This is a genomic window from Wolbachia endosymbiont (group B) of Rhopobota naevana (assembly GCF_947250615.1).
Lineage (GTDB): Bacteria > Pseudomonadota > Alphaproteobacteria > Rickettsiales > Anaplasmataceae > Wolbachia.
Genome location: NZ_OX366333.1, coordinates 1,267,770 through 1,383,112, shown reverse-complemented (window position 1 = coordinate 1,383,112; position 115,343 = coordinate 1,267,770). Strand labels below are relative to the sequence as shown.

At 34.6% G+C, this 115,343-nt stretch carries 102 protein-coding genes, 3 tRNA genes and 5 pseudogenes (2 of these 110 cut by a window edge); 60 read left to right on the top strand and 50 right to left on the bottom strand.

The genetic code is table 11. The features are described 5' to 3' along the window. The 4 genes from clpX to OOL01_RS06595 form a co-directional block, all read right to left on the bottom strand. Positions 1-1,254, bottom strand: partial view of an ATP-dependent Clp protease ATP-binding subunit ClpX gene (gene clpX / locus OOL01_RS06610; RefSeq protein WP_264686638.1) — the 5' portion only. It extends 24 nt beyond the left edge of the window; 1,254 of the gene's 1,278 nt are visible here — the first part of the coding sequence; its start codon is at positions 1,252-1,254; its stop codon lies beyond the left edge, outside the window. Continuing rightward, the gene (clpP, locus tag OOL01_RS06605) at positions 1,254-1,880 is read right to left on the bottom strand and encodes an ATP-dependent Clp endopeptidase proteolytic subunit ClpP (protein ID WP_139686893.1); all 627 of its coding nucleotides are present in this window, start codon (positions 1,878-1,880) and stop codon (positions 1,254-1,256) included. The genes clpX and clpP overlap by 1 nt, the downstream gene beginning before the upstream one ends. An 11-nt stretch (positions 1,881-1,891) precedes the next feature. Next, on the bottom strand, positions 1,892-3,235 hold the full coding sequence (gene tig / locus OOL01_RS06600; RefSeq protein ID WP_139686894.1) for a trigger factor: 1,344 nt from the start codon (positions 3,233-3,235) through the stop codon (positions 1,892-1,894). Between the two features lie 155 nt (positions 3,236-3,390). Continuing rightward, positions 3,391-3,472 (bottom strand) — tRNA-Leu (locus OOL01_RS06595). Between the two features lie 256 nt (positions 3,473-3,728). On the opposite strand from OOL01_RS06595, the gene OOL01_RS06590 reads away from it, so the two are divergent. Further along, on the top strand, positions 3,729-4,328 hold the full coding sequence (locus OOL01_RS06590; protein WP_010406846.1) for a BON domain-containing protein: 600 nt from the start codon (positions 3,729-3,731) through the stop codon (positions 4,326-4,328). A gap of 211 nt (positions 4,329-4,539) precedes the next feature. Here the strand turns inward: OOL01_RS06590 and OOL01_RS08560 are convergent. The 3 genes and pseudogenes from OOL01_RS08560 to OOL01_RS06570 form a co-directional block, all read right to left on the bottom strand. Next, positions 4,540-4,963, bottom strand: a pseudogene (locus tag OOL01_RS08560) (transposase); the annotation flags it as partial. Positions 4,964-5,044: 81 nt separating this feature from the next. Then, the gene (prmC, locus tag OOL01_RS06575) at positions 5,045-5,896 is read right to left on the bottom strand and encodes a peptide chain release factor N(5)-glutamine methyltransferase (protein WP_017532120.1); all 852 of its coding nucleotides are present in this window, start codon (positions 5,894-5,896) and stop codon (positions 5,045-5,047) included. A gap of 80 nt (positions 5,897-5,976) precedes the next feature. Then, complete coding sequence (locus OOL01_RS06570; RefSeq protein WP_019078684.1) at positions 5,977-6,099, bottom strand: hypothetical protein; 123 nt, start codon at positions 6,097-6,099, stop codon at positions 5,977-5,979. A gap of 239 nt (positions 6,100-6,338) precedes the next feature. On the opposite strand from OOL01_RS06570, the gene rpsL reads away from it, so the two are divergent. The 12 genes from rpsL (at position 6,339) to OOL01_RS06510 (ending at position 22,246) form a co-directional block, all read left to right on the top strand. Then, positions 6,339-6,713: a 30S ribosomal protein S12 gene (gene rpsL / locus OOL01_RS06565; RefSeq protein WP_010406837.1), complete on the top strand. Its 375-nt coding sequence runs from the start codon at positions 6,339-6,341 to the stop codon at positions 6,711-6,713. A gap of 5 nt (positions 6,714-6,718) precedes the next feature. Continuing rightward, positions 6,719-7,195, top strand: coding sequence for a 30S ribosomal protein S7 (gene rpsG, locus OOL01_RS06560; RefSeq protein WP_006014699.1), 477 nt, complete (start codon positions 6,719-6,721; stop codon positions 7,193-7,195). 21 nt (positions 7,196-7,216) lie between these two features. Further along, the gene (fusA, locus tag OOL01_RS06555) at positions 7,217-9,292 is read left to right on the top strand and encodes an elongation factor G (RefSeq protein WP_264686637.1); all 2,076 of its coding nucleotides are present in this window, start codon (positions 7,217-7,219) and stop codon (positions 9,290-9,292) included. A gap of 12 nt (positions 9,293-9,304) precedes the next feature. Beyond that, positions 9,305-10,477, top strand: coding sequence for an elongation factor Tu (gene tuf / locus OOL01_RS06550; RefSeq protein ID WP_264686636.1), 1,173 nt, complete (start codon positions 9,305-9,307; stop codon positions 10,475-10,477). Between the two features lie 12 nt (positions 10,478-10,489). Next, a tRNA-Trp gene (locus tag OOL01_RS06545) sits at positions 10,490-10,562 on the top strand. Between the two features lie 10 nt (positions 10,563-10,572). Then, entirely contained in the window at positions 10,573-10,782 is a 210-nt protein-coding gene (gene secE / locus OOL01_RS06540) for a preprotein translocase subunit SecE (RefSeq protein ID WP_012481857.1), read from the top strand. Further along, entirely contained in the window at positions 10,772-11,608 is an 837-nt protein-coding gene (gene nusG, locus OOL01_RS06535; RefSeq protein ID WP_010406831.1) for a transcription termination/antitermination protein NusG, read from the top strand. Before secE ends, nusG begins: the two co-directional genes overlap by 11 nt. Before the next feature lie 2 nt (positions 11,609-11,610). After that, a complete protein-coding gene (locus OOL01_RS06530; RefSeq protein WP_010406829.1) occupies positions 11,611-12,051 on the top strand; it encodes a 50S ribosomal protein L11 in 441 nt (146 codons plus the stop codon). Between the two features lie 4 nt (positions 12,052-12,055). Beyond that, positions 12,056-12,709, top strand: a complete 654-nt coding sequence (rplA, locus tag OOL01_RS06525) for a 50S ribosomal protein L1 (protein WP_264686635.1) — start codon at positions 12,056-12,058, stop codon at positions 12,707-12,709. Between the two features lie 12 nt (positions 12,710-12,721). After that, positions 12,722-13,240, top strand: a complete 519-nt coding sequence (gene rplJ / locus OOL01_RS06520; RefSeq protein ID WP_007301987.1) for a 50S ribosomal protein L10 — start codon at positions 12,722-12,724, stop codon at positions 13,238-13,240. A gap of 26 nt (positions 13,241-13,266) precedes the next feature. After that, positions 13,267-13,668: a 50S ribosomal protein L7/L12 gene (gene rplL / locus OOL01_RS06515; RefSeq protein WP_264686634.1), complete on the top strand. Its 402-nt coding sequence runs from the start codon at positions 13,267-13,269 to the stop codon at positions 13,666-13,668. A gap of 58 nt (positions 13,669-13,726) precedes the next feature. After that, on the top strand, positions 13,727-22,246 hold the full coding sequence (locus OOL01_RS06510; protein WP_264686633.1) for a DNA-directed RNA polymerase subunit beta/beta': 8,520 nt from the start codon (positions 13,727-13,729) through the stop codon (positions 22,244-22,246). Between the two features lie 34 nt (positions 22,247-22,280). Here the strand turns inward: OOL01_RS06510 and dusB are convergent, their stop codons facing one another. Both dusB and OOL01_RS06500 read right to left on the bottom strand, forming a co-directional pair. Continuing rightward, entirely contained in the window at positions 22,281-23,231 is a 951-nt protein-coding gene (gene dusB, locus OOL01_RS06505) for a tRNA dihydrouridine synthase DusB (RefSeq protein ID WP_010402373.1), read from the bottom strand. A 12-nt stretch (positions 23,232-23,243) separates the two neighbouring features. After that, positions 23,244-24,731, bottom strand: coding sequence for a hypothetical protein (locus OOL01_RS06500; RefSeq protein WP_264704257.1), 1,488 nt, complete (start codon positions 24,729-24,731; stop codon positions 23,244-23,246). A gap of 127 nt (positions 24,732-24,858) precedes the next feature. Here OOL01_RS06500 and serS point away from each other — a divergent pair, with 127 nt between their 5' ends. The 3 genes and pseudogenes from serS to OOL01_RS08625 all read left to right on the top strand — a co-directional run. Further along, the gene (serS, locus tag OOL01_RS06495; RefSeq protein WP_064085932.1) at positions 24,859-26,139 is read left to right on the top strand and encodes a serine--tRNA ligase; all 1,281 of its coding nucleotides are present in this window, start codon (positions 24,859-24,861) and stop codon (positions 26,137-26,139) included. A 31-nt stretch (positions 26,140-26,170) separates the two neighbouring features. After that, positions 26,171-27,442, top strand: coding sequence for a phosphoribosylamine--glycine ligase (purD, locus tag OOL01_RS06490; RefSeq protein WP_264686631.1), 1,272 nt, complete (start codon positions 26,171-26,173; stop codon positions 27,440-27,442). Positions 27,443-27,625: 183 nt separating this feature from the next. Beyond that, a pseudogene (locus OOL01_RS08625) lies at positions 27,626-27,691 on the top strand (WPE palindromic element domain-containing protein); the annotation flags it as partial. A 74-nt stretch (positions 27,692-27,765) separates the two neighbouring features. Here OOL01_RS08625 and OOL01_RS06485 read toward each other — a convergent pair. Next, the gene (locus OOL01_RS06485; protein ID WP_026097229.1) at positions 27,766-28,257 is read right to left on the bottom strand and encodes an RDD family protein; all 492 of its coding nucleotides are present in this window, start codon (positions 28,255-28,257) and stop codon (positions 27,766-27,768) included. 137 nt (positions 28,258-28,394) lie between these two features. On the opposite strand from OOL01_RS06485, the gene icd reads away from it, so the two are divergent. The 6 genes and pseudogenes from icd to rho all read left to right on the top strand — a co-directional run bounded on the left by icd (position 28,395) and on the right by rho (position 34,574). Then, positions 28,395-29,822: an isocitrate dehydrogenase gene (icd, locus tag OOL01_RS06480; protein WP_264686630.1), complete on the top strand. Its 1,428-nt coding sequence runs from the start codon at positions 28,395-28,397 to the stop codon at positions 29,820-29,822. Positions 29,823-29,888: 66 nt separating this feature from the next. Continuing rightward, entirely contained in the window at positions 29,889-31,190 is a 1,302-nt protein-coding gene (locus tag OOL01_RS06475) for a molecular chaperone DnaJ (protein ID WP_264686629.1), read from the top strand. Positions 31,191-31,211: 21 nt separating this feature from the next. After that, a complete protein-coding gene (nth, locus tag OOL01_RS06470; RefSeq protein ID WP_010402332.1) occupies positions 31,212-31,859 on the top strand; it encodes an endonuclease III in 648 nt (215 codons plus the stop codon). Positions 31,860-32,138: 279 nt separating this feature from the next. Continuing rightward, positions 32,139-32,253 (top strand): annotated as a pseudogene (locus OOL01_RS06465) (IS5/IS1182 family transposase); the annotation flags it as partial. 114 nt (positions 32,254-32,367) lie between these two features. Next, on the top strand, positions 32,368-32,973 hold the full coding sequence (locus OOL01_RS06460; RefSeq protein WP_064086031.1) for a cell cycle transcriptional regulator TrcR: 606 nt from the start codon (positions 32,368-32,370) through the stop codon (positions 32,971-32,973). 194 nt (positions 32,974-33,167) lie between these two features. Continuing rightward, positions 33,168-34,574 (top strand): transcription termination factor Rho, encoded by a 1,407-nt coding sequence (gene rho, locus OOL01_RS06455; protein WP_264378026.1) that lies wholly within the window; start codon positions 33,168-33,170, stop codon positions 34,572-34,574. 272 nt (positions 34,575-34,846) lie between these two features. Here rho and guaB read toward each other — a convergent pair whose 3' ends face one another. Together guaB and rsmA are read right to left on the bottom strand one after the other, a co-directional pair. Next, positions 34,847-36,334: an IMP dehydrogenase gene (guaB, locus tag OOL01_RS06450; RefSeq protein ID WP_264686628.1), complete on the bottom strand. Its 1,488-nt coding sequence runs from the start codon at positions 36,332-36,334 to the stop codon at positions 34,847-34,849. Between the two features lie 123 nt (positions 36,335-36,457). Beyond that, complete coding sequence (gene rsmA / locus OOL01_RS06445; RefSeq protein ID WP_019236635.1) at positions 36,458-37,252, bottom strand: 16S rRNA (adenine(1518)-N(6)/adenine(1519)-N(6))-dimethyltransferase RsmA; 795 nt, start codon at positions 37,250-37,252, stop codon at positions 36,458-36,460. Positions 37,253-37,329: 77 nt separating this feature from the next. On the opposite strand from rsmA, the gene OOL01_RS06440 reads away from it, so the two are divergent. From OOL01_RS06440 to OOL01_RS06420, 5 genes are all read left to right on the top strand, one after another. Next, positions 37,330-37,402 (top strand) — tRNA-Thr (locus OOL01_RS06440). A gap of 24 nt (positions 37,403-37,426) precedes the next feature. After that, the gene (locus OOL01_RS06435; protein ID WP_264686627.1) at positions 37,427-38,137 is read left to right on the top strand and encodes a triosephosphate isomerase; all 711 of its coding nucleotides are present in this window, start codon (positions 37,427-37,429) and stop codon (positions 38,135-38,137) included. 326 nt (positions 38,138-38,463) lie between these two features. Continuing rightward, positions 38,464-38,652, top strand: coding sequence for a hypothetical protein (locus OOL01_RS06430; protein ID WP_264337072.1), 189 nt, complete (start codon positions 38,464-38,466; stop codon positions 38,650-38,652). A gap of 312 nt (positions 38,653-38,964) precedes the next feature. After that, the gene (locus OOL01_RS06425) at positions 38,965-39,864 is read left to right on the top strand and encodes a DMT family transporter (protein WP_149168726.1); all 900 of its coding nucleotides are present in this window, start codon (positions 38,965-38,967) and stop codon (positions 39,862-39,864) included. Between the two features lie 47 nt (positions 39,865-39,911). Then, a complete protein-coding gene (locus OOL01_RS06420; RefSeq protein WP_264686626.1) occupies positions 39,912-41,219 on the top strand; it encodes a UDP-glucose dehydrogenase family protein in 1,308 nt (435 codons plus the stop codon). Positions 41,220-41,236: 17 nt separating this feature from the next. On the opposite strand, the gene OOL01_RS06415 is transcribed toward OOL01_RS06420, so the two are convergent. The 10 genes from OOL01_RS06415 to OOL01_RS06370 all read right to left on the bottom strand — a co-directional run bounded on the left by OOL01_RS06415 (position 41,237) and on the right by OOL01_RS06370 (position 54,024). Continuing rightward, positions 41,237-42,382 carry an MFS transporter gene (locus OOL01_RS06415; protein WP_406718398.1) on the bottom strand — a complete coding sequence of 382 codons (1,146 nt, stop codon included), beginning with the start codon at positions 42,380-42,382 and terminating at the stop codon, positions 41,237-41,239. Positions 42,383-42,522: 140 nt separating this feature from the next. Further along, complete coding sequence (locus OOL01_RS06410; RefSeq protein ID WP_264686624.1) at positions 42,523-43,566, bottom strand: threonine aldolase family protein; 1,044 nt, start codon at positions 43,564-43,566, stop codon at positions 42,523-42,525. Further along, complete coding sequence (locus tag OOL01_RS06405) at positions 43,563-44,612, bottom strand: threonine aldolase family protein (protein WP_264687264.1); 1,050 nt, start codon at positions 44,610-44,612, stop codon at positions 43,563-43,565. The genes OOL01_RS06410 and OOL01_RS06405 overlap by 4 nt, the downstream gene beginning before the upstream one ends. Before the next feature lies 1 nt (position 44,613). Further along, complete coding sequence (locus OOL01_RS06400; protein ID WP_264686623.1) at positions 44,614-46,389, bottom strand: ABC transporter ATP-binding protein; 1,776 nt, start codon at positions 46,387-46,389, stop codon at positions 44,614-44,616. Beyond that, positions 46,390-47,379 carry a phytanoyl-CoA dioxygenase family protein gene (locus tag OOL01_RS06395; RefSeq protein ID WP_264686622.1) on the bottom strand — a complete coding sequence of 330 codons (990 nt, stop codon included), beginning with the start codon at positions 47,377-47,379 and terminating at the stop codon, positions 46,390-46,392. 4 nt (positions 47,380-47,383) lie between these two features. Next, positions 47,384-49,060, bottom strand: coding sequence for a WG repeat-containing protein (locus tag OOL01_RS06390; protein WP_264686621.1), 1,677 nt, complete (start codon positions 49,058-49,060; stop codon positions 47,384-47,386). Beyond that, complete coding sequence (locus OOL01_RS06385) at positions 49,021-51,348, bottom strand: glycosyltransferase (protein ID WP_264686620.1); 2,328 nt, start codon at positions 51,346-51,348, stop codon at positions 49,021-49,023. Before OOL01_RS06385 ends, OOL01_RS06390 begins: the two co-directional genes overlap by 40 nt. After that, positions 51,305-52,258, bottom strand: coding sequence for an NAD-dependent epimerase/dehydratase family protein (locus tag OOL01_RS06380; protein WP_264686619.1), 954 nt, complete (start codon positions 52,256-52,258; stop codon positions 51,305-51,307). The genes OOL01_RS06385 and OOL01_RS06380 overlap by 44 nt, the downstream gene beginning before the upstream one ends. Before the next feature lie 124 nt (positions 52,259-52,382). Further along, positions 52,383-53,123 (bottom strand): NTP transferase domain-containing protein, encoded by a 741-nt coding sequence (locus OOL01_RS06375; protein ID WP_039950631.1) that lies wholly within the window; start codon positions 53,121-53,123, stop codon positions 52,383-52,385. A 121-nt stretch (positions 53,124-53,244) separates the two neighbouring features. Further along, positions 53,245-54,024 (bottom strand): ankyrin repeat domain-containing protein, encoded by a 780-nt coding sequence (locus tag OOL01_RS06370; protein WP_264686618.1) that lies wholly within the window; start codon positions 54,022-54,024, stop codon positions 53,245-53,247. Positions 54,025-54,392: 368 nt separating this feature from the next. On the opposite strand from OOL01_RS06370, the gene OOL01_RS06365 reads away from it, so the two are divergent. Then, positions 54,393-54,533: a hypothetical protein gene (locus tag OOL01_RS06365; protein WP_019078704.1), complete on the top strand. Its 141-nt coding sequence runs from the start codon at positions 54,393-54,395 to the stop codon at positions 54,531-54,533. Between the two features lie 52 nt (positions 54,534-54,585). Continuing rightward, the gene (ltrA, locus tag OOL01_RS06360; protein WP_264686617.1) at positions 54,586-55,830 is read left to right on the top strand and encodes a group II intron reverse transcriptase/maturase; all 1,245 of its coding nucleotides are present in this window, start codon (positions 54,586-54,588) and stop codon (positions 55,828-55,830) included. A gap of 72 nt (positions 55,831-55,902) precedes the next feature. On the opposite strand, the gene OOL01_RS06355 is transcribed toward ltrA (OOL01_RS06360), so the two are convergent. The 4 genes from OOL01_RS06355 to OOL01_RS06340 all read right to left on the bottom strand — a co-directional run bounded on the left by OOL01_RS06355 (position 55,903) and on the right by OOL01_RS06340 (position 66,663). Further along, a complete protein-coding gene (locus OOL01_RS06355; protein ID WP_264686616.1) occupies positions 55,903-62,517 on the bottom strand; it encodes an ankyrin repeat domain-containing protein in 6,615 nt (2,204 codons plus the stop codon). A 371-nt stretch (positions 62,518-62,888) separates the two neighbouring features. After that, the gene (locus tag OOL01_RS06350) at positions 62,889-63,968 is read right to left on the bottom strand and encodes an ankyrin repeat domain-containing protein (protein WP_264686615.1); all 1,080 of its coding nucleotides are present in this window, start codon (positions 63,966-63,968) and stop codon (positions 62,889-62,891) included. A gap of 95 nt (positions 63,969-64,063) precedes the next feature. Next, on the bottom strand, positions 64,064-65,296 hold the full coding sequence (locus tag OOL01_RS06345) for an ankyrin repeat domain-containing protein (RefSeq protein ID WP_264686614.1): 1,233 nt from the start codon (positions 65,294-65,296) through the stop codon (positions 64,064-64,066). Between the two features lie 14 nt (positions 65,297-65,310). Continuing rightward, positions 65,311-66,663: an ankyrin repeat domain-containing protein gene (locus OOL01_RS06340; protein ID WP_264686613.1), complete on the bottom strand. Its 1,353-nt coding sequence runs from the start codon at positions 66,661-66,663 to the stop codon at positions 65,311-65,313. A gap of 516 nt (positions 66,664-67,179) precedes the next feature. Here OOL01_RS06340 and OOL01_RS06335 point away from each other — a divergent pair. After that, positions 67,180-67,332 (top strand): hypothetical protein, encoded by a 153-nt coding sequence (locus OOL01_RS06335; RefSeq protein ID WP_174516912.1) that lies wholly within the window; start codon positions 67,180-67,182, stop codon positions 67,330-67,332. A gap of 201 nt (positions 67,333-67,533) precedes the next feature. Here OOL01_RS06335 and OOL01_RS06330 read toward each other — a convergent pair whose 3' ends face one another. After that, entirely contained in the window at positions 67,534-68,454 is a 921-nt protein-coding gene (locus tag OOL01_RS06330; protein ID WP_264686612.1) for a CBASS cGAMP-activated phospholipase, read from the bottom strand. Next, the gene (locus OOL01_RS06325) at positions 68,451-68,675 is read right to left on the bottom strand and encodes a hypothetical protein (protein WP_264377157.1); all 225 of its coding nucleotides are present in this window, start codon (positions 68,673-68,675) and stop codon (positions 68,451-68,453) included. The genes OOL01_RS06330 and OOL01_RS06325 overlap by 4 nt, the downstream gene beginning before the upstream one ends. A 128-nt stretch (positions 68,676-68,803) precedes the next feature. On the opposite strand from OOL01_RS06325, the gene OOL01_RS06320 reads away from it, so the two are divergent. Continuing rightward, positions 68,804-69,352, top strand: a complete 549-nt coding sequence (locus tag OOL01_RS06320; RefSeq protein WP_264377158.1) for an ankyrin repeat domain-containing protein — start codon at positions 68,804-68,806, stop codon at positions 69,350-69,352. On the opposite strand, the gene OOL01_RS06315 is transcribed toward OOL01_RS06320, so the two are convergent. From OOL01_RS06315 to OOL01_RS06285, 7 genes and pseudogenes are all read right to left on the bottom strand, one after another. Further along, positions 69,289-70,284 carry a phage late control D family protein gene (locus OOL01_RS06315; protein ID WP_264686611.1) on the bottom strand — a complete coding sequence of 332 codons (996 nt, stop codon included), beginning with the start codon at positions 70,282-70,284 and terminating at the stop codon, positions 69,289-69,291. The two genes, OOL01_RS06320 and OOL01_RS06315, sit on opposite strands and share 64 nt — an antisense overlap. A 1-nt stretch (position 70,285) precedes the next feature. Next, positions 70,286-70,492: a tail protein X gene (locus OOL01_RS06310; protein WP_406718390.1), complete on the bottom strand. Its 207-nt coding sequence runs from the start codon at positions 70,490-70,492 to the stop codon at positions 70,286-70,288. After that, a pseudogene (locus tag OOL01_RS06305) lies at positions 70,470-70,886 on the bottom strand (phage tail protein). The gene OOL01_RS06310 and the pseudogene OOL01_RS06305 overlap by 23 nt, the downstream one beginning before the upstream one ends. Positions 70,887-71,111: 225 nt before the next feature. Then, positions 71,112-72,599, bottom strand: a complete 1,488-nt coding sequence (locus OOL01_RS06300) for a phage tail tape measure protein (RefSeq protein ID WP_264686609.1) — start codon at positions 72,597-72,599, stop codon at positions 71,112-71,114. Positions 72,600-72,901: 302 nt separating this feature from the next. Beyond that, the gene (locus tag OOL01_RS06295) at positions 72,902-73,051 is read right to left on the bottom strand and encodes a hypothetical protein (protein ID WP_264686608.1); all 150 of its coding nucleotides are present in this window, start codon (positions 73,049-73,051) and stop codon (positions 72,902-72,904) included. A 112-nt stretch (positions 73,052-73,163) separates the two neighbouring features. Then, positions 73,164-73,415 (bottom strand): phage tail assembly protein, encoded by a 252-nt coding sequence (locus tag OOL01_RS06290; protein WP_262986631.1) that lies wholly within the window; start codon positions 73,413-73,415, stop codon positions 73,164-73,166. 118 nt (positions 73,416-73,533) lie between these two features. Further along, the gene (locus OOL01_RS06285; protein WP_264687263.1) at positions 73,534-74,454 is read right to left on the bottom strand and encodes an Rpn family recombination-promoting nuclease/putative transposase; all 921 of its coding nucleotides are present in this window, start codon (positions 74,452-74,454) and stop codon (positions 73,534-73,536) included. Between the two features lie 456 nt (positions 74,455-74,910). Between OOL01_RS06285 and ltrA (OOL01_RS06280) the strand changes: the two genes are divergently transcribed. Together ltrA (OOL01_RS06280) and OOL01_RS06275 are read left to right on the top strand one after the other, a co-directional pair. Continuing rightward, positions 74,911-76,254, top strand: coding sequence for a group II intron reverse transcriptase/maturase (gene ltrA / locus OOL01_RS06280; RefSeq protein ID WP_007302360.1), 1,344 nt, complete (start codon positions 74,911-74,913; stop codon positions 76,252-76,254). A gap of 77 nt (positions 76,255-76,331) precedes the next feature. Further along, a complete protein-coding gene (locus OOL01_RS06275; protein WP_264686607.1) occupies positions 76,332-76,469 on the top strand; it encodes a hypothetical protein in 138 nt (45 codons plus the stop codon). Positions 76,470-76,531: 62 nt separating this feature from the next. Here the strand turns inward: OOL01_RS06275 and OOL01_RS06270 are convergent, their stop codons facing one another. From OOL01_RS06270 to OOL01_RS06205, 14 genes are all read right to left on the bottom strand, one after another. Further along, positions 76,532-77,038, bottom strand: coding sequence for a phage major tail tube protein (locus OOL01_RS06270; protein WP_264686606.1), 507 nt, complete (start codon positions 77,036-77,038; stop codon positions 76,532-76,534). A gap of 28 nt (positions 77,039-77,066) precedes the next feature. Next, the gene (locus tag OOL01_RS06265) at positions 77,067-78,251 is read right to left on the bottom strand and encodes a phage tail sheath subtilisin-like domain-containing protein (protein ID WP_264686605.1); all 1,185 of its coding nucleotides are present in this window, start codon (positions 78,249-78,251) and stop codon (positions 77,067-77,069) included. After that, positions 78,244-78,744 carry a hypothetical protein gene (locus tag OOL01_RS06260; protein WP_264687241.1) on the bottom strand — a complete coding sequence of 167 codons (501 nt, stop codon included), beginning with the start codon at positions 78,742-78,744 and terminating at the stop codon, positions 78,244-78,246. Before OOL01_RS06260 ends, OOL01_RS06265 begins: the two co-directional genes overlap by 8 nt. A 34-nt stretch (positions 78,745-78,778) precedes the next feature. Continuing rightward, the gene (locus tag OOL01_RS06255) at positions 78,779-80,227 is read right to left on the bottom strand and encodes a hypothetical protein (RefSeq protein WP_264686604.1); all 1,449 of its coding nucleotides are present in this window, start codon (positions 80,225-80,227) and stop codon (positions 78,779-78,781) included. Then, complete coding sequence (locus OOL01_RS06250) at positions 80,224-80,418, bottom strand: hypothetical protein (RefSeq protein WP_264685152.1); 195 nt, start codon at positions 80,416-80,418, stop codon at positions 80,224-80,226. The genes OOL01_RS06255 and OOL01_RS06250 overlap by 4 nt, the downstream gene beginning before the upstream one ends. Positions 80,419-80,422: 4 nt before the next feature. Then, entirely contained in the window at positions 80,423-81,610 is a 1,188-nt protein-coding gene (locus OOL01_RS06245) for a hypothetical protein (protein WP_264685153.1), read from the bottom strand. 14 nt (positions 81,611-81,624) lie between these two features. Next, on the bottom strand, positions 81,625-83,559 hold the full coding sequence (locus OOL01_RS06240; RefSeq protein WP_264686603.1) for a DUF4815 domain-containing protein: 1,935 nt from the start codon (positions 83,557-83,559) through the stop codon (positions 81,625-81,627). 16 nt (positions 83,560-83,575) lie between these two features. After that, positions 83,576-84,259 (bottom strand): hypothetical protein, encoded by a 684-nt coding sequence (locus tag OOL01_RS06235; protein WP_143688743.1) that lies wholly within the window; start codon positions 84,257-84,259, stop codon positions 83,576-83,578. 90 nt (positions 84,260-84,349) lie between these two features. Next, the gene (locus OOL01_RS06230; protein ID WP_264686602.1) at positions 84,350-86,398 is read right to left on the bottom strand and encodes an AAA family ATPase; all 2,049 of its coding nucleotides are present in this window, start codon (positions 86,396-86,398) and stop codon (positions 84,350-84,352) included. Between the two features lie 24 nt (positions 86,399-86,422). Next, a complete protein-coding gene (locus OOL01_RS06225) occupies positions 86,423-87,661 on the bottom strand; it encodes an AAA family ATPase (RefSeq protein ID WP_264686601.1) in 1,239 nt (412 codons plus the stop codon). Next, complete coding sequence (locus tag OOL01_RS06220) at positions 87,658-88,158, bottom strand: hypothetical protein (RefSeq protein WP_182364992.1); 501 nt, start codon at positions 88,156-88,158, stop codon at positions 87,658-87,660. Before OOL01_RS06220 ends, OOL01_RS06225 begins: the two co-directional genes overlap by 4 nt. Before the next feature lie 37 nt (positions 88,159-88,195). Further along, positions 88,196-88,984 (bottom strand): AAA family ATPase, encoded by a 789-nt coding sequence (locus tag OOL01_RS06215; RefSeq protein WP_264686600.1) that lies wholly within the window; start codon positions 88,982-88,984, stop codon positions 88,196-88,198. A gap of 11 nt (positions 88,985-88,995) precedes the next feature. Next, entirely contained in the window at positions 88,996-89,817 is an 822-nt protein-coding gene (locus tag OOL01_RS06210; protein ID WP_213863537.1) for an ATP-binding protein, read from the bottom strand. A 100-nt stretch (positions 89,818-89,917) separates the two neighbouring features. After that, positions 89,918-90,406: a sigma-70 family RNA polymerase sigma factor gene (locus tag OOL01_RS06205; RefSeq protein WP_174515994.1), complete on the bottom strand. Its 489-nt coding sequence runs from the start codon at positions 90,404-90,406 to the stop codon at positions 89,918-89,920. Between the two features lie 590 nt (positions 90,407-90,996). Here OOL01_RS06205 and OOL01_RS06200 point away from each other — a divergent pair. The 27 genes and pseudogenes from OOL01_RS06200 (at position 90,997) to OOL01_RS06070 (ending at position 113,620) form a co-directional block, all read left to right on the top strand. Beyond that, on the top strand, positions 90,997-91,458 hold the full coding sequence (locus OOL01_RS06200) for a crossover junction endodeoxyribonuclease RuvC (RefSeq protein WP_174515997.1): 462 nt from the start codon (positions 90,997-90,999) through the stop codon (positions 91,456-91,458). Between the two features lie 103 nt (positions 91,459-91,561). After that, positions 91,562-92,809, top strand: a complete 1,248-nt coding sequence (locus OOL01_RS06195; RefSeq protein ID WP_264686599.1) for a DNA modification methylase — start codon at positions 91,562-91,564, stop codon at positions 92,807-92,809. Continuing rightward, positions 92,806-93,291: a hypothetical protein gene (locus OOL01_RS06190; protein WP_264686598.1), complete on the top strand. Its 486-nt coding sequence runs from the start codon at positions 92,806-92,808 to the stop codon at positions 93,289-93,291. The genes OOL01_RS06195 and OOL01_RS06190 overlap by 4 nt, the downstream gene beginning before the upstream one ends. A gap of 1 nt (position 93,292) precedes the next feature. Next, positions 93,293-94,777 carry an ankyrin repeat domain-containing protein gene (locus OOL01_RS06185; protein ID WP_264686597.1) on the top strand — a complete coding sequence of 495 codons (1,485 nt, stop codon included), beginning with the start codon at positions 93,293-93,295 and terminating at the stop codon, positions 94,775-94,777. Next, positions 94,774-96,597: a phage terminase large subunit family protein gene (locus tag OOL01_RS06180; protein ID WP_264686596.1), complete on the top strand. Its 1,824-nt coding sequence runs from the start codon at positions 94,774-94,776 to the stop codon at positions 96,595-96,597. The genes OOL01_RS06185 and OOL01_RS06180 overlap by 4 nt, the downstream gene beginning before the upstream one ends. A gap of 3 nt (positions 96,598-96,600) precedes the next feature. Further along, on the top strand, positions 96,601-96,825 hold the full coding sequence (locus tag OOL01_RS06175; protein ID WP_114517459.1) for a gpW family head-tail joining protein: 225 nt from the start codon (positions 96,601-96,603) through the stop codon (positions 96,823-96,825). After that, positions 96,822-97,526, top strand: coding sequence for a glycoside hydrolase family 25 protein (locus tag OOL01_RS06170; RefSeq protein ID WP_264686595.1), 705 nt, complete (start codon positions 96,822-96,824; stop codon positions 97,524-97,526). Before OOL01_RS06175 ends, OOL01_RS06170 begins: the two co-directional genes overlap by 4 nt. Continuing rightward, positions 97,523-98,941 (top strand): phage portal protein, encoded by a 1,419-nt coding sequence (locus OOL01_RS06165; RefSeq protein WP_264686594.1) that lies wholly within the window; start codon positions 97,523-97,525, stop codon positions 98,939-98,941. Before OOL01_RS06170 ends, OOL01_RS06165 begins: the two co-directional genes overlap by 4 nt. Beyond that, a complete protein-coding gene (locus tag OOL01_RS06160; RefSeq protein ID WP_264686593.1) occupies positions 98,938-99,984 on the top strand; it encodes a S49 family peptidase in 1,047 nt (348 codons plus the stop codon). The genes OOL01_RS06165 and OOL01_RS06160 overlap by 4 nt, the downstream gene beginning before the upstream one ends. Positions 99,985-100,061: 77 nt before the next feature. Next, positions 100,062-100,430: a head decoration protein gene (locus OOL01_RS06155; protein ID WP_077188124.1), complete on the top strand. Its 369-nt coding sequence runs from the start codon at positions 100,062-100,064 to the stop codon at positions 100,428-100,430. 25 nt (positions 100,431-100,455) lie between these two features. Continuing rightward, the gene (locus OOL01_RS06150; RefSeq protein WP_264686592.1) at positions 100,456-101,460 is read left to right on the top strand and encodes a major capsid protein; all 1,005 of its coding nucleotides are present in this window, start codon (positions 100,456-100,458) and stop codon (positions 101,458-101,460) included. Then, positions 101,460-101,771, top strand: a complete 312-nt coding sequence (locus OOL01_RS06145) for a head-tail joining protein (protein WP_264686591.1) — start codon at positions 101,460-101,462, stop codon at positions 101,769-101,771. The genes OOL01_RS06150 and OOL01_RS06145 overlap by 1 nt, the downstream gene beginning before the upstream one ends. 19 nt (positions 101,772-101,790) lie before the next feature. Beyond that, positions 101,791-102,276: a phage tail protein gene (locus OOL01_RS06140; RefSeq protein WP_370274078.1), complete on the top strand. Its 486-nt coding sequence runs from the start codon at positions 101,791-101,793 to the stop codon at positions 102,274-102,276. After that, a complete protein-coding gene (locus OOL01_RS06135) occupies positions 102,273-102,746 on the top strand; it encodes a hypothetical protein (RefSeq protein WP_138265010.1) in 474 nt (157 codons plus the stop codon). Before OOL01_RS06140 ends, OOL01_RS06135 begins: the two co-directional genes overlap by 4 nt. Further along, on the top strand, positions 102,733-103,197 hold the full coding sequence (locus OOL01_RS06130; RefSeq protein ID WP_264686590.1) for a phage baseplate assembly protein V: 465 nt from the start codon (positions 102,733-102,735) through the stop codon (positions 103,195-103,197). Before OOL01_RS06135 ends, OOL01_RS06130 begins: the two co-directional genes overlap by 14 nt. After that, entirely contained in the window at positions 103,194-103,448 is a 255-nt protein-coding gene (locus OOL01_RS06125; RefSeq protein WP_038250997.1) for a PAAR domain-containing protein, read from the top strand. The genes OOL01_RS06130 and OOL01_RS06125 overlap by 4 nt, the downstream gene beginning before the upstream one ends. Before the next feature lie 2 nt (positions 103,449-103,450). Further along, positions 103,451-103,786: a GPW/gp25 family protein gene (locus tag OOL01_RS06120; RefSeq protein ID WP_264686589.1), complete on the top strand. Its 336-nt coding sequence runs from the start codon at positions 103,451-103,453 to the stop codon at positions 103,784-103,786. A gap of 2 nt (positions 103,787-103,788) precedes the next feature. Beyond that, positions 103,789-104,589 carry a baseplate assembly protein gene (locus OOL01_RS06115; protein ID WP_264686588.1) on the top strand — a complete coding sequence of 267 codons (801 nt, stop codon included), beginning with the start codon at positions 103,789-103,791 and terminating at the stop codon, positions 104,587-104,589. Positions 104,590-104,859: 270 nt separating this feature from the next. Beyond that, entirely contained in the window at positions 104,860-106,026 is a 1,167-nt protein-coding gene (locus tag OOL01_RS06110; RefSeq protein ID WP_264686587.1) for a phage tail protein, read from the top strand. 168 nt (positions 106,027-106,194) lie between these two features. Beyond that, positions 106,195-106,905: an ankyrin repeat domain-containing protein gene (locus OOL01_RS06105; RefSeq protein WP_264686586.1), complete on the top strand. Its 711-nt coding sequence runs from the start codon at positions 106,195-106,197 to the stop codon at positions 106,903-106,905. A 37-nt stretch (positions 106,906-106,942) separates the two neighbouring features. After that, positions 106,943-107,398 (top strand): annotated as a pseudogene (locus OOL01_RS06100) (ankyrin repeat domain-containing protein); the annotation flags it as partial. Positions 107,399-107,505: 107 nt separating this feature from the next. Then, on the top strand, positions 107,506-107,784 hold the full coding sequence (locus OOL01_RS06095; protein ID WP_458694736.1) for a hypothetical protein: 279 nt from the start codon (positions 107,506-107,508) through the stop codon (positions 107,782-107,784). Next, entirely contained in the window at positions 107,693-109,348 is a 1,656-nt protein-coding gene (locus OOL01_RS06090) for a recombinase family protein (protein WP_264686584.1), read from the top strand. The genes OOL01_RS06095 and OOL01_RS06090 overlap by 92 nt, the downstream gene beginning before the upstream one ends. A 67-nt stretch (positions 109,349-109,415) precedes the next feature. Next, positions 109,416-110,771 (top strand): UDP-N-acetylmuramoyl-L-alanine--D-glutamate ligase, encoded by a 1,356-nt coding sequence (gene murD / locus OOL01_RS06085; RefSeq protein ID WP_264686582.1) that lies wholly within the window; start codon positions 109,416-109,418, stop codon positions 110,769-110,771. Positions 110,772-110,789: 18 nt separating this feature from the next. After that, on the top strand, positions 110,790-111,380 hold the full coding sequence (locus OOL01_RS06080) for a COQ9 family protein (RefSeq protein WP_007301970.1): 591 nt from the start codon (positions 110,790-110,792) through the stop codon (positions 111,378-111,380). 369 nt (positions 111,381-111,749) lie between these two features. Then, positions 111,750-112,169, top strand: coding sequence for a helix-turn-helix domain-containing protein (locus tag OOL01_RS06075; RefSeq protein WP_264686581.1), 420 nt, complete (start codon positions 111,750-111,752; stop codon positions 112,167-112,169). A gap of 110 nt (positions 112,170-112,279) precedes the next feature. Beyond that, a complete protein-coding gene (locus tag OOL01_RS06070) occupies positions 112,280-113,620 on the top strand; it encodes an ankyrin repeat domain-containing protein (RefSeq protein WP_264374963.1) in 1,341 nt (446 codons plus the stop codon). A gap of 932 nt (positions 113,621-114,552) precedes the next feature. On the opposite strand, the gene OOL01_RS06065 is transcribed toward OOL01_RS06070, so the two are convergent. After that, on the bottom strand, positions 114,553-115,343 hold the 3' portion of the coding sequence (locus OOL01_RS06065) for a class I SAM-dependent methyltransferase (RefSeq protein ID WP_264686580.1). The gene runs 238 nt beyond the window's last position; only the last 791 of its 1,029 coding nucleotides appear in the window; its start codon lies off the right edge, out of view — the gene reads right to left on this strand; it ends in the stop codon at positions 114,553-114,555.

Genomic DNA, 115,343 nt, shown 5'->3' with positions numbered 1-115,343 from the left:
ACCCTTATTATTATGATTAATCGTCGCTTTGCCTAATTCTACCATTTTCTTAGTAACCGTTATAGCGCTACCTTCAAAACCTCCATTGCCAGCTGTATACATAACATCAAGCAAAAGTGACTCTAAGATAGCACGTAACATCCTTGCACCTGTTTTATAGCTTATAGCTTTTTTAGCAATAGCTGATATTGCTTCATCTGAAAACTCAAGGTTTACTTTACTAAATGCAAGCAATGCTTTATATTGTTTTACTAGCGCATTTCTTGGCTCTGTCAACACATGTATTAAATCCTCGTGATCCAGCTCATCTAGAACAGCAGTTATTGGAACCCGTCCTACAAATTCGGGTATCAAACCGAATTTGATTAAGTCCTCAGGTTGAGCATCGCGTAAAGCATTTTTTTTCTTTTGTGCTTTAGACTGACTTATATCTGCTCCAAAGCCAACTGATGTTCCCTTTTTTCTTGCCTCAATAATTTTATTTAGGCCTTCAAAAGCTCCTCCACAAATAAATAGTATGTTACTAGTGTCTACTTGTATAAACTCTTGTTGCGGGTGTTTTCGCCCTCCTTGTGGAGGAACATAAGCAACCGTACCTTCCATGATTTTTAGTAGAGCTTGTTGGACCCCTTCACCTGAAACATCACGGGTTATTGAAGCGCTTTCAGACTTTCTTGTGATCTTATCTATTTCATCGATAAACACTATACCATGCTGTGCCTTTGCAACATCATAATTTGCAGCTTGTAATAGACGTGACAACACGCTTTCTACATCATCACCTACATAACCTGCCTCAGTCAAAGTTGTCGCATCGGCCATAGCAAATGGCACATCTGAAACTTTAGCAAGTGTTTTTGCTAGCAAAGTCTTACCAGAACCAGTAGGGCCAATAAGCATTATATTTGACTTCTCAATTTCAATATCACTTATAGAATGAAGTTGCACCATGGATTGACAATGGTTATACATAGCCACAGATAAAACGTGTTGCGCATGTTCCTGACCTACAACATGCTTACTAAGAAAATTTTTTATATCTTCAGGTTTCTTTAGTAATAGCTTCATATCAGATATATGATCTGAATTAAAAGCTCTCTCTTTCTTTTGACTTATTGCTTTATGGGATAACTCTATGCATTCATTACAAATGAACACCTTTAAACCATCTGAAGAGTTAGTAATCAATTTATCTACTTCGTTTTGTGCCTTGTTACAAAAAGAACAGTAGTGTAAATCATTATTGTTATCCATTAAACTACCTTTTGTTTAACTTTAATATTTTCAATCTTCATATCTTTACGCTCAGCTATTACTTTATCAATCAAGCCAAGTTTCATTGCTTCTATAGGATCCAAAAATTTATCTCTTTCCATCATTCCTTCAATCTTCTTGAGTGAATGCCCAGTATGTTTTTCATAAATTTGATTTAGCTTTTTCTTAATTCGCAAAATTTCCTTAGCATGTATTTCTATATCAGTTGCTTGACCTTGATAACCACCAGATGGTTGATGTATCATAATTCTTGAATGAGGTAGAGAGTGGCGCTTACCTTTCGCACCAGCTGCAAGCAACAAAGAACCCATAGATGCAGCTTGACCTATACATAAAGTTGAAACGTCTGGACTTATGTACTGCATTGTATCGTAGATTGATAAACCAGCAGTTACAACACCGCCTGGCGAATTAATATACATATGAATGTCTTTATCAGGATTTTCCGATTCTAAAAATAAAAGCTGTGCTACTATTACGCTGGCCATGTTGTCTTCAATAGGGCCAGTTACGAAAATTATTCTTTCTTTTACTAGCCTTGAATATATGTCATAAGCCCGCTCACCGCGACTAGTTTGTTCAACTACAATTGGTATAAGAGTCATACCTTTTCCTATCAAATATTATCAAATAATTCCTTTAATTCTTTCACAGAAACAATCTGTTCTTCTTTACTAGCTTTTTCTATCATATAATCTGTCACTTTATACTCAAGCGCTTGCCCTCTAACTAATTCCTGAAATTGTCCGTCTGATTTAAAATGTTTAAATACTCTGTCAAATGATACATCTTTACTGACATATTGATTTACAATAACATTCATAATATCACTTTGAGTTAATGATATTTCATGTTCTTTACTGAACTCCATAAATAGCATTGCAAGCTTTACACGTCTTTCAGCTTCTTTACAAGAATCATCTTTAGCATTCAACTCTCTTTCCACTCTCTGCTGTTCCTGTTTTACTACTTCTATAGGCAAATCAAAACTATAACTAGCATCCAAACAATCAAATAGCTCTTTCTTAATTAAGAGATCTCCCATTTCTTTACACTGATTATCAATTACTTCTTTTACGTGATTTATTAGCGAAGAATGATCTTCAAAACCAATTCTCCTAGCTATTTCATTATCACTTTGCAAATCTTCGGCAATCTGAATATCATTAACTCGAACAGAAAAAGCAGCCTCCTGCCCCGCAAGGGAAATTACCTGGTAATCTTCAGGAAATCTCAACTTAAAGCTTTTTGTTTCCCCTTTTTTCATGCCAATTAATTGATCTTCAAAACCATTTATAAATGTTCCAGATCCTAAATTAACAGTAAAATTTTTGCCACTTCCACCTTGAAAGAGCTTATTTCTAATTCGCCCTTCAAAGTCAATTATCAGTTTATCCTCGTTTTTTGCTTGATAAGAAGCATCATCAACAGAGACAAAGTTAGGAAATTTTGTTTTTATAGAATCAATAAATTCTTTTATGTCTCCCTCTTTGATTTTTGCCTTAACTTTCTTCAAATTTATTTTATCAAGATCTATTACTGGCACTTTTGGCATCGATTCAAAAGATAATTTGTACAGAAAGTCGCCTTTTTCATCCTTTTTATCCAGGTTTGGTAATGACATAATATCAACCTTAGGATGGATGTGAGACTTAACTTCGATTTTTTTCATTAAATCACTTGAGCAATAGTCAATCGTATCTTTTATCACATATTCCAAAGCTTCGTTTTTATAATTTGTAACAACAAGATCGTAAGGCATCTTTCCGGATCTAAATCCAGGCAATTTTGCATCCTTCGCTATTTCTTGTAATCTAGAGTTTATCTTTTGTTCTATATAATCACTACTAACTGTGATTTCATACTCATACTTTAGTTTATCTACACTAAGTTCCTTATAGGTATATATATTACTTAATGTATCTGCTTCGACTGCATTTTGAGTTATATTACTAGACATTACAACCTGTTATCAATATTTTATTTATGTTTTAATAAAGCCATTTTACCAGAATTTAAGTTAAATACAATCCTTAAGAACAGGTTCTTATACAAACAAAAGTGTACTTAGTGATTATAAATTTTCTCTTAAAACCTGAGTTACATGACTTTAAGTGCGGATAGAGGGACTTGAACCCCCACGAGCAAGCTCACCAGGACCTAAACCTGGCACGTCTACCAATTTCGCCATATCCGCAAGAACCCTTCATTAACTTATAGATAACCACTTCTTTCATCTTATGCAATTTAAAGATTAGATTTTAGTACCACAGACTGAACTTATAATACTGGTTAACTCCACTATGAATCTAAGCCTGAATTACTTTAACTAACATTATTGAGATAAGTACTGTCTTAGAAATATTCAAGGCTTATTCAATTTATAGTATTTACACAATAAAAAAAGCTTATTAATATTCTTTAATTAAAGCTCTAAACTCTGGAAATTAATAATGAGATTAATAGCAAGCTTCTTACTCGCAATTTTTCTGATTACACAGAGTGGCTGTACGACTCTTGTGAGTGGTATAGTGGTAACAGCAACTGCAGCGGCTACAGCAATAACAATGCAAGATAAATCCTTGGGAAACATTATTGATGATACAACTATAGTAATAAGAATCAATAAGGGACTCTTAAAACACGGACTGTTCTCATCTATAAAAGTTAAAGTGAGTGAAGGAAGAGTATTACTCATTGGAAATGTTGATAATCATGAAAAGCAACTCACAGCAGAGAAAATAGCTTGGCAGCAAAAAGAGATTAAAGAAGTGATAAATGAAATAAGAGTCACACCAATTAAAATGGCTTCTATGCTAGATGTTACTGTAGATGGTATGATAACAGCAGAGATAAGCACGAGGCTTCTGGGAAAAAGAAATATTAAATCAATTAATTATAGCGTTAATACAGTTGATAGAGTCGTTTATTTGATGGGTATAGCTCAAAATAAGGCGGAATTAAAAGCTGTAATAGCAATTGCAAGAAAAGTAAAAGGAGTAAAGCAAGTTGTAAGCTATGTGAGATATAGACATAGCAAATTGCGTCATTGATGAAAATTTACTTGAGTGTTAGTACCATGTAGCTAAGCCATAAAATTCCTTTACAAATTTCGTCAGTTCACTTTTATGGTATGTATAACAATGTTACAAAAAATAATATCATAGAATTCAATAGAATAATTCCTAGAAAATCTCTACATACTAAAAAAAGTAAAATGCTATTTAACACTCCCAAGCTTAAGAATAAATAGCAAACATCTATATCTCGTGCGATATGGCGTTTTATTCCTGAGATTTTTTTACCAGCGTCATAGCCTTTTTCTTCATCAGTGTCTGCGTTCTTTACACTCTGAGTGTCAATTATGCAAAAGCTGATTTTTTCTTTCCAAACATTGTTTTGTCGGACCACACTAACTATTTTTTTTAACATGCACTCCAAAATACTTTTTTTTATTTCCTTTTACTTTTTCACTCCATTTTTGAAATAATCATAACAATTGCGCCATTTTGGAAACTCTTTTGGTAGCATCCTCCACTGATAACCACTTTTTAGGGCGTACAACACTTCGCAAAATATATCATACAAATCAAGTTTTCTTGGTTTTGTTTTTTCCACAAGACTCCAGATCTGGTGAAATAATCTCAAACTTCTCTCGACTTATGTCACTTGGGTATACACTCCTCATATATCCTAATTTATACACTCTATTTCTTACTTTATGCCTTTCTTGAGATTATGAACAGGTTCTTAGAAAGCTAGCGTTCTACTAGTCATGTTCTTTATCTTGCTTTACAACAATGCATCTTTTCATTCCAGCCAAGTCGTATACGTATTCCTGAAAAGCCAGTCCATATAAGGGTATTATTTTGTCAATATTGCTTTGATCTTCGCCTATTTCCAATATCGCAAACCCATCTTTTTTAAGGCACTTTTTCAATATTGGAAAAATACTCAGGTAACAGCTCAATCCATCGATACCGCCATCAAGAGCAATTCTTGGCTCTTTTTGCACTTCAGCTTGCAGATCTTTTAACTTACTTCTTTTAATATATGGAGGATTGCTTATTATGAGATCAAATAAATCTCTGCATTCTATCCACGAATTTGGAAATATTTTAGCTCTGTTGAGAAGATTATGTTTCTTTGTGTTCTGGTAGGTAATTTTGTATGCTTCCAGGCTTTTTTCAAAACCAACTCCAATAGCATATTCATACTCACTAAGTACGGAGATCAACAAACAGCCTGTGCCTGTGCCAAAATCTGCAATTTTTATTTTTTGCTTCTTATTTTGGTAATATTTTAACACTGTTGAAATTACTGTCTCACTATCTGGTCTTGGATCTAGAACATGTTGGTTAACTATAAAATTTTTACTCCAGAATTCACGATTACCTATTATTTGCGATATTGGATATCTTTCTGCTCTTTTTTTTGTTAATTTCCAGAATAGAAGTTCTTTGTTTCTTGGTACCTGATTGATGTGATTCATGATTGTGAATGATCTTTCTACTCCAAGTACGTACTGCATGATGATTTCACAATCCAAATGTGGTGATTCAATTCTATGTGATGATAGTAGCTTTGAACCTTCTTTAATTAAAGCGCTGATTGTTTTCATTATTCTAAAAACGTGTTCCTTGTATGCAAGAACAGCAAAATTGAGTATAGAATTTTGAACTTAGGGTAGCTGCATTAAATCTAAGTGTCAAGAGTAGGATTGTAAAAATCATCCGGCTTTACTGGTAATTCGGTTAGTTCGGTTGGTATTTTTGCATTAATGTTAGAAGCTCTTGGCTCTATTATAAGCATTATTTTCTGCATATTCTTTGATAGCCATCACAGTATATTACTTGTTCCATATCTATATTAATTCGACCACAGCAAGTGATAATTTCTTAATATTAAAACCAATATGCGCTTTAGCATATAATTATCAGTAGCTTTCAAAGCAATTAGGCTGAGATTATTAGAGTAGTAATGTTTATTTTTATATTGACTATTGAGGTTTATTATTTTATAACTAAGACTTAGTTGTTTTTAGAGTTTTAAGTTTACAGTATATGCCTACGATAAATCAATTAATATGTAAAGGTAGATCAGGGTTAACTCGCAAGAAGAAGGTGCCAGCTTTGGGAAAATGCAATCCTCAAAGAAGGGGTGTTTGCACTAAGGTATATACTACAACTCCTAGAAAGCCTAATTCAGCACTACGTAAGGTAGCTAGAGTAAAGATTAGTGGATACGGTGAAGTGACGGCTTATATACCTGGCGAAGGTCATAATTTACAAGAGCATTCTGTTGTTTTAATACGTGGTGGGCGAGTTAAGGATTTGCCGGGTGTACGTTATCACATAATAAGAGGTGCTCTTGATCTACGTGGTGTGCAAAATCGAAAGAAAGCTCGTTCAAAATATGGTGTAAAGAAATCTGGTTAAAATTTATGGCACGTCGTAATAAAGCAAAAAAAAGAACAAGCCCTGACTCTCGTTATGGTAGTGTCTTGCTTATGCGTTTTATTAATATAATTATGAAATGTGGTAAAAAATCTATTGCAGAAAAGATTGCTTATAGTGCTTTGTCCTTAGCTGAAAAGAAAATAGGCAAAGATGCCTTATCAATTTTTGAAACAGCAGTAGAAAATGTTACCCCTTCTATAGAAGTACGCTCTCGGCGTATTGGTGGTGCAACTTATCAAGTCCCTGTTGAAATTCGTCAAGATAGAGCAATTTCTTTGGCATTAAGGTGGATTGCTAGAGCAACTTCTGCTGCTCGAAAAAAGAGCGGTAGAACTACTGTTTATTGTTTGCAGTCTGAAATATTAGATGCTTATAATAAATGTGGTGGTGCATTTAAGATGTGTGAAGAAAAGTATAAAATGGCTGAAGCTAATAAGGCATTTTCTCATCTTCGTTTTTAATATTAGCTGATTGATTGTGGTATGGAAGTTTTAATATCTAGGTATAGAAATATAGGAATAATGGCTCATATAGATGCTGGCAAGACCACCACAACAGAGCGTATTTTATTTTATACTGGCAAACAAAATAGGATTGGTGAAGTGCACGATGGTGCAGCTTCTATGGATTGGATGGAGCAAGAGAAGGAGCGTGGCATTACAATTACCTCTGCTGCAACAACATGTTTTTGGAATGATTATAGGATTAATATAATAGATACTCCTGGTCATGTTGACTTCACTATTGAAGTTGAGAGATCTTTGAGGGTTTTGGATGGTGCGGTTGCTGTATTTGATGGAGTTGCTGGAGTTGAGCCTCAGTCTGAGACAGTTTGGCGTCAAGCTGATAAATATAACGTTCCTCGTATCTGCTTTGTTAATAAAATGGATAGAATCGGGGCAAATTTTTATCGATGTGTCGATATGATAAAAACGAAGCTTGGCGCATCACCTTTAGTTATTCAGTTGCCAATAGGAAGTGAGAAAGATTTTAAAGGCATAATCGATCTTATTTCTATGAAAGCTATTATATGGCAAGAAGAAACATTAGGCGCTAAATTTTCTTATGAAGATATTCCTTCTGATTTGCTTGATAAGGCTCAAGAGTATCGAAATCTTTTATTAGATGCTGCAGCTGAAATGGATGATGAGGCGATAAATACTTACTTTGAATCTAACGATCTGCCAATTGATTTGTTGAAAAAGTGTGTGAGAAGCGGGACCATTAAAGGAAAATTTGTCCCTGTATTATGTGGGTCAGCTTTTAAAAACAAAGGCGTGCAATCACTTTTAGATGGTGTGGTTGATTTTTTACCCTCTCCTATTGATGTTGATGTAATTATTGGAACTGATCCTAAAGATTCAGAAAAGAAAATTGAGATCAAACCTTCAGAAAAAGAGAAATTCGTTGCTCTTGCGTTTAAAGTGATGACGGATAAATTTGTAGGTAGCTTGACGTTTATTCGTATTTATTCCGGTAAGTTAAAATCTAAATCTGCTGTGTTAAATGCTGGAAAGAATGAGACTGAAGGAATTGGTAGAATGTTGCTTATGCATGCAAATAACAGAGAAGATATAAACGAAGCTAAAGTTGGTGATATAGTTGCCTTAGTTGGATTAAAGAAAACAATTACTGGTGATACTTTATGTTCATCTGATTTTCCTATACTATTAGAGCGTATGGAATTTCCTGATCCTGTTATTGAAATTGCTATAGAACCGAAAACCACCTCAGATCAGGAAAAATTAGGTGTTGCTTTGAATAGATTGGTTGCAGAAGATCCTTCTTTAAGGATGTCAGTAAATGCAGAGAGTGGGCAGACTATATTGAAAGGTATGGGTGAGCTGCATCTTGAGATTATTGTTGATAGAATGAAGCGCGAGTTTAATGTTGAAGCTAACGTTGGTGCGCCTCAAGTTGCATATCGTGAAACTATCACTAAATCTGTTGAAATTGATTACACTCATAAAAAACAATCAGGTGGTGCTGGTCAGTTTGCTAAAGTTAAAATAAAATTCGAACCTCTTGAGCCTGGTTTTGGCTTTCAGTTTGAAAGTAAAATTGTAGGCGGTGCTATTCCAAAAGAGTATATACCTGGAGTGCAAAATGGCTTGGAGTTGATAAAAGAAGGTGGTATAATTTCCGGCTTTCCATTGATTGATTTTAAGGCTACTCTTCTTGATGGTGCTTTTCATGATGTTGATTCTAGTCCTTTGGCTTTTGAACTTGCTGCTAAAGGTGCTTTTAAGGAAATGGCAAATAAAGCTGGTCCAAAAATGCTAGAACCTATAATGAAAGTGGAAATCATTACTCCTGAAGAATATATGGGTGATGTTATGGGTGATATAAATAGTAGAAGAGGCAGTGTTGTTGATATGCTGGATTTAGGTAATAATAGCAAAATAATTACTGCTTCGGTTCCTCTTGCAAATATGTTTGGTTATATAAATGTTTTGCGTTCTATATCTCAGGGAAGAGCTCAGTATAGTATGCATTTTTCTTGTTATGAACAAGTGCCACAATATGTGGTTGATGAGTTAAAGTTAAAGTATAATTAAAGGTTAGTAATTATGACAGCGATAGTAGAAGCATTTGGAAAGCCGCATGTAAACGTGGGAACGATAGGACATGTGGATCATGGGAAGACAACGTTAACAGCGGCGATAACAAAGCATTATGGTAATTTTGTAGCATATGATCAAATAGATAAAGCGCCAGAAGAGAGAAAGAGAGGTATAACAATAGCAACAGCGCATGTTGAATATCAAACAGAAAAGAGACACTATGCACACGTTGATTGCCCTGGACATGCTGATTATGTAAAGAATATGATAGTAGGTGCAGCACAGATGGATGCAGCGATATTGGTAGTGTCAGGGGTTGATGGGCCGATGCCACAAACGAGAGAGCATATATTGCTGGCAAAACAGGTGGGTGTTGGATATATCGTGGTATATATAAATAAAGCTGATGTTGCTGATGCTGATATGATAGATTTGGTAGAAATGGAAGTGAGAGAGTTGCTGAGTAAGTATGGATTTCCAGGTGATGAAGTGCCTGTGATAGTTGGGTCTGCGTTAAAAGCATTAGAGGATGATAATAGTGAGTATGGAAAGAAATCAATAGATAAATTGATGGAGAAGTTAGATGAGTATGTGGCAGTACCTCCAAGGCCTGTAGATTTGCCGTTTTTGTTGCCAATAGAAGATGTATTTTCAATATCGGGCCGAGGGACGGTAGTAACAGGAAGAATAGAGAAGGGGGAGATAAAGACAGGGGATGATATAGAGATAATAGGTCTGAAAGCGACGCAAAAGACGACATGTACTGGTGTTGAGATGTTTAAGAAGTTGCTAGATAAGGGAAGTGCAGGACTCAATGTAGGAATACTACTAAGAGGAACAAAGAGAGAAGAAGTGGAGAGAGGGCAAGTATTGGCAAAACCAGGGACAATAACCCCGCATAAGAAATTTAATGCGGAGGTGTATATATTGAAGAAAGAAGAAGGAGGAAGGCATACACCATTTTTTGGAAATTATCAGCCACAGTTTTATTTAAGGACAACGGATGTAACTGGGAGCATAAAATTGCTAGATGGAAAGGAGATGGTAATGCCAGGGGACAATGTAAGTATAGAAGTGGAGTTGCAAGTACCAATAGCAATGGATAAAGGATTACGTTTTGCGATAAGAGAAGGTGGTAGAACTGTTGGTTCTGGCGTTGTTTCGGAAATTTTAGAGTAAACTTTGAATTATAGGAGTGTAGCTCAATTGGTAGAGCGCTGGTCTCCAAAACCAGAGGTTGTAGGTTCAATTCCTATCGCTCCTGCATTAATATTATGGTAGAAATGTTAAAAAACCTGTATGTTTTTTTTTGCGATATAAAGCAAGAAATAAGGAGAATTGCTTGGATAAAAAAACAGCAGGTATTGTCATCTTTGTTTATTGTAATAACTGTTATATTATGCTTTTCGATTTTCTTTTGCTTCGTAGATTTTATGTCTCTTTACGTAATTAAGACTTTATTTGGAATTATTTATGGAATATAAGTATAAATGGTATATCATTAAAGTCGATTACGGGTATGAGAAGGATATATGCGAGTTGGCAACCAATACTGTTTACTTTAAGGAGGTGTTTATTCCTTATCAGACAGTATGTGATGTAAAATCTGATATAAAAGAGTTATGTGAAGTATATATATGTATGCATCTGTGTGATGAAAGCAAAAATATTTTGAATCAAATGACTGGGTTTTGTGGTGATGAGTCTGGTCATTTTGAGATGATTTCAGATGATGAGGTAATTTTAAAACGTAAGGAATTTAATAGATATAAGTGGTACATTTTAAGAGTTGCCTCTAATTATGAAGAGAAAGTGCGCCAATATATATTAGAAAATTCTATGAGATTGAATATTAATAATTATTTTAATAGGGTTTTTATTCCTTGTGAAGAATTAAGTGAGATGGATTTAAAATCTAAAAAAAATGCTAAACGAAGGAAGTCCTTTCCTGGTTATGTCTTTTTATACATGAATTTATGCGATGAGGTATTAAATTTTATTAATAATATACCAAAATCTCTTAAGGTTTATGGATTTTTAAAAAATGGTAATGTTCCAAAGGTGATTGAGGATAATGAGATTCGCTCAATGTGTAGTGCGCTTTACAATGCTCAAGAAACGAAAAAGTTGAGTTATGGTTATGAGAAAGGTGAAAAAGTAAAAATTAATGATGGTCTTTTTCAAAATTTTACTGGTAAGGTAGATATGGTAAATGATGAGAAAAAAATTATTAATATTGAAGTATCAATCTTAGGTAAGCCAACAATAATAGAGCTTGATTTGGCTCAAGTAGAGAAAATAGAGGATTAATTATGAGTAATGTAGTTGCTAAGATTAACTTGCTTATGGAAGCTGGAAAAGCAGTTCCAGGACCGAAAATTGCTTCAGTACTTGGCCCGCGTGGTATACCTGTTCCTAAATTTTGTGAAGCTTTTAATAAAGCTACTAGCGCTGCTAACGCTAGTTATAAAGTAGGTGATTTAGTAACAGTGAGAATTTCCATAAAGGATGATCGCTCTCATGATTTTACTGTCAGCGGTCCGCCTGTGGCTTATTTGCTTAAGCAGGAAGCTAAATTAAGTAAAGGTTCTGGTAATTCTGGTAAAGAATTAGTGGCTAAATTATCTATGTCTGCTATCATTAAAGTGGCAAAGTGTAAGATGGTTGATATGAAAGTGGATAATGAAGATTCAGCAGTGAAGATGGTTATAGGCACTGCAAAATCTATGGGTATAGAAGTTGTGGAAGGTTAGGTAAATGAGTACATATAATGATGATTCTAAGCGGTGTTTGGAGAAGATTGTTGAGTCTGCTTCAGAAAAATTTAATGAATCAGTTGATATCGCAGTCAATTTAGGTGTAGATTCACGTAAATCTGAAGAGCAGGTGCGTGGTACAGTAGTGTTGCCTAAAGGTATCGGGAAGAATATTAAAGTAGCTGTTTTTGCTCAAGATAAACATTTATTAGAAGCTGAAAAAGCTGGTGCTGATATTACAGGAGGAGAAGATTTAATTGAAGAGATAAAAAAAGGTAGAAAGTTGAATGTTGATTGGTGCATCACTACTCCTGATTTCATGGCAAAAATCACTCCTATTGCAAAAGTATTGGGTGCTAAAGGGCTGATGCCTAACCCTAAATTTGGTACTGTGACTTCTAACATTGCGGAAGCTACTAAAACCATTAAGTCTGGTCAAATAAAATTCAGGACGGATAAAAATGGGGTTATTCATGGTAAATTAGGAAGTATTAAATTTGATATTGATGATTTGCTGGAAAATTTAAAAGCCTTTCTTAAAGTAATTAGAGACAATAAACCTGCTTCTGTGAAAGGAGTTTACTTTAAAAGCGTTTTTTTAAATTCAACTATGGGTAAAGCTCATAAAATAAACAAAGTAGAAGATATAATTTAAGGGAGCGAAATTGTGAAGCGTAAAGATAAGGATGAATTTATACAAAACATAATGAATGTGTTTGTAAATAATGATTTCTTAATATTGGTAAATTTCAAGTCTATGAATGTTAGCAATTCATTAATTCTTAGGAATAGTCTAAAATCTGTAATGGGTGGGATGTTAGTAGTTAAAAATACTCTAGCTTGCTTGGCTTTGGAAAGGACTGGTAAATTTTCTTATTTATCAGGTAAATTTTCTGGTTCTGTTGCTATTATATATTCTAGTGCTATAGTAGAAGCTGCAAAGTTAATAGTTGATTTTATTAATGCTAACAAAGAAAAAATGTCTGTGATTTGTGCGGCTCATATAAATGAATTGTTAACAGTGGAAGATGTTAACAAATTGGCTAAGCTTCCCTCTCTGGATGAATTGCGTGTTAAAATTATGCGTTTAATATCTTATGATATTCCTGCTCGGTTAGCATTGTCTATTAATTCATCTTCTATGAGGCTTATGAGAGTTTTGGATTACTATAGTTCTAAAAAATAAATTTGTTGTTAAATAAGGTGGTCAGTATGAATAATATAACAAGTGATTTGGTTGATAAAATATTATCTTTAAATCTATTAGAAGCTTCTGAACTTGTAAAAGTTCTAGAAGAAAAAATAGGGTTGCCTAGTGGTTCTTTTCTTGGTGGAGCTGTTGGTGCTGGGGTGCCTATTAGTGATAATGCTAATGCTCCTGTTGCTCAAGAAAAAGCTGAATATAAAGTTGTAATCAAAGAGATTGATGCAAGCAAAAAAATAGGAGTGATTAAAGCTATTAGAGAAGTTAATTCTACATTGAATTTAAAAGAAGCGAAAGAATTAGTTGAGTCTTTACCAAAAGATTTGACTGCTAATGTTTCTAAAGACGAAGCAGAAAAAATAAAGCAAAAACTTATTGAAGCAGGAGCAACTAAAGTTGAGCTTGAATAAAATGTTAGTATATTAATTTTATGTTGATATAGCTCTTTTAATTAGTGAAGGTATTTTAATGGTTGATTCTTCTTATATGTGTGCTTCTAGTGCTTTTGTTCCTAGAGTTTCTTATTCCAGGTCGATTGATTTAAAAGATTCTTTGTTGGATTTGGTTAAAGTCCAAAAGGGGTCATATAATTCCTTTACTCCTAATAATGAGAGTAATGAAAGACTTGAAGCTATCTTTCATACAATTTTTCCAATATCTGATCCTTTGCATAGGGCTACTATCGAATTTTTGAATTGTAGGGTAGATGATCTTAAGTATAGTGAGTCTGAATGTATAAAACGTGGTATAACTTTTTCTGCTCAGGTTATTGCTTCTATACGTCTTGTTATTATGCAGGATGGTGTTTCTCTTGAAAAATATCAAGAGATTAAAGAAGATGATGATCATTCTAAGCTTGCAACTGTTATAAAATCTGCTGAAGAGCAGGAGGTTCGCTTTTGTGAACTGCCTATGATGACTGATAAAGGTACTTTCATCATCAATGGCGTAGAGAAAGTTATCGTTTCACAAATGCATAGATCTCCAGGAGTCTTTTTTGATAGTGATAAGGGAAAAACTTACAATTCTGGCAAATTGATCTATTCTGCTAGAGTGATTCCTTATAGGGGTTCTTGGCTTGATATTGAGTTTGATGTTAAAGATCATTTGTATTTTCGTATTGATAGAAAGAGAAAGTTGCCAATATCAGTTTTATTAAAGGCTTTGGGCTTATCAAATAATGACATACTTAATAAATTTTATGAAAAAATAGAGTATATAAAACATAAAAGTGGCTGGAGAGTACCTTTTTCCCCTGATAAATTCAAGGGAGTGAGGCTTCCTTTTGATTTAAAGAATGTTGAAGGCAATGTGTTACTTAAAGCTAATGTTCGTATTACTTCAAAATTAGCTAAAAATCTATATGATAACGGATTGAAAGAGTATCTAATTCCTTATGATTCTATATGTGGTTTATTTCTTGCAGAAGATTTAATAGATAGTGCTAGTTCTACAAAAGTCTTATCTGCTGGTGAATCTATAAAATTAGAGGATATAAAAAAGCTTGAATTATTATCTATAGATAAAATATCAGTGTTGAACATAGATAATGTTTCTGTTGGACCTTACATATTAAACACACTTTTCTTAGATGAAAACATGTCTTATGAGAACGCTCTATATGAAATATATAAGGTTTTGCGTCCTGGTGAAGTTCCTGTTTTAAAGATAGTAGAGGAGTTTTTTCGTAATCTTTTCTTCAGTTCGGAATATTGTGATTTGTCTAACATTGGTAGATTAAAACTTAACTCTTGCCTTGGGTTAAATTATGAGGAAAATTTAACTACTTTAACACATGAAGACATTATTGAAATTATAAGAAAAATAGTATTGTTACGTGATGGTCAAGGATCTGTAGATGATATTGATCATTTAGCAAATAGAAGAGTCCGTTCAGTTGGAGAGTTTATAGAAAATCAATTTAGAACTGGATTATTAAAATTGGGACGGGCAGTAGTTGATTCTATGTCTACTTCTAGTTTAGATAAAGTCTCTCCATCTGATTTTATAAATCCAAAAGTGTTAACCAATGTCTTAAGAGATTTTTTCAACTCTTCCCAATTATCTCAATTTATGGATCAGACTAATCCATTATCTGAAATAACACATAAAAGAAGGTTGTCAGCGTTAGGTCCTGGTGGTTTAACAAGAGAGAGGGCGGGATTTGAAGTGCGTGATGTTCATCCAACTCATTACGGAAGAATTTGCCCTATTGAAACTCCTGAGGGGCAGAATATAGGCTTAATTAATAGCTTAGCTATATACGCTCGTATTAATAAATATGGGTTCATTGAAAGTCCTTATAGGAAAGTAGTTAATAAGGTTGTTACTGATCAAATTGAGTATCTGTCTGCTATAGATGAAGGTTTATATTATATAGCCGATACCAGCGCAAAGCTTGATGAGAACAACTGCTTTGTTGATGATATGTTATACTGTAGGTATGCTGGTACCTTTGTAATGGTAAATAGTAATCAAGTAAGTTACATTGATTTATCTCCTAAGCAGGTAATATCGGTTGCTGCTTCTTTAATTCCATTTTTAGAAAATGATGATGCTAATAGAGCGTTAATGGGTTCAAATATGCAGCGTCAAGCTGTACCTTTATTGAAGCCTACTGCTCCTTTGGTTGCTACTGGCATGGAGTCTTTCGTAGCTTCTGGCTCTGGTGCTGTAGTTTTAGCAAAACGTGGTGGCATAGTTGACAGCTCAGATAGTAACTCTATAGTTATACGTGCTTTTGACAAAGGAGGAATTAACTACTTGGATGTGGATATTTATCATCTAAGAAAATTTCAGCGTTCTAACCATAATACTTGTATTAACCAGAAACCACTGGTGCATGTAGGTGATTGTGTTAAGGAAGGTGATGTGATAGCTGATGGTCCTGCTATTAATAACGGTGAATTGGCACTTGGCCAAAATTTGCTAGTCGCTTTTATGTCTTGGCAAGGTTCTAATTTTGAAGACTCAATCATTATTTCTAGTGAAGTTGTTAAAAAAGATCTATTTACTTCTATTCATATAGAAGAATTTGAATGTGTTGTACATGACACTCCTTTAGGGTCGGAAAAAATAACTCGTGCCATACCCGGTGTTAATGAAGAAAATCTTTATCACTTGGATGATAGTGGTATAGTAAAGGTTGGTACAAGAGTTGGTCCAGGTTATATTTTGGTGGGGAAAGTTACACCTAAGCATTCTCTTTCATTGCCTCCTGAGACAAAATTGTTAATGACAATTTTTGGTGAAAAGTCATTTGATTGTGTGGATTCCTCTTTATATACATCTCCAGATATTGAAGGGATAGTGATTGATGTGCAGGTCTTTACACGCAGAGGGGAAGAAGAAAACGAAAGGGCGTTTCTTATTAAGCAAAAAGAGGTAAATGATTTTGAGAAAGAGCGGGACCATATAATCAATGTTATTAATCAATATTTCTATGATGAATTAAGAAAAATTCTTATTAATTCTGGCTCGCAAGATCGAGAAAGTATTAATTTTATTGAACGTGAGGGATGGTGGGATATAGGATTGAAAAACCAATCTATTTCTAAGCAAGTTGAGAGCTTAAAAAAAGATTTTGATGAAAAAGTATCACATGCGATAGCAAACTTTAAGCGAAAAGTAGAAAAATTGCATGAAGGCTATGATCTGCCTCAAGGTGTGTCGATGTCAGTAAAAGTTTTTATTGCTGTAAAACATAGTTTGCAGCCAGGGGATAAAATGGCTGGTAGACATGGAAATAAAGGTGTGATTTCTCGAGTTGTTCCAGTAGAAGATATGCCTTATTTAGAAGATGGTACTCCTATTGATATTATTCTTAACCCTCTTGGCGTTCCTTCGCGAATGAATGTAGGTCAAATATTGGAAACGCATGTAGGTTGGGCTTGTAAAAAATTAGGAGAAAAAGTAGGCAATATTCTTGATGAGATCAATAAAATCAAACGTGCTTTTTGTGAGGCAATTAGATCTCTCAGTGATGATGATTTTGAAAAATTTGCAGCATTATATCTTGATAATAAAAAATTTGAGGATATTAATGATGATGAAATAACGGCTTCTATTTTAGATACGCCTAATAAGGATGAATTAAATAATGAATTGACTACATTAGTAGAGAATTATTTCAACTCTTGTAAAGATGCACACAGTAGTTTACGTCACTTCCTGATTGAGGTTTATAGTTGTGGCAGTAATTTATCTATTTGTAATAACATTCGCGATATTAATGATAATCACCTCATTGAATTTGCGTATAAGTTGCGTGATGGCATTCCTGTTACTGCACCTGTATTTGAAGGTCCAAAAGATGAACAAATAGTAAAGCTATTTGAACTTGCTGGATTGGATAACTCTGGGCAAGTTGTATTATATGATGGTTGCTCGGGTGAGAAGTTTGATCGCAAAGTTACAGTTGGTTACATGTACATGCTTAAGTTGCATCACTTAGTAGATGGTAAAATTCATGCGCGTTCAGTAGGACCTTATAGTTTGGTTACTCAACAACCTCTTGGAGGAAAGTCTCATTTTGGTGGTCAGCGTTTTGGTGAAATGGAATGTTGGGCACTGCAAGCCTACGGTGCTGCTTACACTTTGCAGGAAATGTTAACTGTGAAGTCTGATGACATTAATGGCAGGGTTAAGATTTATGAATCGGTAATAAAAGGTGACAGTAACTTTGAATGTGGAATTCCTGAATCCTTTAATGTCATGATAAAAGAGTTGCGTTCCTTGTGTTTTAATGTGGATTTGAAGCAAAATGACATAGTAATTGAAGATATATCTCACACTAATATCGCACAATCTTTTAATGAGGTTAGCATTTCCATTGCTAGCCCTGAAAGTATTAAACGTATGTCTTATGGAGAGATAACAGATGTTTCAACTGCAAACTACCGTACATTCAAAGTTGAGAAAGGTGGATTATTTTGTCCTAAAATTTTTGGTCCTGTCAATGATGATGAATGTTTATGTGGAAAGTACAAAAAAAGAAGACATAGGGGCCGTATATGCGAAAAATGTGGAGTAGAAGTTACATCTTCTAAAGTAAGAAGAGAAAGAATGGGTCATATAGAGCTTGCATCTCCTGTTGCTCATATATGGTTTTTGAAGTCACTTCCTTCAAGAATTGGAGCATTATTAGATATGTCTCTTAGAGATATCGAAAGTATTTTATATAGTGATAATTATGTTGTAATAGATCCTCTTGTTTCCTCTTTTGAAAAAGGTGAAATTATTAGTGAGAAAGCTTATAATGAAGCTAAAGATAGCTATGGGGTCGATAGCTTTATAGCTATGCAAGGTGTTGAAGCTATAAGAGAATTGCTAATACGCCTTGATTTACATGAAATTAGGAAGAATTTAAGACAGGAGTTAGAGTCTGTTGCTTCTGAAATGAGAAGAAAGAAAATTATAAAGAGATTACGTATTGTTGAAAATTTTATCAAGTCTGGAAACAGACCTGAGTGGATGATACTTACAGCTATACCTATTTTACCACCTGACTTGCGTCCCTTGGTATCGCTTGAAAGTGGTCGACCTGCAGTTTCTGATTTAAATCATCATTATAGAACTATTATTAATAGAAATAATAGATTGAGAAAATTGTTAAGTTTGAATCCTCCTGAGATTATGATTCGTAATGAGAAAAGAATGTTACAAGAGGCAGTTGATTCTCTTTTTGATAATAGTCGTCGTAATGCTCTGGTAAATAAAGCTGGCGCTACTGGATATAAAAAGTCTATTAGCGATATGCTGAAAGGAAAGCAAGGTCGTTTCCGTCAGAATCTTTTAGGAAAAAGGGTAGATTATTCTGGACGTTCTGTAATAGTTGTTGGTCCAACTTTAAAACTAAATCAGTGTGGATTACCGAAAAGAATGGCTCTTGAGTTATTCAAGCCTTTTGTTTACTCAAGGCTTAAAATATATGGAATGGCTCCAACTATTAAATTTGCTAGTAAGTTAATAAGAGCAGAAAAGCCAGAAGTCTGGGATATGCTTGAAGAAGTAATAAAAGAGCATCCTGTTTTGCTAAATAGAGCGCCTACGCTACATAGGCTTGGTATTCAGGCTTTTGAGCCAGTCCTTATTGAAGGTAAAGCAATACAGCTTCATCCACTTGTTTGTACAGCATTTAACGCTGACTTTGATGGTGATCAAATGGCGGTACATGTGCCAATTTCATTGGAAGCTCAACTTGAAGCTAGAGTGTTGATGATGTCAATTAATAACGTTTTAAGTCCTTCTAATGGAAGACCGATTATAGTTCCTAGTAAAGATATAGTGCTTGGTATATACTACCTAACTTTACAGCAACTTAAGGAGGATGATTTACTACTTTTCTGTTCTTTTTGTGAAGTTGAGCATTCCTTAAACAACGGTACTCTACATATTCATTCTCATATAAAGTACAAAATGGAATACATCAATAGCGATGGAAACATTCAGTATAAAACTATTTGTACAACTCCTGGACGTTTAATATTATGGCAGATTTTTCCTAAACATGAGAATCTAAGCTTCGATTTAATAAATCAGGTATTAACAGTTAAGGAAATAACTAGTATTGTTGATTTAGTATATCGTAGCTGCGGTCAAAGTGCTACAGTGGTATTTTCTGATAAATTGATGACACTTGGCTTTGAGTATGCTACATTTTCTGGTACTTCTTTTAGTCGTTGCGATATGGTCATACCTGAAACTAAAGCTACACACGTTGATTATACAAGGGGTGAAATTAAGAAATTTTCTGCACAGTATCAAGACGGACTAATCACTAAAAGTGAGAGGTATAATAAAGTTATAGATGAGTGGTCTAAGTGCACAGATATAATAGCGAATGATATGTTAAAAGCGATATCTGTGTATGATGAAAATAGTAAGTACAATTCAATATATATGATGGTTAGCTCAGGTGCAAGAGGTTCTACTTCCCAGATGAAGCAGTTAGCAGGAATGCGAGGGTTAATGACCAAACCTTCTGGTGAAATTATAGAAACACCTATAATTTCTAATTTTCGCGAAGGATTAAATGTATTTGAATACTTTAATTCTACTCACGGTGCGCGTAAAGGTTTAGCTGATACTGCACTTAAAACTGCAAACTCTGGATACTTAACTCGTCGCTTGGTTGATGTATCTCAAAATTGCATAGTTACAAAACATGACTGTAAAACGAAAAATGGCCTTATTGTAAGAGCTATAGTTGAAGGTAGTACTATAGTTGCATCTCTAGAGAGTGTTGTACTGGGTAGAACAGCTGCAAATGATATATATAACCCAGTAACCAAAGAATTATTATTAAAAGCAGGGGAATTAATTGATGAAGGTAAAGTAAAGCAAATCAACATTGCAGGTCTTGATGCTATAAAAATTAGATCGCCTTTAACTTGTGAAATAAGTCCTGGTGTGTGTTCTTTGTGTTATGGAAGAGACCTTGCAACTGGTAAAATTGTTTCAATAGGTGAAGCAGTTGGTGTTATCGCTGCTCAATCTGTTGGAGAGCCAGGTACTCAGTTAACGATGCGTACTTTCCATATAGGTGGGGTAATGACTAGAGGTATTGAATCCTCAAATATTATAGCTTCTATTAATGCTAGAATAAAACTAAACAATAGTAATATAATTATAGATAAAAACGGAAATAAAATTGTGATAAGCCGTTCCTGTGAAGTCGTTTTAATTGATAGCCTTGGTAGTGAAAAATTGAAGCACAGTGTGCCTTATGGTGCTAAACTTTATGTAAATGAGGGTGAGTTAGTAAAAATTGGTGATAAAGTTGCGGAATGGGATCCGTATACACTACCTATTATTACGGAAAAGAGTGGTACAATATCTTACCAGGATTTAAAAGATGGAATTTCAATCACTGAAGTGATGGATGAATCTACAGGAATATCAAATAGAGTAGTAAAAGATTGGAAATTGCACTCTGGTGTAGCTAATTTACGTCCTCGTATTGCACTGCTTGATGATAATGAAAAAGTAATAACACTTTCAAGTGGTGTGGAAGCATGTTACTTTATACCAGTTGGTGCAGTGCTTAATGTACAGGATGGCCAAAAGGTTCATGCAGGTGATGTTATCACAAGAACGCCGAGAGAGTCAGTTAGAACTCGTGATATTACTGGTGGCTTGCCTAAGGTTATAGAATTATTTGAAGCACGTCGTCCTAAAGAGCATGCTATCGTTAGTGAAATAGATGGCTATGTAACGTTCTCTGAAAAAGACCGTAGAGGAAAACGCAGTGTAGTAATTAAACCTGTAGATGAGCAAGCTTCTCAAGTTGAGTATTTAGTATCAAGAAGTAAGCATGTAATAGTCAATGAAGGTGATTTTGTGCGTAAAGGTGATTTATTGATGGATGGCGATCCTGATCTTCATGATATTCTACGTGTGCTTGGGTTAGAAGCGTTAGCACACTATATGATTTCTGAAATACAGCAAGTTTATAGATTGCAAGGTGTGCGCATAGATAACAAGCATTTAGAAGTGATCTTAAAGCAAATGCTACAAAAAGTAGAAATTACCGATCCTGGTGATACTATGTACTTAATTGGAGAAAATATCGACAGGCTGGAAATTGATAGAGAAAATGATGCTATGAATAACTCTGGAAAACGACCTGCTCATTATCTTCCTATTCTGCAGGGAATTACTAGAGCAAGCCTTGAAACTAATTCCTTTATTTCTGCTGCCTCTTTCCAAGAAACAACAAAAGTACTTACGGAAGCAGCATTTTGCGGAAAGAGTGATCCTTTGAGTGGGTTAAAAGAAAATGTTATAGTAGGAAGGTTAATTCCTGCTGGTACGGGTCTGATTATGAATAAGGTGAAAGCACTTTCGCTTTGTGAAAATATAGATAAATATGAAAAATATTTTGATATTGAGACTTATGACGAAAAATTGCTGAGTGATAATAGTTATCAATTACATTCTGATGAAGAAGAGAGTGTGGTGGCATCGCACTATGATCAGTCAAATTGAATATATCTAATGAGGTAGTATGTTTAATCTGTTTTTAACTAAAAAAATCAATTATATTTTCTTTCACCTCTGTGCTGTCTATTATGTTATTTACTCTTACACGAAATTCAGATGAGTTTTGAAGCCCGCTACTGTACCATCCTATATGTTTGCGGGCCATCTTTATTCCTGTATCGCTTCCATAGTACTCAAGAATACTGTCATAATGCTTGAGTATTATGCTTAATCTCTCTGAGGCTGTTGGCTCAGAAACTTTATTTCCACTCAAAAAGTTTATTGCTTGATTAATCAGCCAAGGTTTGCCGTAAGCACCACGACCTATCATTACTCCATCTGCCCCAGATTCTTTAAGTGCACTTTGAACATCATTCAAACTCTTAATATCTCCATTTACTATAACTGGAATTTTTACCTGCTCTTTAACATTTCTAACGAATTTCCAATCTGCTTGACCATTATAAAGCTGTGCCCTTGTCCTTCCATGTACAGTAATCATCTTTGCTCCCAAATCTTCTGCAATTTTTGCCAAGCGCGGAGCATTACGATTTTCGTCATTCCATCCAGTACGCATTTTTACTGTAACTGGCACACTCACTGCCTTGACTACAGCTTCTATTATCTCAGCAGCCTTTTTTTCATCACGCATAAGTGCTGACCCTGCGTAACCGTTTACAACTTTTTTAACTGGACAACCAAAATTTATATCTATGATTTTTGCACCCATGCCCTCATTTAACTTTGCAGCTTCCGCCATAACATCAGGCTCACAACCAGCAAGTTGTACAGCGGTTAGTTCATCGACTTTTGCTTTTTGCATGCTCTGGCGAGTTTGCATGATCATAGCTCTGCTTGCAATCATTTCTGAGACTAGCAAACTTGCACCAAGTTTCTTTACAATACTCCTAAATGGATAGTCAGTCACTCCAGACATTGGCGCTAAAATAACTGGAGAATCAATCGTCAAACTTCCTATTTGTAGGGACATAGATTTTATAGATTAATTACTTAAGCCCAAACGTCTTGCACACGTTGTAGTAACATTTTGAATAATCGAACTTATGGTAGATTGTGCCTCCTCTTTCTTACTATCTTCAAGACTAAGCTGCTGTAGAGCATCATGTAAAATTCCACCTTCAGCAATGGATTCTTTCCACTCTTCATCCTCCATAAGTGCTTTTGCGAACTCTCTTCTTTTTTCTTGCAATTCTTCTGGCTTAGGCTTGTACTTTGATAACTCTCTGTCAATTTCATCAAATGATTTATCCTCGTTGAGCATTTCCGTAATCCTATGAGCATTTTCTAAAGCAAATACTCCACAATTACAGCCATCTTTTTGCTGATCAACCGCAGAACTCTTTATGCTATCATTTCCTATCTCTAAGGTTTCCTGCAATATGCCCACTATATAACTAGTATCAATTGGCTTACTAACTAACTTATTTCTATCTTCTCTTGCATGACCTAATGTTTTTTCAACATCATCTTTTTTCTCTTTAAGGCTAGCATTATCTGGATTATTTTCTCTTTCCCGTATTAAACTTCCCACCTCATTACTTAAGGGTACTAGACACTTCTCAGCAATCTCATTAGCAAGACTTATATCGTCTTTTACCTTTCCTTCAACCTCATTTGGTAATTTATTACCAAATGAGTCACAATAATAAGCTCTAAATTGTCTGTTACCATTACATGTGACTATCAGTGTTACCCAGTGATTTCCTCCTAAATTAATAATCGAGGCAAAGATTTTTTTTGTGTTCCCTTGTTCTATTTTATACTCTTTCAGTTTTGAGTTTAAAGTACTCACATCACCAGGAATACAAAAAACTACATTGCCACTTGAATTTTCTGAATAGTTATATACAGCTCTTGCAATATGAGAAATATCATGTTCTTGTAGCCAGTAATAGTAATTTTCTCTATTTGTCTGATGCATAAGAGTTTGTAAATTTTCATGAAACTCTTTGCCACCCAAACCACTATCTCCTGAAGCATTAGAATTTCTACGACTATTGTTACTTGAGGCAGGTTCACTTCCTGGTACAATACCACTATCTGTAGATGGAGAATAGGAATTTCTACGTACCCTCTTATCCGAATCATTTGTTTGTCTTGATATAGTATCTAGTCCACTATCCAGTGATTTACTTCTTGTGAATTTTTGCTCTTTTGGACTCTTTTCTTCCTTTACAGTTCCTTTTTCATCAACATAACCTTTTACCAAGTAAAATAAAGGTTCAATAACCATCTTGTATGTCGCTGCAAGCACTATTCCCATTAAGATCCAAGCTATAGGGTTGGAGATGAGCATAGCAAGTGGTAAGGTTAAGAGGAAAGATCCCATTATTAATCCCAAACAGCCAATGGTAAATGTAGTCGCCAAATATATACAAAAAGCGTAGACAGCAAATCTTCCACTAGCCTTAAGTTTAGTGAAGTGAGTACTCTCTTTAGATTTATTGTATCTTTCTATGATGGCTAACATATTATATTTCACGTTTATCAATTCTAGCAAATTATGAAGGTAAAATCAATATTAGCATTTATATGTAAAAATATTGAGCATTCAAAGCTTTTGAAGTAGAGTAATGATGTTAGTAATAGCACAACATATGCATGATATAGAACATATACGCAAAAACCCTAAAGGATTTGAAAAAGCAATAAAAAGCAGAGGGGTGAAAGAATTTACTACAGAAGAAATATTAGAGATTGACCATAAAAAAAGATCACTGACTACTAAATTGCAAGCTTTAAATAAGCAACGAAACGAGGTCACGGAAGAAATAAAGAGGCTTAAAATGAACAAAAGCCCATGTGAAGAACAAGTAAAGTTATCAAAAAGCATCACAAGTGAGATAGAGACAATCAGCCTCAAGGAGCAAACAGAAAAAAATAAGTTAGTGGATATTTTATCTAACTTACCAAATATTTCTGCACAAAATGTACCAATAGGTGAAGATGAGAGCTCCAACGTAGAAATCAGAAAATATGGAGAAAAAAGGCAATTTAGTTTTATGCCAAAATTTCATTATGAACTCGGAGAAAGGTTAGGCTTGATGGATTTTGAACAAGCAGCAAAAATTTCTGGATCAAGGTTTACAATACTAAAAGGACAGTTAGCTAAGCTTGGACGAGCATTAATAAATTTTATGCTGGAAACACATGTTAATGAATTTGGTTATACTGAAGTGCATCATCCAGTTTTAGTAAAGGATAGGGCGATGTATAATGTTGGTCAACTACCAAAATTTTTTGATGATTCATATTTAACTACCGATAAATTAAGATTAATTCCCACAAGTGAAGTAGTTTTAACAAATTTAGTTGCTGACAAAATAATAGAAGAAAAAGAACTGCCTATTCGTTTTACTGCATATTCAGAATGTTTTCGTAAAGAAGCTGGTAGCGCAGGACGAGATACAAGAGGTATGATAAGGCAACACCAATTTGGTAAAGTGGAGTTGGTAAGCATCACAACTGAAGACCAGTCAAATGATGAGCTTGAACGCATGACAAATGCTGCTGAGGAAATATTAAAAAAATTAGAACTACCGTATAGAATAATGCTGCTTTGTAGTGGTGATATGGGCTTTGCTGCACAAAAGACTTATGATATAGAGGTATGGTTACCTGAGCAAAATAAGTACAGAGAAATATCAAGCTGCTCAAATTGCGGTACGTTCCAGGCAAGAAGAATGAACACTAAATACTTCTTAGAAACTGACAGAAAAACAAAAAAATACGTTCACACTTTAAACGGCTCAGCTTTAGCCATAGGAAGAACAATTGTTGCCATAATGGAGAACTATCAAAATTCCGATGGGTCAGTTACAATACCAAACGTGTTGCAAAGATACATGAGTAATGATACTGTTATAAGCAAACAATAATTTTGACATATAGAAAAGCGAGGAAATAAAGATGAAGGTTCTGGTTATAGGTTCTGGTGGGCGTGAGCATGCTTTACTTTGGGCTTTAAAGAAGTCTCCTACCTTGACTAAGTTATATGTTACTCCTGGTCGCCCGGCCATGGAAAATTTTGGAGTTCTTGTGAATCTAAATATTCAAGATTCAGTGGATGTTATACAATTTTGCAAGAAAGAAAATATAGAGCTAGTAATTATTGGTCCAGAGCAACCGATAATTAATGGACTTGCTGATGATTTAGCTGCAGAGGGAATAAATGTTTTTGCTCCAAGTCAAGCAGCTGCAAAACTTGAGGCATCAAAGTCTTTTACGAAGGAACTATGTAAACAGTATGGTATACCAACTGCAAAGTATGAGCGTTTTATTGATGAAAGGTTAGCTAAAAATTTTATCCGTAGTAATAAAATAAAATTTCCGCTTGTAATTAAAGCAAATGGAATTGCAGCAGGGAAAGGCGTCATAATATGCCACACAGAAAATGAAGCTTTTTCAGCAATAGATTCAATGCTAGTGGAGAAAAATCTTGGTGAGTCAGGTGAAGAAATAATCATAGAAGAGTTTTTAATTGGAGAGGAAGTAAGTTTTTTTGCTCTTATTGATGGGTTGAAGGTAGTAACCCTTGGGTGTGCAAAAGATTACAAGAGAGTTGGTGAAAATAACGAGGGACAAAATACTGGAGGCATGGGGTCATACTCATCACCTTCGATTATAAGTAAGGAGATGGAGCAAAAAATTATCCAAAAAATAATATATCCTACAATTCAAGCACTGACTAACATGGGAACATCCTATAAAGGCGTACTCTTTGCTGGTTTAATGATTTGCAAAGATAGTCCAAAGCTTCTTGAGTATAATGTTAGGTTTGGGGATCCGGAAATACAATCTATTTTACCTAGACTTGATCCAAATTGTGATTTGTTAAAGTTGATGTTGTCAGTTGCAGAAGGCAAGTTAAATACAAAAATGGTGGAGTTTAATCACAAAACTACAGTTTGTGTAGTTGTTGCAAGTAAAGGCTATCCTGGTGATTATCAAAAAGGAGAGGTAATTAAAGGATTGGATAAAATTGAAAACATTCCTGGTGTGCTAGTTTTTCATGCTGGTACTAAGTTGGATGAAAGTGGTAATTGGATTTCCGATGGCGGAAGGGTGCTAAATATAGTAGGAGAAGGAAATACTGTGGAAGAAGCTAAAAGTAAAGTGTACTCAGCGTTAAATTTTCTAGAATGGTCAGGTGGGTTCTTCAGGTATGATATTGGTAGTTAATTTAGCTCATGCAGAAACAAAAAAAGTCACTTTGTAAGCAGTAAACTAAAGAAAAACATGATATCTGTTCAGATTCATGTGAAACCAGTGCTTCTTTTCTTGTCATGAAAGTAGCTGACACTGGGATCCAGGTTGATGAAAGCACACTAGCATAGAAAGTGGTTACAACGTTTTCGATGAGATTATATGGAAAACTGGATTCCAGTGTCAAGCACTGGAATGACACCGTCTATTATGCAAATTACCTGCTAATTGCAATGTTCGTACAGATGTGGGTCACGCGCTGGAATAACACCCTTGGTGATAACAACTAAAGAAAAACATCAACTAGGTTTATAGTCTATCACTACTGTTTTTGCAATTTTGTCATTAAGGAACTGTTTATGCTTATCAAATGTTGCAAACAATATGATAATAATTGGTAAAATTATAAATAGACTAGAAATACTCAATATTGTATAAAAAATTATAAAATATAACACTCCAAAAGTTCCTGTTCTGATTATTGTTTGTGTTATAGTGATTTTTTCAAGTGTATTTTTGTCTTTTATATGCATACGAAGCAATAATTGTCCCGGAGTTCCGCCGAATTCTATTATCGTAAATGCATAAAATGCTAATGCCAATATTAGTGCTGTTACATTAAGAATTGTTGCGTTGTCTGAAATTATTTTAACCGCATTGGGTGTTAAAGAACCTAAGGTACATCCAACGTTAAATCCAATAAAATACTTTATCGCCGTTAATAAAATATGATCAAACGCAAATGCAAAAATGCGTCTCGTAACTCTTGCATAGCTTATTTTAGTATCCATACAACCCCACCCGCATTACTAACTGACATAAGAACATGTTATTAAATAACTGTAAATATGTCAACTTGTACAGTACTAGCTGCTTGTGCCACTATATTATTTGAATTAACATTAAATCATTTACAGTTAAGGAAGTTATGTCAACATCAGTCACAGTTGCGTATGGTGATGGTATCGGACCAGAAATTATGGAAGCGGTGCTGTCGATATTGCGTGAAGCGAAAGCAAAGATTTCAGTAGATATTATTGAAATAGGAGAGTGTGTTTATAGTAAAGAATGGTCTCACGGCATTTCTCCAAGTGGTTGGGAATCTATTGAAAGGACAAAGATATTACTAAAATCTCCGACGACAACTCCTCAAGGCAAAGGGCACAAAAGCCTAAATGTGGCGCTCAGAAAGAACCTAGGGTTATATGCAAATATCAGATCATGCATTTCATATCATCCTGTTATAGAAAATAAATTCGGTAAGTTTGATATCGTAGTAATACGCGAAAATGAAGAAGATGTTTACACCGGAATAGAGCATAGGCTCACTGGTGACTCGTACCAATGCACTAAAATTATTACTAGATCTGGCTCAGAAAAAATATGCAGGTACGCTTTTGAATATGCGAAAAAACATAACAGAAAGAAAGTAACTTGCCTGACTAAAGACAACATAATGAAAATGACTGACGGCGCTTTTCATGCAGCGTTTGATCGTATTGCAAAAGAATATCCGGATATAAAGGCGGAACATTATATAGTTGATATTGGAATGGCACGTGTTGCCACAGAACCCGAGAATTTCGATGTTATAGTAACTGAAAATCTATATGGCGACATATTATCAGATATAGTGGCACAAACCTCAGGTTCTGTAGGGCTTGCAGGAAGTAGCAATATAGGTAATGAATATGCAATGTTTGAAGCGGTTCACGGCTCTGCTCCTGATATTGCAGGAAAAAACATAGCTAATCCTTCTGGTCTTTTAAATGCTGCAGTGCATATGTTGGTCTATATCGGTCAAGTGAGTACTGCAAAGCTAATTTACAATGCATGGTTAAAAACCTTAGAAGATGGAATACACACTGCTGATTTATATAAGGAGAAAAAGAGCAAGCAGAAAGTTGGGACAAAAGAATTTGCACAAGCTGTTATAGATAATCTAGGAAAGAAACCTGCAACATTACCTGAGATTATAATTAGCAGTGATTTGGATAGTAAAATAAATAAAGTACAAGACCATTACGAACAAGATTACAAAGTTAAAAAGCTAGTGGGTAGTGATATAGCGCTTGCTTGGGACAAATCCAACAATTTTGATCAAATAGTAAGATTATTTGAATCGAGTAATCTGAAAATGATAGCAATATACTCAAAAGGACTTGCAATTTGGCCAGGAGGCTCAAAATCTTCAAGTGACCAAATAACCTGCAGGTTTATCGCAAATAATGAAAAGCAAGCTATTACAAATATTGATGTGAATAACTTGCTAATCAAACTTGAAGAAAATAGCTTTGACGTGGTGAGAATGGATAAATTGTATTTATATGATGGAAAAGAGGGTTTTTTCTCCTGATTATTGCTTAATGTTTTTGTGTTTGCGTAAAACACTAAATATGATATATTTATGTGAGGAATAGTAATGAGTCAACATTTTAAGTTAACTAATCAGGAGTTTCGTGATAATGCTAATCTGTTCGACATATTAGAAATAGAAGCTAAGCAAGTTGTAGACAAGAATTATGAAGAGCTTAGCGCAATTTTGAAGAAGCAGCATAAGAAGTTAATTCTTGTAAACCATCCTGACAAAGGTGGAGACAAAAATAGATTTGATCAGATTTATAAAGCTTATCAAGAGCTAAAAAAGTACATTGAACCTTTGGAGTCAGGAAATCCTTGTGTTAAAGTCAGTGTTGGTGCTGAAAGTAATGGACGTTTAACGGCAAGAGAGTTTCACTATAGGAGAAAGTTGTTTAACGAGCTAAAAATCAGTGAGGAAGAAGCTGTAGGTAAAGATTTTGATGGGTTGATTGCTATACTAAAAAGAAATGATTGTTCGTTTGGAGAAGACCTAAAAAGCTATAATGAACTTCAGGCTCAAATAGAGAGGATTTTGCTAAATCCAAATTTAGATAATTTTCAGAAGAGTGTACAAAGTGCAAAGTTAATGCAAGAGTTATATCAATATATAGCAAAGCCAAGCATACAATTATTCAATTATATTACTCCTCTAAAAGAAAAGAGAAGCCTAATTGAAGAAGATAAAAAGACATTAGCATTGAAATTTATAGAGCGCAAAAATGCTCTAATGTTAGTACCAAAAATAAGTTTTCGGCCTTTAGCTATATTAACTATAATTACTATAGGTTGCTATTTTTCATGGTGGATCATAGCACTTAATATCATTATTGATAACGCCTCTCGTTTATTAGTAGGTCATTATATGAAAAAGCATGCCAATTCAGAAATTTCTACTGATGAATTCATAAGTAAGATGAGCTATATCGAGCTAAGCAGTAAACTTCTTATCAACTATCCTTTAGCTGCTTTTTCTGTTTATTTAGTTACAATAAATTTCATTGCTAATGGATTAACTGTTGGTGGAGCTGTACTTGGTCCACTATTGTTATTGGCAGTATTAATTGAAGCATTAGCTCCTATTTTCTCAAAAGGCTGTGAAATATATGCTGACAAGCACACAAAAGATTTACTAGAAGAGGATCCAAGAGATAGAGTGCAAAAGGAGACTGATCTGTTAGGACGGTATGATCCACGAAAACTGTTAATGCCAATTATCATGCCTCTTGTTAGAAAATGTTTTGCAGAAGTGGCAAGCGAGTTTGCTGAAAGGAATTTTGATGAGGTAAAAACTGATATGTCTGATGTTAATACTGAAGGACTACCTCATCCTCGAGCAATTGAATTTGCACAGCAAACAGTATAGTATAAGCTTTTAGCTCTATGCATGGACTCAAAAAAAGTAGAATTAATATTTGAAAAATTTCAACAGTCAAATCCTGCGCCAAAAATAGAGCTAAATTATACCAATCATTTTACGTTATTAGTTGCAATAGTTCTGTCAGCGCGGACGACCGATATAAGTGTTAATAAAATTACAAAGGAGCTATTTAGTATCGCTGATACGCCAGAAAAAATGTTGAATCTTGGGCAAAGTGAGCTGAGAAAATGCATAAGCAGTATTGGTTTATATAATTCCAAAGCAAAAAATATAATCGGGCTCAGTAAAATATTGATTGAGAGGTACAATAGCAAAGTGCCTACTAATTTCGATGATTTGGTATCTTTACCAGGGGTTGGGAGAAAGAGCGCTAATGTGTTCTTAAATTCAGGGCTTGGTATTCCAACATTGGCAGTTGATACTCACGTTTTTAGAGTGAGCAATAGAGTTGGGCTTGTGAAAGAAAAAGATGTACTTAAAACAGAGCAGTCTCTTTTGAATGTAGTGCCAAAAAAATACCTACTTTATGCTCATCATTGGCTAGTTTTGCATGGTAGATATGTTTGCAAAGCGCAAAAACCTTCGTGTGAAACATGCATAATTCATGATTTATGTGAGTTTGAATGCAAGAGGTTAGTATCTCTTCTTTTTTAATTCAAGTAGCTCACAGAGGTGAAAAAGATTACTTTACACATTTTTCCATTTTCCTTATCATAAGACTGAAGGTATTTTATTATCTTCAATCTGTGCAGATTAAACGACAAAAGTATTATACAGTTGGCGTCTTATTTTTAATTTTTTGCACTATGTGCACCTTATGTCTTCACAATATTTCTAGGTTTTTACCTACATAAGCTGAAACGAGCTTATAAAACGTTTAAGACAGTATAGAACGCCAATTTTCAGGATTAGAGAGTAACAACTAGCTAACGTAAGAGATCTTTTGCCTGGTTGGAAAAATGTAGGCGACTTTGGAAAAATTGCGAGCGTAAACTTAATACTAGCCTACAAATTTGCTTTTACTTCTTTCCTCCTCAAAAGATTATGAACAGGTTCTAAGAGATAAGAAATATAAACCAAAAAGCCATTGGATGACAAAGTTAATGCTTTTTTAGTTTTAATGGTTTATATTTTATTTCTATAACAGTAAAGGAATATTAAAATGGGAGATGTTTTTTCGATGTCAATGGAATCTTCTAAAGACAATAAAGATAGAAATGAACAATTTCTCATGCAAGTAGCTGCTTGGTTGGTTGATAACACTAGCTTAACTTTTGATCAAATAGCACAATGTTGCAAGTTATCCCTTGAAAAAGTACAAGACATAGCTGATGAGGAAATAGAAGTTGAAAAGTATGACCCTATTATTTCTGAAATAATTACTGAAAAAGAAATCGATAATTGCAAAAAAAATCCAAATCGTGTACCAAATTTGATTATAAAAAATATGAAAAAAAGGGCAAAGACGATTAGCTTTCTTGCCTTTGCTTCCACAGCAAGGCGTAGAGATAAACCTAATGCGATTTATTATTTGGTAAAAAAATTTCCTATCTTGAACAATAATGTGATAGCTAAGCTAGTTAGTACAACAAATTACACAGTTGAGCAGGTAAGAGATGGATCTCATCATAACATACTCAATATCAAACCTCAAGATCCTGTACTACTTGGTTTATGTAGCCAGGAAAATTTAGAAGCGGAAGTAGAAAAAGCGAAAGTAGAAGAAGAGAAGAAACAAAGATTAAAAAATATAAATAATAGCTATTGATGATTCTCAAATTCTTGTACTTTGTTAATATTAAATTGACTTGACTTGTTAGTTTTTATCAGTATAATGTAAGTAAAGTATCTAGTTTAATAATAATTAAGTCTAAATACGCACTAAAAACTAGCTCAGCCTAATTTATTGTTTTATACTCACATTTTAGGTTAGTAAGCATCAATTAAAATTTTTGGAGGATTATGACAACAATCAATGAAGATGTCTTAGCAAAAGGAGAGGTTGTAGGTCAACCTGAAAAAAGCGAACAAATTCATAATGCTGACGCAGTAAAACAAATGACCAGTGAAGGTGCTGAAAAAAACAAGAAAACGTTGGACCTGAGCGAATTGAAAGAGAAAACAGCAGAAGAATTGTTAGAGCTAGCTGAAGAAAGAAAAATTTCAACTAGTGGTAAAGGCAATGGCAGGATGCTAAAACAGGAAATGATATTCAGTTTAATGAAGAAAATGAGTGAAGAAGGAGGCATAACCACAGGAAGTGGAGTAGTGGAAATATTGCCTGATGGTTTTGGTTTCTTACGTTCATCAAGTGCAAATTATGCTCCAAGTACCGATGATGTTTATATTTCCAATGGCCAAATAAAGAAGTTTAATTTACGTACAGGAGATATGGCATGTGGAGAAATAAGGCCACCTGGTGATAAGGAAAGATATTTTACTTTAACTAAGGTTCACAGTATAAACTCTACTGAAATCAGTGAATTAAGAAAGTACGTACATTTTGATAATTTGCTTCCACTTTATCCTGAAAAAAGCCTCATCCTTGAAAACAACAGTAGCGGAGATAATAAAAAAGATATAAACATGCGTGCTGTAGATATAGTTACACCTCTTGGAAAAGGACAAAGAGCATTGATAGTTGCTCCACCTCGTACAGGAAAAACGATATTGCTTCAGCAAATGGCTCACTCTATAGCTACAAATCATCCTGAAATAGAACTAATAGTATTACTTATAGATGAAAGACCCGAAGAGGTAACAGATATGATACGCTCTGTAAAGGGTGAAGTGGTAAGCTCTACATTTGATGAACCTGCCTACCGTCATGTCCAACTTGCTGAAATAGTAATAGAAAAAGCTAAAAGAATGGTTGAACACAAAAAAGATGTAGTGATTTTGCTTGATTCTATAACTCGCCTTGCACGTGCTTATAATGCAGTCATTCCTTCGTCTGGAAAGGTTCTAACCGGTGGTGTAGATTCAAATGCGCTGCAAAGACCAAAACGCTTTTTTGGAGCAGCTCGTAATATTGAAAATGGTGGTTCTTTGACAATCATCGCTACAGCCCTTATAGAAACTGGTTCAAAAATGGATGATGTTATTTTTGAAGAGTTTAAAGGCACAGGTAATGCTGAAATTATACTAGATAGAAAACTTGCTGATAAACGTATATTCCCTGCTATTGATATTACAAAATCCGGAACAAGGAAGGAAGAGCTATTAGTTGATAAGGCCATACTAAATAAAATATGGGTATTGCGTAGGATACTTAACCCTATGGGATCTGTTGAAGCAATGGAGTTTTTACGTGACAAATTACTTTTAACAAAGAGCAATGCTGACTTTTTTAACTCCATGAATCACTAAAAGTAAGCCAATTCTGATGGAGCAAAAAAGCAAAGCTCTCTTATAGCTAAAATAATTTGGATTTATCAAAATATATTAAGCTGGCAATCTACCTTAAGTTGCTATTCCAACTTATAGCACTGATTTTGATCAAAAATTTTATGTAGTCAGTTTATTTACAATCGATTTTCCAGTGTCAGCCACTTAGATGACATCTTTTTGACTCTTAATATTAATATGTTTATACAATTGTGTACCAGTGTTGAAATGACCCACTCAAAAGGGGATTGTATTTACTCTGAATCAGATGATAAATTAGATGCTTGGTAAGCGTAATTTGGAGCTTCCTGTGTAATGATTATATCATGAGCATGACTTTCTCTTAACCCTGATGAAGTAATAGTGACAAATTTGCAGTTTTTTTTCATCTCTTCTATATTACGGTTGCCAGTGTAACCCATTGCAGCTTGCAACCCACCAATTAACTGACAGATCACTCCTGAAGCTGGACCTTTAAAAGGAACTCTTGCTTCTACTCCTTGTGGGACTAAATCAAGTTTTGAATCTTGAAAATAACGGCTATCTGACCCTCGTTTCATTGCACTAATAGATCCCATTCCTCGATATTCCTTATATGCTCTACCCTTATACATGATAATCTCACCTGGGCTTTCCTCAGTACCAGCAAAGATTGAACCTATCATCACAGTATCAGCACCAGCTGCAATAGCTTTTGCAACATCTCCCGAATATTTTATTCCACCATCAGCAATTAGTCTGACGTTTTTTGCTCTACACACCTCTGCAACATTCTTGATTGCAGAGAATTGCGGCATACCAACACCTGTAACTATTCTGGTAGTACAAATTGATCCGGGCCCTATTCCAACCTTTACTGCATCAACACCAGCATCAATTAACGCTTCAGCAGCCTCCTTTGTTGTAATATTTCCGCCGATTAATTGCGTATTCGGATACATCTTTTTTATTTCCTTAATGGTGCTGATAACGTTCTCGGAATGACCGTGAGCGGTATCTACAATAACCACATCGACTTCCTCTCCGATCAAAGCTTCACATCTTTCTATACCATCTTTTTTACCAGTACCAATTGCAGCGGCAACTCTGAGTCGACCTTTACTGTCTTTACATGAATTTGGATATCTATTGTATTTTTCGATGTCTTTAACTGTGATTAGACCTATGCAACAAGAATTTTCATCAACAACCAAAAGCTTCTCTATTCTATTTGCATGCAACAATTTCATTGCTGAGGCGCTGTTTACTGCCTGCTCTCGAACTGTTACTAACTTATCTTTTGTCATTACCTCGGAAACTTTTATATTCATGTTCTGGTCTTCAATAAACCTCACATCTCGATTAGTTAAAATTCCCACTAACTTGCGTTGATCAACTACAGGAATGCCGGAATAATTATACTCTCTCATTAATGAAACTGCTTCTGCAACCGTTTTATCTGGGGAAATTGTAATTGGGTTATACACGATCCAGCTTTCATATTTTTTCACCCTTCTTACTTCTAACACTTGTTCATCTATTGATAAATTCTTATGTATGCAACCTATTCCACCATGTTGGGCAATAGCTATTGCAAAGCCTGATTCAGTGACAGTGTCCATTGCAGAGGATATGAGAGGGATATTTAGTTCTATATTATTTGTTAGATAAGTTCTTGTGTCTGCATCACGAGGCAATACATCAGAATAGGCCGGTAAGAGAAGTACATCGTCAAACGAATAACAAGCTTCCATTTTTTTCATATGCTTTATTTAAAGCTTATACGCCAATTAATGAAATTGCAATAGAGCTTTTGCAAAATTAGCCTGGCTCCAGCTATTTTTAGATCAAAATAGGATAGAAGAGGTATGTAGCTCCTAATATATTTATCGCATAATTATATTATTTGCTAGCAAACAGAACTGCTCAATAGTTAAGCTTTCTGGACGTTCGTCTCCACTCAGTTTAGCATTCTCAAGAGTAGTTGAGACATCACTAGTTATACTTTGCAAGCTATTTCTCAGCATCTTTCTTCTTTGAGCGAACACAGCACGTGTTAGCTTTGTTAAGGTTTCTAAATTTACTGCAAATCTTGGAGTGGGTAAAGGTTTTACTGTAATTACTGAAGAATATACTTTTGGTCTTGGAAAAAATTCCTTAGGTTCAATATCAAATTCCTTTTTTATGTCGCATAGTAACTGGCTTAGCACTGATAGGGAACCATAATCTTTAGAATTAGGTTCTGCTGTAATACGCTCTGCTACCTCCTTTTGGAACATTAACGTCAAATTCGTAAAAAATTTTATATTATTTAACCACTTTAAAAATAACGCTACTGAGATATTGTAAGGCAAGTTAGCAATGACTTTGACTGGACATTCTACCAGCTCTTTTTCTACAACATTAAGTGCATCTGCTTCTATAATTCTATATTTTCCCTGATGCTCATTTAGCAATTGTTCGTGATGTTTCACTAAACTACTATCTTTTTCTATAGAAAGTAGAAACTTTGGATTATATGCCAATATTTCTCTTGTTAACGCACCATACCCAGGACCAATTTCAATAACATTAAAATCTTTCAGGCTACCAGCTAAGGCAACTATTCTTTTTATTATCTCATTCGATAAAATAAAATTTTGCCCTAGACTCTTTTTTGGCTTCAGTAAAAATTTTTTCATATGATCTTAGTATGCAGTATTTTAAAAATTAGTTGACGAAAATTCATCAATAATTGTATATTGTCAGTGTATTTAATGCCGGCTTAGCTCAATTGGTAGAGCAACTGACTTGTAATCAGTAGGTTGTCAGTTCAAGTCCGACAGCCGGCACTCTCATTCATATAAGAAAAATTGATGTCTTTTTTAATAGTAGCAAATTGGAAAATGAATGGAACACGTTCTTCATTTGTTGACTTTATAGGCAAACTTAACAACAAGAGCAACGAAATTACCTCTAAATTAGTAATTTGCCCTCCTTTTACATCATTTCCAAGCAATATAGAGTTGAATAACAATATTAAAATAGGAGGACAGAATTGCCATCATAAAGAGTTCGGTTCTTACACAGGTGAAATTAGTGCAGGAATGTTGAAGGAACTAGGATGTAGTTACGTAATACTTGGACATTCTGAAAGGGCTCATGAAAAAGATAGTGAAATAAAACTTAAATCGAAAACAGCAATAGAATCAGGATTACACCCAATCATCTGTGTAGGTGAAAACTCAGAAGATTATAAAAATAAAAAAACAAAAGAAGTAATAGAATATCAATGCAAAAACCGTTTGCCAACACAAGGTGAATATACCATAGCATACGAACCGATATGGGCAATAGGAACAGGAAATGTGCCAAATAATGACGCAATTGCTGAGGTGATAGAGATAATAAAATTGTGTACTGGTAAAAAACACATTATATATGGTGGCTCAGTCAGCTCAGAAAATATAGGAAACTTGCTCAGTATTCCAAATCTATTGGGAGTTTTAATTGGTAGTGCAAGCTTAGATTTTGATCACTTTTATCAAATTATACAACAAGTCAAGAAAAAATTTTCTCTTAATTAATTCTAAAGGATAAATACTCTTATTGTCATGATATGTATAACAATGTTACAAAAAATAATATCATAGAATTCAATAGGATAATTCCTAGAAAACCTCTACATACTAAAAAAAGCAAAATGCTGTTAAAATGAGCTTAAGAATAATAAGAATAAATAGCAAACATCTAACATAACAATTCTATTTGTAAATCAGATGAGACTTATCCTATAGAAAGCTTTCGAACTACGCAAGCGTATCTTTTGCCTTTAGTATTTCTTTAAACCTGCTGCAAAAGAGTGGGAATGGTTATAAAATAGGGAGGTATAGCAAGAGAATAGAGAGGGAAGATGAGCTTAAACTACCATAATCTAAAAGAACATCCGAGAAATTTTCGAGATGTAACAGGTTTGAAAATAGAAGAATTCGAAAAGATTGTAGAAAAGTGCGCCCAGAGTGGGAAAAAGTTCAAGAACAGAAGAAATGCCATGGAAGAACGTCAAGATTGCCTGTATTGGAAGATAAAATACTCTGTATAATTCTATAGACCTGCTGCAAAAGAGGAGATATTTAAAGAGAGATGTAGCAAGAGGGAATGAGCTTAAATTATCAAATCAACGTTATTCTACTTTACCTCACTAGCATTTTCCTTACCTTGAGCCTTACTATTACTCACAAATATAAACGTTCGTTACATAGCTCTTAATATGTCTAAAGAGACGAAATTTCCCGAATTATTTATAATGAACCCTTACGATCACATTCTGGGGACGTACATCAGAAAACTTTTATATTATTAGTTTTGTAGTAAAATTATATGAGTACATCGTATCTATTAAATCAGAAGCTTTATGGATTACAGATTGAGAGCTTATTTGTTTGGGGTTATCTGGTTTATACTTAGCTTACTTAGTAGTGTAGCTAATGATACTATATCAAAATATCTAAGTTTACATCTTCAGAGTTTTGAAATAATTTTTTTCCGCTTTCTGTTTACCACTATTACCCTTGTACCTTTTATGTTTTACTATGGAATAGAAACTTTTAAAACAAGTCAAATATCTACTCAAATAACCAGGGGTGGTTTGTTGTTTTGTGGAATGACCTTATGGACTTACGGGTTGACTGTTTTCCCCATAGTAACTGCAACGATTATAAGTTTTTCTATACCATTATTTGTTATACTTCTTGCAATCCCTTTGCTAAACGAAAATATAATTTGGCAAAGATGGATAGTAACTGTTATTGGCTTTGTTGGTATTGCTATTACTACCAAAGCTCATAGTGAAGATTTTAATCCTAAAATTCTTATTTTTATTGTATCTGCATTAATCTTTGCTATATTAGACATACTTAATAAGAAACTTGTAATAAAAGAGTCAGTAATAAGTATGTTATTTTATTCAGCTCTAACGACAACTATTTTTTCTACTCCACCTTTGTTATTTTATTGGCATATGCCTTCCTTGTTGGAGTTAGTATTACTGCTGATTTTAGGAATAAGTTCAAACCTAATTCTGTTCTTCATGTTAAAAGCTTTTGCTCTTACTGATGCTACTGCACTTGCACCGTATAGATACATAGAGCTAATAATTTCTGCAATAGTAACATACGTTATATTTAATGAATTACCTGATAAAAGTGCTTTATATGGTACTTTGATATTAATACCATCAACCTTATTTATAGCTTATTCGGAAGGTAAGGCAATTAAGAAAAATAATCTAACAACAAAAGTTTATAATTGTTAATGGTATTTATTTTAGATGCTAAGCTATATTTTTAAGGTGATAATAAAATGCACATAACTATTATAGGAGTAGGGTATGTAGGATTAGTATCTGGTACAATGTTATCGGAGCAGGGCCATAAAGTTGATTGCATTGACATAAATACTGAGAAGATTGAACTTTTGAAATCAGGGAAAATTCCTCTATATGAACCTGGATTAGCAGATTATTTAGAGAATAATATAAAGTCACAAAGGATAAGATTTTTCGATTCGTATTTTCAAATAAATCCCAATACAGAAGTAGTATTTATAACTGTAGATACTCCATCAGACTCCCTAGGAAATGCAAATTTACAGAATGTATATAATGCAGTAAGTGAAGTTTCTGAGAAAGTTAATCAAGATTGCTTAATAGTGATAAAGTCAACTGTTCCTCCTGGTACTGCAGAAAATATACATAATTATTTATCTAATAAGGGCTATAATTTTGATTTAGGAGTTAATCCAGAGTTTCTCAAGCAAGGCTCTGCAGTATCAGATTTTTTATACCCAGATAGGATAATAATAGGAGTAAAAACTAAGCTAGCTAGAGCAAAACTAGAAGTTATATATAAATCATTTATAGATAAGAATATTCCGTTAATGGTCACTGATACAGTTACTGCTGAAATGATTAAATATGCTTCTAATGCTTTTCTAGCAACAAAGGTTGCTTTTATCAATGAGATGGCAGGTTTATGTGAGCTATTAGGAGCAGACATTGACCTTTTATCTAACAGTATGGGAATGGACCATAGAATAGGTAAGGAGTTTCTCAAAGCTGGTCCAGGATTTGGAGGATCATGTTTTCCTAAAGATTTGTCAGCTTTAATAAGGCTTGCTGAAGATCACAATGTCAAGCTACAAATTTTAAATTCAGTTAAGGAATCTAACTATAATCATATAACAAACATTGCTAAAAAGGTAGAATATGTATTAAATGGAGTCCAAAATAAAAAAATAGCAATATGGGGGCTAACTTTTAAGTCTGATACTGATGATGTAAGAAATAGCCCAGCTATAGATATTGCAAAATTGTTAGTGAATAACAAGGCTAAAATTACTGCATATGACCCAGTAGGGATGGATAATGCTAGGCAAATTCTAAAGGATATAGAGTACGCGGACAGCGCTATAGGAGCTGCAAGAGACGCGGAAGCCTTATTATTATTAACGGAGTGGAAAGAATTTAAAAATCAAGATTTTGCAAGTTTAAAGAGTATTATGGCTGCACCTAATGTTTTTGATTTCCGTAATTTATTAGATAGCGAGCTATTACTAAGATATGGTTACCATGTTTATTCCTTGGGTAAAAAATCTATCTACAAAGTTTAACTGTTGAGAAATTTTTTTTACACCGCTTTACTTAGTTTTTTTAGATCTTTGCTTGATAGTATGGAAAAGCAAACGAGTGCAACAACAGAGCAAATGGAAAAAAATGAAAACATAATACTGTTACCACAGTGCTTAACAAGTACTCCTAAGAGCACGCATGAAAATATTGAACTTGCAATATACCCAAATAATCCTGTTAAGCTTACAATTGCACATACATTATTTTGTGGAGCAATTTCTACAGCTATAACACCTGTCAGTACTTGCACTCCAAATATAAAGAATCCTGATAAGATTGCACCAAGGTTCATAAGAATTATGTTTTGACCAAAGTTCATTGCAATAAAAGTGAGTGCTATACCCAACATGTAAAGTAATGCCAGCAAGCTTCTATTTTGAAAGAAGTACATATCACTAATTCTTCCTGTGATTAAAGTTCCAAGGATTCCACCTAAATCATATACGCCCGTTATTAGTGAGGATTGTACAAGAGAAATTTGTAATTTATCCCTTAAAATTATAGGAAACCAAAAGAAGATTCCCATTTTTATAATATAAGCACAAAAAGTAGCACAACATAGAAACCATATGGAACTTGTTACCTTGATACCTATTTGAGATTTCTGCACCTTATAATAGGTAGTAAAGTTGGCACTTTCTTTGTAATATGCCTTTAATATTATATAAATTCCAAAAAGTAAGCATAAGAAACCAGAGTACAAAAATGCACTTTTTGCATTATATATTTTAATTATACTTGGTAATACAATTAAAGTAATACAAGAACCAAGTTGCTGAGATGCGCTCATAACTCCCCATGATGATGCAATTGAAGAGATGCTAGAGTTTGTAACCATAAACTTGGTAATAGCTGGCCAACCTAACCCTTGTGTCCAAGCTAATAATATTAATGTTAACAGTAATAAAGTTAGATTATTATATGATAAAGTTATACCAATGGTTAATAATCCAGTTGCAATATTGCATAGCCCAAACATAAATAATGGATTATTTTTGGAGTCCATGATTATTCCATTAACAAATTTTGATACTCCATAAAAAAAAGAAAAGCAGGCAAAAAAATAGCTTAATTTTACATGGTCAGTATCTATTAACAGTGGCAGAGCAATTGGTATACTTTGTCTTGATAAATAAAGCAGCATATATCCACAGAAGAATAGTAAATATTGAAAGAAGACAAAGTTCACACCTATTCCCAAATAGCTCTATGCAGATGCTAGCATAATACTATATTGGTATAATATTGTTTGACAAGAAGTTTGCAAACAATTAGTGCAGAAAATTACTTACTTAGTATCTTTCTTATAGCAGATACAGTAGTATTAATATCTTCATAGCTTATATCTCTATGTGTTATAGCTCTGATTTTACCTTTGATGTTAGCCATTCTAATTCCATAATTTGTAACTAGTACGTTTATTAATTCTTGAGTAGATATACAATTAGTACGTAATGAAAAATACGCTATATTAGTTTTGTATAGGTCGATATCAATTATAACTTGATCTATGGAGTCTAGGCCTTCTATAAGGTGCTTCATCTTTTTATGATCTTCCTCTAAACAATTTATATTATTATGTAAAGCATATAAACATGCAGCTGAAATAATGCCAGCTTGGTGCATACCTCCGCCAATTTGAAACTTATAGTACCAAGCTTTTTCAATAAACTCTTCACTTCCAAGCAATATTGCGCCCATTGGAGCACCTAATCCTTTACTAAAATCAATGAATACCGAATCAAAATAACTTGCATACTCCTTTGGAGATATTTTAGTATGAGCACAAGCGTTGAACAGTCTTGCTCCATCTAAATGAGTGAATACGTCATTCTCTTTGCAGAGACTTGAGATCTCTTGAATATATTCTAAAGGCCACACAGCCCCACCACCAAAATTAGTCGTTTGTTCGATAGAAACAAGCCCAACTCTCGGAATATTTCTTAAACTAGGACGAGTAATAAACTCAACAATTTGTTCTCCAGTAAATATTCCTCTCGTACCTTTGATGGGCAAAGGAGTGGCATGTGCCTGGGCTGCGATCAAGCCAGATTGTACTATGAGCGGATGTGAAGTTTCATCAAGCAGCAAGTAATCACCAGGTCTTTGAATGTGTACTTTATAAGCAATTACATTGGACATCGTTCCTGAAATCAAAAAGATTCCTGCAGGTTTACCTAATATTTTACATGCGGTTGCCACTAATTCGTTCACAGTTGGATCTTCACATGCAGCTTCGTTTCCAACTTTTGCTTTAGCCATCGCTTCCCTCATTTTAGCTGAAGGGTCAGTGTTTGAATCGCTAAAGAAATCTATTTTTATTCTCATATTAAATTTAACACAACCTCCTTTATAATTTCAGCAGCTTTCATGATATCTGTTTCCTTTGTGCCAAGATGGGTAACTGCTCTTATATGAGACTCGAGCCAAGGAAAAAGCAATAAACCATAAGCTTGGCACTTACTCAAGAAAACCTCATTAGTCACATTTAGTTCTTTTATACTAAAGCTTACTATGTTAGTTTCTGGATAAGGTAGTATCAGCTTTATATGTGGAATTTCCTTAATCTTATCTGCAAATAATTTAGCGAGCTTATTATCTTCTTTAAGCCTAGAAATATTATTCTGTAGTACATATTTTGCTGCATTAGCACAATACCCTATCTGATGATAACCACTACCTAGCCAAACCTGTAGCTTTTTAGCCCTTTCAATTATCTCTCTTTTGCCCATAAGCATTGAACCAAAAGGAGCACCAAGTCCTTTAGTAAAAGAAAAGCTCATTGTATCCACATATTTAGCATAATCTGCTAAAGCAATATTTGTTTCGATATGGGCATTAAATATTCTTGCACCGTCTAAATGAAGATTTACATTGTGAGCTTTTAAAAAGTAATATAACTCGACTTGTTTTTCAAAAGGATAAATTTTACCATTAAACCCGTTTATACTATTTTCTATAGAAACAAGACTCACCTGAGCAAAAATTTTATACCTCGGCTTAGAATTAATAGCATATTCTACTTCAGCAACATCTAAGATTCCGCTGTTATTTCTAATACAATTAAATACGATATTATTTACTTTTGCATTGCCTGCACTATCGAAAAAATTAATGTGATAATTATAATGAGTTATTAGTTCATCACCAGGACTTGTTTGACTAGCAATGGCTAATCTATTTGCAAGCATACCGCTGGTTACAAATAATGCTTCTTCTACTTTGAATAATTGTTTGCAATATTCTGATAAGTCATTACAGCTTTTGTCTTCACCATAAGCAAAATCTCCAACAGTTGCATTATTTATTGCATGTATAACGTTGGAGCTCTGCAGAGTTGTAGTGTCACTTCTCAGATCAATAATTTTTTCCATCTTATTTCTTGCCATTCAAACAACCAATTTGAGCATTCCAAAGTGCTTTATAAAGACCGTGCTTAGAAACTAGTTCAGCGTGTTTACCATCTTGGACAATTTTTCCTTTGTTAAATACTAGAATTCGGTCCATGTGTAAAAGTGTAGAAATACGGTGTGCTATAGTAATCGTAGTTTTATTTTGCATCAGTTTAAATAAACTCATTTGAATTGTTTTTTCTGTTATAGAATCTAACTGACTAGTTGGTTCATCGAGAAATAATATTGGAGCGTTTTTTAAAAATGCCCTTGCTATTATTATTCTTTGTCTTTCTCCTCCAGATAGCTTGATGCCTTTTTCTCCGACTGTAGTTTCATATTGATCTGGTAGCGCCATAATGAAATCGTGAATACCAGCCAGCTTTGCAGCTCTCATTATTTCTTCGATAGTAGATTGAAGTTTACCATATATGATGTTTGATAAAATAGTATCATGAAATAACAATGGGTCTTGAGGTATTACAGATATTTGTTGCCTCAAAGAACTCTGTGTAACTTCTGATACTATTTGATTATCAATCTGTATATTACCTCTTTTAACATCAAATAGCCTTAGGATTAAGTTTATAAAAGTAGATTTACCACCTCCAGAATAACCAACTAGACCTACTTTTTCGCAAGGATTAATGGTAACTGAGAAATCTTGAAATAATGGCTCCTGACCTTCATAAGAAAAAGAAACATTATTAAACGTTATTCTTCCACTTAATAAATTTAATTCTTTAGCATTTTCCTTATCTTGAATTTCTGGTACAGTAGTCAAGATTGGCAATGCATCTGAAACTTTGCCGAAATGAGTAGAAAATTGGGTAAGATTCCTAGTTAGATGGTTAAGAAACTCTATAATCGATATATTAATTCCAAGTACAAGAGCAATATCTCCTATTGCGATCTTGTTCAATTGATAATCATGAATTAAAAAATACAAGTTTACTGCTTGGAGTATATCGAATGAATAGCCATATATAAACCAAAGACAAAAGTATGCCCATTGTAATTTTCTCTCTGCAATAGTTCTTTTCTTGCATATTTGAAAAAATTTGTGTCTCTCATGTGCTTGCTGAGAAAATAACCTTACTGATATAACATTTAAAATACTATCTGCTATACTAGCTATTACTTGTGAATTTTGTTTAGAGTAATTATCAGCTAGTTCAGTAAGTACACGAAAGCTGAAAATCGATACTAAAATAAAAATGCTTACCCAAGTGAATGTAGCGATTGCAAATTTTATGTTTACTAATGATAAGGTATAAATAGCTAAGACTAATGCTATGCTGTAACCGAAAAAACAATCTATAAGCAATCTTATTAACTCTATCACACTATCCATTAAGTTAATGACCTTATGTACTAAGCTTCCAGATAAATTGTTCTGATAATAGGAATGGTCGTGTTGGAGTAGCCTACAAAAAGACATATCAGCTATCTTTTGACGCATTAAGGTAAACATTCGAATGTCAACAAAATAGCCATAGAATCTAAAAGCAGTAGTGATAAGTAATGCCATACCAAGATAAGCGCTTACAGGTAATAAAAGATTTTCAATTACATTACCTTCCTGATATTTTACAGCTGTATCTAGAATATTTTTTACTAAATACTTTCTAAAAGACAAATCAACAGCTACCACCAGGGCAACTAAAGACATTATAAGTACATTAAGTTTGAATTTAGATACTATATTCAGGATGAACATCAATACACATTTGAAGCTATCAACTCTACTTCTGTTCATTTATAATGCTAGCTCCACTACGTTGACTTTTTTATTGAGAAATACAAGTAGTGAAAACCATAAATTTTTGTATATTTTTCCTGAGATGTCTCCAGCATCATGTAGTGCTGATGCTTGATTGAGAATAAGTAGCTTATATAAATCTCGCTTAGCCTTAGTAGTGTCGATCTCAGAAATATTTGTAGTTGTGTCTGTAATAAAGGCTAACCAGCTCTTGATAAGTTCTTCCATGTTTTTTGCTTTTATACTTTCCTGGTAGCCAAATAATGACAAGCATTCTCTCAGTATAGATTCTGTTAACTCACCACAATTGAGTATACCAAAAACTGAAGGCTGAGGTTTTGGCACATAGGGAAGGTTTTGATCTTTTACAATCCACCTTGTTACATAAGCAAATCTATCTTTAGCATCTGTATTCTTATCACTACCATGCCATAACCGTGAATCAAAAATTATTGCATCTCCTGCTGAAATAGGTAGTGACTTAATTTTGTAATTTTCTCGGTTATTTGAGTACTGATCAAAAAAATATGGGTACCAAAAATCAACTAAAGGCTGTATTTTCCATTTATGACTGTTTTCTATAATTTGTAGTGCACCTGAAGTTTCACTGACATTATTCAAAGCTAACCAAACGGAAAAGTGGTAAGGATCATCGAAACTATAGGAGATGTCTTGATGGAAGGGAACTGCATCTATTAAATCAGCAGTTTTACATATAACATTTGATTTTTTCTGCAGTATCTGACACTGAAGTGACTTTTCAAGGTAATTTTTAATAATTTTATCTAATGCTTGAGAGATAATTCTAGTTACTTGAGATAACATGCCCCATCTGCCGGTACAGTTTAAGTAGTCAGAAGTTGAAACACTTAATTCTTGGGATAGCTTTGATATTTTATTTGTTATATCACTTAAAGACTGAGTTATTAGCTTTAAAGGAACCAGATTTTTGATAATAAAAAAACCATTTTTTTGTAATGTTTCCATGTGATTAACATCTGACATCAATAACTGATAAGTAATCTGTTAAAGGTAAAACAGCAAAAATTTTGAATCCTTTTACTTGTTTGAGTATTTTTTCCCAATCGTTTAATGTTCTTAGTTTACCTCCTGTTTCAACCATGACATTAATATCTACAGAGCCTCCAGTTGGAGAGCGGTAATCTAAAATAGTTTCTATCAATAAAATACGAGATATTCCTTTGACCAATTTTAAATAAGACAATACTTTATCATCATCATAGTGCTGTAGAAAGCGGCAAAAGACACCTAATTCATAATTTGTAACTGATAGTTCTTCCTGAGTTATAAGTTTGACTTTTAAATTTTCTACTAACTGTCTTGGTACTTTATGTTCGTTATATAGGCCTATAGAACCTTTATTGTGTATATCAGAATAAGCAAGAAATAAAGAGTGTACACCAAATAGCAATATATTCTTAGCATCATCTATATTAATTCTAGAATTAAACTCTTTAGTATCAAACCTAGAATATCCTAGCAATGCTTGGTAAAACGCTATTTTCTTATTTTCTGATGCTTCTCTTTCCTTAAAAGATTCAAATGAAGAGATTGACTTCTGTTTTAGTATATCGGCAATATTTAACCAATTCTTTTCAGCGGCAACTCTTGCCCACATCGTTGCTGCTTTTGGCAAAAATGGTATTCCCTTAAAACACTTACCTTTTGATGATAGTTGCCATAAGTCCTTGTCCTTATCGTAATCAATAAACCCTATTTCCCACAACGCCCTTAACAGCCTTTCTAGATTTGGTACGATAATGTTTAACTTTTTAGATAAAACTGGCGTAGTTGCAGGTAAAATATTTAACAAATCAAGTTCAATAGCAACGCTTGTTAGGTAAGTTTTCCAAAAGGCTGAAAGTTCTGCAGAAATCCTATGCACTTGAGATTCTTTACCTAAATCAAAAATACTAAACTTTACATTTCCGGTAATATCGATTTGTCCTAACACACCTTCAAAAGTTTCAACTTTTGCCATCCCATTATAAAATGCTTCTACCATTTTAAATCTCTGCTGGTAAACAGGATCACCATTAATATCTATATGAAACCAACCATGTTGATCTTCTGCAATAGAATACCCTTTATGAAAAACATTAAGTTTTTTATACCATTTATTATGTACTAACTTTCCATGATGATTAATATGTGTAGCTTTACTATCCTTATAGACTACAGCGATACCATCCTTAAAATCTCCAACATAATCATATTCCTCCTGATAAATCCTGTTGCCATTTAAATTAATATGAAAACATTTATCATGTCTTCTAACTACACAAGCATCTTCCTGATAATTTCCAATCCATTGATACGACTGTTTGTATACTCTACATCCAGATGAATCAATATGGTAACACCCTGTATCATCTTCTACGGCCGCTCTATTAAAGTAGAATCCAAAAGTTTTTAGAAATCTATGATGATAAACTGCTTCTCCTCTCACATTGATATGATAAGCGCCTATCTGATCATAAACCGGTGCAAGAACGGGCTCATGAAATTTACCAACCTTTATAAACCTATTTTCATACAAAGGATTTCCTAGCAACTCGTGAAACCTCTCACACGGTGAAATTTTAATAGATCTAAGATTATCTTTGATTAATTGATCAAAGGTTTTCTCATGTTGCATGTTTTGCATAATTTGTAATTTAAATAATTCTTTTGTAAGCTTAGGTACTCACTACTCTGCCATATTTCCTCGAGTTTAACCTCATTAACATTACCAAAATTTCCTAATGTCTTACGGAGTTCATCTGGGGCACAGCAAGGACTAAACTTTCCTTCATTGTTTATCCATGCTTCTTTACCTAAAAATGGGCATTGACCACCTGGAGCCAAATCCTTAATACCTTCTTGAGAAAGGATTGTGAAATTTTCTAATTTTATCTTTTTACCATTTGGCAATAGCATATTATCTCTAAGTTCGTATAACCTTCTCACCTCCGTGTTCCATCTACTAATTGCTAATTCATCTCTTCTCATAGATAGATCCTTAATTTCCTCAAAATGTGCCCAAAGATGATGTCCTTTAACTCTATCTATGCCATTTTTTATGGCCATCTTAACTATGTCATAGAGTTCATGTAAATTACTTTCCAAAAATGTTAATTGTAAAGTAACGGTACACCTTTCACCTGTATCGCTAAAGTATTTATCTCTAACTTCAAGGAAAGTTTTTAAATTTTCTGTCACTACTTCCCATTTTGAACCTTTCATGATTCTTTCATGAGTTTCTTTAGTTGCCCCATTCCAGGAAATCTTAACATCAGATAAAATTGGTACCAATAGTTCAGCCCATTTTCTAGCTCCTTTAATAGGAAAAGAACCATTGGTTGTGAGGTTAAGCTTAAGGCTGAACTCATGGCACAAATTGATTATTTCATCAAAGCTTTTATACATTAAAGGCTCACCCATAGTAGAAGGAATGATTTCCCTTAAAGGTGTGCCAGCTGCTTCCTTAATTACTTTTCTGATAGTTTCTATCGACAGTATCTTAGGTTTTATTCCTTTAGCTTTCTTTTCTTCTTTAACTTTGCTGTATGGTGAAAAACATTCGCACATTATACAAGCAAAATTACAGTAATCTGGATTAGTATCAAAAGTAATTCTCCAAGGACCGGGTTTAACAGCTACTGATTTGCCTTTCTTTTCAATAGCATTACGGTAAATCTTGTTAAGTTTTTCAGTATGCTCACTTATAGAAGGTATATTTCCATTTTCAGTATAAGGATAGCCTTTTTGGGTAAGTTTATTGTATAACTCCTGATTTGTAGATAGGACTTGCATTTTTTCTGACAAACTACTTGCATCTCTGCGCTTAAATAATAGTCCATCTCTTACATATTCTGCCATACCACCATAATCGGCTGTTATAACTGGTATTCTAAGTTGCTGTGCTTCATGTATTACTAACGGTGAATTTTCACCCCAAATTGAAGGAACGACTATTGCATCGACTTTATTAAATACGTCAGTAACTATATTCTTATTATCATAACTTCCCATCCACTCTATTCTTTCTTTAACAACAGGTGAAAACTGATCGGCAATTGCTTTTAAAGCTTTAGTTTCTTCTCTTGCTGCTCCCCAGATTCTAAGTTTTGCTTTAGATGGTAAGTGAGAAAAAGCCTTTAGTAATAGGTCAACACCTTTTTCGGGAGTATGAGTACCAATATAACCGAAAATAAACTCTTTTTCTTGTACTCTATTTCTATTCTTAAGACGATTGAGATCAAAACCATAATCAAGATAAGAAATTTTGTTTATCGGAACATTAAAATCCTGAGTAAATTTATCCATCAAGAATTTCGATGGGGAAATAAAGTAATCTATATAGTCTATTATTTTCCTTGTGTACTTCATTCTAGTTGCAACCCATTGTTCCCAATAATTTAGGTCTAAATTCAGGAATTCTTCATCTCCTGTAAAATATCCCTTGTAACATTGGGTTGCACATTTTTGATCCTTTTGTCCATCACAAAGCCGTAATAAATCTTCAGAATTGCGTTGAATAAACCTTCCTCTTGGACACATTAACCAAAAGTCATGTAGCGTAAAAATTGTAGGTATATTTTCTTTAAAAGCAATTTCTGGTAAAGTAATTGATAGATGATTAAGATGACCAAAATGTATAAGATCTGGCTGAAAGTTATCTATTACTCTTTTAAATTTTATATCTACTTCTTCATTAATAAATTTGTAACGATATTTAGTTATGGGTATATTAATTAAATGCAGTAAGATTCGTGAATCACTACGATCTAGTACTGTAGTGTAATAAAAATCAGGTAAAAAGCTATTTTCATACCTAGTAAATACTTGTACCTCATTGTTATTTGCTAGTTCATGAGCAAGAGTTTGGCTATAAACCTCTGAACCAGCACTATAATAAGGAGGGTAACCATGAATAACTTTTAATATTTTCATATGTTACCATATCTATATTGTTAGGATATTCTTGTGTATTGTTTTGTAGACTTTTTATAAAATTGCTTAATCCTACTTCTAATGAATGCTTTGGAGACCAACCAAGTAGCTCTTTAGCTCTAGTAAAATCACCATGGAACTTAGTTACATCAAAATTTCTTGGAGGATAAAAATCAATTCTAGAATCACTTTTTGTGACTTTTAATATTGTTTTTGCTAAGTTTTCTAAAGTACATGGGCTATTAGTAGTAAGATGAATAGCAGGAAGAGAAGATTTTTCACTTTGTAAATATTTAACAGTTAAGCATATACCCTCTATAACATCATCCAAGTAGGTAAAATCAAAAACACATTCTTTACCTTCTATTTTAATTGGATCACCTCTTAATGCATTAATACAGAGTGCAGGAATTACTCTACTGTTATGATCTAGTAAACCACCGTATACATTTGAAAAGCGTAATATTGCTACATTAAAATCTTTTAAACTTGTTATTTGCTTCTCAATAAATGCTTTACCTTTGGCATAATTATTTATTGGATCGATACTAGCAGATTCTGTAACTGGCAGTTCCTTCTGCTCTCCATAGACTTCCCTACTACTTGCATATATAAACCATGGTTTATTTGAAAGTGACTTACATAACCCTAAAAACTGCATTGTACCATTAACATTAATTTTTTTACACAGTTCAGGATAAAGTTCACCATGTATAACTCGAGAAATTGCAGCCAGATGAATAATTCCTGTACACTTAGCAAGTAGTGGTACTATATCTTCTGAAAAAAAACTGAGTGGATTGTTGCAAAACCTAATATCGCAGCTTATTACTTCATGGCCCTGATTTTCTAACTTTTTCACCAAGGCTGACCCTATCAAACCTGCAGCACCTGTTATTAATATCCCCATGTATACCCTCTCACTACAACTAGGAAAATTTATCGTACCAATTATCTTACAAGTAAGAATCAAAAGGTATTATAAAACCAGTATAAAACAAATGTCAACTTAAATTAGTGAATAAAAAATGTGATTATGAAAGAAGAGTTGTTGCTTGAAAATAGTGTTCAGCTTTAACCAAATCCTCTTTATTATTTACTCCCATTGCTTCTCTTTCATCAGTAACTACATAACCTACACTCAAGTTATTGGTTGCTGCAATGGGTACTATATCATTAAGACAATATTCATTGGTCGAATTATTAAATTTTATTTCTTTTACTAAGGTAGAGAGATCTTTAGCATATGAAGCTATTATTCCAGAGTTTGCAAGAAGCATTTTATCTCCATTTTTTAGGATTTTTTGAACATTGCCGTAATTATCAATTACTAATCTTCCATATTGTTCATCTTGACTATTGAATCCAAGAAGAACTAAATTATTATACTTTAAACAATCAGTCATTTTCATAACTGTATCACTAGATATAAAGGGAGTGTCTCCATACTGTATTAAAACTATGTCTTGATCAGATAACTCCTCCAGATTTTCTAGAGCAATTTTAACTGCAGTGCCAGTGCCTGTAATATCTTCTTGAATTATTAGTTTTATATTGTATTGATCGATTATACTTTTTAGAGTATCAAAGTTTTCTAAATCTTTTAGAAGGGAGTTGTTAACAACAATTGATAAGCTTTTTAGACTCAGCAATTTTGCATTAGAAATTATATGTTCTAAAAGAGTAAGATTTCCCACTTGGTGCAACGCTTTTGAATATTCAGAATTCATTCTACTGCTCTTTCCTGCTGCTAATATTATCAAAATGTTACTCATACATAACTCAGGAATTGATTAGATAGTAAGTTAATTTATAATTAGTAAGATGTAAAGTCCACTGTAATTTTTATATATTTTCTAGATCTTGGCACCCTCATTAGAGTTTCATTTAAGAGAGCTATAACTTTAAACTCTTTACTCGATTTTCTACGCTGACATCTTGTAAACTCTGATCTGGACTTTTTAATATTTCTAATAATCTACTTGCAAGGTTTGAGTGTTTATTGATTACTGCAACCTGGACTAATGACTTGCCTTGATCATCACGAGCATTTGTTACAGCTACGCGCTCATCGGGTTTTATTGCTTTCAGCTTACTGATAATTTCAACATTACCATTTTTTGCATTTTCAAATAGCTCTTCTACTAATTTCAATAGGTTAGTAATATTCTGGTCTCGAGAAAGATCAAGTGGTGTTTTACCTTCTTTATTCTTGATGTTATAAATTGCACCATGTTTCAACAAAGATTTTACAGCTTCGAAAAAGCTATTTTCAGTAGCAACATGCAACGATGTAGTGCCTTTAACTATTGTTTTAGCATTAATAAAATCACTCAATTTATTGTGGCTTACACGTTGTAACAAAGCTTCAATAATTTCTTTATGACCTTTGGAAGCAGCAGTGTGTAATGGTGTATTACCTTTATTAGTAACTTGACTAACATTAGCTCCATTTGTTAGTAAGATGTTTACTATATCTATGTGTCCATTGCTAACAGCGTAATGCAACGGTGTTCTTCCATCAATATCTTTATCGTTGGCATCAGCTCCATCTTTTAACAGACGCTGAACAGTTCGTATATCACCTTTACTAGCAGCAATGTTGATATCTTTCTGCAGATGCTGGAGAACCTCTGATGCTTCGCTACCCTCAAGCTTAAATCTAAAATTAATCATCTCTATCTTTTTTAAAATATCTAAAACACTCGGATGACTGTGCGCCGTAGAAACACGGAAAGTGTTGAAGCTGTGCAGTAGATGAGGGAGGGCCCCTCGGAGCCGGTTTGCAAGAGCAGGCTTCAAACAGCCATAAGCTGCTTTGGTAAAGAGCTAAGGTAGTGAGCGTTATGGAAAAGGCACAATTATGTGTCATGTATGAAATAGAGAGACGAACGCAAGTGAACCACTGATGAAGTGTCGAAAGCGTAGAGACGACGTCAAAACCAGGGGGTAGTCGTTAACCTGGGATGAATCTACTGGGAGCTTGTTTACTGGGTAGGTGGCGTCCGGCATAAAAGTGGCGTGAATCTATTTTAGGCTATTGCATGGAACTACGGGAACCTGTCGTTTCGATGAAAAGGGAGAAGTCCAAAGAGCTGATCTCTGAGGATGAGAGTACCGATGCGAAAAACAGGGGCGGATTAGCTCGTAGTAGCGAAGAAGTTTCTGTAATGGAAATGGAGTGAAGGGGCTAAGTTATTTAGTTTTAATTATTTATCAACCGAAAGGGAGGAGTCAATGAATAAAACAAAGTTTTTTGATATACCGAAGCAACTTATTTGGAGAGCTTATAAACAAGTATCGAAAAATAAAGGTGCAGCAGGTGTAGATGAGGTCTCGATAACAAAGTTTGAAGAAAATCTAAAGGATAATCTATACAAATTATGGAATCGGATGTCATCCGGAAGTTATTTTCCAGAGCCGGTAAAAGCTGTTGCGATACCAAAAGATACAGGAGGGCAAAGAATTTTATGTGTGCCTTCAGTATTCGACAGAATAGCGCAAACAGCAGCTACAATGTATCTTGAGCCGTTAGTAGAACCGAAATTTCACGAAGATTCATATGGTTATAGACCAAATAAGTCTGCGCTGGATGCGGTATACACAGCACGGAAGAGATGTTGGAAAAATGATTGGACGGTAGATCTTGATATATCTGGATTTTTCGACAATCTGGACCACGATTTAGCACTGCAGGCTATCAAGAAACACACAGACTGCAAATGGGTCATACTGTATGTTGAGAGGTGGATGAAAGCCCCCATTCAGCAAGCAGATGGCAGTAGGGTAACAAGGGATAAAGGAGTTCCGCAAGGAGGTTCTATAAGCCCAATCATTTCAAGCATATTTATGCACCATGCGTTTGATATGTGGATGAAACAAAATTATCCAACAGTACCATTTGAAAGATATGTAGATGATGCGATAGTGCACTGCAGAACTAAAAGACAGGCAGGATTTATGAAAGTAATGATTGAAGAAAGATTGGCTAAGTGTAAATTGAAGTTACATCCTGAAAAGACACAGATTGTGTACAGTAAGGATGATGATAGAAAAGAACAATTTCCTAAACAAAGCTTTGATTTTCTAGGTTATACTTTTAGACCTAGAGTAGCAAAGAATAAGATGAGGAATTATTTCATCTCATTTCTACCTGCAATTAGTAACAAAGCCAAGAAGAAGATCAAGAAAACCATAAAGTCATGGAGAATACATCGGATTACATGGACCACACTAGAGGAAATATCGAAGAAGATAGATCCAATAGTCAGAGGCTGGTTTCAGTACTATGGCAGGTTTTATAAATCAGAGATGTATCCATCTCTTAGAAATATAGAGAGATACCTCATAAGATGGGTCAGGACAAAATATAAGAAACTTCGTGATCACGGAAGACTAGCAAAGCAATTTCTAGGAAAAGTGAGAAAGAGGTCTCCAAGTATTTTCTATCATTGGACACTTGGGTTAGGATCAAAAGGCTAAATAATGGGAGCTGTATAAGCCGAGAGGTTTCCGTGCAGTTCTGCGAGAGACTGGTGGGGAAGCTCCGCCGGTCTACTCTCCTGGTCCAAAAACAGCTTTTCTTTGATCAAAACTTTCTCTGTAGACTTTAAGTGCGCTGATCCATTTCCCTTGAGCAAAAAGTACATTTGCTATGTTGTATTGAGTATTCAAGGTTTCTGGGTGATTTTGTTGTAAAGCTTTTTTCTGGATATTTAAAACCTCTTGAAAAGCTTTCAAGGCTTCATGATGTTTATTTTGATTGAAGAGTACCCCAGCAATGTTATGTAACGTTCTCAAGGTATCAGCATGATTAATACCTAAAATTATTTTCTTCTTTTCAAAAACCTCTTTATAGATTTTTAAGGACTCTTCGTATTTACCTTGGTTAGCTAGTACCATTGCTATATTATTTTTGGCACTCACAGTGGCTAGATCATGTGTACCTAGTGTTTCTTTCCTCTTTTCAAAAACTGCCCTATTGATATTTAACGCTTCTTCATATTTTCCCTGTTTATCTAATACTAATGCCATGTGAAACTGAGTATTTAAGGTATCTGAATGATTTGACCCTAGTATTTCCTTTTGTCTCTGATAGACTTCTTGATAAATATTAAAAGCTTCTTCATCTTTCCCCTGTCTATGCAGCACTAAAGCGATTGTACTTCTTGTACTTAAAGTATCCTTATCGTTTAAACCCAGCATTTCTTTTTGTTTCTGAAAAATCTCTTCAAGCATATTTAAAGCTTCTTGGTAAATTCCTTGCTTATATAGCACTTTGGCTATATATGTCTGAATATCTAAAGTACCAGGATTGTCTGGTCCTAGTATTTCTTTTCTTCTTTCAAATGCGCTTCTGAAAATACTTAAGGCTTTTTGGTAATTGCCTTGATTCAAGAGCACTAAAGCTGTATCAATCTGAGCGGATACGTCACTTTGCGATATCTGCTTCAACTGCTCGACTTTTGAAAAGTTACTATGTACTGCAGCAACTACTAACGTTTTGTTCTCTCTATTACGAGCACTCATCACTGCTTTTACTGTATCAATATCCTTTATCTTATTTAGGTCATTAATAACTTGAGCATTACCATCTTTAACCTTTTTAAATGATTCACTGACTAGTTTAAATAAGCTAGTTATACTTTTATCCACAGTAAAATCTGATGGTGTTTTCCCACTGTCAGAGACAGCATTGTATACTGCACCATTAGACAATAGGGCCTTTACAACTTTTAAGTGAGAGAACTTAGCAGCATAATGCAGAGGAGTAAACCCCTTGTTACCAACCACATTAGGATTAGCTTTATTTTGTAATAGAATATTGACAACTCCATCATAGCCCTTCCATGCAGCATAATATAATGGTGTTACACTATCAGCATTTTTGGCATTAACAAACGCTCCTGCTTGAATGTAATTCTCAACCTCTGAAGAGCTATTACGTTTTACAGCCTCAAATAATTTCTCAGTTGATGCTAATAGATTGATAACGTCTTTATCGTTAGTCATTTCTAATGGTCTTCTACAAAGCTTGTCAACAGCGTTATAAACTGCACCATTTTTTAATAAAACTTCAATAACGTCTTTATAACCAAAATTAGCAGCAATATGCATAGGGGTTAAGCCATTAGTATCTTTAGCATTAACGTCAGCACCTTGTGCTATCAAATACTTTACAACTTCTAACCGACCTTTCATTGCAGCATAGTGTAGTAATGTCTGGTTAGCTGCACCAAGCTCATTAATACTCAACCCCTTGCTAAGGAAAAACTCTACGGTATTTTTATAACCTTCTCTAGCTGCAATGTGTATAGGCTTTGATCCAGAGGCATTTTTAGCATTAATATTAGACCCTTCATCTACTAGACATTTTACCATTTCCAAGTTACTTTCCTGTGAAGCAATGTGCAGTATAGTCCAATCATCATTGCCTTTAGCATTCATATCTACTTTTTTATACTGCAGTAACATTTTAACCACTTGCAAATGACCATGTGACACTGCTAATTCTAAAGATGTTCTACTCTTATTGTCTTTAACATTAATTTTTGCTCCATTACTTAATAGGACTTCAACAACATTATCATGGCCGTGTCCTGCAGCTATATGTAGCGGAGCACCTTCAACATTTACAATGTTAACATTAGCCCTATTTGCTATCAAAGTTTCAGCAATTTCCCCATGACCTTCTTGTGCTGCAAGATATAACGGTGTTGTACCATTAATAGTCATAGCATCAACATTAGCTCCTTTTGTTATCAGAGCATTTACTATCTCCTTATCACCTCTTTTAGCAGCCAAATGCAATAGTGTAGTATTTTCAGGACCTTTTGTGTTAACATAAGCTTTATTTCTTAGCAAAATCTCTACAATATCTCTGTAGCCAGCAAGAACTGCGAGTAATAAAGGTTCACCACCTTCTACATTAACACTAGCTCCATTTGCTATAAGAACTTCGACGATTTCCTTATGATTATATTTAATAGCAGAAAGCAATGGTGTTAGGTTATTGCTCTTAACATTAACATTGGCTCCATTTGCTACCAGAATCTCAACGATTTCCTTATGACCTGCTTCCACAGCTACATGTAATGGTGTACTGCCTGCAATACCTTCCGCGTTAACTTTAGCTTTATTTTTTATTAAAAGATTAACAACGTCTTTATGGTCTTCTACAACAGCTGCATGTAACGGTGTAAGACCATAATTAGCTTTAGCATTTACTTCAGCTTTATTTTTTATTAGGAAAACAACAGCATCTCCACGGCCATTTAGAGCAGCTGAATGTAATGGTGTCATACCATCATTAGTTCTAGCATCGACTTCAGCTTTATTTTTTATCAAGAGATCAATAACATCTTTGCTACCGTTCATAGCAGCTGCATGTAATGGTGTACTACCCTTAATGTCTTGAGCTCTAACTTCAGCTTTATTTCTTATTAGGAGTTCAATAATATCTTTGTGACCTTTCAGAGCAGCTACATGTAATGGTGTTAGATTATTATTGGCTTTATCATTGATTTCTACTCCATTTTTTATTAAAAGCTCAGCAACTGCCTTATGACCACTCTCTGCTGCATAGTGTAATGGCGTAGCATTATTTTTATCTTTAGCGCGAATGTTAACCCCATGCTCAAGAAGAGCAACAACTATCTTCAAGTGGCCACTCTGCACTGCAAAATGTAGTGGGGTTATACCTTCCACAGTGGCAATACTAGCATTTGCCTTATTTGTCAGTAAAGCCTTAACAATTTTCTCATGTCCATCTTTTGCTGCGTAGTGCAAAGGTGTGTTATTATAGGTTTTGTCAACAACATTAACATTAGCTCCATGCTTCAATAAAATATTAGCTATCTTTTCATGACCGTTTTCTATTGCATAGTGTAATGGTGTACAACCATTTATGACACTAGCATTAACATTTGCCCCTTTCAGAATTAAAGCGTTTACTATTTCCAGATGGCCATTAAACGCCGCTGCATGTAATGGTGTCCAATCTCTGTCATTTCTAGCATTAACGTCTGCCTTATTTTGAAGTAAGAAATTAACTAACTCCAGGTGACCACTTTCTGCAGCTTCATGCAATGGAGTAAAGCCACCCATGGCCTCATTAATATCAACATTCGTATCTTTTTCTAGTAGAACCTTAGCAACATTAACATGATTATTTCTTATTGCATAATATAAAGGTGAAAGACCACTCATATCTTGAGTAACAGTACTGGCTTTATTTTTTAATAAAACCTCAACAGTATCCTTGTGACCATTTTGGGCTGCAATGTGTAGTGGTGTTTTGCCATGATTATCTGCATCATCAACATATAAACCAGCTTCCCCTACAAAAAACTTCACAATATTTTTTCTTCCATGTGCAGCAGCGATCTGTAGTGGGCTTTGACCATTAATATCTTTAACATTAACGTCTAAATTTTGATTAAGAACAAATTTTACAATTTCAAGACTAGGTCCCTTAGCAGCAAAATGTAATGTAGTCCATAAGTTAATACTTCTAGCATTGATGTCTGCTCCTTTTTTGAGATAACTCTTTAAGTCTTCGAGATTCCCTTCTTCCAATGCGACAAACATTCTTTCCTGATTAGTAATAGTAATAAGACCTTGATCGTATTTATCCTTCAATTTGGAAGGATCGTCTCTCACTAACTTGCCAACTTTTTTCTTACTTTTCATTATGTTTTCTGAAGTAAGTTTTTTAGCGTTTAAGATAACTGCTATTGAGGGATCAGATAACAATACATCAACCAAGGCATTATCGTGTGCTAAGTGATTACGCAAACATTTTCCAGTTAGTAAAGGAGTATTCTCATCTAAGAAAAGTAAATTGTTTTCTAGATAATTCTTTGAGGTGCCTAAGATTGACATTATATCCAGAACAAGCATTTCTACTACTGCTTGCAATTTCTTATTACTCTTATAGGAAGGGAGTTTTTCAATTAATTTACCACTCAATGCGTTATTCCTTAAAATACTTTTCAGTTCAGATAGCTTCAGTGCAAGTTGGTTATTATATTTTTCTTCTGTTATATTGTAAGTCTTCTTTTGTTTGTATGCAGGAATAAAAGAACCTTTCTCATTCAACTTTTCTCTTAATTCCTCAATCCATTTGATATCACCTGTTCCAAATTCAGCAATATAAAAAATTTCGCAAGTTAATCTATTTACTTCATCAAGGTTGTCTTCTTGTATTCTTGACTTAACACTATGAGAAATCTTCTTCGATAGCTCAGCAATCTCTTTAAGGCTGTGAGATTCTATTCGGGGAACAATATTCTCTAATGTTTTATTAGCACGAAATTTCATTCCCCTAATAACGTTATGGTCAATCTTATTATCACTAAAGCCAATACTTAAACTCTTTAATAATGCAAACCCTGTAATATAATCAGTTCTGATATTTTCTGATTGAGTTCCTGCACAATTGATTATGTTATTAATTTTATTAAACAGCTCTTGCTCGTGACTTGTCTTTTCAGTTACACTATTGCTTAGTTCTGCAATGAGCTTTTTAAGCTTTTCGTGTTCCATTGTTACAAAGTTTCCTGAGGTTATTTCATCTAATTTAGCGTTGCTAAACGCTTCGGTGACTTCTTTTATCTCATCCAAGTTCTCACTATTAATAATTTTTCTTAGAAGTATTCTGACAGTTTTAATTTTGTTGTCATAAAGAATACTAGTAATCACATCACCAACTTTCTTAGTGTCATTTTGAACACCAATAAAAAAATTAACATCTGTATTTTCCTCAATCTCTGTTCTTTTAGAGAGTGAATAAGCATGTGATAGTGAGTTACGTAAATCTATAATGACTTCTCTTGTGTTCTTTGGTAATGATAGTAGAAGAAGCTCGCTTGTAGTGCTAGATAACTTGGGAGATTCTAGAGTGTTTTTTAAATATTCACCAATAACCTGTAAAACCCTTGTAATAATTAACTGTCCTTCCCTTTCTTTAGGATTAGCTGATAATGCCAACTTTATATAATCACTTATTTTCTCTAAAGAATGAATATCCCTAATTTGTTGATAATCGCTATACAACTCTCCAAATTGAGGATAATTGCTAACGATCTCTGCAACAACCTTCTCACGTTTTAACTTCGGGAGATCAGCAAATTTACCAATGTCCACACCTTCTATAATATCTTTTTCTTCTTTAAGTTTCTTTGCAAAATTTTCCAAGTGGTCTAGTATTTTACTTTTATTCAATGTGGCATTATAGAATAGATTCATTTCCTGTCGTTTTATGTGAGAAGAAACAAAACTGATCAAACAAAATTCCATTTCTTCCCAAGGTAGTCTATCGTAGGTTGATTTCAACTGCCGCTTTAATATATGAATATTTTGTGCAATAAATTTTGCTATGAATAAAAACTTTTCATCTACTTTTTCTGTGTTTGAATACTCTGCCTTTAACAGGCTAATATTTTGAAGTACTAACTCAATCCGCTCTCTTATGTTATTAAGATAACTCTTCACATTCTGATCTTGTCCAGAAGCACTAGAGAAAAAACGGAGGTTTATCAACTTATTTTCAACAAAAATTTCTATCTCTTCTGACAAGAATACGTTCTTTAGTTTTAATTCCTCATAAGCTCGTGAAAGAATTTCATCTAATTCCCTGAAATGAACAGCAAAATAATTACCTGGCCATTTATTAATGAGTGTATCAAGAAGTTCAACATTACCTGAACGTATAGCATAATAAAACGCATTATGGCATGTTTCATCCTCATCATCTGGTAATATAGTAGTTTCTCTGATGCCAACAGATAAATTACTGAGAATTTTACTATTATTGCCAAGTAGGTATTCTAAAATCTTTACCTTATTGTGTTTACAAGCTAAGATAACTAAGTTAGTACTCTTAACAGGATTGTTAGCATTATCATAATAGTCTCTCAAAGTTACTTGATCTTCTGCATCAGTTATGTAATCAATAAAATTGCTTAATTTTTTTAAGCTGTCGACATTACCATCTGATATTGTCTCTTCGAGTTCAGTTAAAACCAGGAGATAAAGTTCTTCAGCTTTTGCTTTTCTGCGGTAGAGCTTTTTATATTCTCTAATAAACTCCTCTTTTGATGTGTAAGAACGTGATAAAAACTGTTTATCTTCTTGATAAAAACTGGTTTGTTGTTTAGGTACATGCATAAACCCTCTCTGAGATATATTTACACCAGTATTAGAATAGCAAAGTTTACTTAATATGGCAAAAATTAAAATAGCATCTTTTGTTAATAAAATATTTTTGAGAGAATATCTACTAATCCTGCAATTTCAGGACGAAAAGCCTTCACAACATTTGATTTTGGGTGTGGGAAATGTGTTGGTTGTTTAAATTTTAGTAACACCTACTAATAATAACCCGTTTGAAAACAACAAAGAGAAATGATGATCAACTTACATAAAAAAGCACTAAGTTTAGTGTTTTGGCATTATAGCAATCTCTTATGTATCACCTCTCTGGAACCATACGACTAATTGTTGTTCATAAAAAACTCTAGTACTGACAAAAAATGTATTTATTCTAATCTTGCACGTTTGGTATCATTACTTATAGAAGTTTCATAAAGTCTTGTACCAGGCTCTACGAGATTATTTAAGGAACTTAAAGATTGAAAAGTACGTTTATTGGAATCATCAAACGCTACTATAAAGTTTAACAAGTTATCATTAGATAGATATTCAGTTATATTATATGTAGAATCATGATCCAGAATAATTTTCTTTTCTTTGGCATCTTGATCTGCCACATCTAATTTAGTATAAAATTGTATCTTACTTAACTTATTTAACAAATCTGCTCTTTCTAAAAAAGGTTTTACCTTATCTAATATGATATCATTATATATAGGATAGCGTATGGAATAATCAATTTTTGCTAGTCTTACAGATAATTGATTATTATATAGTACATGTATGTTGAAATTATTTGTAACAAATTCATATAGTGGAAGGCTATCTTTTATTTCATCTGTTTTCATTTGAAGAATTTCACAAACACAGTCATCTAGATAACTTGATAATTTACTGTAATTACTGCCTCCTTTATAAGGAGATAAGTCAATAATTTTTCCGTAATCCTTATTGAAGTTCCTTACTAAAGTAAATTTAATCAACAATTTAGCGCATGCTAGATCACTTACAGCGTTATCTAAAGATGTGGAACAATTATCATAAAGCCGTCGTTCACGATTTCTTATATTAATATCAGCTCCATATTCTAATAGTTCTTTAACTACTTCCAGATTTTTACCACTTTTTTTTACAGCATGGTTCAGTGCAGTATTGCCTTTACGGTTTGTTGCATTTACATCAGCACCATGTTTCAGAAGTTCTCTAACTAATTCTAATTCCTTCCCCAGTGTTATAGCAGAATGTAGTGGAGTTTCACTATACATGTTTCTTGAATTGACTTCGGCACCACCTAACAAAAGCTCTTTAGTAATTTCTACACTACTAGTAGTATGAAGTAACGTATCTCTATTCCTTTCTACTCTAAGGTTAGCATTAGCACCTGCAGACAAAAGAGCTTTAACTTTTTCTAAGTTTCGTTCATAGACTGCTTTTTCTAATTCTTTGTTAATATTATTATTTAGCATATTTTTAAAATCCTCCTAAATTTCACTATTTTGTAACAAAATTTTTGTATATTTTCTAGATCTTGTCACCCTCATTAGAGTTTCATTTAAGAGAGCTATAACTTTAAACTCTTTACTCGATTTTCTACGCTGACATCTTGTAAACTCTGATCTGGACTTTTTAATATTTCTAATAATCTACTTGCAAGGTTTGAGTGTTTATTGATTACTGCAACCTGGACTAATGACTTGCCTTGATCATCACGAGCATTTGTTACAGCTACGCGCTCATCGGGTTTTATTGCTCTCAGCTTACTGATAATTTCAACATTACCATTTTTTGCATTCTCAAACAGCTCTTCTACTAATTTCAATAGGTTAGTAATATTTTGGTCTCGAGAAAGATCAAGTGGTATTTTACCTTCCTTATTCTTGATGTTATAAATTGCACCATGTTTCAACAAAGACTTTACAGCTTCAAAAAAGCTATTTTCAGTAGCAACATGCAACGATGCAGTGCCTTTAACTATTGTTTTAGCATTAATAAAATCACTCAATTTATTGTGGCTTACACGTTGTAACAAAGCTTCAATAATTTCTTTATGACCTTTGGAAGCAGCAGTGTGTAATGGTGTATTACCTTTGTTAGTAACTTTAGTAGCATCAGCTCCATTTGCTAGCAAGATATTTACAACTTTTATGTGCCCATTATTAACAGCATAATGTAATGGCGTTCTTCCATCCACGTTTTTCGAATCAATGATTGCTCCATCTCTAATGGAACTCTCAATTCCTAAATAATTATTATCTTCTATAGCCTTAAATAACTTCTCAACCAATTTTAGTAATTTTATGACTTCTGGGTTTCCTCTTCTTTCTGCAAAGTGTAATGGTAAAACATATCTACCTCCTTCAGCTCTAGCATTAAAGTATGCTCCGCTCATAAGCAGAGACCTAACTATATCTAAATTACCAATTTGTGCCCCTAAGTGTAAAGGTGTAGCATTTTTATCCATTTTTGCATTAACATTTGCTCCACTTATAATAAGGGTTTTGACTACCTTAGGATGACCATATTGAGCTGCAAGATGTAGGGCTGTGCCTTTATTTTGACTTTCTTTTACACTTACATCAGCGCCATGTTTCAATAGAACGGTTGCTATCTGATCATAACCTTTTTCTGCTGCAAAATGTAAAGGAGTCCAATTTGTGTGATCTAAAGCATTAATATCTGCTTCCTTTTCTAAGAGCAATTCAACCACCTCTAAATGATCATGGTCTACTGCAAAGTGTAGAGGTGTAGTACTTTTAACTGTTTTAGCATTAATGTCTACTCCTTTATCAAGCAAAGATTTAGCAACTTCTAAATTACATCATATGCTGCACAATGTAGAGGAGTCCAACTTCTGTTATCTAGAGCATTAATATCTGCTCCATTTTCAATCAAGAAATTCATTATTTCCAAGTGATTATGTTCTGCTGCCAAATGTAGAGCTCTTCTACCATCATCCATCTTTGCATTTATATTTGCTCCTTTTGCAATTAAGCTCTCTACTATTTTTAAAGAAAAACCATTATATGCTGCATTATGTAAAGGAGTCCAATTCTGATCATCCACGGTGTTAATGTTTGCTCCATTTTTAATTAAAAAATCACTCACCTCGAAATGACTTTGCTGAATTGCTAGATGCAAAGGTGTAAAACCTTCGTTTTTTTTAGCATTAACATTGGCTTTTTTCTCTATTAGTAGCTTCACTACTTCTAAGTGACCATTCTGAGATCCTATATGTAAAGCTGTGGAATTATCGTGGTCCTTAGCATTAACATCAATTCCCCTTACGAGAAGAAGAGACTTAACTACTCCAAAGTGATTACGTTCTGCTGCTAAATGTAGAGGTGTAAGATTCTCATAATCCTTAGCATTAACATTAGATTTTGCTTTTAGTAAAATGTCTACTAACTCTAAAAAGCCATTTTGAGACGCTAAATGTAGAGGTGTAATCTTATCATCTGTTTTTGCATTAACGTTTGCTCCCGCTTCAAGCAGAACTTTAACTATATCTAACCTACCAGTTTGTGTTCCCAGATGTAAGGGTGTAATGTTTGCATCAACTTTATGATTACCTATGCCTGAAGATCCAGCGTTAATATTAGACCCTTGTGAAATAAGAGCTTTAACTACTTCGAGGTTACCATTTTGTACTGCAGAATGCAAAGGTCTTGCTCGATCATTATTTACAGCATTAACATCTAATCCCTTTTCAATAAAAACATTTACTATATCTAGATGACCATTCTCTGCTGCTAGGTGTAAAGGTGTATTAAGTTTATCTGTTTTAGTACTAAGATCTGCTCCATTTGCAATCAAGGTGTTGACTATATCTAAATATCCTTGCTGGGATGCAAAACTTAAAGGTGTAAAGCCTAGAATGGTCTTATGGTTTACATCTGCTCCATGAGCAATAAGAAAGTTAACCATCTCTAAGCGATTTTTTGCAATTGAAAAATACAGTGGCGTAAAGGCATCGTACTTAATCTCTGAGTTAATATCTAAACCCTCTCCTAATAAAGTGTTGACTAAATCCAACTGACCATTTCCTGCTGCTAAATGTAGCGGCGTAAGACTAAGATGTTTCTGAGTTTCATAGTTTTCATTTAAAAACTCTACAAAAAATTGCAGCTGATCCAGATTATTAGATATTCTATTAGTAAACATAAAGGCCTCGCATGAAGAATTTATGTAAAATATAGTATCTACAAGTTTTTAAGCAAGATAAATCTTCTTCTTAAAAAAGATACTGTGATCCAATCTGTGTGCTTATAACTTTTTTATTTGATCATGAGTGATCAGCTGTCTCAGCTGCAATAGAGACACCTGCCTTAAGTAGTTACATCAATTTTCTCTGTTTTTGCCCCTTTTTTTTCTGATGAAGATGTCTTCATTCTTCTCAGTAGCCAACATTCTTTTTAAAGTATAATCGTTACGTGCACCAAAGCATTAATAATTATACACAATTGTGAAGAAATATTCAATCTTTTTATTGTTTTGAATGTGTTGATGAAAAAAACGTCTGTCAGAGATCATCTGAGAATTGCATTTTAGGCTTTAGATGTAGAAGGGTCTTATCGTCTTTTTATAAATACTCTAAAAATAGGCTTAAATCGCCAAGAGATGGATATCATGAATTTAGTAGCGTAAAAACATCAAAGATACCTCATATCATAAAGTTTAATGTCAACATTTGGTGCAACATTCCTGATTTACAAAGCAGAGTCAATAAAGGTTGCAAATAATCTACTTATGTTGGACGTTTCTGTTAATGCTATTTCTAAAATAACAGATTTATCTATTGAGGAACTTGAAAATCATGCTTCCAAAACTTAACCTGAATTAAAAGCAACATTAGTTTACTGATTTCTACACAATATATTAAAATACCAACAAAGGTGATTACATAATTAATTATCTGCATTACTGGATGAAATTCTTGTGCTTCTGTATTCAATATATAATATTAAAAAAATATTTTAGTAAATTTATTAAAGTAGATACTAGAAACTCGCTTATTTTGTTTTTCTAGCTCAGTTATAGTTTTCGATTTTGCTTGCAGAATTTGTCTATCACTTTCTGGTTATCCTCTATCATTTTACTTGCCTCTTGCTGAAGAAATTTGATATTTCTGAGTGTAATATTGTCCATCTCAGTCGATGCTACTTTCAATTGCGATTGTATTCTTATGTATTTATCATCTATTACTTGTTCTAGTTGATAATCAACGCAATCCAATCCAGAAGCGAACATCACATTCAGTAGTGGCTTGATCCACCCTATTTTGCCAAATTTCCTTGAGTTAGCATACTTTATACTTCTATCTGTTCCACCAGTGCCTATTGATAGCAGTATAATCTCATCATCTCGAAATAACTTCTTAGCACTTGCATATGCACAAGCCGCTGGATTATTGGCAAACACTCCGCCATCTATCAATACTCTCTCTGTTTGGCTAATTTTCAGACGTTTTGGTGTGAAGTACGTTGGGGCAGCTGTTGTAGCTCTGAGTGCATCTTTCAACTTAATGTTTTCTTCTTTCCAACTTTTGAAGAAAAATTCACAATTGTTGTGAATGTCATAACTAGTGAGCAGTAGATTACTCGCAACATCGGCCATAGTGCTTTCGCCGAAGTATTTGTTGAGAATAAATTCCATATTTTTATATGAGTACTGAGAACCACTCAGCCAAGAAGCGATTGATTTTCTCCAAAGTGATGCTTGAAAGATATATGCTCCATACTCTTGGTAAAGTTCAACCAAATCATTGGCAGAGTATTGAAGTTTATTGCTTTTACAAAGTCCAGCAACAATAATTCCACCGGTTGAGGTACCTGCCATTAAATCAAAGATCTGAGAAATTGGCTTTTTTATCCTAGATTCAATTTCTGCTAGAATAATTGCAGGAATTATTCCTCTAATTCCTCCTCCATCAACCGATAAAATGTACTTTGTCATTTTTGTCTCTGCTCAAGCTCGTTAACTTCTTCAGCAAGGTTTTTGACTCTTTCTTCAAGACGATAGATGATTTCTGTAGTCCTTTGATTTTGCTCTATAAACCTGTCATGTATCTGCACTCTTAAGTCAAGTTTGGCCAGCCACCAGATAAATGCTATTGTTTGTATTACCATAGTAGCAATTACTGCTACAGGGATCTTTCCTGTACTTTGGTTTTTCATGTTTTTGTACAAAAAGCTGTATACTAATATATACAAGATTTGTCAAAAATACGTCCAAAAAAATCTTAAGAATTTTTCTTAAAGCTAACTCATTGCATTAAGCAAGTAATGTAAATAATATCATAGATATGAAATTCAGCCTTTTTCGAAAACTGTTAGTAAATTCGATAATACCAATAATATGTGTTATCTTTTTGTTTCAGCATTGTAAACCATCAAAAATTATACCAATAAAAAGTAAGGTAAATGGCAATGATCTTGAAACATTGTCTACTGCAGCTCAAAAGTGTAACTTCGATGCTGTAAGATCCTTAATAAAAAATACAATAGATATCAATGCTACTCATCATTTTGGTGCAACATCATTACACTATGCTACAAGTGGAGGCTGTTTAGAAGTTATAAAATTTCTGGTTGAAGAAGGCATTGATATAAATACTACTGATGCTTTTGGCTGGACAGCTTTGCATTATGCTGCACGAAAAGGACATCTAGAAATCACTAAATTTCTACTGGAAAACGGAGCAAATCCTCTTGCTAAAAACAAAGATAAAAAAACTCCTTTAGATCTTGCTGTAGAGGAATTAAATAATAATAAAGAAAAAAAAGATATCTATGAGGAAATTATCAATTTACTTTCCCGTGCCTCCGTAACAGCTGTTATCATACTACGATAGCCCAGGTTATCAATTACATGCTCAGCTTTATTTATTATCCAACCACCATAAACTCCTTTGCGAAATCCCAAAAGGTTGATCTTTGCTTCGGTAAATAATTCAGGATTTCCTGCCATTGTAATGTTGAGTGTTGCTGTACTGCTCATCAGCTGATTTAATTTTGCAGATGCTGCACTTTGCGCCAAATCACTGCTTGCATAAACATCTCGCAGAATATAGCTTGGTTCTTGATCACCTATTTTTTCTGTTATAGTCTCTGCTTTTTCATAATCATACCAATAGGAAAGAACCGAGCCATATTGATTACGCTCATTAAATCTTACTTGCCAACTTGTAATATTTCCAGGTGTTAAAGTAATAGTGCTTAAAGTTTTTCCGGTAACTGATTTTGCTTTTCCTTTTGAAACAAAAAGTAAATATCCTCCTGCAGGTTTTGCTATTGCTCCATAAATTTGAGCAAGCCTGGTCAAAAAATGCATGTCGCTCTCTGCAGTTTGATCAATATGTGATATCATGATATTTGCAAACTCTGCAGCAACTTTAGCTTTATAGCTATGTTTATTTGCAATTTTTTCCACCAAATCATTTAAAGTAATTTGATGCCACTCATTAAATACTTGTTCCTTTAAAGACTGTTTTAAGTCTGCTGCATGACTCTTAATTTTTAACGCCTGTGGTGGACCTTGTAGCGTAATTTCATTCACTATGTAATCTCCCATTGGCACAATACCAGTTTCTTTATATCCAAGTAAAATATTCAGCTTTGCTCCAGTTCTAGGAATCTCAAATAACGAATCACGGTCATCAAGGTGAATTATAGCAGTATCGCTTATTACTCCAGCTTCATCAGTAATATGAATTGATACTAACCGACTCTTTATCAACTCAGTGATGGAAATTCCTTCTACTGAAATACTAAAATCTGGTGTCACTTCAATCCCATAGTTTTACTACTTGCTTTTGTATTGCTTTTTGAATTACAGGCAGTTTAACGGTTAACCCTGCAGGAAGAAGCTCGTACTCTGCAAGCCCAGGATTAGCTTTCAATACAACCTCAACTGTGCCAGAGCTGAATCCATAGTGTCTCCAGCAAATAAAATCTAACATGTCATTTTCTTTAGTTTTGTAGTACATCATCATCAAATTGTATATCGTCAACGGGATTATTTAGTGATCCATCTAACAACACGTTATCGTAGTGTTTCAGGCTTAAATGAAACTCAATCTTCCTTGGTTCTCCATTTGGAAAAAAATATTTCTGTGTTTCTTCTATTTTTACGATAACAAAATGGCCTAAAATGTTACCCTGGCCATCAATAAGTAAAAGAGGTTTCGATGAATTTCGCATATTATTTATTTGCTTCATCCCTCATGAATAGATTACTCCTGCAAGCTCAACAATGTCCTCTCCAGGACCAATACTTTGAAGCAATGGCTTTTCCCCAATACGCTCAAGTGCAGGCCAGCGATATTCACTTCTACGTGTAAAACCTTGCTCAGTTAATGCAAATCTATATGGACCAAGAGATAACATAATTTAATTTATATCGTAAAGTGCGCCACTAAATTGTTCTCTAATTCTCTCCATTACTTCATCAGCAATGCTGCGTGCATTCTGCTCAGGTCTTGAATGAATATTAATACTAAATTGCATTTTGTTCTCTATAGTCTTATTTTGTGCTGTAATGGGGTGCTTAAGAGAATCGCTGACAACGTTATTTACAGAGCTAACTTCTAATCTGGCCTCATTTTTTTTGCTCTACAGATTATTGATTGTTTTAAAAGGCTGAGTAATATTATTCCAAAATTTTCCTACCCAATCAGAAAAAGACTTCCATACAATTTTCACTGATTCCCAGATAGTAACAAAAAAGTTCTTTACTGCTTGCCATTTGGTAATTATCAAAGTTGCAGCAACAGCAAAACCACCAATAACCAGTCCCATAGGGTTGCTCATTAAGGCAATTGTCAATGCTTTAAATCCAGCAATTATTGCTGGAAAAACTGCAGAAAGACCTATTTTTACCAAAGTAATAACAGATCCAAACACTTTCCAAGTAAACAAAAGAGCGAATAAGGAACCTTTTACAAAAGTCCAAGCATATCCAAGAGATATGGCTGCTATTTTAATGCTAATCAAAGCAGTAATTGTGCTCATGATTACTGTAGTCAGTATTGGATATTCTTTTGCATACAGCGCTACTTGTGTAGTTGCTGACCTGAGAAGATTAACAGTAAAATTTAAAGATGGTAATAATACAAAGCCAAGATTCATTCCCACTTCTGCTATTGAGTTTTTAAGTAACTGAAGATTATTTGCTGTAGTATTTGCTCTATTTTCAAACTCTCTTTGCATTGAGCCATGATATTCTTCGTTTATTAGTCGCAAAGATTTTCTATACTCATCAAGACTACCAGTAAGTAGCGCTATATCATCTTGATATTCAAGACCAAAGAGATCAAAGAGAACGCTAGAACGTTCTTGCTTATCTAATTTTGCAACTGTTTCTAAAAATTTAACTAATGTACCTTGTGCATTCTTACCGATTGCTTTCTCAAACTCCTGAGCGTTTATTTTTAGCACTTGAAACGCTTTTTGAAAATTGCCACCTTGTTTACTTGCTGTTTGTAGTTTGCTAAGCATGGCATTGATTGCTGTTCCTGCCTTTTCAGGAGCTTTACCAAGACTAATAAAGCTGCTTGCTAAAGCTCCTGCCTCCACTGCAGTTAAGCCAAATTGCCTTGCTGTACCACCAATTCTGTTTAGCGTCGGAACAATTTCCTTGGCCTTTGCTGCAGTGTTATCAGAGATATGGTTTATCGCATCACCAACGCTTTTCATTTCACCAATTTCAATTTGGTAAATATTAGAAAGCTTAGCAATAGCTTCTCCTGCTTCTTCTGCTGACATATCAAATGCGGTTGCCATTTTGGCCACAGTATCTGTAAAAATTGTAAGATCTTTAGCTGCAATACCAAGTTGACCACCACTTGCAGTAATTTGCGCAAGTTCTGCTGCAGATAGCGGAATTGTTCGTGACATTGCCTTTAATGTTTCCCCAAGCTTTGTTAACCCATTTACATCTTTATCTTCAAATTTTACAACTTTTTTTACATCAGCCATAGCACTCTCAAAACTAATTGCAGCTTTAAGTGGTGCTGCAAGGGTGAGTCCAAGTGTTACAGCATCTATCATTTGAGCTTTGAAATTTACTCTTTGCGCTAGAACTCCTTTACGTTTTTGCATTACGGAATTTAAAGCCGTATAGTTATTTTTAAGCTTTTCAATAGAAGAGCCAAGTTTAGCTTGATCTCCAATAAGAGATTTTATGTCTCTACCACTTTTACTGAACTCCGTGCGTAAATGGTGAAGAGCACTTCTTTTTTGTAAATAAGCCGTTTTAGCTTTCAGTGCTGCAGCTTTAGATCTTGTAAATTCATTTTGCAGATTCTTACTTGGTTCTTCTGCGTTTTTTATCTGCTGAGCAAGAGATTTTGTTTTTATTTCCAGTTCATTCCAAGAACGCCGAGCAAGCAGAGCATCGTGGCTTAATTGTTTAACTTGGATACTGATTTACTTGATGATTCAAGTTGTTTTATCGTACTACCAATACGAGAAAGTTGCTTCGTGCTACCTGCTATCGTACTATTAAAACTGCTTTGCAGTGTTGCTCCAATTACTATAGAAATTGCTTTCATTTGTATAACTTTTTGCTACTTTCAAACCACGTAATAAATTCTTTAATATCCATATCAAGCCACTGATTGATTCCACCACCAACCATTGAGCTAAGCGACAATATGCTCAGCCTCAAGTCTTCTGCTGAGACAAAAAACCTTGTAACGCTTCTTGAATCTTACTGTAGTCTGCAAGATCAAGTTCTTCTACTGCTTCTCTTGAAATACTTGCAAGATTTGCAATTAGTGCTACTTCTTTCTCTGCATCGTTATTACTCATACGTTCAACAGCTAAACGATCTCGCACTTTTGGACGGCGCAGAGTTAGCTCTGAGAGTAAAATTCCTTCTACTGTTATTGGGTTATTAAGTTCTACTGTTGTCATGTTTTCCCCTAAAAGTTAATTAAATAAAAACTTCATAGCTTTTACATAACTAATTTTTTTTATTACAGTTTTTGTGTTTGATTGAAGAGGCAACCTAATATAAAAGTTATAGTAGGGGTTATTTCTCTTCAACTTGAATTAATTCTTGAACTTCATCGACAGAAAGACCTGTACACTTGACAATAGTGTTAATATCAACATTATTAGTCAACATCGCTTTTGCAACTTCAATCTTTCCTTCAATCTTTCCTTCAATCTTTCCTTCAATCTTTCCTTTCTCTTCACCAATTTTGATTCCTTCCTCTTTAGCATCATCAAGTTTTTGAGCAAGGACAGCCTTTTCATCAAGAATACGCTTTATCTCTCCTTCATATGCTAAAAACTCCTTTTCTGACCAGTTAAACCTATTTAGCTCTTCATACGCTTTTTTGATTATTACGTCACTTCCTGTTATCCTTTCCAATTCTTCTTCACTTGTTTCATCAGCGTACTTAAAAAAATACACCCACTTCTCAACTATATTTGAAAGCTGATCTTCTTTAGTTTTGGAAAATTTAGGCAATTCAATAAATACAAAATAAAAATCTTTTAGATCATGTTCATTAGTATCTTCATCGCGAATAGTGTGCTTTGATTTATACTCGGACTTATCAGGAAATAAAATACAATCTGCTATAGCAATAAAGATAATTTCCTTAAGGTTATGGTATTGATCACCTTTATCTGCTTGTCTTGAATAGGCTTTAGCAGCGTAATATTGGGCACGTTTTTCAAAGCCTTTGGTTTTAGCAACCTGCATCTCAATTATCCATTGTACTCCTGTAGAATCTCTACATAGCACATCAACAATACTTTGCTTTTTAGATGCGATATCAGGGTCTTGAATAGTACTTAAAAACTCTATATCCTGTATTGCATTTTTGCCAGTAAAGCTCAAGATATCATTGAGGAAGTGAATGAGAATGTCTTTATTCTTTTCAGTACCAAGTGCGTCCAGAGAAGGCGAGTATTGTTCAGTAGGAAATAGACCTACCAGGATAAAAGTCGGAATCCTGTAGCTTGGGTAGCAGCATAAAGGGAAACCAAAATGTTGAAGCCTACCGACAACATTATCGTAGGATAATGGCGAATTACCAGGCCGTAGCGAAAGCGAATGCACAGATTGCCTCGAAAGGAATATTCTGAAGGTCGAGCCATCTTGGTACTGGCGAAGACAGAATAGACCAGACGAAAAACGAATGAAACGATTGGTCTACTTCAGCGGGGTGTTAGTAACAGCATGGCAATGAGGACATACAAAGCAACTGGAGAAGCCCTCCTCATCCCAAGGAGAAACACCTTGGAGAGGTAGGTTCTATAACTGGAAAACAGGAAGTGAACTGAAGATGAGAGGGTGACGGATGGGTGCGTAGTAGTGAAGAAGTGAGGTAACGCTCATGGAGCAAAGGCACCCTACTAGCAGGGATCTTTTAACAAAAGGAAGGTAAAGGTAAAAATGACAAAAATGCCGATAAAATTACAAGACCTGAGAAGAAAGATATACACCAAAGCGAAGGCAGAACCGGAATGGCGATTCTGGGGAATCCATGTTCATGTCTGTAAAATGGAGACACTGGAGGAAGCTTACAAACTAACGAAGAGGAGTAATGGGGCACCAGGGATTGATGGGGTGACATTCGAATCGATAGAGACAGAGGGCTCAAGAAAGTATCTTCAACGAATAAGACACGAATTAATAACCAAGACCTATAGCCCAAATAGGAACCGGAGAAAGGAAATACCAAAATCTGGAGAAAAATTCAGAACGTTGAACATACCCTGCATCCGGGATAGAATAGTGCAAACAGCACTGAAGCTAATACTTGAACCGATATTCGAATCAGACTTCCAAAAAGGATCATACGGGTATAGACCTAAGCGTAATGCGCATGAAGCAGTACAAAAAGTAACGGAAGCAGCAATCAAAGGCAATACAAAAGTAATTGACGTAGATCTAAAATCCTACTTTGACAGTGTGCGACATCATATTCTGATGGAAAAGATTGCCAAAAGAATAAATGACAAAGAAATCATGCGCATGATTAAGCTAATCCTCAAAATAGGAGGAAAACGAGGAATGGCACAAGGATCACCACTTTCACCACTACTAAGCAATATATACCTAAATGAGGTAGATAAAATGTTGGAGAAAGCAAAAGAGGTGACCAAAGAAGGAAAGTACCAACGTATGGAATATGCCAGATGGGCAGATGATTTGGTGATACTGATCAGAGAATACCCGAAACGGGAATGGCTAGAAAGAGCAGTATACAGAAGGTTGGAAGAAGAATTAGCAAAACTAGAAGTGAGAGTAAATGAAGAAAAGACAAAAGTCATTAACCTAAAGAAAGGAGAAACATTTAGCTTCCTAGGGTTTGATTTTCAAGAGAATATCACAAAACAAGGAAAGTGGAATGTCAGGAAAACACCGCAGATGAAAGCACGAACAAACCTGCTACGCAAGTTGAAGGAAATATTTCGGCGCCATAAATCGCAACCGATAAAAAGAGTGATAAATGACATCAATCCGATATTGAGAGGGTGGGTAAACTACTTTAGGATAGGAAACTCTAGTCGAAAGTTCAGTTACGTAAAACACTGGGTGGAAAAGAAGGTAAGACGCAATTTAATGCGAGCCAGGAAAGCAAAGAAAGGGTTTGGTTGGAAGAAATGGAGTAGCGAATGGATATACAAAACGCTGGGTCTATATTCAGACTACAGAATAAGGTATTACAGACCGAAAGCATCACCAACACAATATGTGATAAACTTTGGTAAAGAACTTGCTAGGAAAGCGTAGTGCGGGAAAACCGCATGCTGCGTTTGACGAGGCGGGAGCTGGAAACGTTAACATGGGAATTTGGATTGAGGCCCAGGATGAAAATAATGGATCAGCCACCAAACCCTAAAGAGGCGCGCCAGTTCTCGACCCTACAGATACGGCGAAATGCTATATCATTTTTAGGGTCAAGAAATTTAGATAAAGCCATAGCAAAAATGTCTAAAAAACATTAACAATTATACAGTATTATCAGTAATTTTTCAATAAAGAAGTGAAAAGGCATCTGTCTATTCCATTAAATCCCTAGAATCGTTTGTAGCAAGGCCATCTGATCAACACCATTTATCTTTCTAATCATATTTTCAGCATCGATTTCTATTAATTCATTACCACCTATCGTAAGTTTATAATAATGGGCAGCTACAGTGCATTTGAGAGTGGCTTTTTCAGCAGGTTTCCAGCTACCAAAATCAAATTCTTTGAATATGCCTCTGAGATTGATTACTACAGCTTCAATATCATTACTACCACTCCCTTGCATTCCACCTCTGAGTGTCAAAGCTACTGAATTTCCATTTATCAACCCAAATAGCCGAAAGAGCTCTGTATCGTATTCAGAAAAAGTAAAGTCTGCTTCTAACTTTTCCATACCCATGTCAATATTTATTGGAATATCCATACCACCAGCTCTATATTCTTCAGTTTTTATGGTAAGCTTTGGCAGCGTAATTTCATCTATTTTTCCTGCATAACCCCGACCATCTACGAACACATTAAAATTCTTTAAAATCTTTGGTAGCATCTTTCTTCCCTTTTTCCCTTAATAAAATTTACGATATTTCACTATTCACCAGCCGTGAACGAAAAGTAATCTGTTCTGCCGGATATGGTGGTGTAAACTCAAAGTCAAAATACACTTTCCCGCTTGCAATGTTTGCCGGTGTATTGAGCTCTGGTGTTGCATAACATTTTCCGCTGATAATAGCTCCTTGAGCTTTTAAATTGGCCAAATAAGAATTCACCCCCTCAATCACATCATCTATGTAAGTTTTGGTGATATTGCGATCAACTGCCCATAAATGAGCTCGAAGTAGACTATCATTGATTAAATCTGCAGTTCGCCTCACTGATAGAAAAGCCCATTTTGAGTCATTTGAACATGTTCTATTTCCCCAAAGCCTATAGCCATTTTGATGAATTATCGTTGTTACTTCATTTTCATTCAAGTGGTTTGCTCTACAATTTGTATTACCGAGCGTAAAATCAATAGGCCTGCTTGTTCCAACAATACCATTTATCTCTTTATTTGAAGGTGAGTGCCAGAAGCCTTGCTCGCTGTCTATCTTAGCTATTAAACCAGCTACAAATGGACTCGATGGCAAGATTTCTTCTTTTCCTTCAATAAATACCTTAATCCATGGGTCAACCACATAAACTCTTGAGCTGCCTACACTTTTTCTCCATTTTATTGCTTCTTCATCATTAGTATTTGGTCCATCTGCAACAATAATTGCTCTTAATTTTTCTGCTATGGAAATTAAAGCACTCACTACTGGATTTACTCCATCTATTTCAGGTAACTGATGAGTAAACTGAGGTGCAATGAGTATTCTTGGCGCAATATGAACTATGCTTTCACTACTGAGGAATGCCTCTATCCCTTGATACTCTCCAGTCTCTTTATCAACACCGCCAATTATATTTTTCAGCGTCTCTTCTTCTTTTAATTTTGGATCGCTGTTTTCACTTTCTTTAACTCGAATAACTACTACTGTTGCACCAATCTGGGAAAATATTCCATTTACTGCAGAAGGTAAACTTCCACTCTTTCCAAGCTTTGCTGCTTCCTTTAAACTTCCTGCTATCAGTACTGGTTTATTCAGTGGAAATTTTTGCTCATCAGCTTCGAATGCAGTACCAATTACACCTATCACTGATGATTTAGCTGTACGTACTGATCTTGTCCCTGAGGTAACCTCTATAACATTTACGCCATGTAAAAATTCTTCAGCCATTTCTTTGTATCTTTTGTTTAAAATCGTTTAGTAAGTTCTCTACACTTTTGGCTTCTGCAATTTTCTTCTTGGTAATGTCTTCCAACTCTTCACATTTAATTATTTCTTTTACTGCTTTTTTTGCTTTTTCTTCAATTATTCTTGCCATTTCAATAACTGTAATACCACGGACTCTTGCTAATGGTTCTATAATTTCTGTATCCTTTTTACTTATAGACTCTGGTGCTGCTAGAATGCTTTTTGCGGCTTTTTCTTGTATTTGATACGATTTAGCTTTTTGGTGAGAATTTCCAGCGTATTCGTTAGTATAGTTATTAAAATAAAAACGAAGTGCAGAAAGCTTCGCATTTTCCAATAATTCCAGCTCAATATCTTCCTTATTCCTTTCAACAATTTTCTCTCCTTCTGTTAAACAATAACTTTTTTGCCAGTCAAAATTCTTTGGTGCTTCATACCAATCATTTCCAGTTGGCTTGTTTTCAAGTGTTGTTATTTCAACTTATTTGTAAGCGTATTTTCTTCCTCTTTTACTGCCAAAGTTTATATGTTGCATCTAGCCCTGGACACTGCCACGCTCTTAGCGTTCTCTCTACATCGATCTCAAGTCCTGTGGTTAAAAAATTACTGCGAAAGTTATATATTCCCCACTGAATAAATTGACCATAGATTGTGCTATACGTATGCTCACTCGCAAAGAACTCAGGTGTCTCACCAACTCTTTCACCTCCTGAGTGAAGATTGGATGACGTATAAAGTAACACTGTAACAGTTTTTCCTGCTGGAATGAGTATGTTACCTGATGCAATAAATTCAGGACTGTTAATTTCATGCTGGTAAATACGTGTCCAAGTAATTCTCGAAATCTCTGACTTCCTTGTATTAGTTTTATCAGGTGTACCTATAAATAATCCTGCTCCTCCATAATTAACTTCATCTTTATACCACATTGCAGATCCAACAAAGTTTAGAGTTTTACTTATATCTACATTGCTTGTGTTTTTTACGAATATTACTCCTAGTGCAGCATAAGGATATTTCAACATATTGAATTGCTCCGAAAATCCATCATACATGAATCTTGGGTATGATTCTCCGTAGATAAATGTACCTTTACTTCCTTCAAAAAAACTGAGTTGTCTTGGCCGATAAAAACTAACATAGCTTGTATCGTACGTGTGAGTACCTGCAAGTAGTTGCAGCATATAGTCTGTTTTTGTTATATCACCGCTCCACTCTCCAAGCTCAGTTGTAAAAGTTCCGTGGCCAAAGTAATTATTTTTTCTACTTAGTACACCAAATAAAAAAGGTAATGCTCCAGGTTCAATCATATGACGATTTCTTACTTCTTTCATGATTGATGAGCCACTTGGTACATCATTTATGGAGTTAAGCTTGGTTGGTTCTCTGCTCCTTATCTCCCTCATAATCGATGAACCACTTGGCACATCATTAACAGTACGGAAGTTATTCACTAAACCTTTTAGACCATCTTTATGATCATTGCCAACACTATTTATTGCTGCAATGTTGGCATTCTTTCTCGTATCAAGTAGCGATAAATTTGTTGTCCCTTTTTCATCAATTCTCTTTAATAACTGCTTCTCTGATTCAGAGATCACTGCTAAAGAACTAGCTTTTTTATTATCCAGATCAGTTAAGTGTTTTTTTGCACTATCAAGAAGTTCTTTTAGCTTACCATCAGTCATCTGTACAATTTCAGAAACTGCACTTTTGTCGACTATTGATTCCAATGCTTTAGCAAGATATGCTAATTGATCTGGAGTACTGTTTTCTGCTAAATCCTTAAGTCTTTTTTGTAGTGCATCAATTATTCCTTTTACTTCAGTCATCTGCACAACGTTGGAAATAGCTTTTTTATCTGCTATCAATTCCAGCGATTTTGCAAGATATGCCAGTTGATCAGCTGTGCTACTTACTGCTAAATCCTTTATCCTTTGGTATATTGCTTCTTTCATTCCCAAAAATTCAAAAAAGTTTCAAATCTAAATCGTTCAAAATTACTTTTCAGTTGATTATGTTTATTTTCTCTCTCACTCATATCTTCATCTATTTTCTCAATTGTGGTACGAATACGTACTACATCTTCCACTGCAATGTTTTCTGGATGAGGTAGTGGATACCCTCTACTCGTTTTATCATTTGACATTCTTCTATGTAACAATGATTCGTAGATTTTTGACTTTAGGACGATAGATAACTGTTCCACTTAAAACTAATTTTATCCTTGTCTCATTGCCATTAAAGTTTGTCAGCACATGAGTTCTCTCTACCCAATTTTCTCCAATTGGTTTTCCTGATGTTAAATTTACTAATTGCCATTCTCCCACGTTTTTCTCTACATAAGTTTTAATGTCTGCAGTGCCAGGTATTAGCGCATCATATGTTATGGTAATTTTAGTGTTAGCTCCTGCTGTAATGCTTCTTGTAACATAATCTCCTTTTTCCCCTATATTACCCATAACTAGCTGTAACCCAGGATATAGCACTGGACTTTTTTCTTTTGACCCTTTTAAATTTGCCTTTACTGTTAACTCTCCAGATAGTCTTTCACGCAGCGCGAGCGACAAGTTATCAGATAGAAAATTTTCTTTTCCCTCTTCATCTATCAGAATAAATTCTACATTGGTATCAAATGCTACTTTTTCGACGTTCGTCAAAACAATTAAATCTGAAGTATTGTTTGCAGTAACTTTACCAAGATCAATAACGTGAGAATTTTCAGTGAACTTCGCTGCTAAAAGCCTAAAAGTTAGATCTAAATTTTGATGTGGTGTCCAAGTACTTGCGTTGCTAGATGAAAGTAATACTCCTACTTGATATGGCTGACTTGTTACCCAACGGCTATTTACTGCATCATATTTGCCAAGTTCTGCTATCTTTACTGCAGTACCAGGATCATCAGTAAGCAGTACTATTGAATACTCCTCTCCTGCATGGCAAAACACTGGTGACCACTCTATACGTGTTGCTGTGCCATCTATCTTTATATCTTTTGGCTCAATATAACTTTCAGCAATGACAGTCTGCGAGGGCATTCCCACTGCTGTTTCTCTAATCTGCACAACAACACGTTTTTTGCCGCTATTTGTGAACCATAAATCTAGACCCCCTATGTGTCTGCTCTCATTTAAAGTAAATGTTTGTGCTAAAGGATCAACTCGTCTTGCTGCGATCACTCTTCTTCTTTCTTCTATGGTAATTGTTTTTTTACCAGTATAAGTTGCTTCTCCATAGCTTCCTTTATTCCCATAAAATTGCACCAATTTAGTACCTGCTGGAATGTTTGCTGGGATTTTTATTTTTCCCTTTAATTTTCCCTGATTGTTAGCTGTTAACATTTGGTTTTCCAGTTTTAAGTTATAGGTTGAATGTTTATTCCGTCAAATTTTATCTCTTTAAGCTTCTCATTTGGCTCAAAACCTTCAATTTCAAAATTCTGTATTGCTTCTCTCATAAATTCAGTTTCATAAGAATTACTTGATAATAGCTCTGTGGTCTCTCTAGTATTAAATTCTCTAGTTACTGGACTTTTCCAATTTGTTTTTACCTCCGTCCAGTGATCAATGTTTTTATTTATGGTAACTTTTGCGGTTATTTTATCAAAAGCTTGATACGGATTAATTTTTTCACTTTTAGTCTGTAAAAGCTGTTCTAATACCGGCTCAAGTTCATACGGTAAAAGATAAGGTTTTGTGCTCTTTTCAACATCAATAATTTCTACGTCTATCGGTAAAATTAGTTCCTTATTTACTATTGCTGCAGTTTGAGTAATACCTTGATCACGCATATCATCATCGAAGAACGGATCTACAAATACTCCTTTTTTGGTAGTAGGTTCTCTTGAATTTGCATCACTGCGTAAACGTTCCTCTGCAACCAGCGCATAAAGATCATTTATTCCTTTTTTCATTGCTTCAAGCTCATTCATAGGTACAGCATGAATAGCATTATTCACTATTTTTACCCCTTCTTTTTCTCCGTTTTTCCATGTTTGGTGAATGTAGCAGAGCAAAAGTTGTCCGCTAGGTGCTTTTGGCATCGATGGTCTCCAAGAGTGGGAAATTCCTTTTATTCTTCTTACCACCCCTTTGCTATCGATAGTAATTAAATCATAGCGGGGCATTTTCCAGGTATAATCAATCAAAACCAGACTATTATCAACTGCTCCTTTTACTTTACACCCTTCTTCACTTATATCTTCAGGGCTTACATGAGTGCGACAGCGATAGGTTATTAGGTAACTACTTCCAGGAGCTGGTTCTTTACCTGGTAATGACCAATCAACGTTTCCTGCGTTTAATTTGTAATCTATACTATTTTCATAAATAACATTGCCTTGTTTAACTTGAATAATCTCAAGTACTGCAGAGTCAGGTATCGGATCAATAGCTCCAGAGTATGAACCATGAGTAACAGTAATGGTTTTCTGAACAGTTATATCTACTTTTTTAATTTCACTTATTGGAAAATCATTAACCTTCAGTTCCATTACCCTTTGGCTATTTGGCTGAAAAGTATGTGGTTCTGACTCAACTGCTTTTATGTCCGGATCTTGATCAAAAGAAACTCGAATACTGTGAGGAAGTTCAATCTCATAGCCATCAACATGAGCTTTGCCCTCATTAATCACAAATATTTTTTTTCCTCCTTCTCCCTCTTCCTTTTGCAGGAACATTACTTCAAGACCATTTACGACATAGGAACCATTGGCTTCTTTGTCATAACGAGCAAGAGCAGTAGTTACTATATTTGCTTGTGGTGGCGGTGAATGTTCTATTAATACTCCATTTTCAATGTTATAAATTGGATAAAATTCTCCTTCAGAAAAACGTGGAGAAAGACCTTCTGCTTGATAACCCCAAATGGTGGAAACTTTAAGCCTTGCAGCTCCTACTTCCTGATAGTTTCTTGTACCAACAGCAGGATCACGAAGATTTTCGTCCTCAAGTTCTGTAATGGTAGATTCTAGATAATAAACACCTATGCGAACTATAGTACTCAGTGGAATAATAAATTCTTCTTTTTCGACTTTTCTAACTGCTCCACAAAGATAGATTTTTCCTGATTCAAGCGTAACTTTACCAGTTTCTCTATCTATAATACAATTGCTTCCTGTTATAACATCACCATCACGAAATATTGCATCGCCTATGCCTTTAAGCTTAGAGAGAGCATACTCCTGAGTTTCGTTTAATTCTGCAGATTGCAAACCTCTTCCTGCTAGAAACAAGCTTTTCTCATATTCTTTGTCAGGATTAAAGCGGTTATAATAGGCGTTTAAAGTCATTTTATGCTAGAAAAATTCAAAAAGTTACAACAAATGAAAAAGTTTCCCGAGTTGCTGCAGTTCTGATAAGTGGTACTGTATGTTCTAAAACTAACAAAATTCCGGGATTTTCCACGTCTTTTGGTTCAAAATATCTCTGTCCTATAGGTAACCCTTCTTTTACTTTAGTACCAACCATAACCCCAAGTTCCCTGATAACTTGATTTGCAGCGTCGTTAAAATCGAAAGTAAATTTGAGATAGAGATTATTAGTTGGTACATTAGAGGGTTTAAACCTACCTGTAGGAGTTATAAGCTCTCCATTCTCATCACCTATGCAGAATAGTACTTCATCTGCAGTACGTCTGCCAAGCTCATTGAGCAGTTTTTCAGAAGTTATCAGCTCTGGTGGTGTGCTTTCACTATATTCTACAGTAACTGCACTATTTGCCGTGATAGAGCTATTTTCCGTAAGTTTTATTACACCAGTACTGCTATCAACTATATAATCTATACTTGGCTGATAAGTTGTTTGTCCTGTAAAAACCCTTACATCTTTAATAGTGTGGTGATCTAGAGCTATTTCACCCTCAACAAAAACTTTTTCGACCTGATGGCTACTTCCAGAGCTTGAATCACCACTTCCCCAAGCAAGATGTAGAGATTGCTCTTTTATGCTGGCTGCTATTGCTGCTCTACCTGATTGTGTAAGAATTGACATTTGAAAGTTTGACCCCTATATTATATATGTACGATGACTTCAAAATTCGTCCGCAAAAATCAAAATATTTTTTTATATCAGAAAAATTTTTTAGGAGAATAGCTCAGCTCCACAGCTAAATTTTCCAACACCACGAGCAAATGGTCCGCTAGGAATGTCAAGCCATTTATCTTCTTTTGAACCAGTAGCCATTCCCTTAACCAGCTTCCGTGCTTGTAACAGCTCTTGAACTATACGCTCCATTCTATCTCTTCCTATACTGTGAAACTCCTCAGGTAGTCTATGCCGCTGTTTATACACTCCTGTACTTCCTGTATGGGTAAATGGATGTCCAGAAATTGCTGCTCGTGTAATTGCAGTTATAAGATGCTGCTTTGAATCTTTTTCGTTCATATTTTTTATTCTTAATCTTTCAGTTATGTCCTCTAACAATCCTGTTTCTTCATTTCTTAAATAGGTGCGTAAAGTGCGATCAGCCAAACCGTTTGCTTTAACAATTGCTCCATAAAATAATGCGTTCTGTCTTACAGATTCTCCTATTGATTTAAAAATTGTCGGTTTAGCTGCATCTTCCACAGACCAAAAAGCGTATGAACACCTAACACCATTAACAAGAGCAGATGTACCTCTAATGGCATCACGTGCTTGCTCAACAGTCGATATAGGTTTTTCACTTTTTGGCTTTCTCATATGATGGGCAGTAATTATTGATGCTCCAGTGCTACCTGCTAAATCAGATAATAAAGACATCAAATAATCGCCTACGGCTGGGTCAGTATTTAAATCAGCATGCACAAATGATGCAAGTGGATCAAATACGATTAATTTTAAGTCTTTTATTTTATTAAGTTGTTTTGTTATAGATTCAAATTCAGGAGAAGTCTCTATAACTTTACCTGAAACACTCTTTATGATTGTAAGTGATCCACTAACATTTGGTAATGGTACAATAAAGAGCCTATCCTTATATTTTAATCTCTCGCATTGCGAATCAAGACGTTCTAAACGACGATGTATTTCACTCATATCATCTTCTGCAGAGAATATTACAACAGATCCATGTTCAGTAACTAAAGGACCAAAACCACATGGCTGATCTTTTCTACTCGCAACTTTCAGTGCTAAATCAAGCAGAAGCATACCTTTACCAGTATCTCCCATTGCAGCTAGAATAGATGTCACTCCTAAAGGAAATAACCCTTCAACAAGAAACTTTTGCTCTGGTACTGGACCTATAAAACGTTCTACGCTCCATTCTTGAATATTAAGCAATTGCTTAACAATTACTTTTCTCGAGTTATTTTCAATGAATTCAGAAATATCTATATTTGTTTGTACGCTATCTGCTGCATCCCATCCCTTTGGTTTATTCTCCGGTATTTCAAGAAGAGTAAGTGATAAAACACCAAGAAAAGTAAGCTTTTTCACAACTTTCTCAGCATATTGTTTACCTGATTCATCATTGTCTGGCCAAATAATAACATGCTTACCCTTAAGTGGTGACCAGTCTGTTTTTTCTATTGGTGCATTTGCTCCTAACATTGCAGTTGTGGCAGTCATACCTTGCTCTATCAGAGCATCTGCACACTTTTCACCTTCAACTAAAATCACCTTATCAGATTTCATGATACCTGGAATATTATATAAAGGTCTAATTTGTGGTGGAGTAAAACTAGACCTTTTTACATCAAAAGGAAGATATCTTTTTCTTGAATCAGTGTTATAACGATAAACTGTAGCAATCACTTGATCACTTTCATCGTAATAGTTCCATGATGCCGTTGGTTGTCCCAGAGTGTTATTTTTTTCCGAATAACCAATCCACTTAGCAATATCTTCTATCGTGTCAGTAAATTGATTTTTTCCAGTAACAGCAGCCCAAAGATCAAAAATATCTCCTCCTTCTTCGGTAGAAAAATCGTGCCATAATCCTGCTTTATTGCCAGTTAACTCTACTATCATACTTTGTCCTTTATTGCCTTGTAGATTACCTACATAGAACTTATCACCACGAAAAGTTCCTCTTGGCAGTAAATAAGAAAGACATGACCTTATATTTGATAGGAGTTGAGTTTTTAACTGTTCTTTCTCCCCTAATAATTTATAACGTCCATTTCTTTGTGAACAACAAATATCCATACCTACCTGAAGAATTTGTGTTTTTTATGTTCTAGCTATAACATTAGCAGTTTTCCAACATCCATTAATCTTGTTGATGAATTTTGTTGGTATAGATCTACCGTTTCTAAGTTCATATACTACTTGCAAGATATTTGTACGTTTATTGGGTTGAAATATTACTATTCCAGATGTATAAAAACTTCTTAAAGCATTAGCACCAACGAGAGCTTGAAATGGATTCTTTTCCAATGTAGAGGTAGATACTTTTTTGGTGTGATTTGTAATGATTATTCCAGCCATAGGGTTAATCTTGGAACGTAGTTTTTCTATTGCATGCTGCAGACCATTGTTAACGGAATTATAAGGAGAATCAATCACAACTAAATCAAACTTTTCAGCTATCATATCTTTTATTTTTTCTATACCTTCTTCATTTAAGGTTAAGTTCATCTTGTTCGTCACAACTAAGTTTTCTTTTGCTAAATGAGGAAGTTTGTTGAGTTGTTGTATACGTTCTCTAATATAGTCATATTCCATTTCATTTTGTAGATAGAATATTTTTAGCGGTCTTGTAGGTTTCATGCCAAGAAATGATCTTCCTGCGGCCAGATGTACTAATAGAGAAAGAAGAAAATGACTTTTGCCAATCTTTGGAGTACCACCTATGACCAAAAGACCACCTGGTGTCAAAATTCTTGGGCCTATTATATCTTGTGGCATTGGTGATTTGTCATTTAAGTAATGATTTACAGAAAATGCTTTTCCTTCGTTTTGTTTTTCTTGTAATATGGAACTTCTTTCATCTTTACCGTTCAACCATGTTTCAGCAGAATCTATATTACCTTTAACTAAAGTCCAAAGGTCTATTATATTTCCTTTCTTTTCTTCGATCAGGTTGTACCAATTTCCTGCATTTTCTCCTTCCATTTCAACTATTATCTTATTTCCATTTCTACTGCCAATATAGAATTTATTTTGGTAAGATTTGCCTTCAGGTAACAAATAAGATAAACAATCTTTGATATTATTAATTAATAATGATTTTATTTTTAAAGCATTTTTAGATGAAAAATCCATAAAATTCTCCTTGTTTATTCCAAATTTGTTCAACATATTTTTTAGACGTTTAAAGTCAAGATTAGCCAGCTCACAAACAGTTTCAAAAGATCGTGAGCGAATCCATTGACAAGCCTCTTTTTTAAGTTTAGGGTTTTTTCCTGCTGCATCCTGAATAGCTCTAGTAATAACAGCAGCCCACAACTTTCCTTCGTCATACTTCAAAATGGCAACCAATCATCTTGAAAACTTTTTTGTAATTCTGGAGTAATAACTGTAGTAATCCTATTTCTATCTCCGTACGTATTATTAGTTTCAACGCCTACTTTCGCTGTAAACTCTAAATCGTTGAAATCAGCTATAGAGTTGATTTTTCTAGCAGTAACTGCTTTCTCTGAAGTGTCATTTGCATGAATATTTCTGGATGATTCCAAAATACTACGCAGCATAGAACGTCCAGATTCTCCCCAGATGTCTTCTTCACCTTCTGCTTTGCCATTTTTGATACCTATAATCTGAAAAATCTTGCGTTTTGCATATGGACCTTCAGTGACAGTAAATTCAGTGTTTAAATAGATGCTGCCAGTAGTGTAGTTTTTAGTGAACCAATTTTCATAACCTCCAGGCTTTATTGCCATTTTTACCTTGACTATTGTACCTTTCGGTATTAAACTGCTCTGCAGTTTTGCATTATTAAAATCAGTTAAAAAATCTTGTAGCATACGCTCTCCTATAAGTTGACTTTAAAGTGAAAATTAGCTATTCCATTAGCTGCCAATGACCATTTGTCTTATCGACAAGTTTATTTTGCACGCGTTCACCATTGCGAAGCTCAAATACTATCTGGCGTGCACTACTTTCTTCATCATGAGCAAACATCACCATACCAGTACTGTAAAATCCACGTAAAGATCCAGCACCACTTAGGCCTTGGAATGGATCTTCTTCGAGCATCTTTTTTGATAATTTTTTTGTATGATGAGTAAGTACAATACAAGCATCTGGATTGACAGCACTGCGTAGCTTTTCAAGAGTCTTTTGCAGAAAAAACAGCATAGCACTATTGTCATTTTCATTTCCATATTCACTGCTAAAGATGTTACGTAATGGATCTATGGCCAAAACATCAGGTTTAAAGCGTTCATTCACAATTTCCTTGATTTCACTTATTTCATCATGATTAAATGATAAGTGCACTTTTGGCGTAATGATTAAGTTGTTAGCAGCTACATTCAAAAGTTCATTATCAAGTTGTTGCAAACGTTCTTTCATATATTCATATTCAATTTCAGTTTGCATGTAGAAAATTTTCAAAGGTCTACTTGGTGTCATACCGAGAAATGATCTACCAGCGGCCATGTGGACAAGCCAAGAGATCAAAAAGTCACTCTTGCCGATTTTAGGTGGGCCACCCAGTACCAATAAGCCTCTTTTTGTTAAAATTCTTGGTGAGATTATATCTTCTGGTATTGGCGATTGATCATCCAAGTATTCTTTCACACTGAAAAAAGGAATTTTTTGACCAATAGTTAAAAAGTTTTGTAGCATATAATAACCTCCTATATGTTGTGCGTGATAGGTTGAATTGCAAAAGCTTTGGTTTTAATCTTTGTAAGAAGTTTTCCTAGATGCGGTTCTTCAACCATATTCAGGCATCCACTTCGATCTTTAGCAGGATATCCCCAAGAATTAATTGTCTGACAGACAAATGAACGAACCTCTGTACCATCATCTTTCTTGATTCCAACCATACTGATTACTTCGTCAACTATCCCAGGAATTTCACTTGCAGTTTTAGCTCCTTCACATTGAGGTAGCCAAGTTGAGCGATTGAAATCATCAAGGTATTGCCCAAGAGTTCCAACTGTAATGATGTCTTTATTTGGAATATGTTGAAACTGATTGAGCCAAGCCATCATCTCTTGAGCAAGTAACCCGTAAGCAGCTCTCATATCTTGTTTTCCTGATCTTTCAGAAAAAGCTTCAGGTTGCATTTTTGACCATAAAAGACATAAACGCGAGGCTACTGTAATACTATCGATAAAAACACATCGATACTTGAGAAACTCCGAAGCAAGCTCTTTGTATTTACTGGATACATGCTCATAGTGTCTTTGGCTATATGCTGAGTCAGATTTTAACGCAGGATTAGGACCACCTATGAGACATGCAATATCTCTTGCCTCATTCCAAGTACGAATACTTACAGAATCCCCTTGCCAATCTTGAACAGCAAGTAAACCTGCCTCAAAATCAAGACAAAGTGTTGGTTCATTTATGGTCTTTAAGAGACTAGTTTTACCTATACCATAAGGACCAAAGATGACCATTTTTATACCTGTTTGAACTTTTAGCCGTTCATTGCTGTTCATTATTTTCATTTTTCTCCCAGTACCTAAATATATATGTACGATGACCTAGGCAATTCGTCCGCAATTTGCAAAAAAAAATTTTGAGCAAATATAATCGAGAGCTTATAACTTACTCTAAAACTGAGAATTTATCGCGTATTCGTTCTAGTGTGCGATAGATAGTTGTCTTTGGTATTTTGGTTATTATAGAAACTTCAGTAATAGTAAATACCTTAAGTAATTGACATAAATTACTATCTTTTTCAGACAAAGTTGAAATTATATTATTTATATCAGTGCGAATTATCGCTTCGATTTCCGAGTTCCTATGATCTGGAATATCGTCGTTTATATCATCAAAAGTTATATTACGTTTTAGACACAACTGATTGCGTAACATATTGCGAGCACAATAATTAGCTAATCTAGCAACGAAAGTACTAAAACTACTTCTTTTCTCATCGTGCTGGTTAAGATATTGCCAAACCTGACAAAAAAGCTCTTGTTCTATATCTTCGAGACTTTCGTTAATAAAACAGCTTTTGGATTTAAGGCGCGAAGCTTGAAATCTCACATGTTTAACAATTGTAGAATCGATTCCTTGATAAGAATTCTTCATAAAAACTCCAAAAGTTTCATGAATAGAGATTTTTACCAAGATCTTGTATGACTAATTTATTATAAAAAAGTAGTAATAATTTTTTTATCTAAAAGAATAAAATCTTTAAAAGTTAAAATAAGATTTAAACGTTTTGATACACTGCTGAAGCTACTTTTTCATAGGTAAAAAACTACCAATTTCGTACCTAATTTCTGAATTACTAATTAGTATTTCAGAAAGCAGTAATCGTTAAATTATTGATAATATTGTCTTTTTTATGTTCTATTCCTAAAAGTCGTTTCTAAAGTTAAGTGGCTAAAATCGGCCAGTGAAGAGGACTTACGGATTACTGAAGTCTTATATATATTATATATATATTTAAATAAAGGTAAAATATAATATATGATAATATAATAATATAAATATTGGTGTAATATAAGTTATGTAAAATAGCTATTGAGATAAGTAAAAACTTAAATGGTAGGAAAAGGAATATGAAAATTTTTTTTAATTTTTTTTCAAAATTGCGGACGAATTTGCGAGTCATCGTACATATATATTATACAGGGCATTGAACTTTAATTACACAAAGGAGTTTTTGTACGTCGATTTTAACATTAGATCTTGGCAAACAAACAGGCTGGGCAATTCTAACAGATGGAGTAATTGAAAGTGGAAGCAAAAGCTTTCATGGTAGCCGTTTCAGTGGAGGTGGAATGTGTTTTTTAAGTTTTCACAATTGGCTTAATTCTTTGAAACATGAGTTCACTGCAGTGTATTTTGAGGAAGTAAGAAGACATCTAGGAACTGATGCAGCTCATTGCTATGGTGGTTTTCTTGCAGTGCTGTCTGCTTGGTGTGAAGAGAACAATATTCCCTACCAAGGTGTTAATGTTAAAACTATAAAACGCTTTATAACAGGCAAAGGTAATGCAAGTAAGAGTGAAGTTATTGAAGCTGTAAAGGAAAAAGGGGGTTTGCCTAAAGATGATAATGAATCTGATGCTTTAGCATTAATGTTCTATGTTATGGATTTTAGTAAAGATATTAATAAGATGAAAAATCCATAAAAAGTGGGTCCTTTCGTCCATAATGGCGGGTTTGGTGGGTCAGACCCTAGGCCTTCTCTAGCGTCAGATATATTTTGAATATTAACTTTTTAATTATTAAGATATGAATTTAGCAATCCACTACTATCCTACTCGAAACCTAGTTGAATATGAGCGTAACCCACGTAAAAATGACGATGTGGTCAACAGAATGTGTGCTTCTATTCGGGAATTTGGCTTTCGTATACCAATAGTTGCAAAAAGCGATGGAACTGTGGTTGATGGTCATTTAAGACTTAAAGCAGCAAGAAAGCTTGGTATGGAGAGTATTCCAGTGGTTTTAAGTGATAATTTAAATGAACCACAAACCAAAGCTTTTCGATTACTGGCCAATCAATCAGCTAATTGGGCAAAGTGGGATGATGAGCTTTTGAAAGTAGAAATTCAAGAGTTAGAAGATTTACAGTTTGATCTTAAAATGACAGGATTTGAATTAGAAAAAGTTCAACATTTCCTTGATGATTTAGATAGTGAAAAAGAAGATTTTTCTGACTTGGTTGGTGATGAAAAAAGGGTAGAAATAACAAAACCAGGTGATCTTTGGATTTTAGGTGATCATCGAATCTATTGTGGTGATAGCTCTGTAGTTGAGTCATATAAAGCGCTGTTAGATGATAAAATGGCAGACATTACTGTTTGTGATCCTCCATATAACGTTGATTATGGTGGTAGCCAAGATAAAAAAATATTAAACGATAATCAAGGTGAAAAGTACGAACTTTTTCTCTACGATATCTGTTCCCACATTTTAGCATATACGAAAGGTGCAATTTACATCTGCATATCATCATCAGAGTTTTCAACGTTGCAAAAAGTATTTGAGGAGGCAGGAGGAAAATGGTCAACATTTATCATTTGGGCAAAGAATCATTTTACACTAGGCAGGTCTGATTATCAAAGACAATACGAAGCAATGCTCTATGGGTGGAAAAGGGGCAATAAACGTGAGTGGCATGGAGGTAGAAATCAAAGTGATCTGTGGTTTTATGATAAGCCAACGCACAATACACTACATCCAACGATGAAGCCAGTAGAATTAATGGAAAGAGCAATAGTTAATAGCAGTAGACCAGGAGATATAGTACTTGATCCATTTAGTGGTTCTGGTAGCACATTGATTGCATGTGAGAGAACAGGAAGAATTTGCAGAACAATAGAGCTAGATTCAAAGTTTGTAGATGTAACGATAAAACGTTGGCAAGTATACACGGGAAGAGATGCCATTTTAGCCGGTACTGGTAAAACCTTTTCAGAGACTCAAGAAGAAAATTCGTACAAAATAGGCAAAAAAGAGAGAAGAAAAAAAAAGTGAAAAAAATAACACAAACAGAATGGGCAAGAGAGATAGGAGTATCAAAGCAATATGTCTGTTATTTAGTAAAGAAAGGGATAGTTGAGTTGGAGGATGGTTTGATCAATAGAGAACAAGCAAATGAAGCAGTAGCGGCAATAAGAGATCCAAGTCAGCCACTTAGGAGGAAAAATCCAGAAAACGAAAATACAAGTAACCTTTCCACGATGTTGCTAAAAACTCGAATAAAAAATGAAATGGAACGAGGTAAACTTCTTGAGGCGAAAGCTAAGGCTGAGATTGGTGAACTTGTAGCAGTAGAGGAAGTAAAGCGCGATGCATTTAACGTAGCAAGAGTTGTCCGTAATAATTTGCTTAATATTCCAAATAGAGTTTCAGCACTACTTGCATCACTGAGTGACACTGAAAAGATTCATATGGCGCTAACCGAAGAGATTACAAACTCATTACAAGAATTATCTAATACTAAATTTCAAATATAAAATGGCTACTAACTTAAGTTTAGAATTAATAAAGTGCCTTATTGAGCAACCAGGAGTTGATGTTAATGTTAGAGGATTAAATGGAAAGACACCACTACATTGTGCTATAGAGTTTGACGAGTTGAGCATGGTGGATCTGCTGCTTACGAAAAAGAATATCAATCCTTTTGTAGAAGATAATGATGGCAAAACATCTCTTGATTACGCCAAAGAAGGGAAAAAAGCAGAAATATTACAAGCGTTAATTAATAACAAGTACGGGTCAGAACAAGATAGCTTACTTCATTTAGCTGCAATGATAGGTGAAATTAATGCAGTGAGATATTTGATCAGAAAAGGTATTAACGTTAATGTACGAAATGCTTTGCATCATACGCCATTACATCTAGCAGCAGGGATAGGACATGCAGAAGTTGTAAAGATTTTGATAAGAGAAGGAAATGCTGAAATCGAGGTTTTTGATGCACGAAATCAGACACCGATGCACTATGCAGTTAACAACAAAAAATTGGAGATAGTAAAGTTATTACTGGAGCTAGGAGCAGATGTAAATAGCGCACGTGTAGGACAAAACTCGATGAAATTATCACCTGTTCATATAGCTGTAAGTAATACTAATTACGATGAAAGAGACTTATGTCTTGATATCCTCAAATGCTTAATAAAGGAGCCTAATGCTCAAGTCAACTTGCAAGACTACGAAAGTAAAACACCACTACATTACGCTGAAAGACTTAAAACAATAGAAGTTTTACTAACGCGAGAAGATATAGACCCTATGGTAAAAGACGATAGCGGCAAGACACCATTTGATTACGCTAAACCTGAGATAAAGAAGGCTTTGATGAGTAATAAATACGTTTCTGAAAAGAATAGTCTACTCCATTTAGCTGCACAAAGAGGAGAAATTGAGATTGTAGAGTCTATCTTAAAAGAAGAAATCGATATTGATATTGTAAATAATAAAGGTTTATCACCGGTTTACCTTGCTGCGGAAAAAGGGCATTTACATGTAGTAAAGTTATTGCTGAAAAAAGGAGCAAATTATACACCTGTTTTACATTTAGCAATTAAATCAAACAATTTAGAGTTACTTAAAGTTTTATTTACTGAAAAAAATGGTGCATTGATCTGCAGAGATACCGTTATTAATTTTCCAACCCTTCATAATAAATATATAGCACAGAGAGAAATAGCAGATAAAAGGATGAAAAAACATAATAATATTATCTGCATCTGTATTACAGTTAGCGCAGTAGCAATGGCAGCATATATAGGTTTAACAGCAACAACAATAAGCAGTGCAATCATTTTTGCAACAACAACAGGGATATTTGCGCTTATTATAGCACTAATGATAAGTGAGATGAGCAAAAGATATATAGAAAAGGAATTTCAGAAAAAGATGTTTATGGAATTGGAAGAGTGTAGTTCTACTGTTAATGATGTTGAGATAGAACCAATTATGAGTAGATGCAGACAATGATATACGCCACATCTTTTTCTGAAGGTTTAAAACCAGATCCAGAGCTTAAAGTATCAGAGTGGGCAAATGAGTATCGAGTTTTAGCGCCAACTGCAGCATCAGAGCCAGGTAAATGGAGAACAGAAAGAACTCCTTATTTAAAAGAAATCATGGATTCACTTTCTCCATCCTCACCAGCAGAAAAAGTAGTATTCATGAAAGGAGCGCAGATTGGGGGAACAGAAGCTGGTAACAATTGGATTGGCTACATCATAGATCAGACTCCTGGTCCAATGCTGGTAGTACAGCCAACAGTTGAAATGGGAAAACGTTGGTCAAAAGGAAGATTTGCGCCGTTAATAGAGAGTACGCCATGTTTAAAGAGTAAAGTAAAAGACCCAAGGTCAAGAGACTCAGGCAATACTGTACAAAGTAAGGAATTTCCAGGTGGAATAGTAGTAATAACCGGAGCAAATAGCAGTGTAGCACTGAGATCTATGCCAGTAAAATATCTCTTTCTTGATGAAATAGATGCCTACCCAGGAGATTCAGGAGGTGAAGGAGATCCAGTTTTACTCAGCATAGCCCGTACTAATACATTTGCACGGCGAAAGATTTTTTTAGTATCAACACCAACGATTCATGGAATAAGCAGAATTGAGAAAGAATTTGAAGCAACAGATAAGAGATATTTTTTTGTACCATGTCCATATTGTAATTACTATCAAGTTCTAAAATGGTCACAAATAAAATGGGAAAATAACGACTCAAGAACAGCACACTATATATGTATAGAATGTGGTAAAAAGATAGAAAATCATCAAAAGACAGAGATGCTTGAACGTGGAGAATGGAGGCCTACTAATAGAGTAAAAGGTGAGAAAAAAGGATTTCATCTTTCAAGTCTTTATAGTCCAGTTGGCTGGTATAGCTGGACTCAAGCAGTAGAAGATTTTCTCCATGCCAAAGAAAGTGAACAATTACTAAAAGTATGGATAAATACTACGCTTGGAGAAACCTGGGTAGACAAAGGAGAAGTACCAGATTGGAAGCAATTATTTAACAGGAGAGAATTTTTTTCCGTAGGCACAGTACCTAGGAGAGAAGTGGTGCTTACTGCAGGAGTAGATGTCCAAAAAGATCGTTTAGAAGTAGAAGTTGTAGCATGGGGAAAAAGCCGCGAAAGTTGGTCAATAGAATACCGAGTATTTGAAGGTGATACTGGAAGAGGAGAAGTATGGGGAAAACTCTCTGAGCTCTTAAATCATCATTTTATCGGTGAAAATGGTCTTGAATACATGATAAGTATGATGGCGGTTGATGCTGGGTATGCGACACAAGAAGTATACAATTGGGTAAGAGGTCATCAAGGCTCTGGAAGAGTAATGGCAGTGAAAGGTGTAAATAAAGCTCTAGTACCACTTAGCAGCCCAAGTAGAGTAGATATAACAGTTGGTGGTCAAAAGCTAAAAAGAGGAATAAAGCTCTGGCCAGTGGGAGTATCGATTTTGAAGTCAGAACTTTTTCAATTACTTAATGTTTTAAAGGACGGTGAAGAAGCTCCAGCAGGATATTGTCATTTTCCCGAGTATGCACCTGAATATTTTAAGCAGCTAACGGCAGAGCAATTAGTCAGCAAAGTAGTAAAAGGTTATACCAAACAAGAGTGGCAAAAGGTAAGAGAAAGAAATGAAGTATTAGACTGTAGGATTTATGCAAGAGCAGCATCGATAGCACTGGGAATAGATAGATGGCCAGAGAGTAAATGGAATAGTTTAAGTGAAAAACCAGAAAGTAAAAAATCAAAGAAAATAGTGAAAAGCAAATGGATCAGCGAGTAGTAAATGTATAACGAAGATTATCTAATTCAAGTTGAACAAGCAATAAAGAAGCTTCAGAGTGGCGAAAGAGTGGTATCAATTGCATATGGTGACCATGTGGTGAGATATGCTGAAGTTCAGATAAATGATTTGCTCAGCCTCAGACAACGCATCAAAGGTGAACTAAAGATTGCTGGAATGAAGCCTAAACGAAAGATTATTTTTGCAACAAATAAAGGAGTTATATGAGGGAAAATTTTCTGAGAAAAGTTGTAAAAGAGGAATATTCTGAATTTTTAGAGCAATTAAAAACTTTTATAAAACTATGGGAGAATAGAGAGAGTCCAGTAAATGGAATAATAGATTTGTCACATTGGCAAGAAAATGTGAATTTTAAGCTAGACAAAGAGAATGGTATAGTTGGAGTAATTCACAAGGCAACACAAGGGCTAAAATATGTGGATTCAAAGTATGCGAAGAGAAGAAAGAAAGCTGAAGAAGAAGGATTACTCTGGGGAGCATATCATTTTGGCACAGAAGGAAACGGCAAAAATCAAGCTGATCATTTTCTAAAAACGGTAGGCGAAAGCAAAAATACCATACTTGCGCTGGATATTGAAGAAAACAAAAGTGGCAAAAATATTGCAGTTAAGCAAGCTGAGGAATTTGTAAAGAGAGTTGAAGAAGTAACAGGAAGATTACCCCTAATTTATGGCAGTAGCTATTTTCTTAAGGATTTTGCCACGCCAACTTTGACAAAATGTCCATTATGGATAGCAAGCTGGAGAAAAGAGCTCACATTACCAAAAGGCTGGAATGATTGGATTTTATGGCAATATACTGACGGTAAAACAAATCCAGAGCCACATGAAGTAGAAGGAATCGGAAAATGTGACAGAAATAAATTTAACGGAACTTTGAAAGAATTAAGAGAATTTTGGTTAGTATGATGCTGAAAAATTTCAAACAACTATTTAGTAAGCCAAAAATCAAAAGTTCTGCTTGGGATGCGTCAGGCTCAGGAAGAAGAGTGATGTATTGGCAAGGAGAAACAGGAAGCATAAATAATTTACTTTCTCAGAGCCTTGGGCACTTACGTAGCCGCTCTCGGGATATGGTAAGAAAAAATCCATATGCAGCAAATATCATTGATACAATAGTAAGTAACTCTATTGGAACAGGAATAAAACCACAATCAAAAGCAAGAGATGGAGAATTTCGAAAGAAAGTGCAAGAATTATGGCTAAAATGGACAGATGAAGCAGATAGCTGTGGAATGAGTGATTTTTATGGATTACAAGCTCTAGTATGCAGAAGTATGATAGAGGGAGGAGAATGTTTTGTACGTTTAAGAACGAGAAAGCTGGAAGATAGATTTTCTGTGCCATTACAACTGCAAGTACTTGAGTCTGAACATTTAGATAATAAAACAAATCAAACTTTAGGAAATGGTAATGTAATAAGAAACGGGATTGAGTTTAACAAGCTTGGGCAAAGAGAAGCATATTACCTATTTAAAGAACACCCTGGTGAAGGCTCGTTTGGTGAATCAGTGAGAGTGCCAGCAAATGATGTTTTACATATTTATAGACCATTAAGACCTGGGCAAATCAGAGGGGAGCCTTGGCTTTCTAATATACTGCTGAAGCTTTATGAGCTTGATCAATATGATGATGCAGAGCTGGTGAGAAAGAAAACTGCAGCAATGTTTGCTGGATTTATTACGAGACTCGATCCAGAAGCAAATATCATGGGAGAAGGTGAAGCAAGTGAGCAAGGAGTAGCACTATCTGGCCTGGAACCTGGAACAATGCAGCTTTTAGACCCAGGAGAGGACATAAAATTTTCAGAGCCATCAGATGTTGGAGGAAGTTATGAAGCATTCATGAGACAGCAACTGAGGGCAATAGCAATAGGTACAGGAATAACATATGAGCAGCTAACAGGAGATTTAACAGGTGTTAATTATTCATCCATTCGAGCAGGGCTGATAGAGTTTCGCAGAAGGTGTGGAATGTTACAGCATAACGTGATAGTGTTCCAGTTTTGTAGACCTATTTGGAATAGATGGCTAGAATTAGCAGTGCTTTGTGGAGAACTGAGTATAGATGAAAAAGTAGTAAAAGCAGCGAAAGAAGAAGTAAAATGGATACCACAGGGATTTGATTGGGTGGATCCACTGAAAGATCAGCAAGCACAACAAATGGCAGTAAGAAATGGATTTAAGAGTCGATCGGAAGTAGTATCAGAAATGGGTTACGATGTTGAAGAAATTGACCAAGAAATAGCAGAAGATCAAAGACGTGCAAGCGAACTGGGCTTAAGTTTTGATTCTGAGGTTACTGCAAATCAAGAGGTGATATGAAACAACAATGGCTAAACAGATGTGTAATGGTAGAACCAAGGAGTTTTGAGTTACTGTCACTACAAACAGGAAAGCAGCCTATCTTTAAAAATATAAAACATGCAGTAAGAAATAGTGAAAGAGGAATAATACCGATACATGGCATTTTAACTAAAAAACCTGGTGCATTTGATGAAATGCTCGGAATGACATCATATGAGCAAATAGAAGAACAAATTACACAAGCATTAGCAGATAGTAGCATAGAGACAATTATACTGGAAATAGATAGCCCCGGAGGAGAGGTAAACGGTATATTTGACCTAGCTGACTTTATTTATGAATCAAGAGCAAAAAAGAGGATAATAGCGATAGCAAATGATGATGCATATTCTGCTGCGTACGCTATAGCCTCTAGCGCTGAAAAGGTATTTGTGAGCAGAACCTCAGGAGTAGGAAGCATAGGGGTAATTGCAAGTCATATAGATCAAAGTGGATTTAATGAAAAATGTGGAATAAAATATACCACAGTATTTGCAGGAAGTAGAAAAAATGATTTAAATCCACATGAGCCAATGACGTCTGAAAGTCTGGAAAGCTTACAAAAAGAAGTAGACCGACTATATGAAATGTTTGTGCAGCTAATAGCGAGGAACAGAGGTCTTTCAATTGAAAAGATTCGATCAACGGAGGCAGGGCTATATTTTGGCGAGAGAGCAATAGAAATAGGTCTTGCAGATGGAATTACAATTCTTTCATCTATTAATAAAAACAGGAGTATTACTATGAATGAACAAACTACAACTGACCTAGAAACTGATAATTTAACTAAGTATCGTACTGAAGTTCTTGAATTAATACGTTTATGTAACTTATCACGAATGCCAGAGAAAATAGGAGAATTTATTGAGCAGGGCGTAAGTGTTGAGCAAGCCAGGGAAGTTTTAATGGAACTGCTAGCAGAGCGAACGAAGAAGACAGAAATACTGAGTGCAATACCACAGAATTCAGGAGAAGAGTTGATGATGGAGGTAGCAAGGACTAGAGCGCAATCAAGTATTTAAGTTTTTTTATAACCGCCGCGTACAACAATTACAAACATGGCGGTAAAACTAAAGGAGAAAATAAATGAGGAAATTTTATGAGTTGTATAATCGAACAAAATAATCTAGGTGACTTATTAAAGTATGAGGCATCAAGTCTATATTCAAGAGACCAAATAACGGTAGCCAAGGGACAAAATCTTAAACTTGGTACAGTTGTTGGTAGTGATAAGGATAACATGATTAAGATAATAAATCCAACTGCAACAGATGGTACACAAACAGCAATAGGTGCGATAGTAAGTGATGTAAATGCGACAGAAAATGCCAAAGCAGTAATCATTACACGTATAGCAATGCTAGCAGATCATGCAATTGTGTGGCCAACAGGTATCACTGAAGAGCAAAAAGCTGCAGCAATAAAGCAACTTGAAGGACGAGGGATCATTGTCCGCAAGGGAGTGTAACTTAAATTAATAAGGGGAAAAAAGAATGCAAAATCCATTTACAAATACAGCATTTAGCATGACGGCACTAACAAATGCGATGAATATATTGCCGATAAATTATGGACGTGTTGAAAATTTAAATTTGTTTCCAAGTAGGTCAGTAAGATTTAGACATATTACGATAGAAGAACACAACGGAGTGTTAAGTTTACTACCAACGCAAGTACCCGGAGCACCAGCAACAGTAGGAAAAAGAGGAAAAAGAAAGGTAAGAACATTTACGATTCCGCACATTCCGCATGATGATGTAGTGCTGCCAGAAGAAGTACAAGGAATAAGGGCATTTGGATCAGAGAGTGAACTTAAAGCGCTTGCAGATGTAATAACTGATCATTTGCAGCTAATGAGAAACAAACATGCAATAACATTAGAGCATTTGCGAATGGGAGCGCTGAAGGGAATTATTCTTGATGCTGATGGGTCAGAATTATTAAATCTGTACAACGAATTTGAAATAACACCAAAAGTAGTAAATTTTGCCCTGGGAACAGCAACAACTGATGTAAAACGTAAGTGTCTGGAAGTATTGCGGCATATTGAAGACAACTTAAGTGGTGAATATATGACCGGGATTCATGCACTGGTAAGCTCTGAGTTTTTTGATGCACTCACTTCTCATGCTAAAGTAAAAGAAGCATATGAGAGATGGCAAGAAGGAGCAGCGCTTCGAAATGATATGAGGTCAGGATTTACGTTCTGCGGAATCACATTTGAGGAATATAGAGGGCAAGCAACTGATCCTGAAGGAACAGTGAGAAGATTTATTGAGAAAGATACAGGGCACTGTTTTCCACTAGGAACAGCAAGTACATTTACAACATATTTTGCACCAGCAGACTTTAATGAGACAGTAAATACTCTTGGACAGCCACTCTATGCAAAACAAGAGCCAAGAAGATTTGATAGAGGAACTGATTTACATACGCAGTCGAATCCATTGCCAATGTGCCATCGTCCGGGAGTTTTGGTAAAAATTAGTTCTAGTTGATGAATATAGGAAAATTATTGGAAGATTGTTTTGAGCATTTAGGAGTGGAAGCCACATATTGTAATAAAAATAAGGAGGGCATTCGTAGAATAAAAGTGCTAATTAAACGTCCTGAGACTACGTACTCTCTAGGTGCAGATGGAGCATTAACTCAGCAAATTGCTTCTATAGAAATACGTGATCAGGACGTTACTTCCTTTAGCATAGGTGATTATATCAAGATTGAAAAAAGGTTCTACAAGATTTTTGAACCACCGTTAAAAGATTCTTCGAGTGAAATATGGAAAATTGAGGCAATAGAAAGTGTTTGATATTAAAATTAGTAACAATATTAATGAAATAGTCTACAATATTGACGAAAAAGAGCAGAAAGTAAAACTGGCAGCTATAAAAGCACTAAATAGAACAGCACTATGGTTAAAAGCGCAAGCAGCTAAGGAAATCAGTGAGGAAAAGAAGATAAAATTAAGTTTGATAAGAAAGAGATTAAGAATTTTTAAAGCAAAAACAAGCAGATTAGAAGTGTTAATTAGAGCAAATCTCTACGACATTAGAGCATCGACAATTGGCAAAATACAAAAAACAAGAAGAGGATCGAAAGTAGGAAAGCATGAGTTTATAGGAGGATTTGCAGCAGTTATGCCAAAAGGAAATAGCGGTATGTTTAAACGTGAAGGAAGAGCAGCATTGCCAATAAAGGAAGTTAAATTGTCACTCGAACCTGAGGCTTCAAGGATAATAGGGAATCTTGTTAATTATGAGGTTGAGGAAGTGTTTGAAAAGTTCTTTGAACGTGATATTACAAGAAATATATGAATTTTAAAGATTTGCATAACGCAATCTGCACTACGCTGAAGAAAGAAATACCAGCAATTCAAACTTGTGAAATTTATCCATCGATAAGGAAAGAATTATTAGCGCCAGCGTTATTTGTAGAGCTTGTGAGTTTAGAATCGGGAAAAGATCCAGGAACAGAAGAATTAGCACTGAAAGCAAGATTTGAAGCACGAATTGTGATTGATAGCACAATAGAAAATGCAGCTATTATTGTCAGAACATTAGCTGCTGAGGTGGCAAAAGTTGTAAACAAAAATACATGGAATATAAAAAATGTTTCACCAGGAGAATTTATCTCTGCAGAAATTGACGGATTTAGACCCGAATTAGATGCATATTTGGTGTGGATGGTTGATTGGAGTCATCAGCTTCATTTAGGTAAATCTATATGGACAGAAAATAAGATTAAGCCACATACGATTATAATAGAAGAAAATGTTAGAGAGTAATTTTGCTATTTCAGAGATGCAAAGAAAGTTAGCAAACATTGTACGAATAGGAGTTGTAAAAGAAGTAGATTATGAGAAAGCAAAAGTAAGAGTGAAGATAGGAGAACTTTTAACAGATTTTCTTCCATGGATAACTTCTAGAGCAGGAGAGGAAAGAAGCTGGCTACCACCAAGCATAAATGAACAGGTAGTAATATTGTCACCATTGGGAGAGTTATCATTAGGAGTAGTACTTCCTGGAATATATCAACAAAAGTACTCTGCACCAGAAAATAAAAAAGAGGTGAGTAGCTTAACATTTCAAGATGGAACAAAGTTGTCATACGATAAAGATAAACATCATTTAGAGATTGAAGTAGTAGACAAAATAACACTGAAAGTTGGGGGATCAAGTATAGAAATGACAAAAAGTGGAATAAAACTGAAAGCAGAAAGGATCGACTTAAATTGAACAAAGGAATAGTGAGGTTAGGAGACTACTGTGGAGAAGCTATACCACATTTCTGCATTAGTGGAAGTAATAATGTTTTTGTAAACGGTAAGTCAATATGTAGACAAGGAGACAGTTTTAGTGAAGGAAAAGTAATGATTCAAGGATCAAAAACAGTGTTTGCAAATGGTCTTAGTGTAGGAAGAGTAGGAGATATAGTTTCATGTGGGTTTAAAGTAATAAAAGGCAGTGAAAGCGTCTTTGCAAAATAGAAATGAAGGGTATGGATGCTAAAACAGGAAAAACGTTAGAAGGAATAGAGCACTTAAAGCAGTCGATAATTGATATACTGACCACTCCTATTAACAGTAGAATAATGAGAAGAGATTATGGTTCAAGACTATTTGAATTAGTAGATAAGCCAATAAATAGGGATTTAACTTTGGAAATCTATGTAGCAACAGCAGAAGCACTGGGGAAATTTGAGAAGAGATTTAAGTTAGAAAAAGTAAAAATTACAGAAGTAAAAGAGGGAAAAGTAACGCTTGACCTAGAAGGATTATACTTACCAAGTGGGAAAAACATTCGCTTTGATGGGGTTGTAGTATAAAGATGCAGCAGACTAACATTATTGAGCCACTGAACTTCGAAGAAATTCTGTCTCGGATGAGGGAAGAGTTGGTGAAGTGTGATGCAAGTTTTACAGCATTAGTAGAAAGTGACCCAGCGATGAAGGTATTAGAAGTAGCAGCCTGGAGAGAGCTTTTGCTGAGACAAAGAATAAATGAAGCGGTAAAAAGCAATTTACTCAAGTTTGCAAGGGGAGAAGAGCTTGATAATTTAGCTGAGTTTTATGGAGCAGAGAGGCAAGATGGAGAAGAAGATGAACGCTTCAGAAAAAGAATCAAGGCAAGAATAGTTGGCTCAAGCACAGGAGGGAGTAAAGAGCACTATCGATATCATGCCCTGTCAGCAGATAGTAGAGTAAAAGATGCACTAGTGGAATCAACTATACCAGGGAAAGTACAAATTTCAATCTTATCAACACAATTATCCACAACTGGCATAGCGTTAGAAGAGCTACTTGAAATTGTAAAAAAGCAGGTTACTAGAGATGATATAAGGGTGTTAACAGATACGATAACAGTAATTGGTTGCAATATTACGGAAATAGATATTCACAGCAGAATGAGCATAAGTCCTGTAATATCGAAGGAGGAAATCAAGAAGCAGTTCATTAAGAAGTTTGAAGCAAATAGAAGGCTGGGATGGAATGTTACAAGATCTTGGATAATAGCAAATTTGTTTGTAGAGGGTGTAGAAAACGTAGAATTAATCGAGCTAAGAGAGGATGTTGTGGTTCTGGGGAATGAGTGTGCAGTGCTTGGCTACGTCAAGTTAGATAGGATTTAAAACGTATTTTTTTGTTTTGTGCCAGTGAGGGGATTGCGTGCAATAAGTGGTTTAAGGTTTACTGGATCCAATGTTAGGGAGACGAAAGTATTGATTTTCTTCCAGAAGTTGTAATTTGTTTTTTAAAGTATGGATAATATGGTCAAATATTATGGAAAGTGTTTTCGATATTAAGAACATCTTTATTTTTGATCAGTTCTGAAATGATCTCTTGCTTACTCATAAGCTACCTAAATAAAGGAAATTAAAGCAACTTGAAAGAAAAGACAAATGAAAAGTTTATTGCCGCCAAACGCAACAAAGCAAGAGCAAGCACTGGTTGATGCAATAGATTATAAGGTTGATCCAAGCTGTATCAGAGGGTTTAAGTTCAACCTGAAAGAAGAAACGTTGCCGTGGTTGATTGAGGAATATGAATTTGGGGAAATTCTACGTTGGATAAAGGATAAAAGAAAAGCCGTAGTAGAAGGAGTAAAATTTCAAAGACTGAGAGGAACTCCAGCATCACTCAAAATAGCACTAAAATGGGCAAATATAGAAGATATTACAATTATTGAGGAGCCACCTGGTAAACATTTTTTCGAGTTGCAAATAGGAATAAGAGATGTTCCAAATGACTTTTTTGTAGATGCGGTTGTAGAGCTTGCAAAACTATCATTACCAGCAAGATCAAGGCTAATGAGGATTTTCAATGACCACTACAACATTGATAGGTTTATTTTAGATGAAAGCTTTTTTGGAAGTTTGTTATCGAATTACTCAGGGATAAAAATTGAAAAAGATGGACCAGTATTATCGTTTGGAAGAGTAAATTTTTTCAGGTTTAGTGGTACATCAATTAAGGTTATAGAGAGTTATCTACGTAACCATTATGAGCAAGCATTTAGTAATGACATATATCGGTTAGATGTAGCAGTACTTGGAGAAACAGAGCCTCACACAAAGGATTACCAAGGCATCTATGAAAGGAGTCATCAGTGGTACAATTTAAAAGCACTATATCCATTACCACAAAGTTTATTACCAGAAATAAAGTTTGCGAAAGCGCAAGTTATATTATCGGACAGTTGGAATTTGGGAGAAATAAATGCGTGCTTTCCAGTAAGTAGCGTAGAAGAAAAAGGAAATAAATTTTTACTAGGGGATAGCAAATTATCTGAAGAACTGTGGAACTTAAAGTATAAGCCAATTTTAGAAAGGTTTAGCGTTACTCACCACTACAAGGTAGAAGATTTTACCAACCAGAAAGTTATAAGATTTGGTTTAGCAGAACATAATGTTCATTATGAAAGCGAATTAAATTCAGAGCAAAAAGATTCGATACACGAATTAGAAAATTACATTTTAGTATTTTACCCGGGAGTACTGAAGTGGCACGAACATCGACATTTGCACAGAAGTTGGAAAAATAGTCGAATAATATCTCTAATAAGTTAAGTACTTATATTTAGATACTCATATATTATATTAATAATAGGTAAAAGTGTATGAAATAAAAAGAAAAAGACTTGCTTTCTCATGCTAAAACGGACATGACTTGAATAGCAGCAGGTAAACATAAGAAATTTATCTGGCGCTAGAAAAGCTAATTTTGTGAGGTATGAAATGAGTTTTAGCAAGAGTAAGTTTTTTAAAGAAGTATCAAGTAACGGATTTAAAGACATTAATAAAAGAAATGAAGAAGGAGAGACGATATTGCACCAAGCAGTAGAAATCTCTGATTACAAAACAGTGAGGTTGTTAATAAAAAAAGGAGCAGAGGTAAATGCAAGAGATAAAAATGGTTATACACCACTACACTGTGCAGTATTTGCAAAAAGCTTAGAAAATGTAAAAGTGCTGCTAAGGGAAGGAGCAGAAGTAAATGCTACTCAATATGTCAGTGGATGTACGCCACTCCACTATGCGTGCAAGATGGGAGGAGCAGGAGTTGAAATAATAAAAGAGCTAGTAAAAGCAGGAGCTGAGGTTAATCAACTGAATAAATATGGTGCAACACCAATGTATTACATATGGGAAAGTGAAAAGTATTGTCTGTGTGATAGTAAAGAAAGTGAAAAGGCAAGTAAATTTCTGAGAGAAAAGGGTGGAATAACAAAAAGTAGAGAACTGACGTGCTATGGAATAGAGGGGCTAGTGGGAGAAATAGCAGACATGTTGAATGGAAGCTACATGCCGGAGCTAAAAATAATAGAGATAGGAGAAATAAGGAAGAGAGACAAATCGCTAATAAAGAAAGAATGTCAAAATTTAGCAAGCAAAATAATGAACCAAGTGAACGAAATGATAGATGAGGTAGTGAGAATGAAAGCTTAAAAAAGGGATTTCAATTTAAAGGAAAGGTGAGGTAGTTATGAGTAAAAAAGAGAAAGAGGAGTCACTATTAGAGAACTCATATAAAAATATTTATGCAAGAGACGAGAATGGAAGAACAGCTCTACATTATGCAGTAGACGCAAAAACAGTGAGATTATTAGTTGAAAAAGGAGCGAATGTGAATGCAGAAGATGTGAAAGGATACACAGCACTGCACCTAGCGGTAACGGAGAAACGTCTAGAAATCGTGAAGGAATTGATAAAATCAGGAGCAGACGTAAATGCTGAGGAATATGGAAATAAATGCATACCTCTACACCTTGCGTGCATGGTAGGTGAAAAAGAAATAGTGGAGGAGCTGGTAAAAGCTGGAGGAGAAATAGAGCAAGCGGATAAATTTGGAATGACAGCGATGGATTATGCAAAAAATAGTAAAGAGATAACTGAGTTATTAAAGGAAGAAATAGACAGAATTGAAGAATTATTAAAAAAAATGAGAACCGTATCGGAAAGCACAACTGCAGTTGCCAAAGGAAGGGCTAGACCAAATTTGAAGGCTGTAGCTGATAAAAGTTGGTCTTTTTCATAAGAGTAAATGGATTGATGGAAAAAAGGAGTGGTAAGGCTCCTTGCACTACAAAAACATTTGCAGGAGAAACTATGAGAAAAAGAACATTAACTTGCCGATACGAGCCAGATGAATTAGCGGAACAACATCTAGCAGAAGCCTATGAGCTGTTACTTAGGTATGCGGTAAAAAGAAAAAATGAAAAGGAGATAAAGAAAAATGACAACAGTCGCCTTATATGCAAGAGTTTCATCGAAGAGTCAAGCGCAGAACAATACAATAGAGAGTCAAATTGCCGAGCTCAAGCATAGAATTGCTGCAGATAAGCATGAGTTATTGAATGAGTATGAATTTAAGGATGATGGGCTTAGTGGGTGGAGTTTAGAACGTGAAGGTTTAGATGCATTACGTGATAAAGTAGGAGAAGATCAAATTGATAAAATTTATATTCATTCACCTGACCGATTATCAAGAAAATCTGCACATCAAATGATATTGCTTGATGAATTTGAAAAAGCAGGAGTAGAAGTAATCTTCTTAAATCATAAGACTGAAAATAATCCAGAGTCCAAATTGTTATTGGGAATGCAAGGATTAGTGGCAGAATATGAGTGTACAAAGATTATGGAACGTAGTCGTAGGGGAAAACTCCATAGAGCAAAAAAAGGCTGTGTAAGTGTAATTGGCATTGCACCTTTTGGTTATAATCGTATAAAGCATGTAGATAGAGAAAAGACAAAGTTTGAAATAAATGAAGAGGAAGCAAAAATAGTAAAGCAGATATTCATGTGGGTAGGGCAAGAGAGAATAAGTATAAGGGAAGTGATACGTAGACTAAGAGATAAGTCAATTAGAACAAGAACTGGAAAGAAGGTGTGGTGTCCAATAATAATTTGGAAGGTATTAAGAAATCCAGCATATAAAGGACAAGCAGCGTTTGGTAAATTAAAGAGGGTTGAAAGAAGAGAAAGAAATAAACAAAAGGTTTCTATCTGTCGCACAGATGAGGACAGCTGGATTTATATACCAGTACCAAAAATAGTTGATGAAGGGTTATTTAATAAAGTACAAAAGCAACTGGATGAAAATAGAAAAAGAGCAAGGATGCAGAGAGAGGGAGGAAAAAAGAAATATCTATTACAAGGTCTAGTTGTGTGTCAAAACTGTGGATATGCGTATAGTGGTGCCCAATGTGGAGTTGAGGGAAAAAAGTTTAGCTATTATCGCTGTAGTAGTACTATACGTATTACTGATGGTAGAGAGAAGTGTACTAATAAATTGGTCCGTACAGATATGTTAGAAACAGCTATATGGGAAAAAGTGAAAAATTTACTAAAAAACCCAGAGATAATAAAAAATGAGTATCACCGTAGAATTGCAGAAAATAAAAATGATGAATCATCAGATAAGAAGTTTGCAAGAAGGGAAAATCAAATAAAACAAGGCATCGAAAAGTTAATGGAAGACTATTATAGTCAAGAAAATGTAGGAGATAAAGGATATATAAGTGAGGAAGAATTTAAACAGACGATGAAAAGAATGAGGGAACGCTTAAGAGGGATAGAAGAAGAGAAGAAAAAGGTAGTTGATCAAAAAGCAATAGAGAAGGGAATGAACCTTATCATCAACAGTATAAAGAGTCTTTATACTAGTATAAAATCGAACTTGGAACAGCTAGATTGGCAAACTAAGCGTGGTATCATTAAAGCATTAGTAGAACGAATTCAGATTAGTCATGACCAGGTAGAGGTGGCATTTAGAATTGAAGAACCAGCCCAGGATGGAGAGATTTTTAATTTGCAACATTGTACTGGACGTCATGGCAAGGGAGTTGGCAAAATGTGTCAAGGAGTTTTCTATTGGCTAAGGTTGTGACAATAAAGTTAAGCACTGCCAAAAACTATGGAAGAAGTCATTATAATTTGTATTATATCTTTATAAAATGGTTCGCATAAGTTATCTAGAAGTGCAACTAAACAAATACAAAAATCAAAGTGTTGCGGTTTTCGGCCTTGGTAAAACTGGTTTGTCCGTTATTAATGCTCTAACAAAAAGCAGTGCAAAAATATATGCATGGGATGATAATAAAGAGCAAATAGCAAATGCAAAAAAGATATATAAAGAGTGTAACTTTACTCATCCCAATGAGTATAATTGGCATGAGATAAGCACACTAATTTTGAGCCCTGGAGTGCCAATACCAACGCATTGGGTAGTAAAACTTGCAAGAAGCTTTGACTGCAAAATAAAATCAGACATTGAGCTATTTCTTGAAACTAAAACTACAAGCCAGAAGGTTGTAGGCATCACTGGAACAAATGGCAAATCAACCACCACGTCACTAATAGGGCACATATTAAAATCCACAGGGAAAAAAGTAGCTATTGGCGGGAATTTAGGTGTGCCTATTTTGGATTTAGAAAGAGATGCAGAAATTTATGTAATTGAATTCTCCTCTTTTCAATTGGAGCTAATAAATAAAATGAATGTAGACATTTCTGTATTGCTCAACATCACACCAGACCACATAGATAGACATGGAAGTATGAATAACTACATAGCAACTAAATTAAAACTGATAAACAGTAGCAAGATTGCCGTGATAGGATGTGATAACAAAATTACCGCTGATGTATTCAATAAATTCACTGGGAACAAAATTCCAATCTCAGCTTCGATGTCACCCTCTTTGTCATCCCAGTGCCTAGGCACTGGGAAACTAGAGAATCATAGCTTATCAGTAAGCGACGTGAAAATAAACCTAGTATCCAATGTAGAAAATATAGTAGCTGCACACGCTGTGTGCAAGTTACTTGGAGTAGATAGCAGCACTATTGTCAATGAAATCAAATCCTTTCCAGGGCTAAGACACAGAAATGAATTTCTTGGCAAAATACATAATGTACTTTTTATCAACGATAGCAAAGCAACCAATGCAGAATCGACCGAAAAGGCAATTTTATCTTATAAAAACATATATTGGATTGTTGGCGGAAAAAGCAAAAAAGGCGGAATAGAATCATTAAGCAAGCATTTCACCAAGATTAGAAAAGCTTTTCTTATTGGAGAATCAACTGAAGTTTTTGCAAACATTATGGAGAACGAAATAGATTATATGAAGTGCTATAATCTAGAAAACGCATTTAAACTGGCTTTTGAAGAGGCCATAAATAGCAAAGAAGAAGTAGCGATATTACTTTCTCCTGCATGTTCTTCTTTTGATCAGTGGAAAAATTTTGAAGAGCGCGGTGAAGCATTTTGCAGAATGTTTGAAAATCTCAGGTACAATTATATGTGATGTTTAGTATAGTATTGTATGGAACAAAAGTTAATAGTAGATGAGCTGATTAAGGTTATTCCATTTGAAGGAATAAGTGATGCAACCTTATTGAAAGTGTGCACGAACCTTAACCTAGCCAATAGTTTTTGTAAATTTCAAAATGGAATATATAGTGCTTTGGAGTACATAGCAGAGGACTTAAATAGCTCAATGGAAACTGAACTTTGGAATTCCAATTTAGAAGATATGAAGGTAAGAGAGCGGATAAAGTTAGCTGTCCAAATACGCCTTTCAAACTATGCTAAGTTACAAAATTACAGAGAGTTTTTAAAAAATGTTTTATCATTCTCTATATTACCCCAAAATACATATTTTTCTAGTAAACTCTTGTACAGAACTGTTAGCGCGATTTGGTATGGCATTCATGATCAATCAACAGATTTTAACTACTATACAAAAAGAGCAATATTAGCTGGAGTGTACTTAAGTACGATACTTTTTTTTATCAATGATTATTCAGAAGATTTTGCAGATACCCTGTCGTTTCTTGACAAACGTATCAACAATGTCATGACATTTCAAAAGTTTAAAACCCGTTTGAATAGAATGGTAAGAAACTTCTTATAGCCTCTTTACTTATACGAGTTACTCGTATTTATACCTAAAGCTGCCTTGATTTTTATGTTAAGATAATTGAACATCCACTAACAGTGAGCTTAACAAAGAACTTGATTGAAAGCAATACATTAGAAAGTAGTTTTACTGGAAACTTGAAGTAGACAGAATTGATACACATAAAGCTGATCCATGTACAAAAGTATCTGTTCAGATACACGACTAATGCTGTGTGATCCATAGAGGTTATTACAATAAGAATGTAAGATCAAATAGAAATTTGGATTTGCAGTAGTTTATAGACCTTATTACAATTGCAAAGGATAAATTAGTTAATCTAGGGTTAAACTACGTCTGAGTTGGATAAAACTATACAAAGAGTTGGGTCATGCAGGAAAGGTATGTCAGCATTATGGTGTTTCACGTTTTACCTTACGCAAATGGTACAAACGTTATGAAGAGTTAGGTGAAAAAGGATTAGTAGATCTCAGTAGTAAGCCTAAAACTTCACCTTTGCAAAAGATCAATGAATCAGATGAGCAGCTTATTCTTCATCTAAGACAAACTAGAAAGCTAGGGGCAAGGCGTATTCAAACCGAGTTAAGACGTCTATATGATTTATCCTTGTCATTGGCTACTATACACAAAATTTTCAAAAAACATGATGTAAGTCTTCTGCATGTTAAACGTCATTATCGCAAACAGGTCAAGCGTTATAACTGTAAAGTACCTGGAGAGCGTGTGCAGATGGATGTGTGCAAAATATCGTCAGGGCTTTATTCAGGAAATTGTGGACTTTAATATATCGGAATTTAGTAACTTCAATAAATTGTGATATATCTCTTACAGATTCATTCAAACTTAATTAAGTGGGAGTATTGTTAATGCGAAAAGGGTTTAATTAAAATGGTATGGCGTGTGAGGAAGACATACATCAATTGGTAGAAAGTGGATTTGATATTAACTCAAAAGATGTAAGCGGAGTCACTCTCTTGCATAAGTTTACAAAAGAAGGCGATTTAGTTGGAGTAAAATCATTATTAGAGCACGAAGCTGACTTTAATGTTGTGGACAATGAAAATAGAAATCCACTGCATTATGCTATTATGCATGGACACAAAAAAATTGCTAAACTTCTTGTTAATCAACTGACAATTAATTCTAGAGATAAAAATGGATTTACTCCACTTCACCTTGCTACACTACAAGATGACACAGAATTAATGGATTTTTTAATAACAAAAGGCGCAAAAGTTAATGAAAAAGATGCTGAGGAAGGCTATACTCCTCTTCACATAGCTTCATTATACGGTTCTAAAAAGAGCGTCCAGATTTTAATTGATAGCGGAGCAAATCTTGAATGTGAAGATAATAACTTTCGTACTCCTTTATTTTTGACCATTTATCAATGTACTACACATTATGAAAGTAGAGCAGAGATTATAGAATATCTGATAAAGAAAGGTGCAAACATAGAAGCAAAAGATGCAGAAAATAATACTACGCTTTTTCTAGCAGCATATAACAACAAAATGCAACTGGTAAAGCTTATTGTAAAGCAAGCAAAAGCTAAGTTAAAAGAGTTTATTTGCACAAAAAATAAACATGGTTTTGATGCACTGGATTGCGCTATTAAGCATAATAATAGGCAAATGGTAACATTTCTTGTTTCAAAGGGAATAGAAGCAGATGACCAAGATTGTAGCGGTAACACCAGGTTACATAAAGCTAGCTATAATGGTGATACTAAAGCAGTTAAGTTCTTATTGGAGCTTAAGGTAAACGTTAATGCCGTCACTAGATGCAACAGAACTCCTCTGCTACTTGCAGCTAAAAAAGGCCATGTAGAAATTGTAAGAATGTTGTTAGCAGTAAAAGCCAATATGAATATTTGTGATCAACAAGGTTTTACACCTCTGCATCTTACTATTCAAAAGGATTATTTTGATATAGCTCAGCTATTAATAGAAAAAGGGGCAATTAATTGTAGTAATGATTATACTGCAATAGATATGTTTATTGACAAGGCTCATAGCAAAAAAAATATTGAAGAAAATTACAAAAAATTTTGTAGGTTTTTGATGCTTTACTTGAAAGAGCTACATAGTAAACACAAAGCCTTTTGTGTACTTTCAATCCTAGCTCTAAGCTTAACAATTATAGGTTTACCATTTATTTTCAAGCCTATTATTAAATATAGAGAAAGAAGTAAAATATATAAAAAAATTAGGGCTATGCTGATTTATATTTAAGTATAACAGGAGAACTAAGCTAATATATGACAATTATCTGCTCGATAAAAATGGAATTAAATGTATCCGTTTAGCAGAGTGGCAAAATAAAATAGACAAAACCATAAAAATAAATGGTGTCATGCAATTTGAGCTTCGGCATAGATCCCACATAAATTTTTTGGTACATATTTTTTCAACATTAATTTCGTATTCCATTCAAAGAATATTAATATTGGCATATAAGTATGAATATTATGCTAATATAATTACTTTTTAGGTATACATGGCAAATTTATGCCTGGAAACAGTTTTTCCTACACTTTCTTTATAAAAATCACAGGCGCCTGTTATTAGCTAAAGTAAAGGTCAAGTATCTGGAATTCTGGACATAAAATCCTCCTGTATGAAAAGATTAGAAAAAAAATGCAGCGCACATATGACAGATGTGTGTATACGCTGAAAAAGATACGCTACGTTTTTTATTGAAAAGTTAACTGAAAGTCTGCAGACAAAGATAGATTTTGAGCTCTTAAAATATCTCTAATTGTTATTATAATCAGATTCAAAATATGCGGAAGTAATTTTTTTTGACAATAGATTTCTTGCATAACCAAGTGTCATTCCAGCTGGGATCCAACTAAGTTGGTAAACACTTTACAACGTTTTTTGCGCGAAAAGGCTGGATGCCAGTGTCAGCTACTTGCATGACATCGTCTTGGATGAAAATCAGTACGTGATGCACCAAAAATTGTGCATCAAAAGGGTGTCATTTGAGTAACTTTTTTGTTGTCATGCCAGTGTCAGCTACTTGCATGACACCTATTTGTTCCTATGATAGTCTTATCTGTCTATCTTATTTTGCTACTCTGCTGAACAGATACGTTTTTTTTACCTTTTTTATTCTGTAAATTTTTTAGTATTTGTATGTTTAACATAAGAACTACACAAGACTACAAATGGTGAATCAGCATTACCTTAAAGAGAGTACCCATATTTTCAGTTAACCTTAAAAATTCACTGAAGATCTTATTCTTCTGTTCATTACTTGCATTTTCCATTAAAGCTTGCGCTCTTTCCTTTATACCAAACAAATATAAAAATTCTCTTTGAGTTAAAATCTCACAATTTAAGTATTTTAATGAATCTTTTAATGATTGAAAGTTCACAAGTGCAGTAATATCACTATTACCGACGTTTTCAAGAAAATTAGTATATTTATGCTGCCTTATCGATTGCAAAGTGCTCTTATATTCAGGATATACATAACCATAATCTATAATCAGGGCAGCTCCTCCGTTATTGACTATCTTATTCTCAAGTTTCTTTAATATTTCGATTCCGGCTAGGCATACTTCCACTACTGCACCATTGAAACCCCCTGTCATTCCAGTCTGGAATCCAGTTTTTGGTCTGGTTAAGCACTGGAGTGACAATGAAAGACTACCATCATCTTGTTTTATTACTCTATTTTCATACCACTGCTCATCACGATAAATAAATTGGTCAATTGGAAGGGCGTCAAATAACTCATTTGCAAAAAAAATAGTTGGCTGATTTGGTAAGTTGTCGACATCTGTGTGCCAATTAATATCTAATCCCTTTAATTTTTCCTTTTGTATTTTCTGTAAAATAGGGCTTATCTCAACTAGATGAATGTCCATTGAGCTAAAAAAACAGCTATATTTTTTGGTGACTCTTATTACATCATGAATGAGTGTTCCTTTACCTGGCCCAAGTTCAA

What these genes read in the sequence shown, in the direction of transcription:
- OOL01_RS06290 (WP_262986631.1), bottom strand. Translation starts at nt 73,415, where the DNA reads ATGACAACAGTAGAACTTAATAACCCAATAACAGTAGAAGGAATTTTA.
- OOL01_RS06110 (WP_264686587.1), top strand. Translation starts at nt 104,860, where the DNA reads ATGAAAAGTTTATTGCCGCCAAACGCAACAAAGCAAGAGCAAGCACTG.
- icd (WP_264686630.1), top strand. Translation starts at nt 28,395, where the DNA reads ATGTCAACATCAGTCACAGTTGCGTATGGTGATGGTATCGGACCAGAA.
- guaB (WP_264686628.1), bottom strand. Translation starts at nt 36,334, where the DNA reads ATGAAAAAAATGGAAGCTTGTTATTCGTTTGACGATGTACTTCTCTTA.
- OOL01_RS06400 (WP_264686623.1), bottom strand. Translation starts at nt 46,389, where the DNA reads ATGAACAGAAGTAGAGTTGATAGCTTCAAATGTGTATTGATGTTCATC.
- OOL01_RS06105 (WP_264686586.1), top strand. Translation starts at nt 106,195, where the DNA reads ATGAGTTTTAGCAAGAGTAAGTTTTTTAAAGAAGTATCAAGTAACGGA.
- ltrA (WP_007302360.1), top strand. Translation starts at nt 74,911, where the DNA reads ATGACAAAAATGCCGATAAAATTACAAGACCTGAGAAGAAAGATATAC.
- OOL01_RS06195 (WP_264686599.1), top strand. Translation starts at nt 91,562, where the DNA reads ATGAATTTAGCAATCCACTACTATCCTACTCGAAACCTAGTTGAATAT.
- rplL (WP_264686634.1), top strand. Translation starts at nt 13,267, where the DNA reads ATGAATAATATAACAAGTGATTTGGTTGATAAAATATTATCTTTAAAT.
- OOL01_RS06510 (WP_264686633.1), top strand. Translation starts at nt 13,727, where the DNA reads ATGGTTGATTCTTCTTATATGTGTGCTTCTAGTGCTTTTGTTCCTAGA.
- nth (WP_010402332.1), top strand. Translation starts at nt 31,212, where the DNA reads ATGGACTCAAAAAAAGTAGAATTAATATTTGAAAAATTTCAACAGTCA.
- OOL01_RS06330 (WP_264686612.1), bottom strand. Translation starts at nt 68,454, where the DNA reads ATGACAAAGTACATTTTATCGGTTGATGGAGGAGGAATTAGAGGAATA.
- OOL01_RS06415 (WP_406718398.1), bottom strand. Translation starts at nt 42,382, where the DNA reads ATGCTGCTTTATTTATCAAGACAAAGTATACCAATTGCTCTGCCACTG.
- OOL01_RS06205 (WP_174515994.1), bottom strand. Translation starts at nt 90,406, where the DNA reads ATGAAGAATTCTTATCAAGGAATCGATTCTACAATTGTTAAACATGTG.
- tig (WP_139686894.1), bottom strand. Translation starts at nt 3,235, where the DNA reads ATGTCTAGTAATATAACTCAAAATGCAGTCGAAGCAGATACATTAAGT.
- OOL01_RS06175 (WP_114517459.1), top strand. Translation starts at nt 96,601, where the DNA reads ATGTATAACGAAGATTATCTAATTCAAGTTGAACAAGCAATAAAGAAG.
- OOL01_RS06410 (WP_264686624.1), bottom strand. Translation starts at nt 43,566, where the DNA reads ATGAGAATAAAAATAGATTTCTTTAGCGATTCAAACACTGACCCTTCA.
- OOL01_RS06395 (WP_264686622.1), bottom strand. Translation starts at nt 47,379, where the DNA reads ATGGAAACATTACAAAAAAATGGTTTTTTTATTATCAAAAATCTGGTT.
- OOL01_RS06355 (WP_264686616.1), bottom strand. Translation starts at nt 62,517, where the DNA reads ATGCATGTACCTAAACAACAAACCAGTTTTTATCAAGAAGATAAACAG.
- rplA (WP_264686635.1), top strand. Translation starts at nt 12,056, where the DNA reads ATGAGTACATATAATGATGATTCTAAGCGGTGTTTGGAGAAGATTGTT.
- clpP (WP_139686893.1), bottom strand. Translation starts at nt 1,880, where the DNA reads ATGACTCTTATACCAATTGTAGTTGAACAAACTAGTCGCGGTGAGCGG.
- OOL01_RS06265 (WP_264686605.1), bottom strand. Translation starts at nt 78,251, where the DNA reads ATGGCTGAAGAATTTTTACATGGCGTAAATGTTATAGAGGTTACCTCA.
- OOL01_RS06350 (WP_264686615.1), bottom strand. Translation starts at nt 63,968, where the DNA reads ATGCTAAATAATAATATTAACAAAGAATTAGAAAAAGCAGTCTATGAA.
- OOL01_RS06210 (WP_213863537.1), bottom strand. Translation starts at nt 89,817, where the DNA reads ATGAAAATAATGAACAGCAATGAACGGCTAAAAGTTCAAACAGGTATA.
- OOL01_RS06375 (WP_039950631.1), bottom strand. Translation starts at nt 53,123, where the DNA reads ATGAGTAACATTTTGATAATATTAGCAGCAGGAAAGAGCAGTAGAATG.
- OOL01_RS06380 (WP_264686619.1), bottom strand. Translation starts at nt 52,258, where the DNA reads ATGGGGATATTAATAACAGGTGCTGCAGGTTTGATAGGGTCAGCCTTG.
- OOL01_RS06390 (WP_264686621.1), bottom strand. Translation starts at nt 49,060, where the DNA reads ATGCAAAACATGCAACATGAGAAAACCTTTGATCAATTAATCAAAGAT.
- rsmA (WP_019236635.1), bottom strand. Translation starts at nt 37,252, where the DNA reads ATGAAAAAATTTTTACTGAAGCCAAAAAAGAGTCTAGGGCAAAATTTT.
- OOL01_RS06185 (WP_264686597.1), top strand. Translation starts at nt 93,293, where the DNA reads ATGGCTACTAACTTAAGTTTAGAATTAATAAAGTGCCTTATTGAGCAA.
- OOL01_RS06245 (WP_264685153.1), bottom strand. Translation starts at nt 81,610, where the DNA reads ATGTTAACAGCTAACAATCAGGGAAAATTAAAGGGAAAAATAAAAATC.
- secE (WP_012481857.1), top strand. Translation starts at nt 10,573, where the DNA reads ATGGTAGAAATGTTAAAAAACCTGTATGTTTTTTTTTGCGATATAAAG.
- OOL01_RS06115 (WP_264686588.1), top strand. Translation starts at nt 103,789, where the DNA reads ATGCAGCAGACTAACATTATTGAGCCACTGAACTTCGAAGAAATTCTG.
- OOL01_RS06405 (WP_264687264.1), bottom strand. Translation starts at nt 44,612, where the DNA reads ATGGAAAAAATTATTGATCTGAGAAGTGACACTACAACTCTGCAGAGC.
- OOL01_RS06235 (WP_143688743.1), bottom strand. Translation starts at nt 84,259, where the DNA reads ATGTCAATTCTTACACAATCAGGTAGAGCAGCAATAGCAGCCAGCATA.
- OOL01_RS06320 (WP_264377158.1), top strand. Translation starts at nt 68,804, where the DNA reads ATGAAATTCAGCCTTTTTCGAAAACTGTTAGTAAATTCGATAATACCA.
- OOL01_RS06160 (WP_264686593.1), top strand. Translation starts at nt 98,938, where the DNA reads ATGAAACAACAATGGCTAAACAGATGTGTAATGGTAGAACCAAGGAGT.
- prmC (WP_017532120.1), bottom strand. Translation starts at nt 5,896, where the DNA reads ATGAAAACAATCAGCGCTTTAATTAAAGAAGGTTCAAAGCTACTATCA.
- dusB (WP_010402373.1), bottom strand. Translation starts at nt 23,231, where the DNA reads ATGTCCCTACAAATAGGAAGTTTGACGATTGATTCTCCAGTTATTTTA.
- OOL01_RS06385 (WP_264686620.1), bottom strand. Translation starts at nt 51,348, where the DNA reads ATGAAAATATTAAAAGTTATTCATGGTTACCCTCCTTATTATAGTGCT.
- OOL01_RS06130 (WP_264686590.1), top strand. Translation starts at nt 102,733, where the DNA reads ATGTTAGAGAGTAATTTTGCTATTTCAGAGATGCAAAGAAAGTTAGCA.
- OOL01_RS06475 (WP_264686629.1), top strand. Translation starts at nt 29,889, where the DNA reads ATGAGTCAACATTTTAAGTTAACTAATCAGGAGTTTCGTGATAATGCT.
- rpsL (WP_010406837.1), top strand. Translation starts at nt 6,339, where the DNA reads ATGCCTACGATAAATCAATTAATATGTAAAGGTAGATCAGGGTTAACT.
- OOL01_RS06485 (WP_026097229.1), bottom strand. Translation starts at nt 28,257, where the DNA reads ATGGATACTAAAATAAGCTATGCAAGAGTTACGAGACGCATTTTTGCA.
- OOL01_RS06170 (WP_264686595.1), top strand. Translation starts at nt 96,822, where the DNA reads ATGAGGGAAAATTTTCTGAGAAAAGTTGTAAAAGAGGAATATTCTGAA.
- OOL01_RS06430 (WP_264337072.1), top strand. Translation starts at nt 38,464, where the DNA reads ATGAGCTTAAACTACCATAATCTAAAAGAACATCCGAGAAATTTTCGA.
- OOL01_RS06295 (WP_264686608.1), bottom strand. Translation starts at nt 73,051, where the DNA reads ATGAAAGCAATTTCTATAGTAATTGGAGCAACACTGCAAAGCAGTTTT.
- OOL01_RS06325 (WP_264377157.1), bottom strand. Translation starts at nt 68,675, where the DNA reads ATGAAAAACCAAAGTACAGGAAAGATCCCTGTAGCAGTAATTGCTACT.
- rpsG (WP_006014699.1), top strand. Translation starts at nt 6,719, where the DNA reads ATGGCACGTCGTAATAAAGCAAAAAAAAGAACAAGCCCTGACTCTCGT.
- OOL01_RS06135 (WP_138265010.1), top strand. Translation starts at nt 102,273, where the DNA reads ATGAATTTTAAAGATTTGCATAACGCAATCTGCACTACGCTGAAGAAA.
- OOL01_RS06340 (WP_264686613.1), bottom strand. Translation starts at nt 66,663, where the DNA reads ATGTTTACTAATAGAATATCTAATAATCTGGATCAGCTGCAATTTTTT.
- OOL01_RS06120 (WP_264686589.1), top strand. Translation starts at nt 103,451, where the DNA reads ATGAAGGGTATGGATGCTAAAACAGGAAAAACGTTAGAAGGAATAGAG.
- ltrA (WP_264686617.1), top strand. Translation starts at nt 54,586, where the DNA reads ATGAATAAAACAAAGTTTTTTGATATACCGAAGCAACTTATTTGGAGA.
- OOL01_RS06070 (WP_264374963.1), top strand. Translation starts at nt 112,280, where the DNA reads ATGGCGTGTGAGGAAGACATACATCAATTGGTAGAAAGTGGATTTGAT.
- OOL01_RS06530 (WP_010406829.1), top strand. Translation starts at nt 11,611, where the DNA reads ATGAGTAATGTAGTTGCTAAGATTAACTTGCTTATGGAAGCTGGAAAA.
- nusG (WP_010406831.1), top strand. Translation starts at nt 10,772, where the DNA reads ATGGAATATAAGTATAAATGGTATATCATTAAAGTCGATTACGGGTAT.
- OOL01_RS06500 (WP_264704257.1), bottom strand. Translation starts at nt 24,731, where the DNA reads ATGTTAGCCATCATAGAAAGATACAATAAATCTAAAGAGAGTACTCAC.
- OOL01_RS06570 (WP_019078684.1), bottom strand. Translation starts at nt 6,099, where the DNA reads ATGCAGAAAATAATGCTTATAATAGAGCCAAGAGCTTCTAACATTAAT.
- serS (WP_064085932.1), top strand. Translation starts at nt 24,859, where the DNA reads ATGCATGATATAGAACATATACGCAAAAACCCTAAAGGATTTGAAAAA.
- OOL01_RS06165 (WP_264686594.1), top strand. Translation starts at nt 97,523, where the DNA reads ATGATGCTGAAAAATTTCAAACAACTATTTAGTAAGCCAAAAATCAAA.
- OOL01_RS06240 (WP_264686603.1), bottom strand. Translation starts at nt 83,559, where the DNA reads ATGACTTTAAACGCCTATTATAACCGCTTTAATCCTGACAAAGAATAT.
- OOL01_RS06335 (WP_174516912.1), top strand. Translation starts at nt 67,180, where the DNA reads ATGTCAACATTTGGTGCAACATTCCTGATTTACAAAGCAGAGTCAATA.
- OOL01_RS06180 (WP_264686596.1), top strand. Translation starts at nt 94,774, where the DNA reads ATGATATACGCCACATCTTTTTCTGAAGGTTTAAAACCAGATCCAGAG.
- OOL01_RS06435 (WP_264686627.1), top strand. Translation starts at nt 37,427, where the DNA reads ATGTCTTTTTTAATAGTAGCAAATTGGAAAATGAATGGAACACGTTCT.
- OOL01_RS06150 (WP_264686592.1), top strand. Translation starts at nt 100,456, where the DNA reads ATGCAAAATCCATTTACAAATACAGCATTTAGCATGACGGCACTAACA.
- OOL01_RS06365 (WP_019078704.1), top strand. Translation starts at nt 54,393, where the DNA reads ATGGAACTACGGGAACCTGTCGTTTCGATGAAAAGGGAGAAGTCCAAA.
- OOL01_RS06215 (WP_264686600.1), bottom strand. Translation starts at nt 88,984, where the DNA reads ATGCTACAAAACTTTTTAACTATTGGTCAAAAAATTCCTTTTTTCAGT.
- OOL01_RS06590 (WP_010406846.1), top strand. Translation starts at nt 3,729, where the DNA reads ATGAGATTAATAGCAAGCTTCTTACTCGCAATTTTTCTGATTACACAG.
- OOL01_RS06145 (WP_264686591.1), top strand. Translation starts at nt 101,460, where the DNA reads ATGAATATAGGAAAATTATTGGAAGATTGTTTTGAGCATTTAGGAGTG.
- purD (WP_264686631.1), top strand. Translation starts at nt 26,171, where the DNA reads ATGAAGGTTCTGGTTATAGGTTCTGGTGGGCGTGAGCATGCTTTACTT.
- fusA (WP_264686637.1), top strand. Translation starts at nt 7,217, where the DNA reads ATGGAAGTTTTAATATCTAGGTATAGAAATATAGGAATAATGGCTCAT.
- OOL01_RS06220 (WP_182364992.1), bottom strand. Translation starts at nt 88,158, where the DNA reads ATGCTACAAGATTTTTTAACTGATTTTAATAATGCAAAACTGCAGAGC.
- tuf (WP_264686636.1), top strand. Translation starts at nt 9,305, where the DNA reads ATGACAGCGATAGTAGAAGCATTTGGAAAGCCGCATGTAAACGTGGGA.
- OOL01_RS06080 (WP_007301970.1), top strand. Translation starts at nt 110,790, where the DNA reads ATGGAACAAAAGTTAATAGTAGATGAGCTGATTAAGGTTATTCCATTT.
- OOL01_RS06310 (WP_406718390.1), bottom strand. Translation starts at nt 70,492, where the DNA reads ATGATGATGTACTACAAAACTAAAGAAAATGACATGTTAGATTTTATT.
- OOL01_RS06090 (WP_264686584.1), top strand. Translation starts at nt 107,693, where the DNA reads ATGACAACAGTCGCCTTATATGCAAGAGTTTCATCGAAGAGTCAAGCG.
- OOL01_RS06275 (WP_264686607.1), top strand. Translation starts at nt 76,332, where the DNA reads ATGAAAATAATGGATCAGCCACCAAACCCTAAAGAGGCGCGCCAGTTC.
- OOL01_RS06460 (WP_064086031.1), top strand. Translation starts at nt 32,368, where the DNA reads ATGGGAGATGTTTTTTCGATGTCAATGGAATCTTCTAAAGACAATAAA.
- murD (WP_264686582.1), top strand. Translation starts at nt 109,416, where the DNA reads ATGGTTCGCATAAGTTATCTAGAAGTGCAACTAAACAAATACAAAAAT.
- rho (WP_264378026.1), top strand. Translation starts at nt 33,168, where the DNA reads ATGACAACAATCAATGAAGATGTCTTAGCAAAAGGAGAGGTTGTAGGT.
- OOL01_RS06230 (WP_264686602.1), bottom strand. Translation starts at nt 86,398, where the DNA reads ATGGATATTTGTTGTTCACAAAGAAATGGACGTTATAAATTATTAGGG.
- OOL01_RS06270 (WP_264686606.1), bottom strand. Translation starts at nt 77,038, where the DNA reads ATGCTACCAAAGATTTTAAAGAATTTTAATGTGTTCGTAGATGGTCGG.
- OOL01_RS06155 (WP_077188124.1), top strand. Translation starts at nt 100,062, where the DNA reads ATGAGTTGTATAATCGAACAAAATAATCTAGGTGACTTATTAAAGTAT.
- OOL01_RS06420 (WP_264686626.1), top strand. Translation starts at nt 39,912, where the DNA reads ATGCACATAACTATTATAGGAGTAGGGTATGTAGGATTAGTATCTGGT.
- OOL01_RS06370 (WP_264686618.1), bottom strand. Translation starts at nt 54,024, where the DNA reads ATGATTAATTTTAGATTTAAGCTTGAGGGTAGCGAAGCATCAGAGGTT.
- OOL01_RS06300 (WP_264686609.1), bottom strand. Translation starts at nt 72,599, where the DNA reads ATGCAAAAACGTAAAGGAGTTCTAGCGCAAAGAGTAAATTTCAAAGCT.
- OOL01_RS06425 (WP_149168726.1), top strand. Translation starts at nt 38,965, where the DNA reads ATGGATTACAGATTGAGAGCTTATTTGTTTGGGGTTATCTGGTTTATA.
- OOL01_RS06255 (WP_264686604.1), bottom strand. Translation starts at nt 80,227, where the DNA reads ATGAAAGAAGCAATATACCAAAGGATAAAGGATTTAGCAGTAAGTAGC.
- OOL01_RS06250 (WP_264685152.1), bottom strand. Translation starts at nt 80,418, where the DNA reads ATGTCAAATGATAAAACGAGTAGAGGGTATCCACTACCTCATCCAGAA.